This window comes from Nonomuraea sp. CX421 (genome assembly GCF_059358955.1).
Map to the genome: position 1 here is coordinate 1 of NZ_JCADBK010000014.1, position 112,504 is coordinate 112,504.

Genomic DNA, 112,504 nt, shown 5'->3' on the forward strand with positions numbered 1-112,504 from the left:
GGATTCCGCCAGAAACTCACGCCGGCCCGGCACCACGTCGTCCCAGCTCACACAGCAAATGGCGGCTGCCGTACTAGTGAGCTGGTCCAGAAATACGTGAGCAGTAGTGGCAGATGCGGTCGATGATCTGATCGGCGGTCTTCTTCCAGACGAACGGCCGGGCGTTGTCATTCCATACGGCGATCCAGTCCTGCAGCGCGGTGGTGAGTTGCTCGACCGAGCAGAACACCCCGCGCTCCAGGCAGCGGCGCTGAAGCTCGGCGAACCACCGCTCGACCTGATTGAGCCAGGCCGAGTAGGTGGGAGTGAAGTGCAGGGTGAAGCGGGGATGGGCGACGATCCACCGCTGCACCGCCGGTGCCTTGCGAGCTGAGAGGTTGTCGCAGATGACGTGGACGTCCAGGCCGGTGGGGACGATGGCGTCGAGGTCGGCCAGGAAGTCCCGGAAGTCGTCGGCGGTGTGCCGGGCGGTGACCTTGCCCACCACTTTGCCGGTGGCGATGTCGAGGGCTGCGAAGAGGTCGACGGTGCCGTGCCGGACGTAGTCGAAGCTGCGCCGCTCGGGCACGCCGGGCATCATCGGCAGCACTGGAGCGCTGCGCTGCAAGGCTTGGATCTGGGGTTTCTCGTCCACGCTGAACACCACCGCGTTGGCCGGCGGAGCCAGGTAGAGGCCGACAACATCGCGGATCTTGTCGATCAGGAGCGGGTCGGGCGAGATCTTGAATGTTTCGGTCTTCCAGGGTTGTAGCCCGAAGGCCTTCCAGATCCTGGCGACACTGTTCGGCGAGATGCCGATCCGTGCGGCCAGTTGCCGCTTGGACCAGTGTGTCTCGCCCTTCGGGGCGTTCTCCAGCGTCATCACTACCACTTGCTCGACCTGGGCGTCGGTGATGGTGCGGGGCACCCCGGGCCGGGGCTCATCGCTCAGTCCGTCCAGGCGCGCGGCCAGGAACCGGGCCCGCCACTTGGTCACCGTGCCACGAGCGATTCCCAGGCGCGCCGCGACGGCGAGGTTGGATCCGCCCCGCGCGCACTCCAGCACGATCCGCGCCCGTAACGCCAGCCCTTGTGCTGTCGACCGTCGTGACGCCCAGCCCTGCAAGGTCGTCTGTTCGTGCGCGGTCAGCTCCAGCGGCGCCAATCTGCTGTCTGCCACTCCTTGAGCACACCTGCAGTCCGGCCCGAAGTCACCACCGAGATACGGAAAGCAACCCAAGTGGTGACCACGAGACTCACCACCAGCTCACTAGCCGAAGGCGGGCTGGCCGGTGGCCGCGTAGTACATGACCGCGCCGAGCGCGAACACATCGGTCGCCGACGTGGTTGGATGCCCGTGTATCTGCTCGGGCGAGGTGTATTGCGGCGAACCCACCCGCATCCCACTGAGCGTGAGATGGGTCGCGTCGGCCGCCCTGGCCACGCCGAAGTCGATGACCCGGGGGCCGTCGGCCGCCAGCACCACGTTGCTCGGCTTGAGGTCGCGGTGGACGATGCCCGCCGCGTGCACGGCCTGCAGGGCCCTGGCGACCGAGGCAGTCAGGCTCATGATCACCGGCACAGGCAGAGCGCCGGCCAGCGTGGAGACTCGATTATGCGGCGATGGTTTCCTGAGACCTCGCCTTGGTCCAGGTGGCGATCTTCAGGCGGCCTTCGGCCTGCGTTGCAAAGCGGTGCCAGTGGACGTATTCGACCTTGAGGGTGGAGTCGAACGATTCAGCTGCTGCCTGTGGTACGGCTCCTTCGGCCGCCATGCCGTGCGCGATCAACCTGTGACCTGCAACTTCTCGCCTGACTGGCGCAACATCCGAGAACTCCTCATGCCCTGCCCCAACGCCAACGCCAACGCCAACGCCAACGCCAAGAAAGGAGACCATGGGCCCGAGGAGCCCGGCGCCCCGCAGCGTCACGTGACGGCCCACCCTGCCCCCACAGGGAACATTACGAGCAAACTACAGAGCCACTCACACGACACAGGCCGCTGACGAATCGAGCCTAAGTCCAGTCGCCCTCGTGCTCGGGACATTGAAAACCGGTTCCACTGCAGTATCCGCACTCACCGAAGATGGCCTTGCCATCACCGTTACACTTTTCGCAGCGTCTTACAGGCGCGCCGCAACGACAACTTGCTGCCATGTTCTCCCCGTTCTAGATCGCTTGTGCATAGTGCATCGCAATCTTGGTAGAGGATAGAAAGCTCGTCAATAGCGAAAGCCGCAATCTCCGCCCGGTCTTCCCGCCTGCCTGGTCCATCCCTCTCTATCAGACTGGTGTGATACAGGGGACACATGAGTGCTTTTGACACAAAGCAGGGCGAGACGGGACGAAATGCGAAGCAGTGAGGCATTCCGCGTAAGCGCCCATGACGGATCGTGATCGTCGGATCGGCGAAGAGGAATGGCCCCACCCTGCAGATTCTGGCCATCTGGCCCGGAACGTAGTGGAGCCCCTGGTGAGAAGTGGTCTTGCGCCGATCAACTTCCGAACCAGAAACCGCGACGACGGCTTCTGGGGCGCTGCCACCCCCGATCTGAGGTCTTCGAGCTGGCCGACCGGATGGCCGACAGGCACTTCAAGGCCCTGGTGCTGCTGGCCACCTTCGCCAGCCTGCGCTGGGGCGAAGCCATCGCGCTCCGCCGTACCCACATCGACCTGGAACGACGGACGGTCCACGTCCGGGAACAGCTCCTCGAACTGGACGACGGTGAGATGCGCCTCAGCCCGCTCAAGTCGCGAGCTGCCCGGCGAACGGTCAGCATCCCCTCGGCCATCGTCCCGGCGCTGGCCGAACACCTCGCCGAGTTCGTCGACGAGGCCGACGACGCCTTCCTCTTCCTGGGTAAGCGCGGCGGCTTCCTGCGGGGTGGCAACTTCCGGCGGGAGGCCCGGTGGACGGAGTCGGTGAACGAGATGGGAGTCCAGGGGCTGCACTTCCACGATCTTCGACACACGGGAAACACGCTGGCGGCACAGTCCGGCGCGAGTGGCCCGTTAATGGCCCGAACGCCCCGCACCGTGATCGGTTGCGGGGCGTTTTTCGAGGTGGAGCCTAGCGGATTCGAACCGCTGACATCCTGCTTGCAAACAGGAGCCGGCCTCCCCGTAGAGAGGCCTTCGTACTGGTCAGGCGGCAGGTACGGGCTGATGGCATGTGATCACGTAAGCCGATGTTGCTGTACCTGCTGCTGTACACAGCTCCCCGGCCGACGGCCTACCTTGGTCGTTCCGAGGAGGCGTGAACTGCTACCGCAGGATTTCGGCGTCTCGCCCACATCTCAGGCAATGGCTGCGATGTCCCCATCGTCGAAGTAGATCGACTGATGGAGCTGACCGCCGAGAGCAGTGGCGTACCGGGCGAGAACGTCCTGTCCGGAGATCTTGCCTTGCTCGATCTGCGAAACGCGGCCCTTGGTGACCCCCATACGCTGTGCGATGTCCTGCTGGGTCATCCCCCGACTACGGCGGATCTCGGCAAGCCGGTGTCCTTGCACCTTGGCGAGGAGTTCCTGCTTGCCCGCCTCCACGGCTTCCTCGCCGCCGGCACGTTCGACGTGCTCAGCACGGATGTCCTTCCAGCGCGCATATTTCGTCACGATCCGCCCTCCTCCGCCTGCCGTTCCTTCATGTAGACCTCGTAGCGGTGCTCGGCGATCGGGATGGCCTGCCTGTACCAAGCGTTCCACCGCCCGGCCTTATCACCCGCAACCAGCAGGATGCTGGATCGCCACGGATCGAAGGCGAACAAGATCCGCACCGTCCCCGGCCGCAGCTCCTTCAAGTTCTGCAGACGTGAAGCGGTGATTGTATCGACCAGCGGCCGACCCAGACCTGGCCCTCCTTCAGCAAGCAGATCGATCGCTTGCACGACACGCTTATGTGCCGCGTCGTCGAGTTGCTCGATCCATTCGCGCACCTCGTCGACGACGTATACGTCCCACTCGTCGGCCACATACCGAAGTATAGCGAATACTATACCCCTCTACCCGGAAAACCAGCGCACCAGGGCTGCCGCCCTGCGCCGCACGACAACTCATCGGCTTCAGCACGTTCCCCGTCAGCGTGCGGGCAAGATTCTTAATAGCCGCGCCTCGATCTGTAGCGAGCAAGATCATTGCACAGATATTGCACGGCGGCGTGTGCTGGAGGACGTCAGAGTGAGCCACAGCGCGGCCCCGTTGCTGTAATTCTCTGCTGTTCAGGCATCTTCGCGTCGGCCCGGAAGCGGTCCCTGTCCGGTTGCTCCCCTTCTGCTTCGGACCTCTCGGCTGACCAGGCGTGCTACGCGGTAGCACGGAATAGCACAACGCTGTAGACTTGGAATGTGAGTACTCCCGAGCCTGATCACTCCCATGAGATCTCTCAGCGTGACCTACGCAATCGGTCAGCGGAGATCATGGACGGCCTAGAACGTGGGGAGCGATACGCCGTTACCCGTAACGGCCATCACATCGGCGATCTGGTCCCTCTCCGCCGCCGGCGACGGGCCGTGTCACGCGCCGAGTTCGCCGCCGTGTCGCGTGGCATGCCCCGGCTGGACGACCGCGAATACCGCGAGCACATGGACCGCCACGTCAACGACGAGCTCTACGACCCATACGATCGCGCATACGGCAGACGCGAATCCGCCGAGGACGAGTGATGACCCACCCCCTAGGGCTACTCGACACCAACATCCTCATCCTGCGCGCCGGCATAGATCCCGATGAACTTCCCGATGAGCTGATGATCAGCGCCATCACCACCGCGGAGCTCTCAGTCGGCGTCCTGGTGGCGACAGGGCCACAGGAGCTCGCCCAGCGCATGAAGATCCTCCAGACCGCCGAAGCCGAATTCGACCCACTCCCCTTCGACGACACCGCAGCTCGCGAGTACGGCCAGTTGTGGACTGCCGTTATCTCCTCAGGCCGCAAACCACGCCCCCGCACGGCGGATCTGATGATCGCCTGTGTGGCGATCGCGAACCGGCTCCCTCTCTACACCTGCAACCCCAAGGACTTCAAAGGCCTTGATCACCTTCTCACCGTAGTCCCGGTGACCCGTCCGCAGTAGGCCCATGCGAGAGGTGGAAAACGCCAAATAGTGGCAACGAACAGCCGTCGCCATTAGGAGACACCGAGCCACATCGCTGACCGTACAGTCCCCATCTGGCCGACCACCGTGTGCCCGGCTGACCGCCGTTCACAACTCGATTCGCGCCCGGACTTCGGCGCGGTTCACGCCAAGGTGATCGAGTAGTTCCGCGACCGGGTCCGGCCTCCGCTGGTCGAGCAGCGCGAGCAGCAGCCGGCTGGGGGCCTGGGTATTGCGGTTCTTGCGAGTCGTTGTCGTGATCGCCAGGTTGATGGCGGCTCTGGCACTGGTGGTGAGTGCGGTGCCCGCGACCTTAGGGTGGCGGCGCGGCCCGGTCAGCGGCGTCTGGCCCACATCAAGCCCGATCGCCCGCAAGGCCGCCGCGTCGAGCGCGGCCAGCGCGTCGAGGGCGGCGGCCAGATCCACGCCCAAGGCGCAGGCGGTCGCGGAACGCGGGTCGCGCAGCAGGCCGAGCAGCAGATGCTCAGTGCCGATACGACGATCGCCACGCTGCCTGGCTTCCTCGGCCGCGGCCTTCACCACCACCGCGAACGGGCTCTTGTTTGATTCGAACATCACGATCCCCTCATTTCCCGTATTTCGCGTGCACCGACTGCCGCGACATGCCGAGCGCGTCGCCGATCTGCTCCCAGGTCCACCCGTTCTCCCTGGCCAGCGCCACCGAGACCGCCTCGACCTGCTCGGCCAGCCGATGCAGCGCACTCACGGCCCGGAGCCCGACGGCGGGGTCGTTCGACCTGATGCGTTCAGACAGTTCTTCCAGTTCCACGTTGTCAGGCTAGATTGACAGTCCTCCTTTTGTCAATCTAGCCTGACAGGCATGGACGACATCGTGATCATTGGAACGGGGCCTGTCGGCCTCATGCTGGCCTGCGAACTGAGCCTCACCGGCACGGTCCTGATCGTGCTCGACAAGCGGACAGAGCCGGGTGACCTGCCCAAGGCCAACAGGCTCGGCGGGCAGATCATCGACCTGCTCGACCACCGCGGCCTGCTGGTGCGCCTAAGCGTCGGCAGTCCCTTCTTCGGCGTTCCGCCCGGGTTCCCTTTCGGACCGATTCCGCTGCGCTTCGCCGGGCTGGACGACATCCCGCTGCGCATGCTGATGATCCAGCAGCCCCGGCTGGAGCGACTGCTGGGCGAACGCGCGGCCGAACTCGGCGTACGGCGTCTCACCCAACAGCGAATGGCCCAACTGGATCGACGTGATAAGCGCCCGCTGCGACGACCCGCCCGCCGACCTCTTGCTGATCCGCCCGGACGGCTACGTGGCCTGGGCGGACACCGACGGGCTCACGGAAGCGATCAAAACCTGGTTCGGGCACCCATCTGCCGCCCACAGATCGTGAGGACAGACTCGTCACAGCCGCGCGAGCCAGGCGGCCGTGGTCCTCCACCTGCTGACGTACGCGACTCCGGCGCGCTCGGCACCGGTCTGGCGATGCTCCCGGCGGCGCTGGGCATCAGAGGCGTGTCATTGTTCGTCTCGGCACGGCTCAACACCCGGTTCGGGGCGCAAGCGGTCCTGCGGGCGGCCTGCTGCTGATCGCGGCGGGCGTCGTTTCTTCCATGCAGGGGCAGCGAGGATCTGGACGGTGCACCGCTGACGCTGAGCCAAGGTGACGAGCTTGATCACGTCGGCGGCAGGGCCTGCGTCGCACGGGACCAGGAGAGACGAACGAGAGGGCTTAGTGGCTCAGTTAGACACTCACGCCCCGTTCTCATGATCGAGAGCGGGGCGTCTTTCGAGGTGGAGCCTAGCGGATTCGAACCGCTGACATCCTGCTTGCAAACCGACCGATCGTGGCGGGAGACGAGCGTCGACCTGGACGTTCGACTCACCGTGCGTACCCGTGAGTGACCGCTGTTGACCCCTCTTAATGGCCCGGCGATCAATCACGTACCTACGGTCCATGAGCGCGCGCACATCGACCGACGAGGCGAACCCGTGCTGCGCCGCCTCCCGAGAGAACCATGGGTGTCCGGGCCGGTAGCAAGGCTGCCGTAGTCCTCCTCGACTTGCACAGCAGGGAACCGTGGACATCGGGCTCCTGGAACTCCGGACCGATGGTGGCTACCAACCTCTTGTCATCCGCGATCGAGTCGTAAACTCGACAGCATGACGGCACCGCAGGAAGAGTACGAAGATCTTCACCGGCTGGTCGACCAGCTTCGGCCGGATCAGGTGCGTGAAGAGCGTGCGCGGCTGCTCCGGCTAGTCCACTCGCGCATCGAAGAACCTGAGCTCAGCCCCGATGGCCTGCCAACTCTCTTCGGCGCCTTCCAAGCAGGTCGTAGCGACGCCTCGGAACGGGTAGAAGAAATCCTCGCGGAGGACTACGGTCACGAAGCGTGATCGTAGTCGACACCGGCCCGATTGTGGCCGCGACCTTTCGGGACGACAAGAACCACGAGCGTTGCGTGCAGGAGTTCACGCGGCTCCACCACGCCGATCAGCCGCTGCTCGTCCCCAGCTTCGTCGCCGGTGAGAGCTGCTACATGATCGGCAAGCTTGGCGGGGCGAAGGCGGAGGCGGCGTTCCTCCGGCTGCTTGAGTCCGGGTGGTTTCGGCTCGTCGATCTCACTGAGGCGGATCTTTCGAGAATCGCGGTCCTCGTTGAGCGGTACCACGACCTTCCCCTGGGCGCCGCCGATGCCTCAGTAGTGGCCGTGGCGGAGCGGATGCGGGTCACCGAAGTGATGACGATCGATGTCCGGGACTTCTCCGTGGTCCGCCCGGTGCACGTTCCCGCGTTCACCCTGCTCCCTCGGTAGGCGAAACCGACCCGCACCACGCTTGCTGGCCACGTAGCAAGACTCAAGACGCCGCCACCGCCGCCTACTGGCGACTATGACCGCCGAAACACGAACACCCCGTCCCTTGAACAGGAACGAGGTGTGTGGCGGTGGAGCCTAGCGGATTCGAACCGCTGACATCCTGCTTGCAAACCGACCGATCATGGCGGGAGACGAGCGTTGACCTGGACGTTCGACTCTCCGTGCGTACCCGCGAGTGACCGCTGTTGCCCCCTCTTAATGGCCCGCTAATGGCCCGGCGATCACGCCTACACCTGTGGCGGCATACCACGCAGTCCGTCTCCTACTCCTCCGTCCTCCTCGTAACGGTCGGGCTCCGATAAGATCACGCGGCTATGGTGCAGGGCTGATGCTTCTTACCCTGAGGGGCATGCGGCGATGCCTGAAGATCACATTGACGGCCGTGATCGTGATGGGTGTGGCGGCCTGCACGCCTCCCGTGAAGGGAGCGACCGGATTCAGCGTCGATACAGAAGGCCACCCCATCATCGCCTTGGCATGGTGCGATGGCGCAACGCCGGATGGAGTGATCGTCTACCACGACGAACCGTACTCCAGCGCGCCGACCGCTGGCACCACAGGCCACCGTTCGGCCACTCCAAGCATTGAGCCATCCACTCGCATCGTCGATGACGCGAGGTTCATCGCATCGGATCTGGACGGACAGAGCGCGTCGGTTCGTCTCGACGCCCCAGCCGATGGCTGGACGGCGGATCCAGGACCGGTCGTCTTGAAACCTGGGATCACCTACACCGCGTTCGGTTTCCAAGGAAGGGGAAACAGCCAGGTCAATACCGGCCATGTCAGCTTCCGAGCAGTCGACTTGGCAAAGCTCAAACCGGGCCAGGTTCTCGTTCAGCGAGGAGAGAGCATCCCGTTGAAGACTCCAGATGTCAACGGAGTGGACTCAGAGATCGTCTTGGCGGACAAGGTGATCTCCCGGGAGGAGTTCGACCGCGAGGGCCAGGATCCGACCTATTGCTGATCGGGAACCCATTGTCGACCCTGCCGGACCGTCAGCTTGGGAAGTCTTTCAAGATCATGCCGTCTGAGTCCCCGCGACTCCCCCCAAGTCGCCAACCGAACGGGCACGCAACGGGCACGCAGCTTCCAAGGGCGTCGGATTAGAAGTGGAAGGTCTGTCTTCGAGGTGCTGTGGCGTTGACCTGAGGTTTCCGCCCACCATCTTTCTCATCGACAGGTCGTAATCCGCACATGTTCCGGATCTTGCTTTCGGTCTACTCGCTCAAGAGAGGCCTGTCCGGCAGTCACCTGGGGTTCGCCAGATGCCGATCATGTCAGCTGCGAAGCAGATTGGGGATGTGCTGCCAGGCGACGGCTCCGAGATCGGCGTCGGCGGCAGCGTCACCCCGTAAAGGAATCGCGGCCATGCAATGTCCCATTGTTCATGAGGAAGGCTCATGTTCTAGAGGTTCGCTCGATAGCATGCGGGGCCGAAAGTGAAGTCTTGTTGTTGCGGGAGCGTCCCGGCAGGGTGGAACCGCTTGTCCAGCTGATCTAGAGGAGGACTGAGCGGTGACAGGATCATTTCGGGTAGGCCTGCGCGTTGCCGATGTCAAGGCGGCCGGGGATTTCTACCAGGGACTTGGCTTCGACGAGGTGGGCAGGGTGCCCGACGCGGGCGGACGGCCGGTGTTCATCATCCAGGAGCGCGGTGAGGTGCGACTGCTTGTCGACGCGCTGCAGGGCATGCCGTTTCCCGATACCGAGCGTGAACAGCGGATCCAGCAAGGTCCGCGAGGGTTGGGAGTTGCGCTCGGGCTGCGCGTGGACGATCTCGAGGCCGTCTACGCCTACTGCCTCGGCAACGGCTGCGAGATCACCTGCGAGCCGATGAACGAGTCGTGGGGAGACCGGATCTTCGAATGCGTTGATCCGTTCGGGTACCTGTGGGAGTTCTTCACCCCCAGCCAAGACCTGGAGCCCGCGGCCGGCCTTGCGGCGACCCGGGACGCCTGGTTCGGGGAGCGGTCATGAGCGAGTTGCACGACAGCCCGACCGCATGGGTCGCTCGGCACATCCGGGAGTACGTGGAGTCGGGCGGCGAACGTGGGCATCGCAAGTGGGGCGTGAACACGCTCCTGCTCACCGTACGAGGGCGGGCGAGCGGCAAGCTCCGCCGTACAGCGTTGATCTACGGCACGGACGGACCGAGCAGGTATGTTGTGGTGGGGTCCAACGGCGGACTGGCCACACATCCGGCCTGGTATCTCAACCTGCTCGCCAATCCGCAGGTCGGCGTACAGGTCGGTCCGGAGAGCTTTGCTGCACGGGCGGCGGAGGTCACCGGCGCCGACAGAGAGCGGCTGTGGCGGATGATGACGCAGCTGTGGCCGCAGTACATCTCATATCAGGACAAGGTTGACCGCCGGATTCCGGTGATCGTCCTGGAGAGGACGAGCGCCTAGCTGTCGTCGACTAGCTCATCTCGCGCGGCACATCAATACTCCTACGCCCCCTCCGGGGTGATCAGCCGCGCTCCCCGGTGAGCCAGGGTGAGGAACGAACCCTGGATCGTCGATCGCCCCCAAGCACGTACGGCGACTGGCCATGCCGTGGCGATCGTAGGGCGGTATCTGGGCGGCGGCGCGGCAACCCGGCCAGCGCGTTCGGTTGGTACGGCGAGGGCGGCGTGCGGTGCCCGGCCCGGTGTCCCGCCGCCGTCCGGGACCGGCCCCCAGGCCGCACGCCCGGACGGCGGGCGGGCGGAGGGCCGGAGGTACGGCGGCGCGCCGCGCCGCCGCTTGATCACCTATAAGAACAATTCGGCAGTGACTGGCGCGGTCTGGTGGTAGAACGCTCGGTGTGGTGGAGCGACGGGATCGGCTGAGGGCGCTGGGTGAGCTGCTGCGGCGGCTACGCAAGGACAAAGGGCTGACCGGCAAGGGTCTCGCGCAGGTGGCAGGAGTCGCACAGCCTACGATCTCTCGGATTGAGACAGGGCAACTGCTCCCCACTGCCGATACGGTCGAACGGCTGGTTGCCGCACTCCAGCTCGACCAGGCCAGTCGCGCCGAGTTGGATGCTCTGCTTGCACGACTCCGCGACGAGGTCTCCCGCCTGAAGGCTGGGCTTGCCGGCCGGGAGGCTGCCAACGCTTCCCGGATACGAGCGAGTCGTCAGGTGATCTGCTTCCAGTCCGCGATCATTCCCGCGCTTCTGCAGACGGCGGAGTACGCCCGGTTGGCGGTGGCGGTTGGCCGTGATGTCGACGAGGACGACGCATCCAAGGCCGCGGCCGTGCGTGTGGAGGCGCAAGCCGTGCTCTTCGATCCGGCCCGGGAGTTCTCGTTCCTGCTCACGGAGGGAGCCGTACGGACCTGGCCTGGACCTCCCTTGTTGATGTCGGCCCAGCTTGACCGCTTGGCTCAGGTGGCGACGCTGTCTCACGTGAGTCTGGGCGTCGTCCCGTGGACCGTCCAGGTGCCGGCGTTCCCGCTGCACGGATTCACCGTCTACGACGGTTCCGTGAGCGTGGTCGAGAGCTTGACCGGTGATCTCATGCATTCCGAGGCCGACGAGCTGGCGACGCATGTCGAGACGTTCGAGGCGTTCGCGGCCGTGGCGGTGTACGGCGACAAGCTGCGCGCGTTGCTCGGCAGGATCGCTGACGACTTCCAGCGCTTGCCCGATCACTTCTGAGAAGTGACGCATTTATGCGTCGAATAGCTTGAGCTACTTCTAGCCTGACTCATAGTCTGACGCCATCCGATGTATAGCCCCCTAGACGACGGAGCTTCCCCATGTCGGCCTGGCGCTTCTCTCGCTACTTCCTCGGCTCCGCCCCGTCCATCACGGAAGCGCGACGGTTCGTGACCACGCTCCTGCACGGCTGGCCCGTCATCGACGAAGCCGAACTCATCGTCAGCGAACTGGCCACCAACGCGATACGCCACACCAACAGCGGCCGGTTCGGGGGCCGCTTCCTGGTGAGTGTCCAAGCTCACCCGAACCAGCTATGGCTCGGTGTCCTCGACGAGGGCAGTCCGTCCTCACCCAAGGTGTTTCGGCCCTGTCCCGAGGGCGAAGGCGGACGCGGTCTGCTTCTTGTCACCAGCCTGTCGACCAACTGGGGCGTGTGGGGCGACGACCACGGTCGAACGGTATGGGCCATGCTGAGCACGGCACCTCATACGGCAGCACGTCGATGACCTCCTGCCTGGCACCGCATCTTCCGATGCGGCAGTCATCGTGCGCGTCGCTCGACTGGCACGCGCCTCGCGACGACGGGCGATGTCGAGTGATCGCCTGGACCTGCGACTGCCGGTGCGTCTATTACGAACTATGCGAGTCCGGCGGCTTGGCCTTCATCCGGCGTGTCACCCAGGATCGTCCGCCGACCGTCGCCGAGACTCATCGGGTGCGGGTCATGGAAGCCCGTACTACCTGGCAGGCCTTGCTGACGGGTCTGGCTCGGTGAGTCCGCGGGGTGTCCCCAATCGACGCTCGGCAATCCGTGCGGTCAGCTCAAAAACCGGCGAACCGGTTGAAATCATTCTGTCGAGGGGGATAGACGGCAAAGCGTCTAGGGGCCTAGACTCGCTCGCATTGATCAAAGGGGGACCGATGCCGCCGAGTGACGTTGAGCGTATCGCTGCGATAGAAGACCCGTTCCAACTGTTGCGGGTCGCTACCGAGCGTCTCAGCGCTGCTCAGCAGGAGGTCACCGAGCTTGCCCGGCTGCGCAGACGAGTCATCCAGGACTTGCATGCACAAGGGCTCTCGTACGCGCAGATTGCCAAGGAAGCGGGGCTCACTCGCGGTCGCATTCACCAGATCCGGCACACCGGCCCGGCACCCGAAGGCGCGTTCCTCGGCCGGGGCGCTGTGACGGTGGTGACGCCACTGCGTTTCGACGCCGCAACTTCGCGGTCCGTCGTGGCACTGGACGACATGCGCGCCGGCAAGCGTTTGGAGGACCTGGCCCGCAGCTTCGGGTTGGACGTCGCGACCGACAACGTCAGCGTTGACGGAGAGATCAACCTCAACCGGTCCGGCCTGCTGGTCATCTGCGGCCCGCGAATGTCGGCGGCTATGCGTGATACCTACGATCGCGACCCTGTTATCCGGTGGGACCGGGACGACAAGGGCTGGTTGCTGCGGGACACGCGGACAGGCACGGTGTACCGGTCCGGATCCCAGAGCGACCCACAGCGGCCCACCGACTCCGCCTACCTTGGTCGTCTCGCCCGCCCGGACGGCAACGGCACGATCATCGCGATTGCCGGCATCCACCCCAGCGGCTCACTGGGCGTGATCCAACTTCTCGCCAACGAAACGGCCACCCTGTGGGGCCACGTAGGAGATCACCGATTCTCCGCAGTCGTCGCGGTCGAGTACGACCCCACGACCGGGGAACCCATCCGGGCGGAACTGGCAAGTCCCCTGTATCGGCACGACGAGGACTGATCAGCGTGAGCCTGACCTTCGCCACTGAAGTGGCCGGTCCCGACCGGGAAAACGAAGACTTCGTAGGCGCCACCCCTGACGCGGTGGTCGTCCTTGACGGTGCCGGCCATCCCGCACGCCTGCAGACCGGATGCGTCCACAGCGTGGCCTGGTACACGCGCATGCTCGGCTCGTCCCTCCTCGGCATGCTGGCAGTCAACGACCGCCCACTGGCCGACATGCTGGCCGAGAGCATCAAGACCGTCGCCTCACTGCACTCCTCGTCCTGCGACCTCGCCCATCCTGGATCACCATCGGCGACCGTGCTCCTACTCCGCCGTACACCCGACTCCCTCGACTGGCTGGTCCTGGCCGACTCCGTCCTCGTACTAGACATGCACACCACGGCCGAACCCATGGTGATCAGTGACAATCGGCTGGAGAGTGTCGCGGATGGCCTGCGAACACGCCTCGACTCCCTGCCCACCGGCTCCAGCGACCACGAGCAGGAACGCTACGCCTTCGTAGAAGCCCTGCTCCGCCACCGCAACCGAGACAACGGCTACTGGGTCGCCTCCGCCGACCCCCAGGCGGCCGAACACGCCCTCACCGGCAACGTTCCCACCGACGCGGTACGCGCTGCAGCCCTGCTCAGCGACGGGGCATCACGCCTGGTCGACCTCTTCGGCCTCGCCGACTGGCGACAACTGCTGGCCATCCTGGACAACGACGGCCCCACCGAACTCATCAACCAGATCCGTACGGCCGAACGAACCGACCCGCACGGCGCTCGCTGGCCACGCAGCAAAGCCCACGACGATGCCACCGTCGCATACTGGCGACTCTGACACGCCGATCTGTTTACCCCCCTAGACAGTTGGGGAGACTGCGGTTATCGTCCTCTGCATAGCCCCCTAGACAGTTAACCAAGCGGAACTGCCGCTGGCGTCTAGGGGGATAGACAAGGAGGTGAGGGACGATGGCACTTCAGGGACCGATCCCTGTGACGTTCGCAATGGTCTTCCCGCACGGCTGCTATGTCGTGGGGGAGGTCGAGCCGGTGAAGGACTTCGACGCCTCAACCAACGGACGGTTCGTGCAGGCGCGGGACAAGCAGGCCGGTGAACTGGTCTGGCAGGTCTCGGTCATGGACGCGGACCCCACGCTCAAGGCGGCTCAGAAGACGGTGGCGGTGAAGATCCTCTCCCCGGTACAGCCGGTTCCTCCGGCACCTATGCCGGGGCTACCGTTCACACCGGTCGAGTTCGACCAGATAACCGTCACGCCGTACGTTAACGGCAACGACAGGCTCGCCTACTCCATCCGGGTTCGCGAGATGCGGGCTCCCCGGCCGGTCGGCAAGCCCAGTTCAGCGAAGGACGCGGCGTGACAGCCCGGCGTGGACAGGCTCGGCCGACCGGCGTGATCACTCTCAACACCCGTTCCGGTGCGATCGCCGAGAACTACGCCTACCAGCTCCGCACTCCTGTCCTGGCGCTGATGTTCGGACTGGTTCAGGTGCAGGTCACCACGGCAGCGTCGGACCGGGTGACGGCGGCTGAAGTGGAGTTCGCGCGGCAACTCGCAAAGGAGGCGCAGCACTTCGCGCGGTGCGTGGAGCGGATTCATCGGCGCGGGGTGACGGCGGCGTGACGAATCTCGACCCTTACACCTACGTCACGCTGTCGATGCGGCCGGAGTCGGCTCCATGTCTGGGCGTCTCGTTCCACACCGCCGAGCTCCGGGTTCGCGCCGGGATGCTCGACACTCCGCGGCCGTTCCTGGAGTTCTGCTCCGGTGAGGCCGAGGTGTCCATCTCCACCACCGTCGCCGGGCCGGTCTGTGACTCCGACCTGGCCACCGCCCGAGAGATCTTCAATGCCGCCGCTCGCTACCTGGCCGACTGCGAGCGTCTGCACATCGAACAGTCGGCCAAGGCCACCAGCGACACAGCGGCCTGACACGCAAGGCGGGGCCGCCAGAAGCGCCAACTTCCGGCGGCCCCCGATCTTCTTCTCCCTGATCTCACTCACGAGAGGTTCCAAGCTTATGTTCAAGCGGCTGCCTGGTGACGAGACACGCAACCTTGTCACCACCACGCCCGACACGGCCGTCGTCTTCCGCCCGGCCGTCGTCACCACCCCAGCGATCATCACCATCACCATCGTCGCCTGGCGGCTGCTCGCCGGGCTCGTCCGCACGATCTGGCGGCATCCCATCGCGGTCACCACCGCGAGCACCCCCGCCGTCATCACCCTGGTCTACGGCTGGGGTACCGCGCTGCTCCTCACGACTCCGGTCCCGGTCGGTCTCGTCGCTTGGGCGCTGACCGACCGTTCCAGCTTCGCCCGCTGGGTCGGCTACCGGCTGCTGGCCTGGTGGCGGCTCATCTGGGTCTACCGTCGTCACTGGCAACCCGTCATGGTCGTCTCCGGTCTCGGCAGGCACCTGCGAGGCCGCGACTACCTGCCCCGCCTGGGAAAGATCACGTGCACCTCCTGGGCCGACACCGTCACCGTCCGCATGCTCGACGGCCAAGCCGTCAAGGACTGGACCGACCGCACCGACCACCTCGCGCACGGCTTCGGCGCCACCTCCTGCCGCGTCACCGTCGCCAATGCCGGACGGCTCATTCTCACCTTCCCAAGACGTGATCCCCTGGCCGAGCCGATGCCAGCGCTTCCGATCTCCGATGAACCGAGCGTGGGCCCGGTCGAGGTCGGTAAGCAGGAGGACGGGCGGCCTTGGCTGCTCAAGGTGCACGGCACTCATGTCCTGGTCGCGGGTGCCACCGGAGCGGGCAAGGGCTCGGTCATCTGGTCCACGGTCCGCGGGCTGCTCCCGGCCGTTCGGGCAGGCCTGGTCGAGATCTGGGCACTGGATCCCAAGCTGATGGAGCTGTCGTTCGGCCGCATGCTCTTCGGCTCCCGCTATGCCGCTGATCCCGCTGACTGCGCCGACCTGCTGGACGACGCCGTGAAGGTCATGCAGGCCCGAGCCGCGCGCTTCGCCGGCCACCAGCGGGCACACACGCCCACCATTGACGATCCGCTCGTCCTGGTCCTCGTCGACGAGGTGGCCTTCCTGACCGCCTACCAGTCGGACAAGGACCTGAGACGGCGCATCTCCGCTGCTCTGGCCACGCTCACCACGCAAGGGCGCGCGGTCGGGATCGGCGTCATGGCGGCTCTCCAGGATCCCCGCAAGGAGGTCATGAACATCCGCAACCTGTTTCCCGACAAGATCGCACTCAGGCTCGACGAGTCCGAGCAGGTGGACATGGTCCTCGGTGACGGCGCGCGAAACCGTGGCGCGCTGGCCGACCGAATCTCACCTCGTCCGGAGCTGGGCGCGGGCGTGGCCTACGTCCGGCTGGAGACTTCGCCCGACCCGGTCAGAGTCCGCACGGCCTATGTCGCCGATGACGACATCCGCGACATGGCCGCCGAGTTCGCCAGCGCCTCCGAGGTCGGAAAGGAGGTCCGTTGAACGATCCGAGATACGCGTCGGGAGTCTCGATCTCCCGTCGCTCAACCCCACGAGCGCTGCGGATGGCCCAGCCGCTCGCCCGCGAGGTCGCCGAAGAGGTCGCCAAGCTCAACGGCGTCTGCGTCCGGCCCGTCGCCCTCCGGCGGCTCGACCTGGTCACCGGCAAGGCGGAGATCGTCGATGTCCCGTGTGGGGCGACGATGGAGAGCAAGTGTCCTTCCTGCGCCAAGCGCAACCGGCAGCTCCGGATGGCGCAGTGCCGGGAAGGGTGGCACGTCGCCGAAGAACCCGTTGACAGCCCTGCCCCGGCCACCGAGGAACAGCGCTGGCTGGTGGAGTTCCGCGCGGACATGCAGGCTCGGCGCGATGCGGCGGCCGTTGCCGGTGAGAACACCAGCGACTGGGACGCGGTCCTCGTCGGGCTTGACGAGGAGATCAACGAGGCAGGGATGCGCGGCAACGTCGTCGGCCGGACCAGCCCCAAGCGGGTGCGCTCGACCAGGCGGCGGCAGGATGCTCCCGATCTGCCCAAGCGCAAGATGGTCAACACGACCCTCGGGCGGACCTTCGAGTCCTCCGATGGGAAGGTCTATCGGCCCTCGCTGTTCGTCACGCTCACACTCCCGTCGTACGGCAAGGTGCGTGACGGCGTGCCGGTCGACCCGGAGAGCTACGACTACGCGCGGGCGGCCCGCGACGCGCTGCACTTCTCCAAGCTGGTCGATCGGTTCGTGCAGAACCTTCGCCGCGTGGCCGGCTACGACGTGCAGTACTTCGCCAGCGTCGAGCCACAGAAGCGGCTCGCACCACATCTGCACATGGCGATCCGCGGCACTCTGCCACGCGCGGAGATCAAACAGATCGCGGCGGCGACCTACCACCAGGTGTGGTGGCCGTCCTGCGATCGAGTCCGCTTCGAGGGCGATCACCTGCCCGTCTGGCAGGACGGCGTCGGCTACCTTGACCCCGACTCCGGCGAAGTACTGCCAACCTGGGATCAGGCTCTCGACGAGCTGGACCAGGACGACGCGGCCGAACCCTTGCACGTGCTCCGCTTCGGGACTCAGGTGGACGTCAAGGGCATCCTGTCCGGCACTCCGGACGCCGACCAGTGCATTCGCTACCTGTCCAAGTACCTGACCAAGAGCCTCGGCGACGCCCTCGACGGACCGGCCCAGCGAGAGCACGCGGCCCGCTTCGTCGACGCTCTGCGCTACGAACCCTGCTCTCCGTCCTGCCCGAACTGGCTCCGGTACGGCGTGCAGCCCAAGGGCGCCAAGGCCGGCATGGCTCCCGGCCGGTGCCGTTCCAAGGCCCACAAGCCCGAACACCTCGGCTACGCGGGCCGTCGTGTCCTGGTCTCCCGCAAGTGGTCGAACAAGACCATGGCGGAACACAAGCAGGACCGGCGTACCTGGGTCCTGGAAGCCCTCGGCCAGGCCGACGAGCCGACCGATCCGCACCGCTATGTCTGGCGGCCCGTCAAGCCGAGTGACCCGGACCTTTCGCCCATCGGCATACGGCTGCTGCGGAGCGTCGCCGAACGTCAGCGCTGGCGCGCTCACCTGCGAGACCTGGAAGCCAGAGCCAACGGCCAAGATCCTTCGGCAACCGGAGAGGAGGCGGCGTAGATGGACAAGCTCCTGAACGTGGAGGAGGCGGCGGAACTGCTCAACGCCTCCCCTCGCTTCGTCCGGCGGCTGATCGCCGAACGTCGCATCGAGTTCGTCAAGCTCGGCCGGCCCGTGCGCATCCGCGAGTCGGCGCTGATCGCCTACGTCGTCGCGAGCACGGTCGCGCCCATGCGATCCGCCGACGTGACTCCATCCCCCGGGAGGGCCGCCTGATGGCGAACAAGGACAACCACCGCCGTTTCGGCAACATCCGCAAGCGGGAATCGGGACGGTTCCAGATCCGCTACCCCGGGCCTGACGGCCGGATGCACACCGGCTCAACGACGTATGCCACCAGGACGGACGCCGACCGGGCACTGACGCTCATCGAGGCTCAGATGATCTCGGGGGACTGGACGGACCCAGATCGCGGCAAGGTCGAACTCGGCGCGTACGCCCAGACCTGGATCAAGGAGCGTCCCGGCCTGCGCCCGAAGACGGTCGAGCTGTACACATGGCTGCTTGACCGCCACATCATGCCGACACTCGGCGGGGTGGCGATCGGCAAGCTCACAACTCAGATGATCCGCACCTGGCGCGCGGGTCTTCTCGGCAACGGCGTCTCGGTCTCCACCGCCGCCAAAGCGTACCGCCTGCTGCGGGCCGTCCTGATGACGGCGGCCGAAGAGGACAAGCTGATCGCCCGCAACCCGTGCCGCATCAAGGGCGCCGACAACGAGCAGACACCCGAGCGGCCCGTCCTCACCGTGGCCCAGGTCTTCGAGCTGGCCGACCGGATGGCCGACAGGCGCTTCAAGGCCCTGGTGCTGCTGGCCACCTTCGCGAGCCTGCGCTGGGGCGAAGCCATCGCGCTCCGCCGTACCGGCATCGACCTGGAACGACGGACGGTCCATGTCCGGGAACAGCTCCTCGAACTGGACGACGGTGAGATGCGCCTCAGCCCACTCAAGTCGCGAGCTGCCCGGCGAACGGTCAGCATCCCCTCGGCCATCGTTCCGGCGCTGGCCGAACACCTCGCCGAGTTCGTCGACGAGGCTGACGATGCCTTCCTGTTCCTGGGCAAGCGTGGCGGCTTCCTGCGGGGCGGCAACTTCCGGCGTGAGGCCCGGTGGGCGGACGCGCTGAAAGAGATGGGAGTCCAGGGGCTGCACTTCCACGATCTCCGGCATACGGGAAACACGCTGGCGGCACAGTCCGGCGCGAGCCTGGCCGACCTCAAAGCGCGCATGGGACACGACAGCGACCGAGCGGCCCTGATCTACCAGCACGCGACACGCGACGCGGACCAGAGGATCGCCGATGCTCTCAGCGCACGAGTGGAGGCCGAGCAGAAGGCACGTACGAAGAGAGGTGACGACACCGTCGCCGCTGGTTAATGGCCCGTTAATGGCCCGAACGCCCCGCACCGTGATCGGTTGCGGGGCGTTTTTCGAGGTGGAGCCTAGCGGATTCGAACCGCTGACATCCTGCTTGCAAAGCAGGCGCTCTGCCAGCTGAGCTAAGGCCCCTTCGACGAAGATAGCTTACCGGGCTGGCGCCGGTATGTGGTGCGGGCCCAGGTCGTCGCTGAGGATCAGGCCGGGGAAGTCGGCGATCGAGTCGAGGATGTGGGTGGCGCCGCCCTTCTGGAGGCGTTCGCGGCTGTGAACGCCGGTCATGACGCCGGCCACGACGGAGGCGCCGGCTCGGCGACCGCTGAGCATGTCGCTCTCGGCGTCGCCCACGACGGCCACCTGGCGTACGTCGTCGATGCCGAGCTGGAGGACGGCGTGCAGGATCATGTCGGGCCAGGGCCGGCCGCGACCGCCCGCGTCTTCGGGGGAGATGGCCAGGTCGATCTTGTCGTCCCAGCTGAGGACGCTCAGGACACGGCCCAGGGTGGCGCGGCTGAAGCCGGTGATGACGGCGAGCCTGACGCCGGAGCCGCGGATTTTCTCGAGGACCTCGAGCACGCCGGGCATGGGGACGAGCCCCGCCCGTTCGACGGTGCCCTCGTACGATCGCTCGAACGTGAGGTTGGCCGCCTGCGCCTGGGCCTCGTTGTCGGGGAAGATCCCCCGGAAGACATCGATCTTGGGACAGCCCCGGGACCGGTGCACATGAACCATGGCTCGTGCGTACGCTCCGGTCCCGGGGACTATGCCCTGCGTGGCTATCGCCTCGGCGAAAGCGCGCTCGACCATGGCGATGTCACCGACTGTTGTGCCGGCCAGATCCAGGCACGCCAGCTTGATGGGGACGACGTCACTCATCGCCTCGCCAGGTCGGTTAGTTCTCGCTGCCGGTGGCCTCGGTCCAGAGATCGAGCTCGGCGCGGTCAGCCTGCACTTTGCGCCAGACCAGCAGCCCCCCAAGGGCGATCAGCGCCAGAACAACCAGCTTCTTCACGGTGTGACCCCACTTCTTCGACGGTCTCACCTGCCGGGGTGAGACCCAACGGTTGACAGCAGCCTAGCAAGGGATGGCTGCGGTCCTGTGTCGCGCACGAACCAGATGTATCGGATGTGCGAGGTTGGACCAGGCTGTCCCGGGTGGGACCAGCCCTGACCCGTCCTATCTTGGACAACACTCGGATCATGCCAAACAATCGCGGCTCGGGTCGAACCCTACTCGGGGGATGCGGGCTGTGCGCTGGTGTCGGTACGGGTTCTGGATCGTTCGGCCCATCTGACGGCGGGGGCCATGGCAAGGCCCGCCACCAGGAATCCGGCGCCGATCACGAGCCATCCAGCGGCGCCCCAGCCCATCACGACCGTGGTGAGGACGATCGGGCCGAGCATCCTGGCCAAGGCCACGCTGGTACCGAAGAAGCCCTGGTATTCACCGTGCTTGTCGTCGGGGGCCAGCGCGAAGCTGATCTCCCAGGCGCCGGCGGCCTGCAGCATCTCGCCGAGGACCTGGAGCGCCATCGCGATCAGCAGGACGGCCGCGGCGAGCCAGGCCGAGGAGCCGGTGGCCGACAGGGCGAACACCATGCAGGCCGCGAGCATGACCAGCCCGGCGTGGCGTACGGATCTGGAGGCGTCCGGCAGTCCCCGGACGCGGCGGGCGACGCGGACCTGGAAGAGCAGGACTCCGGCCGTGTTGATCACGAGCAGGACGGAGACCATCCAGGTCGGCGCGGAGGTGCGCTGGGCGATCCACAGCGGGACGACCAGGCTGAGCAGCGGCATGTAGAAGAGCATGACCGTGTTGATCAGCGTGACCAGCGCGTACGGCCGGTCGCGCAGCACGGCCGGCCGTCGGCGGGACGGCACGGCCGGCACGGCGGGCAGCCGGAGCAGCATGAGCGCGGCGGCCAGGAAGCCGGCGGCGTCCAGGAGGAACAGGGTCAGGTACGCCTCGCGCGTGTCGAGGTGGAGGGCGAGGCCGCCCAGGGCTGCGCCGACGGCGAGGCCGCCGTTCAGGGTCGCCTGGAGGACGGCCCGCACCTCGGTCCGTTTGGCGGGTTCGATCAGGCCGGCGAGCAGGGCCTGGCGGACGGCCGACAGCCCGGTCTGAGCGGTGCCGTACAGGCAGGCGACGAGTACGAAGACCGCGAAGGACCGGACGAGGACGAACGACGCGACGGCCGTGGCGGTGGTGACGGCGAGCAGGACGGCGACGCCGCGGGGGCCGTACCGGTCGGCCAGGCGGCCGATCGGGATGCCGGCGAGCGCGCCGACGGCCCAGCCCAGGGTGAGGCCGAAGCCGATCTGGGTGGGGGTCAGGCCGATGATCCTGGCGAAGTACAGCGCCGAGGTGACCAGGTAGGCGCCGTCGCCGATGGAGTTCGCCAGCTGTGCCAGGGCCAGCACTCGCCTGGGCGACATGTCAGACCTTGTGCGAACTGGCGGTGTCATGCGGCGAATCTACGGACGGACTTGTCCCCGATATAAGCTCCAATTTCTGGTCAAGTGATTGGGCCAAACATGGACGTGCACGTGACCCTGTCCGGGCGCGGTGACCTGGCCGCTCAGGTCTACCGGCAACTGCTGGAGGCGATCCTCGACGGGCGGCTCAGGTCGGGCGAGCGGCTGCCGCCGACGCGGGAGCTGGCGCGGCGGCTGGAGATCTCGCGCAACGGTGGCCGTGGCCTACGACCGGCTGGTGGCCGACGGGTTCCTGGCGGGACGGGCGGGCGCGGGGACGTTCGTCTCGGCGGAGCCGGTGCGGGGCCGGGCCGCGCCGAAGGGGGTCGTCCGGCCGCGGGCGGTGTGGGAGACGATCCCGCCGTTCAGCCCGATGGCGCCGGCGACGTACGACTTCCGGGTGGGGGTGCCGGATCCGCGGCTGTTCCCGATCGAGAGCTGGCGCCGGTTGATGGCCCACGAGTCGCGCGCGAGCACCGCCGGATACGGGGATCCGGCGGGGCACGAGGGGCTACGGGAGGCCATCTCCCGGCATATCGGGATCAGCCGATCGGTGCGAGCGGGTGCCGGCGACGTGCTCATCACGAACGGCGCCCAGCAGGCGCTCGACCTCGTCGGGCGGGTTCTCGTCGAGCCGGGCGCCTGCGTGGCCGTGGAGGAGCCCGGCTACCCGCCCGCGCGGCTGCTGTTCCGCTCGCTCGGCGCGCGGGTCGCCGGAGTGCCCGTGGACGGCGAGGGCATCGACGTCTCGGCCATCCCGAGCGCGGCGCGGCTGGTGTACGTGACGCCGTCACACCAGTTCCCGCTCGGTACACCCATGTCACTGGCCCGCCGGGCAGCGCTGCTGGCCTGGGCGAAGCGGCGGCAGGCGGTGGTGATCGAGGATGACTACGACAGTGAGTTCCGCTTCGGCGACCGTCCGCTGGAGCCGCTGCAGAGCCTGGACCGGGCGGGCCGGGTGATCTACGTCGGCTCGTTCTCCAAGACGCTGCTGCCGACGCTCCGTCTGGGCTTCCTGGTCGCGCCCGCCTCACTCGGCCCCGCGCTGCGCGCGGCCCGGCGGCTGACCGACTGGCACGGGACGCTGCCCGTCCAGGCGACACTGGCCAGGTTCATCGATGAGGGGCTGCTGGCCCGGCACATCAGGAAGGCGACCCGTGAATACGCCGCCAGGCACGCGCTGATCGCCGACGCTCTGGACCGGGACGACCGGCTCCGCCGGGTGCCGTCGGTCGCGGGCCTGCATCTCTGCGCCCGCTTCGCCCCGGGCGTGTCGGTACGGCCCGCGCCCGAACTGGCGGTGGAGCAGCTCGACGCCTACCGGGGCGAGACCACGGCGCAGCCCGGTCTGGTGCTGGGCTACGGCGCGATCGGGCAGCAGGCCATCCCGGAGGGGCTGCGGCTGCTCGCCCGGTCGCTGATCCCGGAGGGGTCGCTCGGCCGGTCGCTAGAGATCTCTCCGGCTCCAGAACCTCTTGGCCCGCTCGCCTGACAGCTCAGGCTCGTCGGGCGGCGAGGGCTGCTGCACGATGACCACCGTGGTCCTCGCGTGGCGGGCGCAGTACATGCTGGTCGACGGCAGGAACATCCGGCTGAACAGACCCCGGCGGCTGCGGCCGAGGACCAGGAGGTCGCCCTCACGGGCGAGGTCGACGAGGTGGTAGCCGGGGTCGCCGACCCTGCCGGCCACGACCGTGGTGAGGTCTTCGGGCATCCCACCGGCCACGTCGTCGAACACGCCCGCGACCAGCTCGGCGCACCTGGCCTCCTCGCCGGCCCTGATGGTGTTCTGCACGGGCAGCGCCTCGGGGAACGGATGCACCGGCGCCCGGCTCACGTGCACGGCGACGAGGGCCATCCGGTGCAGCCTGGCCGCGCCGATCGCCCAGGCCAGGGCCCATCGCGAGGCCGGGGTCTCGTCCACCCCGACGATCAGCCTCGCTCCGCCGGGCAGGTCATGATCCACGGCGACTCCTTGGAGAGGTACTCGACCATAGTGCGCCCGGCCGCCGGTTACCTGAAGGTGGCAATTTGCGAACTTTCGGGCCCTTTACAAAAGGGGCATCGCGGTGCGGCGCGCGCCGCGTTACGCCTCGTTTCACGCCAGTGCCAGCAGGCCCTCGAACAGCACCTTGAGCTCCAGATCGTCGAGCACGTGGTACGGCTGCGCGGCCCGGCGGTTGGTGTCGTCCTCTATCTCGTCGCGCAACGGACCCGCGCAGAGGTCGACGATTCCGGCGGCAGTGAGCCCTGCCGCGTGCCAGGCGGCGGCGTGGGCGTCGGCCCGGTGGTAGCGGAGCGCGGCGAGGCGGTTGAACAGCAGCACGCCCGCGGGGGTGCCGTCCGGCTCGTACGGCGGGGTCACGGCCGCGAAGGCGCCGCCCGGGTCGCGTTCGGCCGTGTCGAGGACCCTGCCCGCGAGATCGGCGAGCGTCACCAGGTCGTGGGCCGCCCAGATGCGCCGGGTGGCGGCGGCGTGGGCGGCGTAGATGCCGTCGATCGCGGCGAGCGCGGCGGGCGTGGGGCGCAGGAGTCGCTCGCCGTCCTCGGTCAGGGTGCCCTGCCGCAGGTGGTCGTGGATCTCGGCGTCCAGGTCGTGGGCGCTGCCGTACCGGTAGACGGCGGCGAGCTCGTCGCGGGTCAGGGGGCCGAGTGGGAGGCGGTAGCGCAGGTCCATGAGGAGCCCGCCGGTCCCGGTGCCCGCTGAGGCGTGGACGTTGATGTGCACCGCGTTGATGACCGGGGCGATGGTCGCGGCATACGTCGACAGGTCACGAAATTTCGGCATTGCGCGCCATTATGCCGTGACTTGCGTCACCTGCCCCGGTCGTCCAGGAAAAGGATGGAAGTAGCCGCCGGGCCATGGTCACGCTCGGCCGCGTCACGGCCGAGGGACGGGCCTATCGGGAGTCGATCCGGGCCTGTCCGGGGCGATCTGGGGCCGATCCGGGGGCGAGCATCGTGCGTGTCATGATGGCCGCGAGATGTCCGCCTCGCTGCCCTTCCGCCTCGCGCGCACCTCGGCGTTCGCCGTGGTGTGCCTCGGGCTGGGCGTGGTGGCCCACACCTTCGGCGGGGGCGGCGTCACGCCTCCGGCCGTGGCGGGGGCGCTGGCGCTGGCGTTCGCCGTGGCCTATCCGCTGTCCGCGCGTGAGCGGACGATGCGCTCGATTCTGCCGCTGCTCGGCGCGTTGCAGGCCGTCATGCACGTCGGCTTCTCGCTCACCTTCTCGGTCGGCTCGCCGGTCGTGGCTCACGCCCATGCGGGGCCGCTGCCGGAGGTCGGCATGCTGGTGGAGCACGGGGGGCTGGTGCCGGGGGTCGGCATGCTGGTGGCGCACGGGTGGGCGATCGGGCTGACCGCGCTGTGGCTGGCGCGCGGCGAGGCCCTGTTCTGGGCGGTGCTGCGCCGGCTGGCCGTACGCCTGCTGGCCATGCTTCTGCCGCCCGTCCCGTGGACTCCTTTCCTTTCTCCCCGTACGGCCGAGCCGCTGGTGTTGCGCTCGGCCGTGCTGCGGCATGTGGTGAGCCGGCGAGGTCCGCCGGCGGTCGTCGATTCCCTCTGACATTTCGTCATTTCGACCACCACGCCCGGCGCGGCCTGCCGTACCGGGTGGAGAAAGGCATTTCTCGTGTTCTCTCGTCATGTTCTGGCTTTCGGCTGTCTGCTCGCCCTGACGGCGTGTGGGGCCCAGCCGACTTCCACCTCCGCCGCCGGCGGCGCCCCGGCACAGGCCAGCGCTCCGGCTCAGGCCACTGCTCCGGCGGGCGCTGCGCTGTCCATCACCGATCCCTGGGTGAAGACGACCGAGAAGGGGATGACGGCCGCGTTCGGGGTGCTGGTCAACGACTCCGACGCCGCGGTGACGGTCGTCTCCGCCGCCTCGCCGCTGTCGCCCACGATCGAGCTGCACGAGGTCGTGGAGTCCGGCGGCAAGATGGTCATGCGGGCCAAGGAGGGCGGCTTCGTCGTCCCCGCCCACGGCACCCATCCGCTCGAACCCGGTGGTGACCACATCATGCTGATGGGCGTCACCGAGCAGGTGAAGCCGGGAGCGCGCATTCCGTTCACGATCACGGTCGGGGACGGGCAGCCGCTGGAGTTCACCGCCGTCGGCAAGGACTTCGCCGGGGGCAAGGAGGACTACCAACCGGGCATGGATCACTGATGGCCGCCGGAATCAGCCGGCGCGGGCTGCTGACCGGCGGCGCGGCCGTCGCCGGCGGCGCCGCCATGACCGTTCTGGCCACGGCGGCGGCTCGGGACGCCGGGCCGGCCGGCGGCGTCGCGACCGCCGGGCAGTCCGTCCCGGCCGCCTCGCGCACCTCGGGCGGATCAGGCACGTCTGGTCCGTCGGGCGGCGCGTCCGGCGCGTCGGATGCCAGCGCGTCGGCCGTGGAGCCGTTCCACGGGCCACACCAGGCCGGGGTGGCCACGACGCCGCAGGCGCACGCCGTGTTCGTCGCGTTCGACCTGCGGCCCGGCACCGGCAAGGAGGCGGTCGCCCGCCTGATGCACCTGCTGACCGACGACGCCCGCCGCCTCACCCAGGGGCGGCCGGCGCTCGCCGACACCGAGCCCGAGCTGGCCGTGACGCCCGCCCGGCTGACCGTCACGTTCGGGTTCGGCCCCGGACTGTTCGCCGCCGCGAAGACGAAGTCACCCCTGGCGCCACTGCCGTCGTTCACCACCGACAAGCTGGACAAGCGGTGGAGCGGCGGCGACCTGCTGGTGCAGATCTGCGCCGACGACCCGATCACCGTCGCCCACGCGCTGCGGATGATCGTCAAGGACGCGCGGTCCTTCACCCGGGTCCGCTGGATCCAGCGCGGTTTCCGGCGCAGCGCCCACGCGCAGACGCCGGGCACCACCCAGCGCAACCTGATGGGCCAGCTCGACGGCACGGTCAACCCCACGGACCTGGACCGGGCCGTGTGGATCAACGACGGCCCCGAAGGGCTGCGCGGCGGGACGACTCTGGTGCTGCGCCGCATCCGGATGAACCTGGAGACCTGGGACGCCGCCGACCGGGTGGCCAGGGAGTTCACCATCGGCCGCCGCCTCGACACGGGCGCCCCGCTGACCGGCCGGGCCGAGCACGACGAGCCCGACTTCGCCCGGCTCAACCGGCTCGGCTTCCCGGTCATCTCGGAGTACGCCCACATCCGGCGAGCCCGTACGGAGGATCCCGGACTGCGCATCCTGCGCCGGCCGTACAACTACGACGAGGGGGTGACCGAGGCGGGCACGTCGGACTCCGGGCTGATCTTCGCCTCCTACCAGGCGGACATCGGCCGCCAGTTCGTCCCGGTGCAGCGCCGGCTGGCGGAGGGTGACCTGCTCAACGAGTGGGTCACCACGATCGGCTCGGCGGTGTTCGCCATCCCGCCGGGATGCGCGCCGGACGGGTGGATCGGAGACCGGTTGCTCCAGGCGAGGTCACCCGGGAGTCAGGCCGCGCCGCGATCGGGCGCGCTCATGTCCCCCGTCCCGGGCGTGCCGTCGGCGAGCCCGTAACGCAGGTAGACGGTGCCCTTCGGGCCGGCGACCGGCGGTTCGAGGAGGGTGACGTTCGTGGGCACGGCGCCACCGTCGAACACCTTCTTCCCGACGCCGAGCACGATCGGGTGCACCCAGAGGTCGAGACGGTCGAAGAGCTTCTCGCGCAGGAGGGTCTGCACCAGGTTCAGGCTGCCGACGACCTTCACGTGCTCGTGCCGGTCACGGATCTCGCGCACCGCGCCGGCCAGATCGGGGCCGAGTCTCGTGGACCCGGCCCACGACAGGTCGGGCCTGCCCCGGGAGGCCACGTACTTCGGGACGCTGTTGAAGAGCGTGGCGATCTGGTTGTCCTCGCCGCCCTCCTGGTGCGGCCAGTAGGCGGCGAAGATGTCGTACGTCCGCCGGCCGAGCAGGAGGGCGTCCGTGCCCTCGTACGCGGCACTGACCTGCGCCCCGGCGACCTCGTCCAGCAGGGGCGCCTGCCAGCCGCCGAACGGGAACCCCACCGGGTCCTCGTCGGGGCCGCCGGGCGCCTGCCCGACGAGGTCGAGGGTTGCGAACAGCTCGATGTGGATGAGACCCATGCCGTGCTCCTGATGAGTTGGTCGTCTCCGTCGGGAGGTAGACCTGTGGGCGCCGTCGGACTCATCTGTGGCGCTAGGCGAAGCCGCCGGGGAGGTAGGCCGGCGGGCGGTCGGAGGAGGGCCAGACGTAGTCGAGGTCGTCCGGCTCGGGGCCGAAGATCGGCCCGTAGAAGTCGGGGGCCTTGCGCAGCAGCGCGGAGCGGTGGCTGCGGTGCAGGCCGTCGTCACCGAGCCAGGGCGGCAGCTCGCCGGCCGCTTCGAGCTGCGCCTGGGTGCGGACGCCCGTCCTGCCGCAGTGGTGGGCCAGTTCGCGCGCCAGCGTGTCGGCGCAGGTGTCGCTGCGGCCGGTGGAGCACCAGTGGTGGCACACCTCCAGGCCGTAACGCACCAGGCCCTCCTCGTAACCCGCCCACATGCGCACCGCCGGGTGGTTTCGCCAGCCGTAGCCGGGGACGGTGAGCGCCCGCAGGATCTGCAGCGCCTCCACGCGCTGCTTGCCGAGCCGCAGCGGGTCGAGCACCTGAGCGGTCAGCGCGAAGTCCGGATAGGGCAGAAAGGTTTGCATGAACCCCCTCGCTCGCGATCACGCTTCCTACCGCTCCTTCCGCAGGTCAGGGCGGTCGAAACGTGCCTATGAGGCCCGGTAGAGCAGCAGCGCCGTGAGGCAGCCGCCGACGAGGACCGCCGCGGCCCCGGCCAGTTGGCCGGCCTGGATACCGCTCGCCAGCGCGTCCACGACGGCGGCCCGTTCGGCGTCCGTACCGGCCAGGTCCAGGGCGGCCGGGAACGAGCCCGCGCCGGCGGCGACCGCCGGGAGCAGGGTGAGGAACCGCGCGTTCATGACGGCGCCCAGCACGGCGACGCCGAGGCTGGTGCCGACCTCGGTCATGGTGCCGTCCACGCCGGCTCCGGCCCCGGCCTTGTCCAGCGGGATGGCGCTCATGACCGCCTCGACGATGGCCGGGTTGGCCAGCGCGCAGCCGGCTCCCATGAGCGCCAGGCCGAGCAGCAGCACGCCGTACCCGCCGGTGGTGAAGGTGGCGACGACCACACCACCCCGGCGATCGCGGCCACGAAGCGCCGGTCGCGGAAGAAGTGCATGTCCAGCATGGGATGCGGGGTGCGGTGCTCCCACAGCGCGAAGGCGGCCAGCAGGAGCGCGCCCGCGACGGCCGGGAGCAGCACCCGGGCCGAGCCCCAGCCGTGCTCGGGCCCCGAGATGATCGCGTAGACGGCTCCGGTCATCCCGGCGGTGCCCAGCAGCGCGCCCAGCAGGTCGGGCGGGCCCGAGCCGGGGTTCTTCGACTCGGGCACCAGGATCCGGACCGCGACCAGGCCGATCAGCACGATCGGCAGGTTGATCAGGAAGATCGCGCCCCACCAGAAGTGCGCCAGGATCAGCCCGCCGATCGGCGGCCCCGCCGCGAAGCCCAGAGCGTTGACCGCGCTCCAGACGCCGATCGCCTTCGGGCGCTCCTCGGCGTCGAAGATCTGCATGACGACGGCGAGGGTGGTGGTCAGCAGCAGCGCCCCGCCGACGCCCATGCCCGCGCGGGCGGCGATGAGCTGGCCGGTCGATCCGGCGAACGCGGCAGCCAACGACCCGGCGCCGAACAGCGCGAGCCCGGCCAGCAGCAGCCGTTTGCGCCCGTAGCGGTCGGCCGCGCTGCCCGAGGCGAGCAGCAGGCCCGACTGTACGAGCGAGTAGGCGTTGATCACCCACTGGACGTCGGCGGTGGTCGCGTCCAGCTCCCTGCCGAGGGTGGGGATCGCCACGTTGAGGACGGTGTTGTCGAGCAGCACGACGAGCTGGGCGAGGCAGATCACCATGAGGATCGGCCACCGCGTGGGGAGCCGGGCCCCGGCTCCCCTCTCCGTGTCCGCGATCACCGTTCGGCGGCGAATCGGGCGATCGGGTTCGCCAGGTCTCCGACCAGTTGGAGCGCCGCCGACGGGTCGGCCAGATCGACCATCTGCTGGTTGTCCCGCAGTTGCAGCCGGTTGAGGCAAGACAGCGCGAACGTCTCGGCGAACAGGTCGTAGCGCTCGAACCTCCCGGCCAGGTGCGGGACCGACGCCTGGTAGCCGGCGGCGCACTCGGCCACGGTCCGCCAGAAGGTCTCCTCGTCGAGCACGCCGTCGGCGGCCAGGGCGTCGCTCAGGAAGCGGAAGAAGCAGTCGAAGACGTCGGTGAAGATCGAGAGCAGCTTCATGTGCTCCGGGACCTCCGCGCGGACGCGGTCCACGCCCGGCGGCAGCGGCGCGTCCGGGTCCATCACCACGATCTCCTCGGCGATGTCCTTGAAGATCACCCGTTCCACCGTGCCGCCGTCGAGGACCAGGATGACGTTCTCGCCGTGCGGCATGAACGCCAGGTCGTAGGCGTAGAAGCTGTGCAGCAGCGGGGTGAGGTAGGCGTCGAGGTAGCGGCGCAGCCACACCTCGGGGGCCAGGCCCGACCGCTCGACCAGCGCGCCCGCGAAGGACCGGCCCTCGTGGTCGACGTGCAGGAGGGAGGCCATGGTGGCCAGTCGCCGCCCCGGCTCCAGGCCCGGCACCGGGCTCTCCCGCCACAGCGCCGCGAGCATCTTGCGGTACGGCGAGTATCTGTCGGTGGCGGCCTCGTACTGCCGGTGACGGTAGCCGACGGCGGCCCGCTCGCGCAGGATCGTCAGCCGGGTCGCCCGCAGGATCTCGTCGCCGGCGACGAGATCGGCCAGCCAGTCGTTGATCGCCGGCGTGGCCTCCATGTACGCGGCCGACAAGCCCCGCATGAAGCCCATGTTCAGCACCGACAGCGCGGTCTTCACGTAGTGCCTGGACGGGACGGTGGTGTTGAAGAAGGTGCGGATCGACTGCTGGGCGAGGTACTCGTCGTCGCCGGAGCCGAGGCAGACCAGCCGCCGCTCGGCGACCTCGGCGGCGAAGGTCACCGACAGCTTGTTCCACCACTGCCAGGGGTGGACCGGGATGAGCAGGTGGTCGGCCAGGTCGAGCCCCAGCTCGGCCAGGGTGGCGGCGAAGCGGGCGAGCACCTCCTCACCCAGTTCGTCGCGCATGAGGCGGTCGTGGTCGATGTCGGCCGAGCAGGTGAAGGTGGCGTGGTCGCGGTGCGCGGCCAGCCAGATGAGCCGCACCGGGCGCGCGGCCTCGGGCGCGTACGCGTGATACTCGTGCACGCCGTAGCCGAGCCGGCCGTTGTTGGCCACGAAGCACGGGTGGCCCTCGGTCATGCCGGTCTCGATCTCCTGGAACGAGGCCTTGGCCAGCTCGGCGGCGCCGACCTGCGGCTTGGTGAGCTTGTAGGCGGCACTGGACAGGGTGGAGCCGATCTCCTCCAGGTAGATCGGGAGGATCCGGTCGCTCAGGCCGAGGGTGCCGCGCAGCTCGACACAGAACGCGATCGCGTCCAGCGGGAGCTCGGCCCCTGCCCCTGCCCCTGCCCCGGTCTCGGTCCCGGTCTCGGTCCCGGGCTCTCCGGAGGCGGGGACGCGGTGCCGGGTGATGCTGCCGGCGTCGATCCGCCAGTGGTCGAGCGGCAGCAGCGTGGCGGCGAAGCGGTACTCGACCGTGCCGTCGTCGCTGCGGACGGCATACCGGCCGCCGGGGATCGGCTCCGGGGTGAGCAGCCGCTCGTGGGCGAACTCGGACAGCGCCTTGCGGACCAGATGGCGGTTGGCGCGGGCCCAGGTGCCGGGCGTCAGGTGGGCGACGGCCTCACGGGGGTTCACGCGGTCACTCCTCGGTGATCTCGGCGGGCGGTGGAACGGAAGCGGTCCCGGGTGCAGACGCTGAGCAGCGCCTCCTTCTCCGGTTTGGTGACGGGGCCGATGACCTCGAACCCGACGGCCGCGTTGAGCGCGTGCACCGCCGTGTTGCGGACGTCGGGCTCGACCACGACGCGGCGGCAGGCCGGGTCGCTGAAGAGCAGCTCCATGACGGTGGTGATCACGGCCAGGGTGAAGCCGTGGACCGGGGTGTCCGTCGGCGCGCACAGGAAGTGCATGCCGACGTCGCCCTCCTCGGCGTCGTACAGGCCGGCGAGCTCGACGTGCGCCGGGTCGTACCGTTCGACCAGGAAGGCGGGCCGGCCGTCGACCAGCCCGAGGAACGCGTCGTGGTGCGGATGCGCCTCGATCCGGCGGTACTCGGCGACGACCCCCGCCAGGTCGGCGTCCCGCATCATCCAGAACGCCGCCTTGGGATGCGTGACCCAGCCGTGCAGCTGCTCGGCGTCGGTGTCGAGGTCGAGCGGGCGCACCGCCAGCTCCCCGATCCGCTCGTCCGTGCGGGTGAAGAGGATCTCGCTCATGCGATGACGCCCTCCGGCGCGCCGAACTCCTGGAAGGCGATGGCCTTCTCGATCGGGTAGAACTCGCGGCCGAGCAGCTCGCGGACGATCCAGGAGTTGCGGTACGGGCCCATGCCGAGATCGGGCGAGGTGATGCTGTGCGCGTGGGTGGCGCCGTTCTGCAGGAAGATGCCGCGGCCGGTGGTGTCGATGCTGTAGTTCCTGGCCACGTCGAAGCGGCCGTGGGCGTCCCAGCGGATGCGGTCGCGTACGGGCTCCAGGAAGGCGGGCACCTGGTACTTGTAGCCGGTGGCCAGGATCAGCCCGTGGGTGCGCAGCGAGAAGTCGCGCTCCTGCTCGACGTGCCGCAGCCCGAGGGTGTATTCACCCCGGCCGTCGTCGTAGGAGGCGCTGGTCAGCGCGGTGTTGGTGAACAGCCGGGTGGGGATCGGGCCGCCGACGGTCTTCTGGTAGAGCAGGTTGAAGATGTCGTTGATCAGGTCGGCGTTGATGCCCTTGAACAGCCCTTTCTGCTCCTCCTCCAGCCGGTAGCGGGTGTCCTCGGGCAGCGCGTGGAAGTAGTCCACGTACTCCGGCGACGTCATCTCCAGCGTCAGCTTGGTGTACTCCAGCGGGAAGAACCTCGGCGACCTGGTCACCCAGTTGAGCCGGTAGCCGCGGGCGTCGATGTCGCCCAGCAGGTCGTAGTAGATCTCGGCCGCGCTCTGGCCGCTGCCGACGACGGTGATGCTCTCCTTGTCGCGCAGCGCGGCCCTGGCACCGAGAAAGCCCGCGTTGTGGATAAGGTCGCCGCCGAGGCCCTGGCAGGCGTCCGGGAGGTACGGCGGGGTGCCGGTGCCGAGGACGAGGTGCCGGGCGCGGTGCTCGGTCGTCTCCCCGGTGCCCGACCTGACCGCGCGGACCGTGTAGAGCCCGTCGGCCTCGTCGTACTCGACGGAGGTCACCTCGTGGCCGAAGCGGATGCCGCGCAGCCGGGCGGCGGCCCAGCGGCAGTACGCGTTGTACTCGCTGCGCATCTGGTAGAAGATCTCGCGGATGTAGAACGGGTAGAGCCGCCCCGACTCCTTCAGATAGTTGAGGAAGGAGTAGCGCGAGGTGGGGTCGGCCAGGGTGACGAGGTCGGCGATGAACGGCGTCTGCAGGGTGGCTGAGTCGAGCAGCATCCCCGGATGCCAGTCGAAGTCCGGCTTGCTCTCCAGGAACAGGCCGTCGAGCTCCTCGATCGGCTCGGTCAGGCAGGCGAGACCCAGGTTGTACGGGCCGAGCCCAATCGCGATGAAATCGTGCGTGGACATACGGTTCCTCCCATGGTGGGTCAGCCGGCCTGGCCGCAGGTTTCGAGGGGGGCGCGGTCGTTCACGTACCGTCCCGCGTGCTCGGCGATGAGCTCGACGACGTGCGCGATGTCGTCCAGCGTCGTCTCCGGGTTGAGCAGGGTGAACTTCAGGTAGTGCCGGCCGTCGACCTTGGTGCCGGCGACGACGGCCGCGCCCGAGGCGGCCAGCGCCTCGCGCGCGTACAGGTTGGCGTCGTCGGCCAGCTTGCGGCCGGGTCCCTCCGGCGGCAGGTAGCGGAAGACGAGGGTGCTGAGCTGCGACTTGGTGACGATCTCGAAGCGCGCGTCGGCGGCCAGCAGGTCCCAGGCCGCGGCCGTACGGTCCACCACCTCGTCGAACAGCTCGCCGATCCCGTCGGGGCCCATGATGCGCAGCGTCATCCACAGCTTGAGGGCGTCGAAGCGGCGGGTGGTCTGGAGGCTCTTGTCGACCTGGTTGGGGATGCGCTGCTCGGCCATGCGGGCGGGGTTGAGGTAGTCGGCGTGGTAGGTCGCGTGCCGCAGCACGGCGCCGTCGCGTACCAGCAGGGCGCTCGAACTGACCGGCTGGAAGAAGGACTTGTGGAAGTCCACGGTGACCGAGTCGGCGCGCTCGATGCCGTCGAGCAGGTGTCGCCGGGTGCGCGACACGAGCAGGCCGCAGCCGTAGGCGGCGTCGACGTGCAGCCAGGTCCCGGCCCGCGCGCACAGGTCGGCGATCTCGGGCAGCGGGTCGATGGTGCCGAAGTCGGTGGTGCCGGCCGTGGCGACGACGGCCATCACCAGAAGGTTCTCGCGGCGGCAGCGTTCCAGCTCGCGGGCCAGGGCGGCCGGTCGCATGCGGCGGTCCGGGCCGGTCTCCACCGTGATGACGGCGTCGGGGCCGAGACCGAGGAGTTTGGCCGACTTCTGCACGCTGAAGTGGCCCGCCTCGGAGGCGATGACGCGCAGCGGAGGTAGCGGCTCGTGTCCGGCCGCCGCCGAGCCGGCCGTGGCGAACGCGCGCGCCTCCTCGCGGGCCAGCAGCAGGGCCTGGAGGTTGGACTGGGTGCCACCGCTGGTGAAGACGCCGTCCGCCTGGTGGCCGAACCCCACGCGCCCGGCCGTCCAGTCGATCAGGCGGCGCTCGATCAGCGTGCCGCCCGCGCTCTGGTCCCAGGTGTCGAGCGAGGAGTTGACGGCCGTGAGGACGGCCTCGCCGAGCAGGGCGGGGATGACGACGGGACAGTTGAGGTGGGCCAGGTAGCGGGGGTGGTGGAAGTAGACCGCGTCGCGCAGGTAGACGTCCTCCAGCTCGTCGAGGGCGGCGGCGGGGTCGCGCAGGGGGTGTTCTAGATCGATGGCGGAGATCTCCGGGGCGAGCACCGAGGGGGAGATCCCGCTGAAAGGCCGGTCGGCGGCGGCGATCCGGGTGGCCACCCGGTCGATCCCGGCGGCCAGCGCCTGCCGGTAGTGGTCCATGGTCGCGTGATTGAACAGGTGGAGCCTCGCGCCTGCCGGTTCGGGTACGGCGGCTGCCGATGGGACATCGACGGGGTGTCCCCAAAAAGTCATGGTCAGTCCTCAACAGTCACGGACGTTGCAGTTAGGTTAGGCTAACCTAACTTAGGGCTGATCTTGGCTCTCCAACGACCCCCGCCCGGACACCCTGGGGCTCAGGCGAGGGGGCGCTCTGTGGGCAATATGAACCTTTTGAACTGGCAATACTTAGGTTAACCTAACCTAAGTATCTGTCCAGAGGGTAGATCGTGGTTTAGGTCCGCTTGGCCGTACGTAGTGAGGACTGTGTGAGCATCGAGGTCTTCCGGGACTCCTGGGGCATCCCGCACCTCCGCGCCGGCGACTCCCGGGAGCTGGCCCACGCCCAGGGGCACAACGCCGCCCAGGACCGGGCCTGGCAGATCGAGGTCGAACGGCACCGCTCGACCGGCACCACCGCCGCCTTCCTCGGCCCCGACGCCGTCGGCTGGGACCGCTTCGCCCGGCAGGTCCGCCTCGACGACACCGCCCGCCGCTGCTACCACGCCCTCGACGGCGACACCGCCGCCTGGGTGCGGAGCTATGTCGACGGGGTCAACGCCGGCCTCGGCGACGGGGCGCTTCGGGCACCGGAGTTCGCCGCCACCGGCCTCACTCCCGGCCGGTGGGAGCCGTGGACCCCGCTGGCCGTGTGGCTGTCGCACCACATCCTGTTCGCCGGGTTCCCCGCCAAGCTGTGGCGCGAGGCGGTCGCCCGGCGGCTCGGCGCGGACGCGATCGGACTCTTCGCGGCCGACGGGCCCGGCAGCTCCGGGAGCAACGGCTGGCTCGTGCCCGGCGACCGCACCACCACCGGGGCCGCCCTCCTCGCCGGCGACCCCCACCGGTTCATCGAGGAGCCGGGCCTCTACCAGCAGATCCACCTGTCCTGCCCCGAGTACGACGTGGTGGGGCTGGCCGTGCCCGGCGTCCCCGGCATCGCCCACTTCGGGCACACCGGCACGGTGGCCTGGGCGATCACCAACGCCATGGCCGACTACCAGGACCTCTACCGCGAACGGCTCCGCCGCCGGGGCGAGGCGGTCGAGGCGTACGGTCCTGACGGCTGGGAGCCGGTCTCGGCTCATCTGGAGCGTGTCGAGGTGGCCGGCGCGGACCCGGTCGAGGTCGAGGTGATCGAGACCGCCCGCGGTCCCGTCATCCTCACCGGCGATTCGGCGTGGGCCGCCGACGGCACCCCCTCCAACGTCGCCGCGCCGGGCGGGGGCGGGGAGGGGGCGGTCAGTCTGCGGTATCCGCCCCGGGTACGAGGTGACCTGGGGTTCGAGGCGTTGCCCAGGCTGCTGCGGGCCAGGACCGTGGACGAGGTGGACCGGGCGTTCGACCGGTGGGCCGAGCCTGTCAACGTCGTGCTGGCCGCCGACACGGACGGCGGCCTGCTGCACCGCGTCGCGGGCGCGGTGCCGATCCGTCACCCGGCGAACGGCACCCGCGTCGTCCCGGCCTGGGAGCGTGAGCACGAGTGGCGGGGCTGGCACGACCCGATGCCCCGCGCGCCGGTCGGCGGCCTCGCGGTGATGGCGAACGAGCGGGGCCCGTCGGAACCCCTGGGCGTCGAGTTCGCCCCGCCGCACCGGGCCGACCGCATCCGCGAGCTGCTGGAGGCGGCCCCGGCCTGGTCCGCCGGGGACATGGCGGCCGTCCACACCGACACCTTCCTGGCCGCCGCCGGTCCCCTGCTGGACGTGCTGGCCAAGCTCGACGGGCTCTCCCCCGAGGCCGTACGGCTGCGTGACCGGCTGCTCGACTGGGACCGGCGCATGGACGCCGCCGGCACCGGCGCCACGGCCTACGCGGCGGTGCGGTCGGCCGTGGTCCGCCGGCTGGCGGCCCACCCGGCGCTGTCCGCCCTGGCCGAGCCCCCGCCGTGCCCCGAGATCTTCCTGCCGTGGCTCGCGCTGCTCCCGAGGGTGGCGTACGCGATGGAGACCTTGCTGACCACCGACCGGCTGCCCGGCCTCGACCAGGCCGAGCAGCTGCGGGCGGCCGTCGAGGAGGTGGCGGCGGCCGGAGGGACAGAGGTGGCGTGGGGCGAGCTGCACCGGCTCACGCCCTGGCGGGCGCTGCCCGGCCCGGCGTCGGACGAGTGGCACGGGGCGGGCGGCGACCACGACTGCGTGCTGGCCACGTCCAGTGTCCCGGGGCTGACCGACTACTTCGCGCGCGGGCCGGCGGCGCGCTACGTCTGGGACCTGGCCAGGCGCGACGACAGCCTGTGGGTGGTTCCGTTCGGCGCCTCCGGCGTGCCCGGCGACGCCCACGGCCGCGACCAGCTGCCGCTGTGGCTGCGCGGAGAACTCGTGCCCGTGATCACCGACTGGAACCGACTCACCGAGGAGCGGCATGTCCCCTGAGATCCCCACCCCCACGTCCCCCGCGCGCCGTGCGGCCGTGCACGAGCAGGTGATCGACGGCTTCGGCACGGTCCGGGTCGTCCCGCTGGACCCGGCGGCCGACCTCGACGTGATCTACCCCTGGGTCACGCAGGAACGGGCCAGGTTCTGGGGCATGCTCGACGCCACTCGCGAGCGGGTGCTGGAGTTGTACGAGTTCGTGGGCACCCTCGACAGCCACCACGCCTTTCTGCTGCACCGGGACGACCGGCCGGTGGCGCTCTTCCAAAGCTACGATCCGGAGTTCGACCCGGTCGGCGAGTGCTACGAGGTGCGGCCCGGCGACTACGGCATCCACCTGATGATCGGGCCGGTCGCCGGTGAGCCGGAGCCCGGCTTCACCGGCGCCCTGCTGACCGCGTTCCTCACGTACGTGCTCGCCGACCCGAGCCGCAAGCGGATCGTGGCCGAGCCCGACGCGCGCAACGCCAAGGCGATCGCCCGCCTGGTGCGCACCGGCTTCGTGCCCGGCCCCGAGATCGACCTGCCCGAGAAGCGGGCCCGCCTCGTCTTCCTCAGCAGGGAGACGTTCGAGCAGCCGCACCGGCGTTGACCGGGTCGGCCGCGGTCGCCAGGACTCGCGCGAGGCCTGTCGAGCCGGGCCGACGGCGTGCATCACGACCTCGCGCCTCGCCACCGGATGACGAGGCGCGGTCAGGCCGAGGTGGCCGCCCTCGACGCGCGGGCGGGGCTCACCAGGACGGGAGTGTCGACTCCCGGTCCTCCTTGGTCATCAGGTGGGCGTCGGGCCCCGGGAACACGAGGGTCTCGTGGCCGGTGTCCAGCCAGTGCACCACGTACGGCGGAGATCCGTCAGGGTGACGCAGCTCCGTGATCACGCCTACCCGCCGGTGCTCGTCGTGGTAGGTGCCCTCGACGACCAGCCGGTCTCCAATCGCTGCCTTCATCTCGGTCTCCTCTCGTCGACCACGGTGTTCGCTGGCCGGTGACGACGGTGGAGCAGGCCCGCAGTACGGTTACCCGTCCCGTTCTCTGATTATCGTCCCTTTTGTGCCCATTCGTCATACCCGCTCGGGGCCCCGCCTGACACTCTTCCGGGAACGGATTCAGGCTCGCGCCATGCGGCCGGCCACGTCGCGCAGCGCCACGACGAGCCGGTCCACCTGCTCCACCGAGGTGAACAGGGCCGGAGTCACCCGGACGCAGTCTCCCCTGGTCACACCGCCGCGCCGGACGGTGAAAACGCGGTGGTGGCTCATCAGCCGGTCGGCGACGGCCACGTTGTCGGCCTCGCTGGTGTGCCCGCGCAGCCGGAACGCGGTGAGGGCGCCGTACATGGACGGGTCCTCGGGCGTGAGGATCTCCAGGCCCGGGAGGTCCAGCACCTGGTGCACCCAGCGATCGCGCAGGTAGCGCAGGCGGGCCTGCTTGACCTGGGCGCCCAGCGCGTCGTGGAAGTCGAGGGCCGTGGGGACGGTGAGGATCGGGGCGACGTTCATGGTGCCGGAGTGGACCCGGGAGCGGATGTCGGTGAGCGGGTACGTCTCGTCGGCGAAGACGGGGTCGACGTCGGCCAGGCGGTCCTTGCGGATGTAGAGGAATCCGGCCCCCAAGGGGACGCCCATCCACTTGTGCAGCGAGAACCCGGCGAACTCCGCGTCCAGATCGGCGATGGTGAAGTCGAGGTGGCCCCAGGAGTGGGCGGCGTCGACGATGACGTCCACCCCGTGGCCCCGGGCCATCGTGACGATCTCCTTGACCGGCGTGACGAGCCCGGTGCGGTTGTTCATGTGCGACAGCAGGAGCAGCCTGACCTTCGGATGGTCGCGCAGGGCCCGCTCGTAGGCGTCCAGCACGGCCTGCCGGGTCGCCGGCTCGGGGACGGCGAACCTCTCGACCGTCACCCCCCGGCGCCCGGCCAGCCAGTTCATCGCGTACTGCGCGCTGTGATAGTCGAGGTCGGCGTACATCACCGCGTCGCCTGGCCGCAGCCCGCGATAACCGGCGATCAGGTTCTGCAGCGCCTCGGTGCCGCCACGGGTCAGCGCGATCTCCTCCGCCGTGACACCGAGCAGGCCCGCGATGCGCCGCCTGATCTGGTCGGCCTCGTTCTTGTACGTGGTGCGCAGCAGGTGGGAGTTCTCCTCGTTCAGCCGGTCGACGTTGCGAAGGTAGGCGTGTCGCACCGGCTCGGGCATGATCCCGTAGTAGCCGTTCTCCAGGTTGACGAAGTCCGCGCTCACCCGGAACCTCCCCGCCACCTCCCGCCACACGGCCTCGTCACGCGCCACCAGCTCGGGATCGGCGACCGGCAGGCGAAGCGGCTCGGTGACTGGCAGGCGAGGCGGCTCGGCGACGGCGGCCGGGAGGCGAGGCGACTGGGCGGCGGCCCGCCTGCCGGAGGCGCCCAGCGCGAGCGTCGCACCGGCTCCGGCCACCATCGCGCGCCTGGACAGGGTCATGTCATCTCCCAACGGATCGGCGGCGTACGGCCGGGCGGGCATCGCGCGGGGGGCTTTTCAGTGTGGTCATACGGGGCGTGCCGATCCGGGTAATCGGCAGGCTCCGGGCGTGGCGTCCGCGTCAGCGCCGCCATCAAATGACGAAATACACCATTTCATCCTGAAATATGTTGATTAAGAGGTGAGTGTGTCTTTTCTTGGCGAAGTTCTTTATCCTCGGGACGCGCCTCCCGCTCGCCGACGGGCATCATCATGGACGTGTTCGCCACCCGATCACCGCATTTCCGGCACCCGGCCTTTTCCTTCGTCCGGGCGTTCGGAAATGCGCTGATCGCCCTGTGCCTGCTGACCTGCGCGCTGTTCACGCACGGCGGCGCGTGCGCGGCGCTGATCATCTCGGAGACCGGCCACGCCCAGCACGCGGCGGAGCCGCCCAGGGCCGACGGCCTGCGAGGAGACGCCTGCTCGCACGGCCAGTTGCCCTCGGGTCACCGTCATGGCGCGGAGCCCGACGTCGCGACCGCGATGACGCCCGTTCCGGACATGCCGGGCACGCTGGACAGCCTGACGGCCCATTCCGCTGTCGCCGTGCGCCTGAACGTACGGCCACCGCACCAGCACTCCCATCGTCCACCGACAATTCCGCCAGATTCCCGCGTGATGCGCATATAGCCGAAAGTTGGCCGCCTTCGCGATAAAAGGCAGGCGGCACCGCGTCGGCCATATTCACGACGGGAGACCGGACACCGGCTTCCGTCCACCACATCGGGGATTGCAGCAAATGACACCGCGCTACTCGGCGGCACAGGCGGCCTGTGCCGCGTATCCGTCACTCGGCCTCACCGTCGGCAACACGCCGCTGACCCACATCCGCGAACCCGACGCCCAGGAGGGCCGGGGCTTCTGGGCCAAGCTGGAGGGGTTCAACCCGGGCGGCATCAAGGACCGCCCGGCCCTGCACATGATCCGCCAGGCCCGCGCCCGGGGCGAGCTCAAACCGGGCGGCACGATCGTCGAGTCCACCAGCGGCACGCTCGGCCTCGGCCTGGCCCTGGCCGGCATCGTCTTCGGCCACCCGGTGGTCCTGGTGACCGACCCCGGCATGGAGCCGCTCATGTGCCGGCTGCTGACGTCGTACGGCGCGCAACTGGAGACGGTGCCCCGGCCGCACCCGGCGGGCGGCTGGCAGGAGGCCCGCCGGCTGCGCGTGGCGGAGCTGATGAGCCGCCTCCCCGACGCCTACTGCCCTGACCAGTATCACAACCCCGACAACGTCGGCGGCTACGCCGGGCTGGCCCACGAACTGCTCGGCCAGCTCGCCCGGATCGACGTGCTGGTCTGCTCGGTCGGCACCGGCGGACACAGTGCGGGCATCTCCCAGGTGCTCTACCAGCACTTTCCGCACCTGAAGCTGGTGGGCGTCGACACGGTCGGCTCGACCATCTTCGGCCAGCCGGCCCGGCCGCGGCTGATGCGCGGCCTCGGCAGCAGCATCTACCCGCGCAACGTCGCCTACGACGCCTTCGACGAGGTGCACTGGGTCAACGCGGGCGAGGCCGTGCACACCTGCCGCGCCCTGGCCGCCCGGCACTACGTCTCCGGCGGCTGGAGCACCGGGGCGGTCGCGCTGGTGGCCGGCTGGCTGGCCCGCACCGGCCCGGCCGACCGGCAGATCGTGGCCGTCTTCCCCGACGGGCCGTGGAGATACTGGAACACGATCTACGACGACGACTACTGCCAGGCCAACTCCCTGCTCGGGACCGTGCCCGAGGACGAGCCCGACCTGATGGAGACGCCCACCGAGCGCGAGGCGCGCCGCTGGACCCGCTGCGTCAACGTGGTCGACCCGCTGGAGGCCGGTCGGTGCTGAGCACGCTGCGGGAGTTCCGCTCCTTCGACCGGTCCGTCCAGGTGCTGCAGATCAACCAGGTCGGCATCAACCTCGGCTTCTACATGCTCATGCCGTATCTCGCCCAGCATCTGGCCGCGGGCGCGGGCCTGGCGACGTGGGCGATCGGGCTGGTCCTGGGACTGCGCAACCTCAGCCAGCAGGGCCTGTTCCTGGTCGGCGGCACCCTGTCGGACCGGCTCGGGCCCAAGCCGATGATCATGGCGGGGTGCGCGCTGCGCACGGTCGGCTTCGCGCTGTTCGGGCTGACGACCTCGCTGCCGGTGCTCATCCTCGCGGCGGTGCTGACGGGCCTGGCCGGGGCGCTGTTCAACCCGGCGGCACGTGCCTGCCTGGCCCGCGAGGCGGGCGAGCGCAAGGTGGCCGCGTTCGCCGTGTTCAGCGCGTTCTACCAGGGCGGCATCCTGCTCGGCCCGATCGTCGGCGTGCTTCTCCTGGGCACCGGGTTCACCGTCGTCTGCCTGTCGGCCGCGGCGATCTTCGCGGCGCTGACCGTGCTCCAGTGGAGGTACCTGCCCAGCGGGCGCGGCGTGGCGGCCGGGCAGCCGGTGTCGCGGGACTGGCGGCAGGCGTTCGGCGACCGGGCGTTCGTCTCCTTCGCGGCGGCGATGATCGCCTCGTACGGGCTGTCGTACCAGATGTACCTCGGGCTGCCGCTGGAGGTGCAGCGCGTCGGCGGCGGCGAGTGGGGCGTGACGGCGCTCTACGTGATCTCGGCGCTGCTCGGCATCGCCGGGCAGGTACGCCTGACCGCGTGGTGCGCCGCCCGCTGGACCAGGGGTCAGGCGATCACGCGGGGCCTGGGGCTCATGGGGCTGGCGTTCCTGCCGATGGCGCTGGCGGCGCACCTGCCCCTGCCCGCCCCGTGGGCCATGGCGCCCGTGGCCGGATGCGCGGTCCTGCTCACGATGGGCACCCTGATGGCCTTCCCGTTCGAGATGGCGTTGATCGCCGACATGGCGGGAGACCGGCTGGTCGGCACCTACTACGGGCTCTACAACCTGCTGTCCGGTGTGGGCATCCTGGCCGGCAACCTGGTGGCCGGCGCCCTGGTGGACGTGGCCCGCGGCTCCGGCTGGCCCGGCCTGCCATGGGCGCTCCTCGCCGTGGCCGGCCTGGCCTCGGCGGGAGCCGTCCGGCGCCTGGAGCGGCGCGACCGCCTGGCCGGGGCCGGTCGGGTGACGGCCACCTCGTGACCCGGAAACGCCCGGCGGGGTGCTCTCCGCCGGGCGTCCCGTCATGGGTCAGTCGCGGGGGTCCCAGCCGTCGGTGTCCACGTCCAAATCCAGCTCGTCGGCGATGGCGTCCCACTTGGTGAACTTGAAGTTCGTGTTCTCCCGGTCGGCCACGGCGGGAGTGTTCTCACCGTCGTGCGCGATGAACACGCCTTCGTCGAAGTCGCCCAACGGCACGTTCAGCACGGTCGAGCCGTCGCTGTGCTCGACGCCGTCGACGCCGCCGCGCTCCCCGACGCGGAACTGGCCGAGGTAGGCGTTGGCACCCTCCTTGCGGTAGACGGCGAAGGTGCTGTCACCCTGGCTGGACGCCAGCAGGTAGCCCTTGCGGTCGTCGCGGTAGTAGATGGTGAGGCCCTCGGCGTCGGCCGTCAGGTGCCGGCCACCGAAGCCGGGGTCGGCGCCGGGCGTGCACTCCTCGGTCTCGGGGTCGTACGTGCCGGGCACGCCGAACTCACGGACCTTGTCGAAGAGCACGGGCGGGCCGGTGAGGTCGGCCCGCATCCGCCAGACGCCGACGTCCTCCTGGGCGGCGTAGAGCACGTCGGTCTGCAGGTCGACGACCATGCCCTCGACCTGCGCGAGCTCGTCGGGCTCCATGCACGGGGTCCAGGTCCGGCCGTTCGGCAGGGTGAACGACGCGGGCAGGGTCAGGGTCCTGACGACCTGGTAGCCGACCTTGCCGGCCGGCCTGGCGACGAGCTTGACCAGGGCGATCGAGGTCTTGTGCCGGCGGCTGACGAGCGCGTACGTCCCGGTGGAGTCCTTCCAGGCGGCCAGGCCGTACGCCGTCTCCTGGTCGTTGACCTGCTCCTGGCTGGTGTTGAAGACGAACGGCACAGCGGGGTCGGTCACGTCGGTGAGGGCGCCGTTGCCGTCGATGGCGTAGAACCGGATCTGGTCCCGGCCACGGTCGGAGACGATCGCCAGGTCGCGCGCGTTGAAGCCGTAGGTGACGTCGACGTTGTTGAACCGCCCGGCCTCGTCGTCGGGGCCCGGTGCCGCGGGGGCCGCGAGATGCTGGCGCTGGACGCCGTCGAGACCATAGACGTAGAGGCCGCCCTCCTTCGCCGTGGCGATCACCACGCTGCGGCGGGACCTGGTCGGGTGGAGCCAGATGGCCGGATCGTCGCCGTTGGCGTAGCCGCCCGCTTCGTCGTCGAACAGCGCGGGCGTCTCCACCTCCGGGGTCACGGTGGCGATGGACTGTCCCGATGCGGGTGTGGCCAGCACTCCTGCCAGGGCGAACACCATGGTCGCCAGGACTGTCCTGGGCAGAGGGAGCATTGCGTCTCCTCGGTTGGGGGGTGGGGTCATCTGTCTGAACCGAACCGCTCGGCTCACCCGTGGTTGACGCGCCAGAAGTCGGAGACCGTCTGACGGTTCTGGAGGTCGCCGAGCAGCCCCCTGGGATCGGTGTGGAAGAGCTGGCCCTGCCAGTCGGTCAGCCCCTCGGGGACGACCAGCGGCTTTACCGTGCTGTTGCCGGAGATGCCGCCCTCTCCGATCTCGTGCTTGACGCCCTCCTCGGTCATGATGAAGTGGACGTACAGCTTGGCCGCGTTCGGATGCTTCGACTTGGCGGCGATCGCCACGTACTTGGGATAGCTGAAGCCGGCGAACGGCACCAGGCCCGCGCAGGTCGACTGGGCGTATCCCTTGTCCTGGTTGTTGCGGAACTTCGAGATCGACATGAAGCCGATCTTGGCGTCGGTGCTGCTCGGCGCGCCGACCGCGGCGGAGATGTCCTCGTCGGACCCGGTCAGCACCGGCTTGTTGGCCGCCATCCGCTTGACCCACTCGTAGGCCGCGCTCTTCTCCTTGGTCTCCAGCGGCTTGCCGTACTTCGCCTGGTAGGCCTGCTCCAGCGCCTGGCCGCCGTGCGCGTCGAGCTGGGTGAAGAACGACAGCACGGTCGGCTTCCCCAGGGGGTCCTGCATGACCAGCTTGCCGGCCCATTCCTTCTCGGTGAGGTCCCAGATGTTCTTCACGGGGCAGCCGCCGGGCGACAGCTTGGTGTTGTAGGCGAAGATCGTGGCCTTCGACAGCGCCAGCAGCGGGTTCTGGTCGTCGGCCGGGATCTGCTCCTTGAGGTCGGCGGGCACCCAGGTCCGCGCCACCCCCTGCGGGATCAGCTGGCCGACCAGCACTCCTCCGTCCTCGTACATCGCCGCGTCGATGGTGACGTTGTCCGCGGCGTGCTCCCTGGTCATCTTCTCGGCCGTCTGCGGGGTGTCGGACTTCACCCCTTCCATCGCGATGCCGTACTTGGCGGTGAACGCCTTGGCCACCTCCTCGATGTCGCCGCTGGAGTCGTAGACCAGGAGCCTGCCCTCCTTCTTCGCGGCCGCGATCAGCGTGTCCAGGTCGAAGTCCGCATCGAGGGAGGCGCTGGGCAGCGGCTTGGCCGCCGGGTTCTCCGAGGGGGCGACGGCGCTCGTGGAGGGTGCGCAGGCGGCGACGGCGAGGGCCAGCAGCGACACGGAGATGAGATTGCGGGAACGCCTCACGATGGCGTCACTCCTCTTGCTTCTCGGGGAGATGGTGTGCGTCGCCCAGAGCCCCGAGTGGGCACCGCAGTGCGCCCAACGATGAACGTCCTGTGAATATTTTGTCAAGACATACTTACCTACCTGGATTGAGTCCGGGCGCCGCTCAGCGGACAAAGCCCCTGCCCACCGCCCACCTCATCCCTGAAATTGAACTTGTCGTCCTTATGTCTGGACAAATCATTGACGTTCATCTGATGTTCATCTAGAACTGAGGCACCTGGACAAGGAGACATCATGCGCGATCAGCGGCTCCGTCCGTGATGGGGTGGCCCCTAGCGTTCGGAGCGGCTGCGATCCTCTTCGTGCTGATCAGCGGGGCCAACGACGGAGCCACCCTCATCGGTCTCGGCCTCAGGTTCCCCCACTCCCCGGGCTGGACCGTCGCGGCGCTGCTCGCGGTCGTGCTCTTCGCCGGGCCGTACGTGCTGGGCATGACAGTCGCGCGGACCTTCACCGAGCGGCTGGCGGGGCTGGGGACGGCCGGCGGCGCGGTGGCGTTCCTGTCCGGAGTGCTGATCGCGGTGGTCGTGGTCGTGGTCGCGGTCCTGAGCGGCAGAGGGCTGCCGACCAGTCTGACGCTCGCGGTCATCGGCGGCATCAGCGGAGCGGGGCTCGGCGCCGGCCTCCCGGTCTCCTGGCCGGCCCTGGGCGCCGTGCTGGCGATCGGTGCCGGCGCACCCCTGGTCGGCCTGGTCCTGGGCTACCTGCTGGGAGCCGTGTCACGCCGGGTGCCCTCGCATCGCCGGATGCCATGGCTCCTGCTCGGCGCCCATCTGCTGGCCTACGCCGCCCAGTGCGTGGCCTACGCGGTGAACGACGGCCAGAAGATGCTCGCGGTGGTGAGCGTCGCCCACGGCGTCGACCGCGACGGGCCGGGGTCGTCGGCGTGGCGGCCAGCGAAGGAGCCAGGAGGGTGCGATGGCAGGGAGTCGTGAACGTGGGTACGGCCTGGCTGCTCACGCTGCCGTCGTCGATGGCGCTGGGCTGCCTGGCCGGGCTCGCGCTGAGGCTGCTGTGAGGAGTTCCGACGGCCGCCTCCGGCGGATCGCCCGAGCCTGGGACGACCTGCGCGGCGGATCAGGCCGGCGGATCGTCGGCCTGGTCCGTGCCCAGATCACCGTCGTACGGGCGGGCGCCGTGCTCGCCCGCTCGACCTCGTCCGGCGCCGTCGAGCGCTCGGCCGCCCGTCTCCGGATGACGGAGATCGAGCACGAGGGCGACGCGGCGCGGGCCGAACTCGTGCGGGTGCTGCGGCGCGTGCTCGTGCCCCCCATCGACAGGGAGGACCTGTTCCGCCTCTCCCGCTCGGTCGACGACGTGCTGGACCACCTGCGCGACTACGTCCGGGAGACCGACCTGTTCGGGCCCGGCGACCTCACGTTCGCGGCCGAGCCGCTGCGGGCGGTGATCGACGGCCTCGACGAGCTGGGGAAAGCCGTGGTCAAGATGATCGACGATCCCGGTTCGGTCACCGTGGCCGTGCTGGCCACCCGCAAGGCCTGCAGCCGGGTCCGCCAGCTCCACCAGACCAGGCTCACCGAACTGTTCGCCGGATCACTGGAGATGGACACCCTGCGCGAGCGTGAGCTGCTGTCACGCCTTGACGCCGTGGGCCGGCGGCTGGGCGAGGCCGCCGACGCGCTCGCCGACGCGATGCTCAAACGAAGCCACTGAGCGAACGACCGCGGCCTCGCGGCGCTCCTCGTGACCCCCCGAAGGAAGTACCGATGGCTCTTCTCACCAAGGCGGAGACGCCGCCGCCCCCACGGAGACGGCGCAGACTGATCTACCGGCTCCGGGTGTTGCGCCACGACCCCACCGCGGCACTCGGCCTGATCCTCGTCGCCCTGCTCGCCTACCTCGTCGTGGCGCCGTTGGTCGCGGTGGTGTCGGACGCGTTCCGGCTGCAGTACGGCGACGACGTGCACGCCGGGCAACAGCCGGGCGAATGGACCGGCTACTACCTGTGGCGGGTGTTCCGCTCGCAGATCAGCGGCCTGCTGTTCTGGGAGCCGTTGCTCAACACGCTGGTCGTCGCCGTGGGCACCGTGGTGTTCGCGGTGGTCGTCGGTGGCGGCATGGCCTGGCTGGTGACCAGGACCAACGTGCCGGGACGCAAGTGGCTCGCCGGTGCGCTGGTGGTGCCGTACATGCTGCCGTCGTGGACGTTCTCGCTGGCCTGGCTGTCGCTGTTCAAGAACGAGCGCGCCGGCGGCCAGGTCGGATTCCTGCAGGCCCAGGGCATCCGGACACCCGACTGGCTCGCGTACGGCGCGGTGCCGATCATCATCACCCTGGGGCTGCACTACTACCCGTTCGTCCTGCTCCTGGTCGGAAACGCGCTGCGCCGCATCGACGCGCAACTGGAGGACTCCGCCCGCGTCCTCGGCGCCCCGCAGCGGACCGTGATCCGGAGGATCGTGGCGCCCCTGATGCTTCCGGCGATCTCCTCGGCCGTGCTGCTGGTGATCGGCCGCGTTCTCGGCACGTTCGGCACGCCCTACGTCCTCGGCCTGCCGGCCGACTTCCGGGTGCTGTCGACGGGGCTCTACCAGTCGATCCGGGACCGCAGCACCGGAGTGGCCTCCGTGCTGGCCACCGTCATCGTGATCATCGGCATTCTGATCGTCTTCACCGACAGCAGGCTGATGCGCGAGCACCGCCGGTTCGTCACCGTGGGCGGCAAGGGCGCGATGGACCGGCTGGGCGACCTGCGCCGCTGGCGCTGGCCCGCCTTCGGGCTCGGCCTGATGGTCTTCGCCCTGAGCGTGCTGGTCCCGGTGTTGACGCTGCTGCTGTCGACGGTCACCCGTACGCCGTTGGACCTGTCGACGTTCACCCTCGACTTCTGGCTGGCCGAACGGCTGCCCGGAGCGGTCGGCTTCCCGCACGGCGTCTTCCGCGGCTCGGAGCTGTGGACCGCCGCCTGGAACTCGCTCCGCATCGTCGGCCTGGCCTCGCTGATCTGCGCGTTGTGCGGGCTGCTGGTCGGTTACGTGGTGGTGCGCGGGACCGCGCCGCGCATCGCCGAGTTCCTCCGGCAGGTCTCCTTCCTGCCGTACCTCATCCCCGGCATCGCGTTCGCGGCCGCCTCGCTGTCGCTGTTCGCCGTCGCCAGGGGGCCTGTCCCCGCGTTGTACGGGACGACGTTCCTGCTCATCCTGGTGATGGCCGTGACGCACCTGCCGTACAGCTCGCGCTCGGGCATCGCGGCGATGATGCAGCTCGGCCGCGAGCCGGAGGAGGCCGCGCAGATCGCCGGCGCCTCCTGGTGGCAGCGGATGCGGCGGATCATCTTCCCGATCCAGAAGGGGGCGCTCGTCACCGGGATCGTGCTGCCCTTCATCTCCGGGCTCAAGGAGCTCAGCATCGTGATCATGCTGACCACCACCGGCACGGAGCTGCTCACCACCCTGTCGATCGGCCTCGTGGACTACGGATACACCCAGCTCGCCAACGCGGTCGTGCTCGTGATCGCCTTGGTCTCCTTCACCATGACCTACCTGACCCAGCGGCTGACCAAGAGCAGCCTGGCGTCCGGCCTTGGAGGATAGATGCCGAACATCACCCTGAGCGGAGTCGCCAAGAGCTACGGCGGTGGCGACCACGCCGTGAAGAACCTCGACCTGACCGTGCCCGACGGCGCGTTCATGTGCCTGCTCGGCCCCTCCGGCTGCGGCAAGACCACCACGCTGCGCATGATCGCCGGTCTCGAACAGCCCAGCGCGGGCACCATCGCCGTCGGCGACCGGATCCTCGACTCCGTCGAGCGCGGCCTCTACGTGCCGCCGGAGAAGCGCGACATGGGGCTGGTCTTCCAGAACTACGCCCTCTGGCCACACCTGTCCGTGCGCGAGAACGTCGAGTTCGGGCTGCGCATGCGCAAGGTGCCCGCCCCCGAGCGGCGGGCCAGGGCTGCCGCCGCGCTGAAGATGGTGCACGTCGACGCCGCCATGGAGCGCTACCCCTCCCAGCTGTCCGGCGGGCAGCAGCAGCGGGTCGCGCTGGCCAGGATGCTCGCGATCAACCCCACGGTGCTACTGCTCGACGAGCCGCTGTCCAACCTCGACGCCCGCCTCCGCCTGGAGATGCGGGCCGAGCTCAAGCGCATTCACGACGAGTCCGGCGCGACCATCGTCTTCGTCACGCACGACCAGTTGGAGGCCCTCACCATGGCCACCGACATCGCGGTCATGAACGAGGGCGAGCTGCAGCAACTGGCCGCTCCGATGGAGTTGTACGCCAGGCCCGCCAACCGGTTCGTCGCCGAGTTCGTCGGCAGCCCGCCGATGGCGATCGTCGACGTCGGCGCCGCCCCCACGGGACTGGCCGGCTCACTGCTGCGCTTCGTCGAGTCCCGCGCCGCCGGATGCGCTCCCGCCGGCATCGGCATCCGGCCGGAGGCACTGCGCCTCGACCCGCCGCCCGATGCCGCCTGGTCCGAGGAGGCGCTGGTCGAGGCCGTGTTACCGGCCGGCTCCTCATGGACCGTACGGCTGCGCATCCTGGACGCCGAGCTGTACGCGCTGTCGTACACGCCGGTCGAAGCCGAGCCCGGCGACACGCTGACCTGCTGGACCGACCAGATGCACCTGTTCGGCGAGGGCGGCGACCGGATCTCGTCCTGGGACAGGACGAAGGTCGGCGCGTGATCCGGCCGACGGCGCTGCTCCTCGACTTCGGCGGCGTGATGGTGGAGAGCGTGAAGCGCCCGTCGTGGGGGGCGGAGCTCGCCAGCGAGGTGCACGACCGCCTCGGCAGGGCCGGCTTCCACGGTCTCACCGTCGAGGAGGTCGAGAGCGACATCCGGGCGGGCGCCCGCGCCGACACGTACTGGAAGGACTCGACCTCCAGGCAGTTCGCCCCCGAGGAGATGACGCACCGCCGGTTCTGGGCCGACTTCGTGGCCGGAGACTGGCCGGAGCAGGCGCGGGCGCTGGTGATCGCCGAGGCGACACCACTGTGCGCGCGGATGGGCGAGTTGCGCGGCGACCGCAAGACCCGCCCCGGCATGGAGGAGCTCCTGGCGGCGTGCTGGTCGCGCGGTGTCACACCCGGGGTCGTCAGCAACGCCCTCTGCGGAGCCGTCCACCGTGACTATCTCGCCCGCACCGGCCTCGACCGTCAGGTGGCGGTGCAGGTCTACAGCGACGAGGTCGGCGTCCGCAAGCCCAATCCGGAGATGATCTGGATCGCCTGCCGGGCCCTCGGCGTCGATCCCGCCGACACCTGGTACGTCGGCGACAACTACGACCGGGACGTGGTCTGCGGGGCCCGCGCCCAGGTGGGAGCCACCGTCCTGATGGTCTCCCGGAGCACGGACAAGATCCCTTACAAGGTACGGCAGAGCCCTCAGGCGACCGTCGAGGATCCGCGCGGCCTTCTGAACCTCCTGGAGGAGACATGGACCTGAACGGCTCGCGTGAGCTGGCGGCCATCGCGTCCGAAGCGGCCCGATCGGTCGGCGACCAGCTGAGGGACGCCTTCCGGTCCCGGCCCGCCGTCCAGACCAAGCGCGACTTCCACGACCCCGTGACCGAGCACGACAGGGCGGCCGAGGAGCGCATCCGGGAGGTCCTGACCCGCCTGTGCCCCGGCAGCGTGGTGGAGGGCGAGGAGGACGGGGTGCGGGGCGAGGGCGACCTCCGCTGGTACGTCGACCCCATCGACGGCACCGCGAACTTCGCCGCCGGCCTGCCGTTCTTCTGCACCTCGATCGGGGTGGCGGTGGACGGCGCGGTGGTGGCCGGCGTCGTCTACGACCCGGTCCGCGACGACGAGTTCACCGCCTCGCTCGACGGCGCCCGCTGCAACGGGGAGCCGATCCGCAGCCGGGGCGCGCGCGTGGATCGGGAGGCGGTGCTGCTGTCGAGCTATCCCACCCCGCGCGATCTCGCCGCGGAGGGCGACGCGGCCCTGCGCAGGTTCGGCCGGATGGTCAACGCCTTCGCCAGCACGCGCCGTCCCGGGAGCGCGGCTCTGAAACTGGCGCACGTCGCGGCCGGCTGGTCCGACGTCGCGTACGGCACGCACGTCAACCCCTGGGACGTGGCGGCCGGCTCGCTGCTGGTCGAACAGGCCGGAGGCGTCTACATCCCGCTGTCCGGCAGCGTCTTCACGCCCGGCGGCTATCTGGCCTGCGTGGGCGGCTTCGACCTCGCGGGGTCCGTGATGGCCGAGGTCGCCACGGTGCGGAGCGCCTCGTGATCCGCTGGATCGTCACCGATCTGGACGGGACCCTCGTCGGACGCGATCTGGTCATGGTGCCCGCCAGCCGCCGGGCGCTGCGCCGCTTCCTCGCGGCGGGCGGAGAGGTGTTCATCGCGACCGGACGGATGGAGGCGTCGGCCCGTCCCTTCTACGACGAGCTGGGCCTGTCCGGGGAGGCGATCCTCTACAACGGCGCCCGGACCGTCGACCTCGGCACCGGTTCCGTGCTGCGCTCGCACCACCTGCCCCCGGCCGCCTGGAAGTCACTCCTCGGCCTGTTCGACGAGCTTCCACACGGCGTCCATCCGGTGGCGTTCTCCGGTGGGGAGGCCCTGGCCACGCACGACGTGCCGGAGCTGCGGCGTTTCGCCCAGCGTGACGGGATCCGGCTGCGGCATCCGGGCGACTGGTCCAGCCTGCCGCCCGGCGAGATCACCAAGTGCATGCTGATCGGAGCTCCCCTGCCCAGCCTGGACATCCCGCAGACGACCCTCGTCCGATCCGAGGCCACCTATCTGGAGGTGCTGCCCCCGGGCGCGACCAAGGGCGCGGCGCTGCGCGAGCTGGCCCGGTCCCGGGGCGTGCCGCTGACGCAGGTCGCCGCCATCGGCGACAACCCCAACGACCTCGACATGCTCGAAACCGCCGGGCTCGGGGTCGCGGTCGGGGACGGCCATCCCGACGTCCGGGCCGCGTCCGACGTCGTCGTCGGCGCCTGCGCGGACGGCGCCGTCGCCGACCTGGTGGAGCTGGCCCTGTCGTAGTCCCGTCATGGGGTCGAATCTGACGAGATCGCGTCAGATACCGGCTCAGTTCCTGGTTCCGGCGCCGGTCGGCTCTCTAAGGTGCAAGCCATGCACCCCGACCCGCCCGGTGGAGCGACGGCCGTCGTCACCGACCTGATCTCCTATCCCGTCAAGGGATGCGCCGGCATCCCGGTGACCGAGACGCTCGTGACGGCGGCCGGCCTCGCGCACGACCGCAGCTTCATGGTGACCGGCGACGACGGCGTGTTCCGCAGCCAGCGACGCGATCCGCGACTCGCCACCATCCGCCCCACGACCGACGCGGAGGGCGACCGGCTCACGCTCCGGGCGCCGGGCTTCGAGGCGCTGACCGTCCAGGTGGACGTGCGTGGCGCCCGGCGCGACGTGCTGATGTTCGGCGACCCGTACAAGGGGATCGACCAGGGGCGGGCCGCGGCCGAGTGGCTGTCCGACGTGCTGGGCGTGCCGAGCAGGCTGGTACGGGTGCCGCCCGAGCACGATCGGGTGACCGGCGGCTGGATCCCGGGCAGGCCCGGCTACGCCGACAGCGGCGCGGTGCACCTCGTCTCCGAGGCGACACTCGCCCTGCTCAACCAGCGGCTCGCCGACGGTGACGCGGCGCTGCCGATGGCCCGCTTCCGTCCCAACATCGTCGTCGGCGGGTGGACCCGACCGCACCAGGAGGACCTGGTCCGGCGGCTGCGCATCGGCGACACCGGGCTCGGGTACGCCAAGCTCGCCATCCGGTGCGCCGTCACCATGGTCGACCAGGAGAGCGGCGGCAAGGTGGGGCCGGAGCCCATCCGCACCCTCGCCACCTATCGCCGCACCGCCGGCGGCGGGGTCGCGTTCGGCGTGAAACTCTCCGTCGTACGGACCGGCAAGCTCGCCGTCGGCGACGAGGTCGTCGTCGAGTCCTGGGGCGAGCCGGAGCTCCAGGCGCCGTGAGTCACACCCCTGCCGCGCGGGCGGATCTCCCGGTGAAGTGCTCAGGTCGACCGGTGGAGCAGGCTCCGGACCTCCGCCAGCAGATCGACCTGAGCCCGCCAGTCACCGCCCGAGATCCCGATGACCGCGTGCCGCGCCCCGGCGTCGCGGTAGGCGGCCAGCCTCTCGGCCGCCTTCTCCGGATGACCGGTGAGCGGGATCTCGGTGACCTCCTCCAGCGGGCGACCATAGGCACTCGCGATGCCCGAGGCGATCTCCTCCCGGGACGGCAGACCCGGCCCGGATCCCAGAGCGCCGGCACCTCCGATCGCGATGACCGGCGCGGGCCGGCCGTGCTCGGCGGCCAGCTCGGCGAGCCGCGCCCCGCCCTTGGCGACCTCGGCGGGGGAGATCAGGGAGGGGAACCAGCCGTCCGCCAGCCGCGCCGCCCGCTGGATCGCCACGCCGGAGGCGTTGCCCACCCACACCGGCGGCATCGCCACGGCGGGCGCCAGCTCGACGACCGGCTCGCCCGGCTCGTCCCGCAGCCGGGTCTTCTCGCCCGCCAGCAGTCGGGGAAGCAGCTCAAGAGCGGTGTCGGTGCGTCCGCCGCGCTCACCGTAGGGCACTCCGGCGGCGGCCCACTGCGCGGGCCCGCCACCCGAGCCCACCCCCAGCACGAGGCGGTCGCGGGACACATACTGCAGGGTCGCGATCTGCTTGGCGACCCAGGCGACGGGCCTGATCGCGGGGACGAACACGCTGGCGCCGATCCTGACCCGGCCGGTGGCCGCGGCGGCGGTGGCCAGGGCGATCGACACGTCGAGCACCGGCCCGCCGACCGCCAGATGGTCGCCGTGCCACACACCGTCGAGCCCGGCGTCTTCGGCATGCCGAGCGGCCTCTCGCAGGTCGATGCCATCGCGACGTTGGACGGCGATGCCAGGCAGGATGACGCCGATCTCGAAGCTCTCCATGGGCACAGCATGCGACCTCAAGCCAGGTTGAGGTCAACATGGGCACAGCGCGCGACCTCAAGCCAGGTTGAGGTCAACGTGCGGGTCGGGGCCCGGGCGCGCCCGAGGGTCGGCCCCGACCGCGTGACCAAGACCGGCCGTTGCCGCCGGCCGGGTCGCAGGTCCTGACCGTTGTGCCCCCGGTCGTCGCCGCCGACCGTGCGGCAGGCCCGACCGCTGTACCGCACGGCCGTTTGCCGCCGGCCGTGCGGCACGGCGGTCAGGAGGTGCCGCCGAAGTCGACCTCCTTGGTCTCGACCGTCCCGGCCGTCCGCCCCGGTGCCGCCTGGAAACGCCAGTAGAGGTTGGTGTGCGCGATGACCTGCTCCACCGGCGGCGCCCCCCACGCCGTCTTGTCCTGGGCCGTGTGGGCGTCGCCAACCAGGATCGCGTCGTATCCCCTGGTGAACGCGCCATGCAGCGTCGATCGGATGCACGCGTCGGTCTCCGCTCCGGCGACGACGAGCCGGCCGACCCCGAGGCCCGACAGGACGGTCTCCAGGGTGGTGTCCTCGAAGGAGTCGCCGTAGGACTTCTCGACGAGCGGCTCGGCGTCGCCCGGAGCCAACTCGGGAACGATCCGCCATTCGACGCTCCCTCTCACGAGCTCCTCGTCGAAGTGCTGCACCCAGACGACCGGAACCCCTTCGCGCCGTGCCGTCTCGACCAGGCTGCCGATGTTGGCCACGACCGCGTCGCGCTCGTAGGCGCCCTCGACGACGGCGTTCTGCACATCGACCACGAGCAGCGCGGTGTGGGGGCGGTTCTCGAGAGTGGTCATGGTCTCCCCTTGATGATCCGGTGTCCACCCACCGTAGACGGCCCCACCGACAACGAGCGGGTCGGTCACTCCTGGCGTCCCAGCGGGCCGAACACCACGTCCTTCTCCTGCCGCATGACCTGGCCTCCCGTGCCGTACGCGGTCACCGTGACCGGCGGCGAGTCCAGAATCGTGAGCGGCTCACCCAGCGCGTCCTCGCGTCCGCGTGGATCCGGGACCGACTTCCCGGGCACCCGGGCGATGAAGAACCCGTTGCTCACCCGCGCGTCCGTCCGCCTCCCGTCCGCCCAGTCGATCTCGACCCGGCGCACCTCGGCGGTCACCCGGCCGGCCACGACCCGGTAGGGCTCATCCCTCTGCAGCCGTTCCGGCCCCACAGCGTACGAATGCGTCTGCACGGTGTAGGCGTCCACCCGGAGACCGTCTGAGATGTCCGGCAGATTCCCCGGGGCCTCGAATCCCCAGTAGGTGAACACCGCACGCTCCGCGAACTCGGGCTGCGTGGTCGGCGTACAAAGGACGAAGCCGGACTCGCTGCCGACCAGAGCGGTCGACCCGCCCTGGTCCCGGTACTCCGCCAGCAGCCGGAAGTCCCGCACGGCGCCGTGCTCGGAGATGCGCCGCTCGCCGTCCATGTTGTGGACCGGCCCCCCCTTGGGCATGCACTCGCGGACGGCCCGCAGTTGCTCAGGGGTGTTGTCCGGCAACGTCGCCACACCCGCCGCCGTGTGCCCGCCGGGTCCGCCGAAGGCGCCCGTGACCACTACCGCGACCACCGAGGCGGCCGCCACGAGTCCGGCGATCGACCACGACAGGCGCCGTCGGCGGATCGAGCCGGCCCGTGCCCGCCTGACGTAGGCGAGCGCGTCCACGGGTCCCGCCTCCTCGGCCATCAGTCGCAGCTCTCCGGCGATCCGCTGTTCGTCGACGGTCATCTCAGGCCTCCAGGGTGATGGTCTCGCCGACCAGCTCGCGCAACCGGGCGACGGCTTGGTGGGTCTGGCTGCGCACGGTCCCCACCGAGCAGCCCATGATCTTGGCGACCTCGGACTCCGGGAGGTCCTCGTAGTAGCGCAACACCAGGACCGCCCACTTACGCGCGGGCAGGGAACGCAGCGCCTGGGCCAGGGTGAGGCGCGTATCGACCTCACCGGTCCGGTCCTGCGAGACGCTTTCGGGGGGCGTCTGGACCACGCGTTCACGGCCCCAGCGCGGACTTCGCCAGCGACCGACCTGGTCGCGGTACATGACCTGGCGCACGTACGCCTCAGGACTGTCGCGGATCCGTCGCCAGTGCGCGGCGGTCTTGGTCAGCGCCGTCTGCAGCAGGTCCTCGGCGGTGTGCTGGTCATTGGTCAGGACGTAGGCGAGCCTGATCAGACTGTCGGAGCGGGTGGCGACGAACTCGGTGAAATCTCGATGCTGGTCGGGGTGCACAAGGTTCTCCTCGGGTCTCATCCGCTTAGATGCGGACAAGCCCGTGGATCTATGGCGTCGATCTCGGACTCGCCGATCATCAGCCGGACGACGCCCGAGCGGGCTGCCGCGGGATCGCGTGGCGCCCTACCCGGTCAGTCACGCTCCAGGTCGAGCAGCCCGCGCCGGAAGGCGACGGCGACGGCCGCCGCCCGGTCGTTGACGCCGAGTTTCGTGTAGATGTGCAGCAGGTGCGACTTGACCGTGGCCTCGCTGATGAACAGCCGTGCGGCCACTTCGCGGTTGGTGGTGCCCTGGGCGACAAGGTCCAGGATCTCCAACTCCCGCGCGCTCAGCGGCTCGGCCGGCGCGCGCACCTGCCCGAGCAGGCGGGTCGCGACCGACGGGGAGAGCACGGCCTCGCCCCGCGCAGCCGTACGGACGGCTCGGACGAGGTCGTCGCGCTGGGTGTCCTTGAGCAGGTAGCCGGTGGCCCCGGCCTCGACGGCGGGCAGGACGTCCTTGTCGGTGTCGTACGTGGTGAGGACGAGGACCCGGGCGGTGATCCCGAGCCGGGCGAGCTCCCTGATGGCCGTGACACCGTCCATGTTCGGCATGCGAAGGTCCATGAGGATCACGTCCGGGTCCAGTGCCCGGGCCAGGTCGACGGCCTGCGCGCCGTCGGCGGCTTCGGCGAGCACCTCGAAGCCCGGGTCGCTGGCGAACATGCCGCGGATGCCGTCGCGGACGATGGGATGGTCGTCGGCGATCAGCAACCGGATCGGACGTTCAGCCACGCGTCACCGCCGGAACACTGGCGGAGATCGCGGTGCCGCCGCCCGGCTCTGACTCGATCGCCAGCGTGCCCGCCAGGCGGTTCACCCGCTTGCGCATCGAGGCCAGCCCGAAGCCGCCACCGTCGCGGACGCGCTCGGGGTCGAATCCGGCGCCGTCGTCGCGTACGTCCAGGGTGACCACATCCTCCATGTACGACAGGGTCAGCCCGACCCGCGACGGGCCCGCGTGCTTGGCCGCGTTGGCCAGGGCCTCCTGCGCCGTGCGGAGCAGTGTCTCCTCCACCTCGGGATGCATGGGACGGACCGTACCAGTCGTGGTGAAGTCAGCCCGCACCTCGTTGAGCTCGCTCCACCGGGCCACGACCTCGCGCAGCGCCTCGGGCAGCGGCGCCGACTCCAGCTCGCCGGGCCCGACCGCGTGGACGGAGCGCCGGGCCTCGGCCAGGCTCTCCCGCGCCAGCCGTACGGCGTTGTCCACGTACCGCTGCCAGTCGTCGGCCTGCCTGGCCGCCTGGAGTTGGGTGATGATGCCGGTCAGGCCCTGCGCGAGGGTGTCGTGGATCTCCCCCGCCATGCGCTGCCGCTCGTCCAGCACGCCCGCCTCCCGCGCCTGGAGCAGCAACTGGGCATGGAGACCGGCGTTCTCCCGCATCGCCTCCTCGAGTTGCGCCACCATTCGGGTCCGCTCGTCGCTGCGCTCGGCGGTGATCTCGCCGACGAAGCTGAACAGGCCGACCACGGCCACGATGGCGACGGTGAAGAGCAGATAGGTGAGGATCCCGGAAGGGGTCAGGTCGGGCGGCCCATCGTTGTAGGCCGCGACACTGATCGCCGCCGTGGCGGTCACTCCGACGAACCGCCACATCCCCTTCAGGTACTGCCACGAGTGAAGGTAGCCGGTGAAACCGAAGAAAGCGGCGAACCACACCCCCTGCGTACAGAGCACTCCGATCACCACCACGAGCCCGGCCACGTAGACCGCGCCTCGCGGCACCAGCCAGATCCAGGCGGCGGCCATCCCGGCCAGAGCGACGGGCACCCACGACCAGCCGTCGGTGAGGAGGGCCAACACCGTGGAGATCATCAGCAGGACGTACGGAGCCGCCGCCATCTGGCGTTGCAGAAGCCGTTCCCACCGGTCGAGCCGCCCCGTCATGCTTCACTCCCAGCGGAAGAACCGGGCTGCGGCGATGCTGATGACCAGCGCGTACGCGGCCAGCACCATCAGGAGCAGCGGATCAGGCGCGCCCCCCGCCCAGACATCCTGCAAGCTCTGCCGGAAAGCGCCCAAAGGAGTGTATTCGCCGACAGTGGCCAAGATAACCGGCATCTGGTCCTTGGGCTGCATCAGCCCGGCGAGGAAGGCCATCGGAAAGTACAGCAGGACACCCCACCCGTTGGCGGTCCGCCCGTTCGGAGCCAGAGCCGCGATGAGCAGCCCGATGGCGAACATCGCCGCCGTACCGAGCAGGAACGCCACCGCGACCAGCAACCCCCGGGAGGGCAGGTGAGCCCCCAGCATGGTGCCCGCGACGGTCATCAGCAGGCCACAGGCGACCACCGCCAGCACGAGCTGCAGGAGCAACTGCACCACCAGCATGTTCGCCGGACGCACTGGGGTGGCGGAGAGCCGGCGCAGGATGCCCCGCTCGCGATAGGTGGCCAGAGTGGTCGGCAGCAGGTAGAGCCCCACGAGCCCCACGGCGATGGCCAGCGCCATCGGCAGCAGCACGGTGTCACCCGGTTCGAGGGAGCTCCCGAAGACCACCAGGATGAACAGCGGGATGAGCAGCGAGAACATCGCGCCCGGCTCCCTGGTCAGCAGCTTCAACTCGACGATGGCCAGCTTGGTCATGATTGTCTCCGTCAGTGGTTGGGGTCGAACGAACGGCCGGTCAGGGCGACGAAGGCGTCGTCGAGGGTGCGCTTGTCGATGCGCAGATCGCTGACCAGGATGTGGTGCCGGGCGAGCGACGCGGTGACGGTCGTGGCGAAATCACCGCGGCCCGTGACGACCACCCGGTTTCCGGTCCTGCTCACCCCGGTCACGCCGGGCAGCTCCCCCAGCTCGACCAGGTCACCGCTCACCAGCGTGAACCTCATGTGATGCTCGGCGTCGCCCCCGCCGATCAACCCGTCCGGGGTGTCGATCGCGACGACCCGGCCACCGTCGAAGACGGCGACCCGGTCGCAGAGCTCCTCCACCTCGTCCATGAAATGGCTGACCAGCACCACCGTCACACCGCTCGCACGAACCTGCTTGATCAGCTCCCAGGTCGTACGGCGGGCCTGCGGGTCGAGCCCCGTGGTCAGCTCGTCGAGAAAGGCCACCCGCGGATCGCCGACCAGCGCCAGGGCGATGAACAACCGCTGCTTCTGCCCCCCCGACAGCTTCCCGAACCGGGCGTCGCGCTTGTCGGCCAGCCCCCACTCCTCCAGCAACCGCCTCCAGTCGCGCGGCCTGGCGTAGAAGGAGGCGTAGAGGTCCAGCGCCTCCCACACCTTGATGTTCTCCGGCAACTGCGTGTGCTGGAGCTGCACCCCGATCCGCTCCCGCAGCTCCCGCCCATCCTTGACCGGATCCAACCCCAGCACCCTGACCGACCCGGCATCGGGCCGGCGCAGTCCTTCCACACACTCGACGGCGGTGGTCTTGCCGGCGCCGTTGGGCCCGAGGATGCCGAAGATCTCGCCCTCCTCCACGGAGAACGACACCCCGTCCAGAACCGTCAGCTCTCTGTACCGCTTGCGCAGGTCGGTGACCTCGATGACTGCCATGGCTCAAGCATCTTGCGCCCACTCCTCGGGCGAATCGGCCCGTCAGCCAGGTTCCTCCCGGTACGCGGCTGACCCTGGAATCCACCGATCGGTTGATGCCGGGTACGCGAGTTTTCCGGTACACGGCAGCCGGCCGTTTCAGGTGGCGGTGTACTGCGCGGCGTACTCCTCGGATGGGGCGATCGGCGTGATGACGTCGATCAGCACGCCGTTGGGGTCCGGCACGATGAAGTGCCGCTGGCCGAAGTCCTCGTCGCGCAGCGGCAGCTCCGGAGTCAGCCCCTCGCCGACGACCAGGCGCTCCCACTCGGCGTCGACGTCGGCCACCTCGACGTTGAGCAGCAGTCCCGCGACCGGCCGCCGGTAGGCCTGCGGCAACGTCTGATGAGTGTGGTCGAGCAGCGCCAGCTCGTGGGAGCCGCGGCGCAGGCTCACGTACCAATCGGCTTCGAACGTCACCTCGAAGGCGAACAGCCGCACGTAGAAGTCCTTCGATTCGGCCACCTTGGCCGTGCAGATCACCGGATAGAAGCCGGTCAGGTCCATGACTCTCCCTTTCACATACCATCGGTATGTGACGGTACGGTAGTTCGCGTACTCTCGGTATGTCAATGTGAGGGGCATGGTGACCAGAGCGGAGCAGAGGGAGCGCACCAGACGGACACTGGTCGCCGAGAGCAGGCGCCTGTTCGCCGCCAAGGGCTACGCCGCGGTGGGTCTGGCGGAGATCGTGCGCGAGTCCGGAGTGACCAAAGGAGCGCTCTACCACCATTTCGAGGGCAAGGCCGACCTCTTCCGCGCCGTCCTGGACGAGGTGCAGCAGGAGGTGGCGGGCCGGGTGGTCGCGGCGGCCGAGGCGGCGGGAGATCCGTGGGCCCGGTTCAAGGACGGGTGCGCGGCCTTCGTGACCGCGAGCGCCGACCCCGAGATCCAGCGGATCATGCTGATCGACGGGCCGGCGGTGCTCGGCTGGAACGACTGGCGGGCGATGGACGAGGGCGCCTCCGCCAAACACCTGGCCGAGGCGCTCACCGACCTCGTCGAGAGCGGCACGATCCCCGACCAGCCGATCGCGCCGCTGACCCACCTGCTGTCGGGAGCGATGAACGAAGCGGCCCTGTGGCTGGCCCAGACCGCCGCCCCCGGCGACCTGACCGCCACACTCGCGGCGCTGTCTCGCCTGCTGGAGTCACTGCGCGCGCCCTGACGTCCCTGGTCCGGAGCCGCCGATCCGGCGCGCGCGGTCGATGTCGGCTCGTTCCATCTCGTCCAGCGACAGTTCGACGGCGGCCAGCGCCTGCTCCAGCAGGGGAAGCAGGCGGTGTCTGAGGGCGCGGATCCTGCGGTTGGTGGAGGCGACCTCGGCCGCCACGACGCGTACGGCTTCCGCGGCGATCGCGTGCTCCAGCCCGGCGCGCAGGGCGGCACGGTAGGCGTCCTCGGCGGGAACGAGCGCGGTGGTGACCGGGAGGGGAGCCGCCGCGCCCGGTTCGGGGAACGCGCACGAGACCCGCGCCGGATAGCCCGTCCCCACGGCGTCGGCCCAGTGCACGTGCACCTCGGCGAGGTCGTCGCCGGCCGCCAGGCGCACCGCCCGCCGGCCACCGAGCCGGGTCACGCGGCGGAGCCATTCGTCGGCCGCCCGGCACGCGGCGGACCACTCCGCCTCGGTCCGTGCCGCGTTCCGGGCGAGCCGGTCCTGCTCCCGCCGCAAGATCCACAGCTTCTTGTCGAGCACGTCGAGCCCGTGCCGGACCGCGGGCAGGCGGCGACGCAGCCACATCGCCCCGCCCGGCCAGGCGGGATCCGCAGTCTCATGACTCTCCCTCGTATCCCGCTTCCAGCGCCTCCTCGCTGAGCATCGACAGTTCGCCGCGGCAGCACGGAGACCACCTGCCAGGCCCGTTCGAACGTCTCCTCCAGGGTGCGGACCTCGTCGGGCCGCTGGGCCAGCAGGCGAGTCCGGAAGGCCTCCGCCATGGCCAGGTAGCGGCGGTCGGCCGGGCTCAGCGCGCTCTCCCCCACCACGTCGGCGAGTTCGCCGGCCTGCCGGGCGCGGGACAGCCCGCCTGAATCTGCGCGGCCAGGTCCAGATGCTCGGGCCGGGTCCGTCCCGCGCCCACCCCCGCGCGCATCATGCGGGAGAGGGACGACAACGGATCGATGTGCGGGTACGAGGTGACCTCACGGCTCAGCAGAATCTGGCCTTCGGTGAGGTCGGGCACGGGATGGGTGATGTCTCCGGCGGGCATGCTCAGCACCGGCAGCACGGTGACGGAGCCGGGACGCCCCCGGATCCGGCCGCACCGCTCGTAGATGGAGGCCAGGTCGCTGTAGAGATAACCGGGGTAGGCCCGGCGGGCCGGAATCTCGCCACGGGCGGTCGACACCTCGCGCAGCGCCTCGCAGTAGCTCGTCATGTCGGCCAGCACGACGAGAACGTGACGGCGCAGGACGAACGCCAGATGCTCGGCCACGGTCAGCGCTATCCGCGGCGTGAGCAGCCGTTCGATCACGGGGTCGCCGGCGAGGTTGAGCAGCACCGTCAGCTCCGCGGCCGACGAACGCGTCTCCAGGATGTCGCGCACCGTCCCCGCGTCGCCATGGGTCAGTCCCATGGCGGCGAAGATCACGCTGAACGGCGCGTCACCGGTATGGGCCTGGGCGGCCACCTGGGCGGCGAACTCCAGGTGGGGCAGGCCGCTTTCGGCGAAAACGGCAATCTTCTGGCCGCGGACCAAGGTGGTCAGCGCGTCGACGGCGGAGACCCCGGTGATCATGGGTTCGGCCGGAGGTTCCCGCACCGTGGGATTCATCGGGAAGCCGGCCACGGGGGCGCTGTCGTGGCCGAAGACCGGCGGGCCGCCGTCAAGGGGCCGGCCGCGCCCGTTGCAGACGCGTCCCCGCCATCCGGCCCCGACCGGGATGCGCAGCGGGCTCCCCGCGAAGGTGACCCGGGTCGTCTCCGCCCTGAGTCCTCCGGTGCCCTCAAGGACCTGGACGACGGCGAGATCGCGATCGACGTCCAGGACGAGGCCGTGCCTGCGCTCACCGGACTCCAGCGTGATCGTGGCGTACTCGTCCCAGCCGACGTTCTGGACGCCCTGGACGACGACGAGGGGGCCGCGTAGCTCGGCCACGTCGGTGTACTCGATCGGAGCCCACGTCGTCACCGCAGCGTCTCCAGATCGTTCAGCACGGTGTCGCGCCGTGCCTCGACCTCTTCCTCCGGCGCCTCCTTGGCGCGCAGGAGGGGAGAGAAGTCGCGATCTTCGACCGCGGCGGCGGGCACTCCCCGCTCGACCAGGTCCTGGCAGCGCGCCAGGACCGCCAGCAGCGCGTCGGCGATGAGAGCGGTCCGTTCGGGCCGGCAGTACGCGTCCAGACTGCTCAGCGAGCTCTGCCGCAGGAAGCCCTCCCGCAGCAGCCGCCCGGCCAGCAGGCCGATGCGCTCATGGGCGGGCAGCGCGCCTGCCCCCACCAGCTCGGCCAGCGCGGTCAACCGGTCGGCCTCGGCCAGCAGGCCGCCCACGCGCGCGCGGCGGGCGGCGGGCGGCGGGCGGCGTTCGCCTGGTCATCCCGGGTCAGGGCGTCGGCGTCGCGGGAGAAGGACTCGCGCCAGGAGATCGCCGGGTAGTGCCGCGCGTAGGCGAGGTCGCGGTCCAGGGCCCACAGCGTCCGCACGAACCGCTCCGTCTGCGCGGTGACGGGCTCGGTCAGATCTCCGCGTGTCGCCCCCGCGACCCACGAAGCGGTCATGATCGCTCATCGGCCAGGGACCTGACCAGGTCGGTCACCCGGGCCACCAGCTCCGGCATCCGGGCGGCCGAGCGCGTGCGGACCCCCTCAGCGGCGGCTGAGGGCGCCGACTCGGCCACCGTTTGATCGTGGTGCCGTCGAGCGAGAGCCGCCGACCGAGCACGCTCGGCATCCGCCTGCGCGTGGGCCGAGGCGACGATGGCCGCGGCCCGGTCGTGGGCGCGCGCCCGCATGCGGTCGCCACGGCGCTGGGCGCGTTCGCGCTCGTTCGCGCACGCGGCCTGGATGTCGGCGAGTGCGGAGAAGATCGGCTCCAGCTCCTCGGCCTGGTCGGCCACGTAGTCCTCGGGAACCCCTGCGGGCGCCGCCGCCCCGGGCACGCCGGAGGGGCGAAACCGGGCCAGGAAATCGCCCAGCCGGATCATCGCTCTCACCTCCCCGCCCCCCGTCACCTTGGGTCATGCCCCCGGCACAACCAACGGCCGGTCAGCACACGGCCGTATGTTGGCCAGGCCGCGGACCGACGGGTCAGCCCCGCGCGCCGCGCAGGCGCACGGCGGTGACCTTGTACTCCGGGCAGGAGGTCACGGTGTCGGCGTGATCGGAGGTGAGGGCGTTCGCCCGGCTGGACGGGAAGTGGAAGGTACAGAAGAGCTGGCCCGGCGCGACCTCCTCGGTGAGCCGGGCCGGAAGCGAAGCCTGCCCGTGCCGGCTTTCGACCAGCACCGTGTCGCCGTCGCGCACGGCGTGACGGGCGGCGTCGGCCGGGTGCAGGTCGAGGTGGTCCGAGGGGGCGAGCTCGATGGTGCCGGACCGCCTGGTCATGTTGCCGGAGTTGTAGTGCGCCCATCGGCGGCCGGTGATCAGGATCAGCGGATAGTCGTCGTCGGGGCTCTCGCCCGGCGGCAGGTAGGGGCGGGCGGCCAGCCGCGCCCGCCCGTCCGGCGTGGCGAATCCGTCCAGGTAGAGCTTGGCCTCCCCGGGATGTCCGGGGTCGGGGCACGGCCAGGGGATGGCGCCTTCGCGATCGAGCCGCTGGTGCGATATCCCGGCGAACACCGGCGCCACCTGGCCGCATTCGGCCAGCGCCTCGGCGGGGGTCGGGCAGCCCAGGTCGGCACCGTAGGCGGCGGCGATCGCGTGCACAATGGCGAAGTCCGTGCGTGCCTGGCCGGGGGGAGCCAGGGCGGGCCGTACGCGCTGGAAGCGCCGGTCGAAGTTGACGAAGGTGCCGTCCTTCTCCAGCCAGGACGCGGCGGGCAGGACCACGTCGGCGTGGCGGGCGGTCTCGGACAGGAACAACTCCTGGCTGATGACCAGTGGGCAGGACTCCAGTGCCTCGATGACCTGGTTGGTGTCAGGGTCGGTGGCGCACACGTCCTCCCCGACGATCCACAGCACCCGCAGGGCCCCTGAGCGTGCCGCCGCGAACATCCTCGGGATGCGCAGGCCCTCGTGGTCGGCCAGCCGGGCACCCCACACCCGCTCGGCCCGCCCACGCGCGACGCCGTCGGTGACCCGGCCGTAGCCGGGCAGCAGATCGGGCAGGGCGCCCATGTCGGAGGCCCCCTGGACGTTGTTCTGCCCTCTGAGGGGGTTCACGCCGAACCCGTGATCGGTGCCGACCGCGCCGCGCAGGATCGCCAGGTTCGCCAGGGTACGAACGCCGTCGGTGCCGTGCAGGTGCTCGGTCACGCCGAGCCCGTAGACGATGGCCGGCCGCTCGGCCACCCCGTACAGACGGGCCGCCGCGACCAGATCCGCCGCGGGCACGCCGGTGATCGAGGCCACCCGGTCGGGCGGGTAGCCGGCGAGCATCGCGGTCAGCTCCGGCAGCCCACTGGCGCGGTGCCGCAGGAATTCCTCATCGACCAGGCCGTCCGTGAGCAGCACGTTGGCGAGCCCGTTGAACAGGGCGACGTTGGTCCCTGGGCGGGGCCGCAGGTGCACGTCGGCGTGGCCCGCGAGCCCGACGGCCCGGGGGTCGACGACGACCAGCCGCGTGCCGTGCAGCACTCGCTGAAGCAGCCGCGCCCCGACGACCGGGTGCGCCTCGACGGGATTCGCGCCAACCACGAGCAGGCAGTCGGCGCGCTCCACGTCCTCGAAGGCGTCGGTGCCGCCGGACAGGCCGAACGCGGCGGTCAGTCCGGCGGCGGACGGAGAGTGGCACAGCCGCGAGCAGTTGTCGACGTTGTTGGTGCCGATGACGACTCGCATGAACTTCTGGATCAGGTAGTTCTCCTCGTTGGTGGCCCTGGCCGAGGTGATCGCCGCCACCGCGTCGGGGCCCGCCTCGGTCACCGCGGCCCGCAGCCCGCGGGCGATGTGGCCGAGCGCCTCGTCCCAGCTCACCGGCTCCAGGCCGGACCGGCGGCGCAGCAGCGGCTGCATGATCCGCTCAGGAGAGCGCAGGAACCCGTGGGCGAAGCGGCCCTTGACGCACGCGTGTCCCCGGTTGACCGGGCCGTCCGCGGCGGGGCGCACCGCGGCGACCTCACCCTCCCGGGTCAGCACGTCGAGCGCGCAGCCGACGCCGCAGTATCCACAGGTGGTACGCGTGCGGGTGAACGCGGCCAGGTGAGTGCCGATCGGCAGCCCCGGTTCGGTGAGGGCGCCGGTGGGGCAGGTGTCCACGCAGCCTCCGCACGCGACGCAATCCGATGCGGCCCAGGGGCCACCGGTGCCGGGCGCGACCACCGTCTCCGAGCCGCGCCCCACCAGCGTGAGCGCGAACGTGCCCTGGACCTCGGCGCACATGCGTACGCAGCGACCGCAGGCGATGCACAGATCCCGGTCGAGATGGACGAACGGATGAGAGTGGTCCAGGCCCCTGCCGGCACCGCCTTGCGCGGCTTCCGGCCCGATGCCCAGGGCCCCGCACACCCGGGCCAGTTCCCCATCCCCCTCCAGCGCCCGCGGCGGAAGCGCTGAGACGATCACCTCCACGGCGTCACGGCGCAACCGGCGCAGGTCCTCTTCCTCGACACTCACCTGGGCGCCGTCGACGGCGGGGGTCACACAGGCCGCGACGACTCGCCCGTCGAGCCGTACCAGGCAGGCCCGGCAGGAGCCGGCGGGCGTCAGCCGCTCGTCATGGCAGAGCGTGGGCAGATCGACGCCCGCCGCGCGTAGCGCCGCCAGCACCGACGCCTCCCCCGGGAGATCGACGACGGCCCCCTCCACCGTGACCCTCATCCGCCCCACCCCCGCAACCGATCCCCGTAGGCGCGGACCAGGCTCCGCACCGCGTGCGGCAGCCGACGACCGAACGCACACAGACTGGCCTCGCTCATCACGTTCAGCATGCGGGTGTAGGAGTCACCCGGTGGGGCGCCGGACCTGGCCTGCTCCAGCCCGTGACGGGAGCCGACCCGGCACGGCGAGCAGGCGCCGCAGCTCTCCGCCGCGCCGAACCCCCACACGTGCCGCAGCACGTCCAGCGGCTCCAGCCGCCGGTCGACGGCCACCAACCCGGCATGCCCCAGCGCGGCACCGTAACCCGCCAGCCCCGCCTCCGTGAGCGGCACATCGAGATCCTCTTCCGCCAGGAACCCACCCAGCGGGCCGCCGACCTGCAGCACACCGAGGTCGGCCCCCTCCCGCAAGCCGCCGCCCAACTCGGTGACGATCCACCGCACCGGCACGCCGAGCTCGACCTCGTAGCAGCCGGGCCGGGCGAACCGCTCCGACAGGCAGACCAGCTTCGTACCGGTCTCCCCGGGCGCGCCCCGGCGGGCGTAGGCGCCGCCACCTCGGCTGACGATCCACGGCACCGCGGCCAGCGTCTCGACGTTGTTGACCACCGTCGGCGCACCCCACACCCCCTGGCTCGTCGGGTACGGCGGGCGCGCCCGCGCACAACCGCGACCGCCTTCCAGCCCCGCGATCAGCGCCGTCTCCTCGCCCGCGACATAGGAACCGGCGCCGGCCACCACCTCCACGTCCAGATCCACGTCACTGCCGTGCACCCCTCGGCCCAGGTGCCCATCGGCGCGCGCCTGCTCCACGGCCTGCCGCATCGCCGCCAGCGCCCGCGGATACTCCGAACGCACCAGGATCAGACCTCGGCGGGCCCCGCTGGCGAAGCAGGCCAGCGCCAGCCCTTCCAGCACCCGCGCCGGGTCGGCCTCCATCAGCAGCCGGTCGGCGTACGAGCCGGGATCGCCCTCGTCGCCGTTGGCGATCACCACCGTGTCCGGAGAGCCGCCCGCCGCCGCCCACTTGGCCGCCACGGGAAAGCCCGCGCCGCCCCGGCCCCGCAGGCCTGAGGCCCCGACCTGCGACCGCACCCACTCCGGCGAGCGCCGGCCGACGGTCTCCATCCAGCTCCGCCACGCGGCTTCACCTGCCACGATCCCCGCCAGCACGACCGTGTCGCCGGTGGCGTCAGCCGCCGGGATCGGCGGTGCCTGCGGGCGCGCATGTCCGGCCACCTGGTCGACGACATCCGGGCCGACACAGGGGGTCTCCCCGTCCAGGCAGGCGGGGCCGGCGTAGCAGTAACCGAGGCAGCGGACCGTCCGCAAGGAGACGCCCCCGTCCCGATCGGGACCCTCATCGGCCATGACGCCGAGCACGTCCTGGATGGCGGGCAGCTGCCGGCCCGCCTGAGCCGCGAAGCACGCGGTCGCGGTGCAGACCCGCACGTGGCGGTCGCCGTGCGGGATGGCCAGGTCCGCGTAGAACGTGGCCGGCCCCAGCCCCGCCGCCGCGGGCAGCCCGAACCGTCCGGCCACCTCCGGCGCCCAGCTCCCAGGCCCTTCCCTGTGCTCCTCGGCACCTTCGGCAAGAGCCTCGATCAGGCGGACACCTGGCCGGCCGCGCCGCTCAGCCAGGGCGCGAAACGCATCGAAAGGATGGCATCACGAATTTCTACCTGCCCATTTCCCGGATAACAGACACACAGTGATGCGCTCAGGCCCCGGTGGGGGCGCGACCGTGATCGGCCGCGTACGCGGCGAACACCTCCGCGGGCTGGCCGTCCGTGTGGAGGAAACGCTGATCAAGGATGGTGGCGAGGTCTTCCAACGCACCGGCCAGCAGGGCGGCCGTCAGCCGCACATCTGCCCGTCGGGCCGTCTGCCCCAGCTGGGCGAGGTGAGTGGCATAGCCGATCGTGGCCGCCAGGGACGAGTGGTCCTCACCGTCATGGAAGTAGTAGCCCTCGGCGTACTGGGTGAAGTCGATACGGACACGCACCACCTCGGTCGCCAGGCTTCCCAGCAATGACGCACCCACGGCGCAGTCGAGCTGCCCCACGGACGGGTCCGTGCGGTGCAGCAGCGCCAACCGGATCGCGAGCACCCGCCGGCGGGTCAGCGTTGGGAAGATCTCCAGCACCCACGAGACAGTGGCCGTCAGGAGGACGAAGCCGATGAGAGCTTCCAGCGGCGAGGCCACGCGGAGCCAGCCTTCGGCAGGCACGATGTCCCCGAGCCCGAGGGTGGCGACCATGACGAGTGACAGGTAGATGGAGTCGAGTAGTTCCGGCTCCTGCGACAGGCCGGAACCAGGCGCGAAGGCGAATGCCTCCGGCATGTGCGGCCAGTAGACGATGGCCCAGCCCAGGATGATGGTGACGGCCCACATGCCGACCACCGTCACCATGGCGAGCGGACCGACGAGCCCGACCACCCGCCTGCGCGCCCGGAGACGCCCGGCCAGTTTCCACAACCCCGCCATGACGAGTCTGCTCAGGCCTCCGTGGCGGGTGGGGTGCCAGAGCGTGTGGAACAGGTCTCGTAGGGCGGCCATGATGAGCGCGGCTCCGAGCAGCGAGACCAACCACTCCATTCATCTCTCCCGCAGTGTCCTGTGGAGCGGGCGACCCCGCGCAGCCGGGGCCGAGGTGATCGGCCGCCCGAGCCGGGCCGCGCTTGGAGCTTAGGCCGCAGACCTGGCCGGCGAACGCAGACTCGCCGCATCGCCGGCGCACCCAGGCTGTCCGAGCGGCAGAATCCACCAGGACACCCGGACTACGTGCACGACGACGTCTACGAGGACCCGGACGGTGTCAGCGGCTTCACCGATCAGAAATCCTCCGCCACGTCGTCAGTTCTGGTAGCCCCTCGCACCGGTGGAAGGATTGATGACCATGACCGACGTTAGACCGCTGGGCGTCGACGAGGCCACGTTTCTCGCGGCGGTCCGCTCAGGCGACACGGCGCGGTTCGCGCTTGTCACGGAGCGCCACCGGCGTGAGTTGCAGGTGCACTGCTACCGGATGCTCGCGAACTACGAGGACGCCCAGGACATGACGCAGGAGACGTTCCTGCGAGCGTGGAACAAGCGGGAGTCGTTCAAGGGCCACGCGACCCTGCGGACCTGGCTGTACCGGATCGCGACGAACGCCTGCCTCGACTTCCTGGAGAAGCGCAACGACCGCACACCCGTGCCTGCCGAGCTGCCGGGAGCGGGCTCGGAAGTGCACTACCTACAGCCCTACCCGGACCGGATCCTCCCGGAGGATCCGCAGGAGTCGGTGGTGGCCCGGGAGACGATCGAGCTGGCGTTCATCGTCGCCGTCCAGCACCTGCCGCCGCGGCAGCGGGCGGTGTTCATCCTGCGCGACGTCCTCGGCTGGCCGGCGCCGAAGGCCGCCGACGCCCTCGAGCTGACCGTCGCATCGGTGACCAGCGCACTGCAGCGGGCCCGTGTGACGATGCGCGAGCAGCTGCCCGACCGCCGCCTCGACTGGCGGCGCCCTGCCACGCATGAGCTGTCGGATGACGAGCGCGGCGTGGTGAAGTCGTATATCGACGCCCATGAGCGCAACGACCTCGACAGGCTGACGGCCCTGCTGCGCGACGACCTGCGCTTCACGATGCTGCCGGATCCGGGCACCTTGGTCGTCACGGCCAAGGACGCGGTGGACGGCTGGGTCTCCAGCGGGCTCTTCCAGCGCGGCTACGACGACTGGCGCTGCATCGCCACGACGGTCAACCGCATGCCTGCCGCCGTGCTGTACCTCCGCGGCCCCGACGACCCGGAGTACCGTTTGTTCAACATCGCGGTCCTGCACATCGTCGACGGGAAGGTCGCCGAGCTCACCGGATTCGACGCCTCCGACAAACCATGGCTGGACCTGCCCGCGACGCTGTGATCAGACAAGTCCCCATCGTCGACGAGTCCAGCGCGCGAACCCGATCTCCACCGGTGTGGCACCCGGCTGCTTGTCGGCGGTCGGCCAGTGGGAGCTCATCGCCTCCCACAGCTTGCGCCCATACAACGCCAGGCCCGTCGCGTCCACCCGGTCGGACCACCACTGGAACAGCTCGGCGCTCGGCGACGAGTCCGGTCCCTCCCCTTCGCTCCAGCCGAGGTCGTCGCCGGGCGCGGCGATGTAGCCGTCCAGGGTCACGTTCATGCCGAAGATCAGTTTTCGCATCGTGCCAGCCTTCCGTGAGTCGATCTCATACGTACGGACGGGCACGGCGTGAAACCTCATCTGTGCGCAGAAGCCCAGAGGTCAAAGGCCACCCTGGATGCCACCGTCAGCAGCATCGGCGCGCGGATGGGCGAGATCCGCACCGCCTTACAGCACCCGACCAACGGCCCCGCGTTCCGGGGCGGCCCGGCGATCGCGCTGTGGCGTCATGGATCGCATCTTTGAGACGTGACCGGATCGAGTGTCACGCAGTTTGTCACGCAGGCATCAAAAAGGCCGCTTACCGAAGATCGGATAGCGGCCTTTTGCCTGTTCAGTTGTGGTGGGGCTACCAGGACTTGAACCTGGGACCTCTTCCTTATCAGGGAAGCGCTCTAACCGTCTGAGCTATAGCCCCGCGCACACAGACCGTATCGCATCCCCGCCGGTGGGCGCGAATCGGTTGGTGGAACGAGGAAAAGCTTACCGTCTCCGGCGTGTTGTTCGCGCCGCACCCACCATGGGAGTGCGGCGCGAACAACACGCGGACCACGGACGACCGAGGACTACTCGGCCTCGCTGAAGGTCACCTCGACGCCGCCCACTAGGTCGGAGGCGACGTTGTAGATGACCGCTCCCAGGGTGGCCAGCGCGGTGATCAGCACGACGTTGACGGCGCCGATGAGCGCCGTGTAGCCGAGGATGCGCACCGGCTCGAACCAGGAGGCGATGTCGATGGGAATGGAGTTCTGGCCCTGCTCTCCCTGGCCGAGCTGGTTGACCAGGTCGACGAGCGAGTCGAACACGCCCAGAGCGGACAGCACGCCGTACAGCACGGCGACCGCCACGAAAAGCACCACGAAGCAGACGATCGACACCACGAAGCTGAACTTCATGGCCGACCACGGCTCGATGCGGCGCAGCACCAGGTGTGCCTTACGGGGCAGGCGGGCTCCCGAGTTGGAAGACTTCTTCCGTGGGAGCTCGACCAGCGGAGGAGGAGCCTCGGAGGTGAGCGACGGACGGGCTCGGGCCGTCTCGTTGCCCTGCCCGTCGCTCGGCGGGGGCTTGACCGGAGCCGGCTGAGTGGCCGGCACCTTGTGCACCGCCGTCGCGTTGTTGTCCTCGGGGCGCTGGTCGCGGGTCTCGGGCTCGCTGGGTTTCTTGGGCTGGCCGTTGTCCCGAGCAACCGCCTTGATCCTGGCGCTGGGGCTAGGGCTACCGCCACCCTGGGCGCTCATGACTTACTCTCCTCCCCCGTCTTCCTCAATGTCCACCGCAGCCTCCATCGACTCGGCGTTCCGGGCGAGGGCTACCACACTGTCGCCTTCGGCGAGATTCATCAATCGCACTCCCATGGTCTGGCGGCCGGACTGCTTGATCTCGCCGGCACTCGTCCGGATCACCCCGCCAGCGGATGTGATCGCGAAGACCTCATCCTCCGGGTTGACCATGACGGCTCCGACCAGCTTGCCACGAGAGCTCACGATTTTCGCAGTCAGCACGCCCTTACCACCACGACCTTGAACCGGATACTGCTCAACCGGTGTTCGCTTCGCGTACCCGGCCTTGGTGGCGATAAGCACATCTTGTCCGTCTGCGATCCTATTCATTGCGAGAAGTTCGTCGCCTTCAAGGAATCGCATGCCGATGACGCCGCTCGTCGCCCGGCCCATCGGCCGCAGTGCCTCGTCGGAGGCGGTGAAGCGGATCGACTGCGCGCCCTTGGAGACGAGCAGCAGGTCGTCCTCCTCGGAGACCAGGCGGGCGCCGATGACCTCGTCGTCGTCGCGCAGGTTGATCGCGATGAGGCCGCCGGACCTGGGGGAGTCGTACTCCGACAGGCGGGTCTTCTTGACCAGGCCACTGCGGGTCGCCAGCACGAGGTAGGGGGCGACGTCGTAGTCACGCAGGTCGAGGACCTCCATGACCGTCTCGTTGGGCTGCATGGCCAGCAGGTTGGCCAGGTGCATGCCCCGCGCGTCGCGGCCGGAGTCGGGCAGTTCGTACGCCTTGACCCGGTAGACCCGGCCCTTGTTCGTGAAGAACAGCAGCCAGTGGTGGGTTGAGGTGACGAAGAAGTGGTCGACGATGTCGTCCTGGCGCAGCTGCGCCCCGCGCACGCCCTTGCCGCCGCGCTTCTGCGCCCGGTAGAGGTCGGTGCGGGTGCGCTTGGCGTAGCCGCCGCGGGTGATGGTGACGACGATGTCTTCCTCGGCGATGAGGTCCTCGATCGACATGTCGCCGTCGTAGGCGGTGATCTCGGTACGCCGGTCCTCGCCGAAGCGGGCGACGATCTCGGCGAGCTCGTCACCGACGATCTGCCGCTGCCGCGACTCGGAGCCCAGGATGTCGAGATAGTCGGCGATCTGCGTCATCAGGTGGTCGTACTCGTCCTGGATCGCCCGCCGCTCCAGGGCGGCGAGCTTGCGCAGCTGCATGTCGAGGATGGCCTGCGCCTGGATCTCGTCGATCTCCAGCAGGCCCATCAGGCCCTGCTGTGCGGCGGCGGCCGACTCGGACGCGCGGATCAGGGCGATGACCTCGTCGAGCCGGTCGAGCGCCTTGAGCAGCGCGCGCAGGATGTGGGCGCGCTCCTCGGCCTTACGCAGGAGGTAGCGCGTCCGGCGGACGATGACCTCGATCTGGTGGGCCACGTAGTGCGTGATGAACTGGTCGAGCCGCAGCGTGCGCGGCACCCCGTCGACCAGGGCCAGCATGTTGGCGCCGAAGGTGTCCTGGAGCTGGGTGTGCTTGTAGAGGTTGTTGAGCACGACCTTGGCGACGGCGTCGCGCTTGAGCACGATCACCAGGCGCTGCCCGACGCGGGACGACGACTCCTCGCGGACGTCGGCGATGCCGGTCACCCTGCCCTGCTTGACCAGCTCGGCGATCTTGAGGGCGAGGTTGTCCGGGTTGACCTGGTAGGGGAGCTCGGTGACGACGAGGGCGTGGCGGCCCTTGTTGTCCTCCTCGACCTCCACGACGGCCCGCATGGTGATCGAGCCGCGGCCGGTGCGATAGGCGTCCTCGATGCCGCGCCGGCCGACGATCAGCCCGTGGGTCGGGAAGTCGGGGCCCTTGACCCGGGCCATGGCCGCTTCGAGCAGCTCCTCGTCGGAGGCCTCCGGGTGCTCCAGCGCCCACTTGACGGCCTCGGCCACCTCGCGCAGGTTGTGCGGGGGGATGTTGGTGGCCATGCCGACCGCGATGCCGCCCGCGCCGTTGACGAGCAGGTTGGGGAAGCGGGCCGGCAGGACGACCGGCTCCTGCGAGCGTCCGTCGTAGTTGGGCTGGAAGTCGACGGTGTCCTTGTCGATGTCGCGCAGCATCTCCATGGCGATGGGCGCGAGCTTGCACTCGGTGTAGCGCATCGCCGCGGGCGCGTCGTTGCCCGGAGAGCCGAAGTTGCCCTGCCCGTCGACCAGCGGATGACGCAGCGACCACGTCTGGGCGAGCCGTACCAGCGTGTCATAGATCGAGGTGTCGCCATGGGGGTGGTAGGAGCCCATGACGTCACCGACGACGCGCGAGCACTTGAAGTAGCCGCGGTCGGGGCGGTAGCCGCCGTCGTACATCGCGTAGAGGACGCGGCGGTGCACCGGCTTGAGACCGTCACGCACATCGGGCAGCGCACGCGACACGATGACCGACATCGCGTAGTCCATGTAGCTGCGCTGCATCTCGGTCTGGATGTCGACCGGTTCGACGCGTTCCGGCGAAGCTGGAGGCGGAGTGTTCACTTCCGTCACGTGTAAAGATCCTTTTCTGGTGTACGGCTGTCGCTACACGTCCAGGAAACGGACATCTCGCGCATTGCGAATGATGAAGGCCCTGCGCGCCTCGACGTCCTCACCCATGAGCACGCTGAACATCTCGTCGGCCTGGGCGGCGTCGTCGAGCGTGGCCTGCAGCAGGATGCGGGTCGCGGGGTTCATGGTGGTCTCCCACAGCTGGTTGGCGTTCATCTCGCCGAGACCCTTGAAGCGCTGGACACCGTCGTGCCCGCGCGGGTCGCGCTTGCCCCGGGCGATGCCCTCCTGGATGATCGCGTCGCGCTCACGATCGGAGTAGGCGTAGGAGGCGTCGTCGCCCTTACGGTCCCACTTGATCTTGTAGAGCGGCGGCTGCGACAGGTAGACGTGACCGCCCTCGATCAGCGGCCGCATGAACCTGAACAGCAGCGTCAGCAGCAGCGTGGTGATGTGCTGGCCGTCGACGTCGGCGTCGGCCATCAGGATCAGCTTGCTGTAGCGCAGTTTGCCGATGTCGAACTCGTCGTGCACGCCGGTGCCCATCGCCGTGATCAGCGACTGGACCTCGATGTTCTGCAGGACCTTGTCGACCCTGGCCTTCTCCACGTTGAGGATCTTGCCGCGGATCGGCAGGATCGCCTGGAAACGCGAGTCGCGGCCGCCCTTGGCCGAGCCGCCGGCGGAGTTGCCCTCGACGATGAACAGCTCGCACTTGCTGGGGTCGTTCCACTGGCAGTCGGCCAGCTTGCCCGGCAGCCCGCTGCCCGACTCGAGCAGCGACTTGCGCCGCGTCAGGTCACGGGCCTGACGCGCCGCGAGCCGGGCCCTGGCGGCCTGCAGCGACTTGTTGATGATGTCCTTGGCCTCACCGGGGTTGCGCTCGAACCACGCGCGCAGGTGGTCGTTGCACGCCTTCTGGACGAACGACTTGGCCTCGGTGTTGCCCAGCTTGGTCTTGGTCTGGCCCTCGAACTGGGGGTCGGCCAGCTTGATCGAGACGATCGCGGTCAGGCCCTCGCGGACGTCCTCACCGGAGAGGTTCTCGTCCTTGCCCTCCTTGAGGAACTTCTGCTCGCGGGCGTAGCGGTTGACGATCGACGTCAGCGCCGCACGGAAGCCCTCCTCGTGGGTGCCGCCCTCGGCCGTGTTGATGGTGTTGGCGAAGGTGTAGACCGACTCGGAGTAGGAGTTGTTCCACTGCATGGCGATCTCGACCGAGGCGCCGTCGCCGTGCTCCTCGAAGTCGATCACCGAGGCGTGCGCCGGCTCCTTCTTGGAGTTGAGGTGCTTGACGAAGTCGGACAGACCGCCCTCGTAGTGGTATTCGACCCTGACCGGCTCGCCGTTGATGTGGTCGGGCCGCTCGTCCGTCAGGACGATCGTGAGGCCCTTGTTGAGGAAGGCCATCTCCTGGAAGCGGCGCGAGAGCGTCTCGAAGTTCCACGTGGTGGTCTCGAAGATCTCGGGGTCGGCCCAGAACGTGATCATGGTGCCGGTCTCGTCGGTCTCCTCGCCCTGGGCCAGCGGCGCGGTCGGCTTGCTGCGCTCGAAGCGCTGCCGCCAGTAGTGGCCGTTCTGCTTGACCTCGACGTCCATGGCCGACGACAGCGCGTTGACGACGGCCGAGCCGACGCCGTGCAGGCCGCCGGAGACCGCGTAGGACTTGCTGTCGAACTTGCCGCCCGCGTGGAGCGTGGTCAGCACGACCTCCACCGCGGACCGCTTCTCGACCGGGTGAATCCCGGTCGGTATGCCACGGCCGTTGTCCACGACACGCACGCCGTTGTCGGCCATGAGCGTGACGTCGATGCGGTCGGCGTGACCTGCCAGAGCCTCGTCCACAGCGTTGTCCACGATCTCGTAGACAAGGTGGTGGAGACCCCGCTCGCCGGTTGAACCGATATACATACCCGGGCGCTTGCGAACCGCCTCAAGCCCTTCGAGTACGGTGATTGAGCTAGCGTCGTAGGACAAGTGCCAAATCCTCCTGCCGCGGACACGCGGCGGGGGAGGCGTCACATGCGTAGCTGAGCTGCCCCTGCCGTGCCCGTCACCGTCGTGAGTGCCCCGTTGCGCTCGCCACCCGGGGGAGTCGGCGCGTCGCATGCGCGCCAGGGGTGACACGCAAGCGGACGTGTCCGGAATCCGCTTTCATTCTACCGGCTCCAGACGCCCAAGGTGGCATTGAACGCGCCTGTGGCGGCCTCTAGCTCGTTTTCCCCCCGTTTGGAGCTCCCCCACACGGGACCGGGGGTCATCGCGTCTGCGGCTCTCTGATCGGTTTCCGGAGTGTACGGCTCAGCCGTACGTGTCTCCGGGCCCCTTGCTGCCGGTGACCCGGAGCCCGCCGGCCGGACGGGGGGCGTTGAGCGGCCCCCTGACCTTGACCTTCGTCACCGTGCCGTCGCCCAGCTCCTCGTTGAGCCGGCGCACCAGGGTGCGCGCGAGCAGGCGGACCTGCGTCGCCCACGCCGTGGAGTCGGCGACGATCAGCACCTCACCGTCGTCGAACGACTCGGGCTTGGTGTGCGCGGCCAGGTCGGGCCCCACGATGTCGGGCCAGCGCCCGAACACCCCGCCGACGGCCGCGGACCGCTCCCAGCCCCGCTCGGCCAGCAGATCCATGATCGCGCGTCCGAAAAGCTGGGGATCGCCGGCGTCCCTGCGGGCGCCGGCCGCCTTGCGCCGGGGCTCGCGGCGGGGGAGTTGCCCGCGTTTGGCGGCGTCGGCCTTGGCCTGGGCGAGCTTCTCCCTGGCCATGGCGGCCCCCCTGGCCGTGGGATTGTCGTCACCGGACACGGGTCACGCTCCCTTCGGCGACGTCGAATCGGGCACCGATCAGCTCGGGCGGCACGTCGTCCGCCACAGCGGCGGTGATCAGAACCTGCTCGGCGGGCGCGACGATCTCGGCGAGGCGGCGCCTGCGCTGGCTGTCGAGCTCGGCGAAGACGTCGTCGAGGATCAGCACCGGATCGCCGCCGTCGGCGCGGAGCAGGTCGTAGGCGGCCAGGCGCAGCGCCAGCGCGAACGACCACGACTCGCCGTGGCTCGCGTAGCCGCGGGCCGGCAGATCGCCGATGCCGAGGATCAGATCGTCGCGGTGTGGGCCGACGAGGGTGACCCCCCGCTCCAGCTCCGCCGGGCGGACCTCCAATAGCCGCTCGCGCAGCCGCTCCTCAAGGGTTTTCCCCAAGTCTGTGGATAACGTCTGTGTATCAGAAGATCCCCGCTCACCGGCGTCTTCGTCCTCAGCGACATCCCCACCTGTGGACAACGTGCTGCGATAGGCCAGGGTCGCGGGGGCGCTCGTGGGGGCCAGCCCGGCGTAGGCTCCGGCGACCAGCGGGCGCAGCTCCTCGATGAGATCGAGCCGGGCCTGGAGAAGCTCGGCTCCGTGCCGGGCGAGGTGAGCGTCCCACACCTCCAGCGTGCTCAGCACGTCGCCCGCGCCCGCCGCCGCGAACCCGGAATCACCCTCGGCCCGCCGGGCGCTCCTGGTGCCTCTGCGGGCCTGCGCGGCCGTGCGCAGCAACGCGCCCCGCTGCTTCAGCACGCGGTCGTAGTCGGCCCGCACACCCGCGAACCTGGGCGCCCTGGCCACCAGCAACTCGTCGAGGAACCGCCGCCGCTCCGACGGGTCGCCCTTGGCCAGCGACAGATCCTCAGGAGCGAACAGCACGGTGCGCAGCAGGCCGATGACGTCACGCGGCCGGGACAAGGGGGAGCGGTTGAGCCGCGCCCGGTTGGCCCGGCCCGGATTGATCTCCAGCTCGACCAGAGCCCGCCGGTCGTCACGCTGGACGGCGCAGCGCACGATCGCCCGGCTCGCGCCTTGTCGCACGAGCGGCGCGTCGGTGGCGACCCGGTGGCTGGACTGGGTCGCCACGTAGCCCAGAGCCTCGACCAGGTTGGTCTTTCCCTGCCCGTTGGGCCCCACGAACGCCGTGACGCCCGGCTCCAGGCCGAGCTCCACGGACGCGTAGGACCGGAAGTCGGTCAGCGAGAGGTGGGCGACATGCACCCCACGAAGGTTAGTGGGCCACGCAGGTCACTGGGGCCACCGGCTTGCCGCCTGTGGAAAACCGCTGTGGCGTCACGACGCCTCGCGCGGTGGCCGCACGTCGGCGCCCGGCGCGTCGGCGCCCTTGCCCACAGAGCCCTCGGTGGCGGCGATCGGGTGCCCGCCGAACTGGTTGCGCAGCGCCGCCACCACCTTCATCGCGGGCGGGTCCTCCTGCCGCGAGGCGAACCTGGCGAAGAGCGCGGCGGTGATCACCGGCAGCGGCACGGCGTGATCCACGGCCGCCTGGACGGTCCACCGGCCCTCGCCGGAGTCTTCGGCGTAGCCGCGCAGCTCGTCGAGGTGCTCGTCGTCGTCGAGCGCCCGGACCAGCAGGTCGAGCAGCCAGGAGCGGATGACGGTGCCGGTGCGCCAGCTGCTGAAGGAGCCCTTGACGTCCTTGACGATGTCGGAGGCCTCAAGCAGCTCCCAGCCCTCGGCGAAGGCCTGCATCATGCCGTACTCGATGCCGTTGTGGACCATCTTGGCGAAGTGGCCGGCGCCCACGTCGCCCGCGTGCACGAACCCGTCCTCGCCCTCGGGCTTGAGGGTCTCGAAGATCGGCATCAACCGGTCGACGTCGGCCTTCTCGCCGCCGCACATGAGCGCGTAGCCGTTCTCCAGGCCCCAGACGCCGCCGCTGACGCCGCAGTCGACGAATCCGACGCCCTTGTCCGCCAGCTCGGCGGCGTGCTTCTGGTCGTCCACGTAGTGGGAGTTGCCGCCGTCGACGACCAGGTCGCCCGCGTCGAGCAGCCGGCCGAGCTCGTCGATCACCTGCTGAGTGGGTCGGCCCGCGGGGATCATGACCCAGACCGTGCGTGGCGCCTCAAGCCGCTCGACCAGCTCCTTCAGGCTGGCGACGTCGCTGACCTCGGCGTTGTGGTCGTAGCCGACCACGTCATGACCGCCGCGGCGCAACCGTTCGGCCATGTTGGCGCCCATTTTGCCAAGTCCGACCATGCCGATCTGCATGTGATCTACCCCCTAGTCAGACTTCCATCATCCCCGACGTCAGCCTCAGCCTGACAGGCGGATCGGCATGATCAGGTAACGGTAGTCGGGGGCGCCGTCGCCGTCCACAGGCTTGCCCCCGGTGAGGATGGCGGGCTTCGTGGACGTGGTCATCTGCAGGCGCGCGACATCGGAGTCGATCGCGCCCAGCCCTTCGAGCAGGAACTGGTGGTTGAAGGCGATGTTCATCTCCTCGCCCTCGTAGTCGACCGGCAGCACCTCGACGGCCTGCGCCTCGTCGCCGCTGCCCGCCTCGAGCACGACCTCCCCGCCCCTGAACGCGAGCCGTACGGGGGTGTTGCGCTCGGCGACCAGGGCGACGCGCTTGACCGCCTCGACGAACGGGCCTGTGGACAGGTCGGCGCGCGCGGAGAACTCCGTGGGCAGCAGTGAGCGGTACTTGGGGAACTCGGGGTCGAGCAGCCGCGTGGTCGTGCGCCGCCCGGCGCTGGAGAAGCCGATCATGCCCTCGCCGGTGCCACCGGCGGAGCTGAGCGCGATCTCGACCTCGGCGCCGGTCGCGCCCAGGGCCTTGGCCGTGTCGGCGAGCGTCTTGCCCGGGATCATCGCGATCGCGGACAGGTCGGACTGGTCGGGCTGCCACTTCAGCTCGCGTACGGCCAGGCGGTAGCGGTCGGTCGCGGCGAGGGTCACGGTCTCGCCCTCGATCTCCATCCGCACCCCGGTGAGCATCGGCAGCGTGTCGTCACGACCGGCGGCGACCGCGACCTGACCGACGGCGGCGGCGAACACGTCGCTGCCCACGCGGCCGGCGGCCGGCGGCATGGCCGGCAGAGTCGGGTAGTCCTCCACAGGCATGGTCAGCAGGGTGAACCGGGCGCTGCCACAGGTGACGACCGCCTTGGCGCCTTCGAGGACGAAGTCCACAGGCTGTGCGGGAAGGGCGCGGGTGATCTCGGCCAGCAGTTTGCCGGAGACGAGCACGACACCGGGCTCGCCGGTGTGGAGTTCGAGCGTGACCTCGGACGAGACCTCGTAGTCGAACCCGGACAGCTTCAGCCGCTGCTCGTCGGTGACCTCCAGGCGCATGCCGGCGAGGACGGGCACGGACGGGCGGGCGGGGAGGCTGCGTGCCGTCCATGCCACCGCCTCAGCGAGGACGTCTCGCTCGATTCGGAACATCACGGTCATCAGCCTCCTGAGTTCGTCGTTGATTCAAAGTGTCGCCTCTCCCGCACCTGAGATCCGGGAGAACCCTTCTTTGGCTCTTGAGTTTCTTAGTAAGAGAGATGTGTGGTCTTCACAGTAGGGGCTGTGGATACCGTGGATAACTTGTGTTTCCGCTGGTCAGAGCCCCTGTTTTTGTCCACCGAGGGTGTGGGTGACGCCTGGGGGTAACTTCGGCGCCTGGGGATGACGCGTCGCTGTGCACAGGCTGTCCCCAGATCTTGGGGTCTTCGTCCACTGGTTATCCACTGGGTTTCCACAGGTTATCCACTGGGTAAACGATCTCTCTTGGGGCTCCAAAAGGACTATGCACAGGCTGTCCCCAGGTCATCCACCGGTTGTCCCCAAGTTCTCCTCAGGTTGTCCCCAGCTTTATCCCCAGGCCAGCCGCGGGATTTTTCGGGCCAAGGCGGGGCGTTCTGCGGGCGGCTACGGACGTTTTCCCTGATCCACAGTGTTATCCACAGGCTGTGCATAAGAGTCAGGCTCCGCGCGACGTCTGTTTGATGCGCATTGTCAGCTCGTTGACCTGGTTGTACATCGACCGGCGCTCCGCGATGAGCGAGCGGATCTTGCGCTCGGCGTGCATCACGGTCGTGTGGTCACGGCCGCCGAACTGCTGGCCGATCTTCGGCAGTGACAGCTCGGTCAGCTCCCGCGCGAGGTACATCGCGATCTGCCTGGCGTTGACCAGCGCCCTGCTGCGCGAGCTGCCGCAGAGGTCGTCGATGCTGATGCCGAAGTATTCGGAGGTCTTGGCCATGATCGTGGCGATCGTGATCTCCTCGCCCGACTCCGAGGTGATCAGGTCCTTCAGCACCACCTCGGCCAGCTGGAGATCGACACCCTGCCGGTTGAGGCTGGCGAACGCGGTGACCCTGATCAGGGCGCCCTCAAGCTCGCGGATGTTGGTGGAGATGCGGCTGGCGATGTACTCGAGCACCTCGGGCGGCGCGGCCAGGCCCTCCTGTATGGCCTTCTTGCGGAGGATCGCGATGCGGGTCTCCAGCTCGGGCGGCTGGACGTCGGTGATCAGGCCCCACTCGAACCGGTTGCGCAGCCGGTCCTCCAGGGTGATCAGCTGCTTGGGGGCCCGGTCGCTGGAGATCACGATCTGCTTGTTGGCGTTGTGGAGCGTGTTGAAGGTGTGGAAGAACTCCTCCTGCGTCTGCTCCTTGCCCTCCAGGAACTGGATGTCGTCCACGAGCAGGATGTCGATCGCGCGGTAGCGCCCGCGGAACCCGTCGGCCTTGTGGTCGCGGATGCTGTTGATGAAGTCGTTGGTGAACTCCTCGGAGCTCACGTATCTCACTCGCGCGCCGTCGTACAAACTCTGCGCGTAGTGGCCGATCGCGTGGAGCAGGTGCGTCTTGCCCAGACCCGAGTCGCCGTAGATGAACAGCGGGTTGTACGCCTTCGCGGGGGATTCGGCCACCGCGACGGCCGCCGCGTGCGCGAACCGGTTGCTGGCGCCGATGACGAATGTCTCGAAGGTGTACTTCTGATTGAGCCGGGCGGGTTCGCTGGGTTTGCTGCTCTTCGCCTCCCACCGGTTCGGCGCCGGCTCCGGCGCCTTCTCCACAGGCGGTGTGTACGACTGGGGCTGTTCAAAAGTGAACGTCGGCTGTGGATATTCGGTGGACGACTGCGGTGGCTCCGGCTGTGGAGAATAGAACTGCGGAGGCTCGGAAGCCTGGTAGTGCTGGGCCGATGGGGGCTGTGCAAAACGTGGCTGCGGCTCAGGGCTCTGTGGATAACTCTGACCCACAGCCTGTTGATGAAGGTCGGGCTGGGGCTGCTCGGGAGCCGTCGTGTCGATCATCACGGCCAGCCGCATGGCCCGGCCGAGCTCCTGGGACAGCGCGTGGGCCACGAGCGGGCGCAGCTTGCCCTCGATGAGGTCTTTCAGGAAGTCGTTGGGGACGCCCAGCACGATCGTGTCGTCGGCCAGGGCGATGGGACGGACCATGGAGAGCCAGGTGCGCTGCTGAACCGGGACGTTCTCGTTGAGGAAGTTGCCCAGGGCCCTCGCCCATACCGTGCCAAGGTCGACACCGTTCATGGTGCGGCTCCCCTCCTTCCTCTCGCGGCCCCCCGCGATCTGTTTATCCACAGCCGGCGGTCGCCACCCGACGATCGACCCCGCCCGTCCACAGCCTGGCGGCCAGGCTCTGTGCCCAGACTCTCCACAGGAGATCCACAGGCTTTCCACAGCCTCTAACAGGGCCCCAGGAGCGCCGACAGTATCTTTGTGCACAGCTGTGTTCAAGACGTTGTCCACAGCCTAGTGGCAGCCGGACCCGCATACTGTGGACGCCACCGAGGCGGTGGAAAACCCGCATGTGGATTAGTGGATAACCGCGTGGCGCCACCCGCTGGTTTGACCTGGGACGCCTTTGACCCGTAACGTACGACGGTCGGCATGCTCACGCGACGGCTATTTCGCGTGCCCTCGCTTTCCTGGCAGGCCGGCCATGTGTGTTAAGCGCCCCTGGGCGCATCATCAAGCCTGGAGCCCACCCGTGAGCAAGCGTACTTTCCAGCCGAACAACCGTCGCCGCGCGAAGACCCACGGCTTCCGGCTGCGGATGCGCACCCGGGCCGGTCGCGCCATCCTGGCCGCTCGTCGCCGTAAGGGCCGCGAGAAGCTGTCGGCCTGATCGCCCTGCGCCCGCTAGGTCGCCCGCCGGTGAAGTCCGCCGGCGGGCATTAGGCGTATACGGTGCTACCCCGGCAAACCCGCATGCGGCGCGGGAAAGAGTTCGAAGCGGCGATCAAGCGCGGTAAACGCGCTGGTCGTCCCGCTGTGGTGATACACCTCACCGTTTCTGGGGATGAAACACCTCTAATCGGTTTCGTGGTCAGTCGCGCAGTCGGCGGCGCAGTGGTCCGCAACAAGGTCAAGCGTCGGCTTCGGCACCTGATGCGAGACCGCCTTGACCGGTTGCCACGAGGTAGCCTGCTTGTGGTACGCGCCAACCCACCGGCCGCGGCCGCGCGATACGAGCAACTTGCCGCCGAGCTCGATCTCGCGTTGGATCGTCTGCTCAGGCGGCGCGAGTCCTCGATGGATGGACAGAGATGACGGAGCAGCCGCAAGGGATGCCGCCGAGCTTCGCCGCTCGGGCGCTGATCATCCCTATTCGGTTCTACCGGGCCTTCATCAGCCCGATGCTCGGTCCGCGCTGTCGTTTCTATCCGTCGTGCAGCGCCTACGGGCTCGAGGCGATCGCCGTACATGGAGCATTGCGCGGCATATGGCTGACTGTCCGGCGCATCGGGCGGTGCCACCCATTCCATCCCGGAGGTATAGACCCGGTGCCCCCACGCCCGGTTCGGTCTCACGAATTGCAAGGGAGATAGCTCGGTGGAGCTGTCCTGGCTGAGCTGGCTCTATGAAGCCGTAGCCCACGTCATCATCTGGATCCACACCGGATACAGCACATTCCTCAACCCGGACAGCGGGCTGACATGGGCGCTGACCATCATCACGCTGACCGTGATCATGCGGATCCTCATCTTCCCCCTGTTCCTCAAGCAGATGCGCTCGTCGCGGAAGATGCAGGAGCTCGCCCCCAAGGTCGCTGAGCTTCGCAAGCGTTACAAGAACGACAAGCAGCGCATGAACCAGGAGGTCATGGCGCTGTACCAGGGTGCGGGCGCCAACCCTCTCGGCGGCTGCCTGCCGATCCTGGCCCAGTTCCCGATCTTCATCTCGATGTTCACCGTGCTGCAGGCCATGGCCAACGGCCGCGCGGTCTACGGCATGAGCCAGGAACTCGTCGACAGCGCCCGGTCCGCGCACATCTTCGGCGCGCCTCTCCCGGCCAACTTCTTCATGTCGGCGAGCGAGATCGAGGGCTTCGACGCGACCGTCGTACAGACGAAGATCGTGCTGGCCATCTTCGTGGCGATCAGCTCGCTGACCACGTTCCTCACCGTCCGGCAGAGCGTCACGCGCTCGATGGCTCAGATGCCGGACAACCCCATGGCGCAGCAGCAGAAGATCCTGATGTACATCTCGCCGCTGTTCGCCTTCTTCAGCCTGAACTTCCCCCTCGGCCTGATCCTCTACTGGGTCACCACCAACGTCTGGACGCTGGCGCAGCAGCACTGGTTCTACACCCGCAACCCGATGCCCGAGTTCGACGCCAAGGGCAACGTGATCCCGGTGCAGCCCAAGCAGGGCATGCTGGCCAAGCTTCGCAAGACGCCCCCTGAGGAAGCAGCACCTCCCGCGCCGCCGGAGCCTAAGATCATTAGGCAGCAGCCCAGCCGCCAGTCCCGCAGCAAGCGCACCGGCAGCAAGAAGTCGTGAACACGAAGGAGAGGCCGGCGATGACCGAGGCCGAGCAGGAGAAGGCTCCTGATGTCAACGCGCTTGAGCAGGAGGGCGAGATCGCGGCCGACTACGTCGAGGGCCTTCTCGATATCGCCGACATCGACGGCGACATCGACATGGACGTCGAGGGCGACCGGGCGCTCGTCTCCGTCGTCGGCGTCCAGGGCAACGAGCTCGTCGGGCCGTCCGGCGAGGTTCTCGAGGCCCTGCAGGAGCTCACCCGGCTGGCCGTCCACCGGCAGACGGGGGAGCGGTCGCGGCTGATGCTCGACGTCGCCGGCTACCGCGAGCGGCGGCGCGCCGAGTTGACCAAGCTCGGCACCGAGGTCGCCAACCAGGTCCGCGAGAAGGACGAGCCCAAGTCGCTCCAGCCCATGACGCCGTTCGAGCGGAAGATCGTTCACGACGCCGTCGCGGCCGCCGGGCTCCGCAGCGAGTCCGAGGGGGAGGAGCCCCAGCGGTACGTGGTGGTTCTTCCCGCCTGACCCGTTCTGTGGATTTTGTGCGGCCGTCAGCCCCTGTGCGGGGACTGGCGGCCGTTCGTATGTCGCTTTCCTCCCGTACGGCTGCGCCCTCGAGCGCGGAACGCCTGCCACGGCCCGCCATCGGGGCGGCCCGCTAGTCTTCCACCGTGATCCCCCGCCTAGCCTTGAGCTCGGCACCGCCCGTGTCCGAGCCGTCGACCAGCCAATGAAAGGGCCACCAACCAGTGAGCGATGAGCTGCCTGCTCCGCCGGACATTGCCCGGGACGTCTTCACCGGCAACGCCTGGGAGCGGGCGAACTCCTTCGCCGAGCTCCTCGCCGGCCCCGGAGTCGTGCGTGGGCTGCTGGGGCCGCGGGAGGTGCAGCGGATCTGGGATCGCCACCTGCTCAACTGCGCGGTCGTCGCGGAGGCCGTACCCGAGGGAGTGCGGCTGGTGGACATCGGCTCGGGCGCCGGCCTGCCGGGGTTGGTGCTGGCGATCGTACGGCCGGACATCACGGTCACACTCCTTGAGCCGTTGCTTCGCCGTACCGTCTTCCTGGAGGAGTGCGTCGAGGCGCTCAAGCTGGGGAACGTCGAGGTGCTGCGCGGCCGGGCGGAGGAGCTTGCCGGCCGGCGCGAGTTCGACGTCGCCAGTGCCCGCGCCGTCGCCCCGCTTGATCGGCTGCTGAAGTGGGCCATGCCGCTCCTTCGCGAAGGCGGCGAGCTGATCGCCATGAAGGGGGAGCGTGCCGCCGAGGAGCTCGCCGAAGCGGGCCCCCAGTTGCGTGCCAGTGGAGTGAGGACGGCTGAGCTTGTGACCGTCGGGCGCGGTAAGGTCGAGCCGCCTGCAACATTGGTTCGGGTGGTAGCGGGTCGCACGCCGGAGGTCGGTAGGCGGCGACGAAGGAGGTGACGGTCATGCCAGTCGCAGCATGCGGCCTGGGCTGGCCGGACAGTCCTCCGTCCGAGAGTCCCACAGGGGTTGGCTGGCCCGAAAAGGGCGTGTCGCGACAGCGAATTCCCGGCACCGGCATACCACTGGTTGAAAGGATGGCCATCGTGACCCAGACCCCACTGACCCCCGGCGATTCACCTTTGGTACGAGAGGCGCTCAGCTCTGTCGTTTCACGTGAAACATCCGCGACCCAGGCGGCGGCTCAGGCGGGGGAGGAGCCCGGCGGTCGTGACGGCATGTGGCCGCGGCCGGCCAAATGCCGGGTGATCGCCGTGGCGAACCAGAAGGGGGGAGTGGGCAAGACGACGACGTCCGTGAACATCGCCGCCGCGCTCTCCATGCACGGCCAACGCGTGCTCGTCGTCGACCTTGACCCTCAGGGCAACGCCTCGACGGCGCTGGCCACCGAGCATCGCGGTGACGTGCCGGATGTGTACCAAGTGCTCGTGGACGACCTGCCCATGGCGGACATCATCAAGCAGGTGCCCGACATGCCGGGCCTCTACTGCGCCCCCGCCACCATCGACCTCGCCGGTGCCGAGATCGAGCTCGTCTCGCTCGTGGCCCGCGAAGCTCGCCTCCGCCGAGCGCTCAGCGCCTACACCGGGCTTGAGTTCGACTACATCGTCATCGACTGCCCGCCGTCGCTCGGACTGCTGACGGTCAACGCGCTGGTGGCCGCCGAAGAGGTCATGATCCCCATCCAGTGCGAGTACTACGCGCTGGAGGGCCTGGGCCAGCTGCTGCGCAACGTCGATCTGATCAAGGCCCACCTGAACCCCACGCTCAGCCTCTCCACGATCGTCCTCACCATGTACGACGGCCGCACCCGTCTGGCCTCACAGGTGGCCGACGAGGTTCGCGCCCACTTCGGTGAGACGGTCCTCAACACGGTGATCCCGCGCAGCGTCCGCCTCTCCGAGGCGCCCAGCTATGGCCAGTCGGTCATGACGTACGATCCGGGCTCCAGTGGGGCCATGGCGTACATGGACGCCGCCCGCGAGATCGCCCACCGCGCCGCCGTCTGACTCCTGCTCCGCATCCTCCACATGGCGGAGTTCTCTCACCTCAACCCTTTCGCCCAACTCGCACCGGCAAGTGCTCTTCGCGAGTTGTCCACTCGATGCCGGTCAGTGCGGTCGATGCGATTTCCGACTGCGGTCTGTGAGTCTGTGCGCTCCATGAAGTGCGTGCGGCGGTGCAGTTCTCACGGCGAAGGAAAGGTGCGCGTTTCGAGGTGCTCTGGCGTGACGGCATGACGGCTTCTCTCGATTTCATCACCCATGAGTTCATCAACTTCCGCAACGGAAGTTACGCCTGGATCGATGTGAAGCGGTTTCAGCTCGCCCGCTGGTCCGGGGACGAGGTGGCGGCTCTGGATCTTCTGTTACGCCACGAGCGCTATCGGGGCGACTATGCGTCAGGCGATCCGGTCAGCATCGACAACCGGCGGCTTCACGGGCCGTTCCTGCTCTCTCGCATGACAGCGAGTTCGTTCGACCTTGTCGACGAGGCAGCCGCGGATCAGCTGATCCGGACTTGGGTCAAGGAGATCGGATTCCTCGATCCCGTACCTGAAGAGCTGGCTTCGTGCCTGGAAACGCACGTCTACGACTCCCTCCGTGGGGCGACGCATCGGTACAAGCTGCGCGAGCTGGGGCGGGAAGCCATGCACGACTACGGGTGGGTGCTGTGGCACTTCTGGGAGTTGGTCCTCCTGGACCGGTCGGATGCGTCGCTCACGTTGGTCGTCGGGGCGGTGGATTAGGTGTCTTACGGGTCGTCGCTTGATGACCGCATGCTCCTACCCGGAGCCGAGGTCGGGCTGGATCATTCGCTGGTCGGCGTGGCTGGCGCACTGGCGGACGACGACGGTGGAAGTGTGGGTGGATAGGGGGCCGGAGGCGCAGTTGGGAGGCCGCCGGGCGTGTATATGTGTTGATGGTGTAAATCCGGCGCAACCGCGTGTGGCGACGAGGCACCGTGTTGCGTTGACGACGGTAACCTCTCCTGGAGTGACCGGAATCAGCCGGGGTGGATGAGGAGACGTAGTGAGTCAGCAGCGGCGGGGATTGGGGAAGGGGCTCGGGGCGCTCATCCCGACCGGTCCCATTGTTGACGGCACCGGAACGGCGGTTGCCACCAACGGTGCGGGAGAGACCAACCCTCAGCCGATTGCCGGCGCGTATTTCAAGGAGCTATCCCTCAGCGCCATCGTGCCCAACCCGCGACAGCCCCGTGAGGTGTTCGACGAGGATCGCATCAAGGAGTTGGCGGCGTCCATCTCCGAGGTCGGTTTGCTCCAACCGATCGTCGTGCGGTCCGTCGGCGGTGGCCGCTATGAGCTCATCATGGGGGAGCGGCGCTGGCGCGCGTGCCAGCTCGCCGAGCTTGATCCCGTTCCGGCGATCGTCCGTAACACGATGGACAACGAGCTCCTCCGTGACGCCCTCATCGAGAACCTGCAGCGGGAGCAACTCAACGCCCTGGAAGAGGCCGCCGCCTACCAGCAACTGCTGGACGACTTCCAGGCCACCCACGACCAGCTCGCCCAGAAGGTCGGCCGCTCCCGCTCCCACATCACCAACACGCTGCGCCTGCTGAACCTCCCCCCGGAAGTCCAACTCCGCGTCGCCGCCGGCACCATCAGCGCCGGCCATGCCCGTGCACTCCTCGGCCTCGACAGCCAGGAGGAGCAGATCCAGCTCGCGAAGCGCATCGTTGCCGAGCTTCTGTCCGTCAGAGCGGTCGAAGAGATCGTCGCACTCGGGAGCTCCAAGGCGGCCCAGAACGCCCCCCGTGAGCGCAAGCCCAACAAGCCCGTCGCCCCTGGTCTGACCCACCTGGCGGATCGGCTCTCCGATCACTTCGAGACCAAGGTCAAGGTCGACCTGGGGCGTCGCAAGGGGCGCATCGTCGTGGAGTTCGCCACGATCGACGACCTTGAGCGCATCATCGGCACCATGGCCCCCGAGGCGGCGCGTGCCATGCGGGAGTCTGAGGGCTGACCTGTTTCACGTGAAACCGTGCCGTGTTTCACGTGAAACCGCCACGCTCACCTGCTGCCCTGGGCGTCTCGTGCACAGGTGTCCATCATCGGTACTTGGGTGATGCGCACCCGCGCTACGTCATGGCTCGTCCCCCTGCCTCACGACCGCACTCCAGTGAGCATGCGCGACGCGCCAGGACACGATCGCAACGCTGCCGGCCTCTTCTGTGACCGCCACTGAAAGCGCGGTCCTTCTCGGCGACCTGACCGTCTGCAGCCATTGCGTTGATCCAGAAAACCCATTGCCAGCCGGGCATTCGAGCTGCTGTCGTGGTCTCCGCACTTCTGGATCAACGAACGGAGCACATGTCTTGCTGGCCGGCGATCTCGTACGACTGCGCCCCATGGAACCCTCTGACGCGGCGGCCCACCACCGCTGGAACCACGATCCCGACGTCATGCAGTGGTTCGCCCATAGCTATCCGGTCAGCAGGGAGCGGTTCGTCGACGAGTACGCCGACCGCCCGAAGAACTCCTACGAACGCACCGTGCTCGGCATCGAAACTCTCGCCGACGACCGTCTGATCGGGCTGGTGGTCCTCAGCGGCGCAGAGCCGGAGACCGGCGGCGCCGAGCTCGACATCTACATCGGCGAGAAGGACTGCTGGGGCAACGGCTACGGCACCGAAGCCGTCCGCCTGATCTGCCGCTACGGCTTCGACGCGCTGCGCCTGCACCGCATCGAGTTGTGGGTTGCGGACGAGAACGCGGCGGCCATCCGCGTGTACCAGAAGGTCGGCTTCGTCGAAGAGGGCCGCGCCCGAGACACTCTCCGCAGAAAGGGCCGATGGCATGACATGGTCCTCATGAGCCTGCTGGAGGGCGAGCTCAAGGACTGAGCGCGAGCGCTCCTAACACGCCCTGTCCCGCCCTGACGCGCCACGCGCCACGCGCCAGGTCCGTGTCGTGGCTCCGGCGGCCCGCCGGACACGCGCCGCGCCCTGCTCGGCCATGTGGTCCCGCGCCGCATGTCCAGCCGCGCCCTCCGTGCCGCGCCCTCCGTGCCCCGCCTTCCGCGCCGCGCCCCGCCGCGCGCGCCGTGCCGTGCGTCGGGTGCCGTGCGTGGAGTGCCGTGCCGTGGGTCCGGCGGCTCGCCGGACACGCGCCGCGCCCCGCTCCGCCGTGCCGGGTGTCCGGCCCCCGCCTTCCGCCGCGCCCCGCTCCGCCCTGCGGTGTCGTGCTATGCCGCGTGTTCGGCCTCGTCTGCCGCGCCCGCCCTTTCGCATCCTGACGTGACGCGCGTCGAGTGCCGTGCCGTGGCTCCGGCGGCCCCCGGACACCCGTGGCGCCGCGTCCCGTCCCACCGCGCCGCGTCCCGTCCCACCGCGCCGCGTCCCGTCCCGCCGCGTCACGTCCCGCCGCGCCTTGGGTCCAGCGCCCGTCCGGTGCTGTGCTCGGTCGCGCGGCCACTGCCTCCTGGGAACGCCTTGGAGCGCCGTTGTGCCGCTGGGTCCGGTGACCGCGGCGTACAGATGGGCCTGTTAGGTCGGGGTGTACGTGCCGTCTTGTGTGGTGGGCTAGCCAGTGAACACGCCTCAAGCAGGCGTAGGTCTTGCCCACTTGGTGCCTGCCGTACCGACATCGGGTGCCTACTGCGTCGTTCTGCCGTGATTGCGGTGCTGCTCTCAAGGTCAACGTCGAGCGAGTGGAGGGAGCCGCAGGGAGTTCGGTGAATCGAGAGTGTTTCACGTGAAACCACGAGAGAGGTCAGGAGGAAAGTGCCTTGCGGATGTCGGTGAGGAAGTCGTCGATGTGCTCGGGCGTGGTGTCGAAGGCGGTCATCCAGCGCACGATGCCGGTGGCCTCGTCCCACTGGTGGAAGAGATAGCGCTCCTGGAGCGCGGCTGCCGCCTCTGCGGGAAGTGCGGCGAAGACGGCGTTGGACTGCACCGGGTAGGTGATGGTGACTCCTGGAACGCCGGTCAGGCCGGCCGCCAGCCGGTCGGCCATTTGATTGGCGTGACCAGCGTTGCGGCGCCAGAGGTCGTCGGTGAGGAGAGCCGAGAGCTGAGCCGAGATGAAGCGCATCTTCGAGGACAGCTGGAGGGATTGACGCCGCAGGAATGGCACGGCGTGGGCCAGCGAGCTGTCGAGCACCACCACTGCCTCGGCCGCCAGGGCGCCATTCTTGGTGCCACCGAAGCTGAAGACGTCGACCCCGACGTCGGTGGTGATCGTGCTCAGGTCACATGAGAGGTACGCGGCGGCGTTGGCCAGGCGGGCACCGTCCACGTGCAGGAGCAGGCCCGAGTTGTGGGCGGTCTCGGCCAGGGCGGCGATCTCGTCGGGGGAGTAGCAGGTGCCGAGTTCGGTGACCTGGGAGATGGAGACGACGCGTGGCTGGGACTCGTGGTGGCTGCCCAGAGCGCTCAGGCGGCCGGTGATGTCATGGGGCCGCAGCTTGCCGCCCTCCGTGGGAACGGTGACGAGCTTGGCGCCGAGAAGGCGTTCGGTCGCGCCGGTCTCGTGCGTTGCGATGTGGGCGGTGTCGGCACAGATGATGGCGTCGTACCGGCCGAGCATGAGGGCCAGCCCGACCATATTGGCACCTGCGCCGTTGAGCACGGCGAAGCCCTCCGCGCCGGTGCCGAAGGTGTCCTTGATCTGGCGCTCGAAGACGGCGGTCCACTGGTCGTCTCCGTAGGCGGGGGCGTCGCCGTGGTTCGCCGCCGTCATGGCTTCAAGGACAGCAGGGTGTACGCCGGCGTGGTTGTCGCTGGCGAAGCTCTTCGGATATGTCGAATCGATCAGCACACCAAAAGGCTACTTACCCCGGGACAACCGACGCGGCGCCCGGCCGCCGAGCCACCGGGTGGTGAACCGGTGGTGGCGGAGGCCAGAGGTCAGGTGCGGGTCCGCGCGGCGGCGTTGTGGAGGAGGATGCGGCACAGCTCACCGAGGTCCTGCCCGGCGGCCTCGGCCGCCATCGGGAGGAGGCTGGTCTCCGTCATGCCGGGGGCGACATTGACCTCAAGGAAGTGCGGCTGGCCCGAGGCGTCGACGATGAGGTCGGTGCGGGAGATGTCGCGCAGGCCGAGCGCCGTGTGCGCGGTGACCGCGGTCTGCGCGCAGGCGGCGGCCGCGTCGGGGGAGAGGCGGGCGGGGGCGAAGAACTCGGTGTGCCCGGCGGTGTAGCGGGCGGCGTAGTCGTAGACCCCCTCGTCGGGGACGATCTCGACGGCGGGCAGCGCGATCGGCCCGTTGCCGAGATCGACGACCGACACGGCCACCTCGACACCCTCCACGTAGCGTTCGATCAACGCCGTGTCGCCGTAGGCGAAGCAGCCGACCATCGCGGCGGGCAGCTCCTCGGCGGTGCGCACGATGGAGGCGCCGAGCGCGGAGCCGCCCCGGGCGGGCTTGACGAACAGGGGCAGGCCGAGCTGTGCCACGATGCGCCCCAGGACCATGGTGGCGCCGAGGTCGTGGAACGTCTCCTTGGGCAGCGTGACCGACTCGGGGGTGACCAGTCCGACCGAGCGGACGACGGCCTTGGCGGTCGGCTTGTCGAAGGCGACCCGGCAGGCGTCGGGGCCGGCGCCGACGTAGGGGACGTTGAGCAGCTCCAGCACGGAGCGGATCGCGCCGTCCTCACCCGCGCCGCCGTGCAGGGTGACGAAGACGGCGTCCGGCGGGTCGGCGAGGATGGACGGGACGAGCGACGCGTCGGTGTCGCGGGCCTCGACGTCGATGCCCGCCGCGCGCAGCACCTCGCTCACCCGGCGGCCGGAGCGCAGGGACACCTCACGCTCGTACGAGAGGCCTCCGGCCAGCACGAGCACGTGGCCCAGATCGCTCATTGCATCTCCTCCGCTGATGGAACGCTGTCCAACCGTACCGGCGTCGGGGACGGATGGGTGCACACCAGGCGCATTCCTCAGTGTCAGGCCGTCAAAATGTACGGCCGGCGCCCCCTGTGGGTGGACGCCGGCCGTACGGAAAAAGTCACGCCAGGTCGGGTCCGGGGGTGTCCACACCGGTATGGCCACGGGTGGATCCGGTGCCGAACGTGTCGCGCAGCTGGATCTCCTGCTCGATCACCCCGGCCAGCCGCCGCACCCCTTCGCGGATGCGTTCGGGCTCGGGGAAGCAGAAGGACAGCCGCATCTGCCGCGACCCACTGCCGTCGGAGAAGAACCCGGTGCCCGGGACGAACGCCACCCGCTCGGCCACCGCCCGCGGCAGGATCGCCTTGGAGTCGAGGCCTTCGGGCAGGGTCACCCAGACGAAGAACCCGCCGGCGGGGCGGGTCCAGGTGACCTCGGGCGGCATCAGCGCCTCAAGCGAGTCGAGCAGCGCGTCGCGCCGCTCGCGGTAGAGCTCCTTGAACGACTTGATCTGCTCCCGCCACGGCTGCGTGGTGAGGTACTGGCCGACGGCCAGCTGGGTGAACGACGAGTGCGACAGCACGGCCGACTCCATGGCCAGCACGAGCTTGTCGCGGATGGCGTGCGGCGCGAGTGCCCAGCCGACGCGGAACCCGGGGGCGAGCGTCTTGGAGAACGACCCCAGATAGACCACGCCGTCGGCGTTGTCGGCGCGCAGCGCGCGCATGGGCTCGCCGTCGAAGCCGAGCAGGCCGTACGGGTTGTCCTCGACGATCAGTACGCCGGCCCGCTGGCAGATGTCGAGCACCTGCTGGCGCCGGGCCGCGTTGAGCGTGACGCCTGCCGGGTTGTGGAAGGTCGGGATCGTGTAGAGGAACTTGATCGGCGCCCCGGCGGTCTCCAGGGCATAGATGGTCTGCGCCAGCGATTCGGGCACGATGCCCTGATCGTCCATGGCGATATGCACCACTTTGGCCTGATAGGCGGCGAATGTGCCTAGGGCGCCCACGTACGAGGGCCCTTCGGCCAGTACGACGTCACCCGGGTCGATGAAGATCCGGGTGATCAGGTCGAGGGCCTGCTGTGAACCGACGGTGACGACGACGTCGTTCGCCCCGGCGTGGATCCCTTCCAGGCGCATGACCTCGCAGATCTGCTCGCGCAGGTGCGGATCGCCCTGGCCCGAGCCGTACTGCAGCGCGACCGGGCCGTGCCGGGTCACCAGGTCGGAGACCAGCTCGCCGACCAGGTCGAGAGGGAGGGCCGTGACGTACGGCATGCCGCCGGCGAGCGAGACCACCTCGGGTCTGGACGCGACGGCGAAGAGAGCTCGGATCTCGGAGGCGACCATCCCGGTAGCTCGTGCGGCGTACCGATCGACGTAGGCATCGATCCGCGACCCTTGGGTCGCGGGCGTTTGACCGTGATCCTGCTCTTCTGTCACGGTCCACCTCCTGTCACAGGTAGAGCTGAGATACCAGATTACGCCAGTCCGACATGTCGCCTATGGCGGGGCTGGAGCGCCGTGGTATCCGCTGGTGGCACCATCACTGGGCTACGATGCCAGCTGGAGACGTGGTTTTCGCGCGCTTTTCCGGGTCAACGATTGGGGCCGTAGTTGTCGCGTCGGCTGGTCAACATCACCCTGGACAATCTGGACGATCTGCCGCGCCGCTGCCGGCGGTGCGTCTTCTGGGAGCTCGACCCCGTCGGGGGCGAGCGCGCGGTCGAGTCAGGCGATCCGGGGCTGGAGAAAGAGGCGTGGATCTCCGGCACGCTGCTCGAATGGGGCAGCTGCGGGAAGGTCGTCTACGTCGACGGGGTGCCTGCCGGATTCGTCCTCTACAGCCCGCCTCTCTACACCCCGCGCTCCCTGGCCTTTCCCACCTCGCCGGTCAGTGCCGACGCGGTCCTGCTGATGACGGCGCACATCATCCCCGAGTTCTCCGGCGGCGGGCTGGGCCGGATGCTGATTCAGGGAGTGGCCAAAGACCTCACGCGGCGCGGGGTTAAGGCCATCGAGGCGTTCGGCGACCTCAAGTGGGAGGAGCCGAGCTGCGTCGTGCCCGCTGAATATCTGCTTTCGGTGGGGTTCAAAACGGTCCGGCCGCATTTGCGGTTCCCTCGGCTGCGGCTGGAGCTCAAGACCGCCGTCTCGTGGCGTGAGGACGTCGAGGTGGCCCTGGAGCGCCTTCTCGGGTCCATGAGCCCGGAACGCGCACTTCGCCCCGTCTGACGCCTCTCAAGGACGCCTCTCAAGGACGTCTCTCAAGGATGTGTCCCGAGGGCGTACCCCACGGCGTACCTCAAGGGCGTGTTTCCCGGAGCGTCCTCCCGTACAGGATGCGAGCCCATGCGAAAGCCCCCTGCCTCCCGGCAGGGGGCTTTCGCGGTGAGTGCGGCGGAGCGGCGGCCTAGATGATGCCGTCGAGCTCCCTCAGCAGCATGGCCTTCGGCTTGGCGCCGATGATCTGCTTGACGACCTCTCCACCCTTGAAGACGTTCATTGTGGGGATCTGGAGCACACCGTAGTCACGCGGAACGTTGGGGTTCTCGTCGATGTTGAGCTTGACGATCTCCAACTTGTCGCCGTGCTCCTTGGCGATCTCCTCCAGGATGGGCGCCACCTGACGGCACGGGCCACACCATTCGGCCCAGAAGTCGACCAGAACGGGCTTGTCGCTCTTGAGGACCTCAGCCTCGAACGTGGCGTCGGTTACTGCCTTCACGGTGCGCTCCTTAACTCTCGTTGTTGGCCAGCCAGCGCTCGGAGTCGAGCGACGCCGCGCAGCCGGTGCCGGCCGCGGTGATGGCCTGGCGGTAGGTGTGGTCGACGACGTCACCCGCGGCGAACACGCCGTCGAGGTTGGTCGCGGTGCTCGGCGACGCCACCTTGATGTACCCCTCGTCGTCGAGATCGATCTGACCCTTGACGAGCTCGGTGCGGGGGTCGTGACCGATCGCCAGGAAGAGCGCGTCGGTGGCCAGCTCGCACTCCTCGCCGGTCTTGACGTTGCGCAGCTTCACCGCCTCGACCCTGCTGTCACCCAGGACGTCGACGACCTCGCTGTCCCAGACGAACCGGATCTTGTCGTTGGCGAACGCCCGCTCCTGCATGATCTTGCTGGCGCGCAGCTCGTCGCGCCGGTGCACGACGGTGACCATGCGGCCGAACCGGGTGAGGAACGTGGCCTCCTCCATCGCCGTGTCGCCGCCGCCGACGACCACGATGTCCTTGTCGCGGAAGAAGAAGCCGTCACAGGTGGCACACCACGAGACGCCGCGGCCGGACAGTCGCTTCTCGTTCACCAGGCCGAGCTCCCGGTAGCCGGAGCCCATCGCCAGGATGACCGACTTGGCGTAGTAGGTGTCGGAGTAGGTCTTGACCACCTTGGGGGTGGCCTCGAGGTCGACCTCGACCACGTCGTCCGCGACCAGGTCGGCGCCGAACCGTTCGGCCTGCTTGCGCAGGTTGTCCATCAGGTCGGGGCCCATGATGCCGTCGGGGAAGCCGGGGAAGTTCTCCACGTCGGTGGTGTTCATCAGGGCGCCACCGGCGGTGACCGACCCCTCGAAGACCAGCGGCTTGAGCTCGGCGCGGGCCGAGTAGACCGCCGCGGTGTAGCCCGCAGGGCCCGACCCAATGATGATCACGTTACGAACGTCGCTCAACGCTCCCACGCCTTCCTCGTCTGTGGTTGCCAGTGGCGTCAACAGATCCTAGGCCGCCGTGATTCCCGTGCCTTCACCACCACGCTCCGACAACCGAAAGAGCCCGCCTAGGCGGGCTCTGACGTGAGACTTCGCTACCAGCGATTACCGGCGGTTGCCAGTGGTCACCAGCGGCCGAGCATCGGTTTGCGCAGGTTCTTGCAATTGAACGGATCGACGATGTCGATGCGCAGCCTGCCGGACGCCTTGTCCTTCCAGGACGCGACGATGATGGCCTCCTGGCCGTTGTACTGGCCCTGGTCCACGGCGTACGTCGTGAGCTTGGAACGCGTGGCCACCTTGCTCACACACGTGTCGACCTTGTCGACGTCGGGAGAGCCGCCGTTGATGATCGGCGCCGGAGCCAGGAAGCCCTCAAGGGGCTGGCGCAGCTCCTGATCGCTGTAGTTGTGGCCGCTGTCGGTCAGCGCGTAGGCCCTGGCTCTCGCCTCTTCCCTGGTCGGCGACGGCGCGTCAGCCTCGAACACCAGGTCGGGGCCGCTGCCACCGGAGGCGAGCAGGCCGCTGGAGACCACCGCGGTGCCCACCACGGCCGCGGCCGCGGCAGCCGCCACCGCGGGCATCGCCCACCGGCGACGTCGTGCGGCGCGGCGACCGGCCGGGACGATCGTGCCGTCCTCGGCGACCACCCCAAGGCGAGCGGGCTCCGGCGCCTCGGCCGGCCGCTCCCATGGGGAGTCGCGCATGAGCTCGTCCCAGTCAGGTGTCTCCGCGAGCCCCACCCCACCCCGCCGCGCCCCGTAGGACTCGGCTTCGCGGAGCTCGGCGGCGAGCGCCTTGTCGATGCGTAGCGCGACACCCATCGGCATGGCCGGTGTGGGAGTCGCCGCGAGCACCTCGCGAACCGCTGCCAGGTCGGCCAGTAGCTCCCCACAGGGGTCGCATACCGCGAGATGCTCGCGGACCTGGCGGGCCGTGCCAGCGTCTAGGAGATCCTCGGCAAGCTCTGCCAGGACGTCCAGATCGTAGTGCGTATCACCCGTCACGAAGTTCTGCTCCCTTCGCGGATGAGACGCGACTGAGGTCTGATCGGTTCCGCAGATGCGAAAGAATTGGGGCAAGTTTCGCGCGCCCCCGCGCGCACCGGCTCTTCACCGTCCCGCTGGGCACGTCAAGCACCTGAGCTGCGTCTTCGACCGAATAGCCCATCATGTCGACCAGGACGAGCGCCGCTCGCTGGTCGGTGGGCAGCAGCTTCAGGGCGGCCGAAACCTCCATCGAGACCTCACGCTCGACGGTCTGGTCGGGCAGCGGGCTGTCGCGTTCGGCGGCCTCGATGAGCTCGTCGTCGGCCACGGGCCTGATGGACTTGCGGCGCATCCGGTCGAGACAGGCGTTGACGACGATGCGGTGCAGCCAGGTGGTGACCGCCGCCTCGCCGCGGAAGGTGCCGGCCTTGCGATAGGCGGACACGAACGCGTCCTGGACCGCGTCGGCGGCCTCGTCGGGGTCGCCGAGGGTGCGCAGGGCGACGGCCCACATGCGGTCGCGGTGCCTCTTGACGATCTCGCTGAAGGCGTGTGGATCCCCGTTGATGTGCGCGGTCAGCAGGTCGGCGTCGCTGACAGCCGGCCGATCCGCGGGAGAAGGTGTCTCGGGTGGGGAGTTCACAAGAGGGATTCCTGGTTATGCCGATCCGGGAGAGTGCACCACTACTTCATAGATGGTGCCATGAAACTTGCCCGCATCTGCCGGAAGACGCGTAAACCAGATCAAAACGTACTGACCGGTTGCGGCTTGATCAGGAGTAAGAGTGATCTTGCCCGAGGCGTCCTTCGCCTTGGCCACGGTCTTGAGTGAGGAGAGCTCCGGCTTGCTGCCGACCTTCAGCTCCACGGTCGCGCCCGGCGCGTCGGCCAGCGTGGCCACCACGTCGCTGATCTGCATGGACTTGCCCATGTCGAGGAGCAGGCCCACGCCGTCCTTGAGATTGCCCAGCTCGGCGCTGTTGTAGTTGTCGGTCTTCCAGAACGTGCTGGGCTTGCCGTCGATCGTCAGGTGCGCCAGCTCCTGCTTCTCCTCGCGGTCGCCGAGCGGGTCGAAGCCGTTGGCCTCTTCGGCCTTGACGGCCTGCGGCTGGGTGGAGGGCTTGGCGCTCGGCGTGGTCGAGGGGTCGGCGGCCTCCGGCGTGCTCGGGCTGCCCAGGCTGCGACCGATCGTCCAGGCGCCCACGCCGACCGCGGCGATGACCAGCAGCACCACGACGGTCATCAGCACCCGGTTGAGGACGCCGCCGTTTTGGGGTGCCATGTGGTGGTGCTGCATGGTCGGGCGCGGCGGCGCCGCGGGCCGTCGCTCGGTGTCGAGACCCTCGGAGGGGGACGCCGCCGGCACCGAGGGAGGGGTCTGGGGATAGGCGATGGGGATCGGCATCGGCCGAGCCACGCCGGCCAGCGCCTCGGCGACCTCGGCCGGGCTGGTCAGCGGGCTCTGCCCCCGGCGCGCCTCGGGCAGGCAGGCCCTGACCGTGACCGTCTCCAGGTAGCTGGGCACGCCGGCGGTGACCTGGCGGGGCGTGCAGAAGTGCCCGTCGTTCATGGGAGCGGCCGGCAGGCCGTGCTCCTCCTCGTCGCCGGGCCAGTGGCCGGTCAGCCCGGCGTAGAGCAACCGGCCCAGCCCCTCGGCGTCGTCGAGGGCGGGCTGGTCGGTGGTGAGCCCGGCCAGGGCCGCGTCGACCGCGACGCCCAGCACCTTGACGATGTTGCCGGTGGTCCACACCAGGTGGGCGGGGCGCAGGCACAGGTGGTAGAGGTTGGCCTCGTGGGCGTGGGCGAGCGCCTCGGCGGCCTCGGCGACCAGCCCGGCCGCCCGCTCGGGGTCGAGGGGACCGGCGGCGAGCAGGTCGGCCAGTGTGTCGCCGGTGACCCACTCACTGACCACGTAGGAGTAGTCGTCCTCCTGGGCCGCGTCGAAGACCTGGGTCAGACGCGGGTCGGTGAGCCGGCTGGCCGCCCGGGCGGCGGTGACCACCTCTTGGACGCGCGGAAACTCGGGCGCGAAGGTGTGCACGGCGACCGGGCGGGCGAGGATCTCGTCGATCGCCTTCCACAGCGTGGCACCATCGGATTCGCTGACCCGGTCCTCGAGCCGGAAGCGTTCGGCGAGACGGGTGCCGGGTTCGACGGCAGACGTGCTCACTGACTCACTCCGCTCGGCCGATCGGGTGTGCTAATGACTCGACGCGCCTGCGCGGAGGTGTCCCACGTAGGCATGCTATGCCGGGTGGATCCGCCCACGCGCCTCCTGCTTCCATTCGTGCGTGTCGGGCACCATGCTAGTGCCGCGTTGGTTCGGCCCGCGTTCTTAACGCCCTACCCTCCCGGCGACCATCCCAACGATCGAGTTGACCTCGGGAATGCGCGCCCGATGGGCGACCGCGAGATACAACAGCATGCCCAGCCCACCGCCGACAGCCAAGATGATCAGAGAATTGAGGAAGTCGAGCCCTCCGAAGACCTGCTGGACGGTCCACACCGCGGCCAGTGCCAGCACGGCGGCGGGCAGGGCCGCGAGATACATCCGGGTCAGCGCCATGCCGATCTCCCAGCCGCCCAGCCCCCGCACCCGCCGGGCGGCCAGCCACCAGGCCACCATCGCGCCGAGGGCGTAGGCGACGGCGTAGGCGAAGGCCAGCCCCATCACGGCGTAGCGGGCGGGCAGCAGCTGGAAGAAGACCACCATGAGCACCGCGTTGACCGCGGTCGTGCCCGCGCCGACGAACACCGGCGTGCGGGTGTCGCCGAAGGCGTAGAAGACGCGCAGCAGCAACTGGAAGATCGCGAACGGCACCAGCGCCAGGCCGTACACCTGCAGCACGTTGCCGATGTAGACGGCCGCCTCGACCGAGGTGGCCCCGTGGGCGTAGATCGGCACGGTGATGGCCGGGCCGAGCACCATCAGCAGCAGCGACACCGGCACCATCACCGAGCTGATCAGGCGGACACTCGACCCGAACTCTCCGCGTACGTCGTCCAGCCGCCCCTCGGTCACCCCTCGGCTCATCCGCGGCAGCATGGCGGTGATCACCGAGACGCCGATGACGCCGTAGGGCAGCTGGAAGAGCTGGAAGGCGAAGGTGTAGGGGGTGATGCCGTGGCCGGGGACCGCGTCGCCCGCCGCGCTGGACAGGTTGGTGGTCAGCATGAACCCGAGCTGGGTGATGACCACGTAGCCGATCGTCCAGATGCCCGCCCGGCCCATCTCGCCGAGCCGCGCGTTGCGCAGGTCGAAGCGGGGGACGAAGGAGAACCCGGCCCGCCTGAGCGCGATGATCAGGACGAGCGCCTGCGCCACGATGCCGGCCGTGGTGCCGAGGCCGAGCAGGGCCAGCTGCCCGTTGGTGACCTTGGAGATGTCGCCGCCGGTCGTGCCGGCGATCACCGCGTAGGCCGCCAGCACGCCGATGACCACGAGGTTGTTGACGACGGGCGCCCACATCGGAGCCGCGAAGCGGTCCCGGGTGTTGAGGATGGCGCCCGCGACCGCTCCGATGCCGAAGAAGGCGAGCTGCGGCAGAATGAACCTGGCCAGTGCCACCGCCACCTCGAACTTACGGGTGCCGGGCTCCCAGTCGGTGGTGTAGAGGTCGATGAGCAGCGGCGCCGCCAGCACCGCCAGCGCCGCGACCAGGATCAGCGCGACCGTGGTGATCGTCATGAGCCGTTGCTCGTACGCCCGGCCGCCGTCGGGGTCGTGCTGCTGCGCTCGTACGATCATCGGCACCACGACGCTGCTCAGCACGCCGAGCAGCAGCAGGTCGAGGATGCTGTAGGGGATCGCGTACGCCGCGTTGTAGGCGTCGCCCATCGCCATGGTGCCGATCGCGTAGGCGAGCACCATGGTCCGGACGAAGCCGGTGACCCTGGACACCATCGTGCCCGCGGCCATGATGGCGCTGGCCCGCAGCAAGCGGCTCATACGGTCTCACTTTCCCGTGTCCTGGTGGCTCGCTGCAGCCGTCGCTGCGACCTGCGCCTCAGCACCCGGGTCACGACGGCGGCGAACATGACCGTCAGCGCCGCCCCGACGATCACCAGCGCGATCCCGGTGTAGCCGGTGGTGCGGATCGTCAGCTTCACCGGCTTGCCGTACGGCTGGCCGTCGGCGGTCTTGAGCTGGACGTTGACGGTGGCGTCACCACTGCCGCCGCTCATGGTCGCCTTCATCGGGACCTGGAGGGTGCCGCTCTGCCCGTTGCCCCCGATCACCAGCCGTGTGGACGCGCGCTCGTCGATCTGCAGCCGCGCGGGGCTGTTGGAGGTGACCTCGATGTCGACCGTGACCTCGTCCGGCAGGGAGTTCTTGACGCTGATCGGCACCACGCCGTCGGCGCCGGCCAGGGTGCGCGGCCGGTCGGGGTCGGCGCCGGTGATCGAGATCTTGTTCATCCGGCTCTGCACCGCGCTGTCGACGATCTTGGTCATCGCGCGGCCGGCCCGTGACTGGTTGCGCCAGGCGGAGGAGGTCAGCCTGAGCACAGCCGCGTCGAAGTCGGACGGCGGCTTGCCGGTGATGATGCCGGAGGTGAGCTGTGCCCGGCCCGCGACCTCCTTGACCGGGTCGAGGTACTTGGCTCCGAGCTCTTCCTTGCGATCCTGCTCGGTGTAGGTCAGGCCGGCCCGCGGCACCTGGGTCGTGGCCGGCTTGATCGAGCTGAGCGGGGTGAGCGTCAGCCACGGCAGCTTGCCAGCGGTCTTGAGCAGCGAGGAGACGAGCGTGGGGTTGGGGTCCCAGCGCCGCGACGGGGCCATGACCAGCGATCTGGCCTGCGTCTGGCCGGGCTCGGCGGAGATCATCGCCGTCTCGGCGACGAACCGCTGCCTGCTGAGCGCCACCGAGCCGGAGACGCTGGAGTCGGGCTCCAACATGCGGCTCAGGCCCGCGTCGGCGATGAGCGCGGTGACGGGGCCCGCGACGCTGTCGAGCGTCGTCGCGGCGTCGGGCGTGTGGCTCACGGGCGGCAGGGGCGGCACGTTCGTCGAGTTGAGCAGGACCCTCGTCACGCGGGCGACGCCCGGCTTGCCCACGGAGAGCAGGTCGAGCGCGTCGGGGTCGATCAGGCCGGCGGCCGGCCAGGCGGTGCTCGTCTGCACGTCGGGCTTGAGCAGCTCACGGGCCTTCTGGCCGCCCAGCTCGATCGCCCGGCCCGTCTGGCTGTCGAACCCGCGGTGGGCCAGGGCGGCCACGTCGGGGTCGGCGTAGGGGGTGGCCACCACGGGGGAGTTGGCCAGGGCGGATCGCAGATCGGTGAGCCACTGGGTGGCGCCGCCGTCGGCAGGTTTCTTCTGGAGCCCGTCCTTGGTGCTGAGGGAGTAGGGCTTGGTCATCGCGTGCGCGTCGTCGAGGAGCGCGGGGTCGACGATCCAGGTGACGTTCTTGGACGCTGTCTTGGCGATGCGGGCCAGGTCGGCGAGCCGGCCCTTGCCGGTCAGGGCCGCGCTCAGCTTGTCGTCGGTGAAGGTGGCGTCGTCGGCGCGGTGCGGCTGGTCGATGATCGGCAGGACGACGGCGAGCCGGTTGCGCGGCGGCCTCTGCGGCGTCGCGGGCGCGTACGTGAGCAGCGTGCGTTGCACGCCGAGCGATCGCCAGCCCTGTTGCAGCACCTCGACGGCCACCGGGTAGACGCCGAACGAGCTGAGCTGCAACTGCGCGGGTGTGCGGGTGATCTCCCAGGTGGCCGACGCGCCGGCCTCCAGCGCAGGGAAGTCCATGCTCGACGAGGTGGAGACGTTGCCCGGGAGCGTCGGTGGCGTCTGGTCGGCCAGGTAGGAGTCGATGGCGGCCCGATCGGCCAGCCGCTGCGCCGAGTAGCGCAACTGGACCCGCAGGCCGGGCATGGCGGCGCCGGTGTCGTTGCGGATCGTCCCGCTGATCTTGATCTCGTCGGCGGCGCCGGTGGTGAACTCGGGGGTGATGGACGTGACCGTCAGCTCGAGCCCCTGCCGGGCCGTCATCACCGTCGTCGCGGCAGCGGTGTCCGGCGTCGTCGCGACCAGGGGCGCGAGCAACGTGGTGGACAGGGCGGCGAGCACCGTGACCTTACGGATCACGCGTCCGCCTGGGCTGAAGTACGACGCACGCCCGCAATGGTACGGGTTCAGTGCCGCGACGCGACCGCCACACGTGATCCCCTGGGGCGTGCGACTGCCAGGTCGACGCTCTTGCCGGACAGGAGACTCAGCAGGTCAAGGGCACGCAGGGAGATGGCGGTGTGGCGTTCGCCGGTGGCGGTGAAGATCGGATCCCTGTCCGGCCGGAGACGTTCGTCGATCAGCACCGGCAGCTCGTCGGGCAGCAGCAACGGGCTGACGAGCCCGGCCGCGTAGTCGGTGGCGGAGTTGACCAGGAAGGCGGGCGCCGGCCGCACGTTGCGGGCGCCCAGCAGCCGGCCGAGCACTCCGGGCCGGGGCGGCGCGGCCACCGTGGAGACGACGGCGACGACCTCGTTTCGCACTCTGGTGGCGACCTCGAACACCGTGACGGCCACGCACCTTTCGGGTGGTGCGGAGATCATCTCAGGTAGCTCGTCCGCGTGAGTCATAGGACGCGGAAGGCGTACGATCTCATGATGGACCTGGTGTGCGAGGAGCCAGCGGTGGATCGCGAGGGCGTCCTTCATGAACACGCTCCTTCGTTCCTTGGCCCCCGACGGTCCTCTGACCGACGGTAACCCGGACCTGATGTGGCCCGGGGGATATGTTCCGGAATCGAAGGACCTACCCAGCTTGTCCGAGTCAAATCTGACCGAAATCCAGCAGCGGGCCATGAACGACCTGTTCCGCAAGATCGCCCCCGTGGCCGACGAGCTCGGCCGGCTGTTCGCCGCGCACGGCCATGAGCTGGCCCTTGTCGGCGGCCCGGTGCGCGACATCCTGCTCGGCCGCGTCGGCAACGATCTCGACCTGACCACCGACGCCCGCCCTGAGCGGGTCCTTGAGCTGGTTAGGGACTGGGCCGATTCCGTCTGGACCATCGGCATCGACTTCGGCACGGTCGGCGTCCGCAAGGGCGGCTGGCTGATCGAGATCACCACCTACCGGAGCGAGTCGTACGACCCCAAGTCGCGCAAGCCCGAGGTGATGTACGGCGAGACGCTCGAAGCCGACCTGGAGCGGCGCGACTTCGCCGTCAACGCGATGGCCGTGCGGCTGCCCACGCACGAGTTCGTCGACCCCTACGGCGGGCTGACCGACCTGTCGGCGAAGCTGCTGCGCACCCCCGGCGCCCCCGAGCGGTCCTTCGAGGACGACCCGCTGCGCATGCTGCGCGCGGCGCGGTTCGCCTCACAGCTGGGCTTCGCCGTCGACGCCGCCACGGTCGAGGCGATGACCGCGATGGCCGAGCGCATCGAGATCGTCTCCGCCGAGCGGATCCGCGACGAGCTCGACAAGCTGGTCTGCGGCGGCAACCCCCGCGAGGGGCTGCGCCTGCTGGTGGAGACCGGGCTGGCCGCGCACGTCCTGCCCGAGCTGCCCAGGCTCCGCCTGGAGATCGACGAGCACCACCGCCACAAGGACGTCTACGAGCACACCCTGACCGTGCTCGACCAGGCCATCGCCCAGGAGGAGGACGGCAAGGCCGACCGGATCCTGCGCTGGGCCGCGCTCCTGCACGACATCGGCAAGCCCAAGACGCGGCGGCACGAGGCGGGCGGGCGGGTCTCCTTCCACCACCACGAGGTGGTGGGGGCGCAGCTGACCAAGAAGCGGATGACCGAGCTCAGGTTCCCCAAGGACGTCGTGGCCGACGTCTCGCGGCTGGTGGAGCTCCATCTGCGCTTCCACGGCTACGGCACGGGAGAGTGGACCGACAGCGCGGTGCGCCGCTACGTCCGCGACGCCGGCCACCTGCTCGACCGCCTGCACAAGCTGACCAGGGCCGACTGCACCACCCGCAACAAGCGCAAGGCTTCCACTCTGTCGCGCACTTACGACCAACTGGAGGAGCGCATCGCCCGGCTGGCCGACGAGGAGGAGCTGGCCAAGATCCGACCGGAGCTCGACGGCAACGAGATCCAGCGCGTCCTCGGCGTCGGGCCGGGGCCGGTCGTCGGGCAGGCGTATAAGTTCCTGCTGGAGCTCCGCCTGGACAAAGGGGTCATCGGCACGGAGGCGGCCACCGAGGCGCTGCTGGAATGGGCCCGCGACAAGGGCCTCACGACCGGCCCGGCGTGACGGGCCGGACCGTCAGCGTGACGCGGGCTCGGTGGTAGAGCTGACCATCCGGTAGACGGCGGCCACCACCGGGTAGCCGATCGCGATGATCGCCACCGCCAGGTAGGACTTGCCGTTGGCCGGCAGGATCGCCGCCGCGAGCGCCGCCGCGAGCACGTACATGCCGTTGAAGAGCATGTCGTAGATGGAGAAGGCACGTCCCAGGTAGGCGTCCTCGACGTCGCGCTGCACGGTGGTGTCGGCGCAGATCTTCACGCTCTGCCCGGCCAGGCCCAGCACGAACCCGGCCGCCGGCAGCCCCCACGTCTGGAACGGCAGCACCAGCGCCGCCGTGAGCACCCCCGCGGCGGTCAGCGCGATGGGCACCCACCGCTCGATGGTGAACCGCTCGGTCGCCCATGGTGTGACGATCACCGCGAAGAAGGAGCCGACGCCGGCGGCGGCCACCACCAGGCCGCTCCCGCGCAGCGCCGCGTCGGGGTCGCCGTCGGTGAAGTAGTAGCGGTAGAGGATGATGCCGAGCGCGGTCGCCATGCCGAAGAGGAACCGGTGCGCGGCCATCGCGCCCATCGTGGCCGCGGCGACGCGGTGGCGGCCCAGGTGGCGGACACCGTCGACGAGACCGACCAGCACGTTGCGCAGCGCCTCGCGGGCCTGTGGCCGGTCGGGGTCGTAGGACGGGCCCAGCAGCGAGCGGTCCATCGTACGGGCGATCAGGGCGCTGAGCCCGAACACCACACCCGAGGTGGTGAGCAGCAGAGCGGTGCCCGCGTTGCCCCCACCGAACACCTCGCGCAGCAGGAACCCCACTCCCGCGCCGACGAACGTCAGCACCGTGCCCGAGGTGGGTGTCACCGCGTTGGCCGCCATCAGCCGGTCGGGCGGCACCACATGGGGCAGCGAGGCGCCGAGCGCGGCCAGGAAGAACCGGTTGACGGCGAGGACGCCCAGCGCCGCGATGTAGAACACCGGATCGGGCACGCCGGACACGACCAGGACGGCCGCGCCGATCAGCAGCACACCGCGCGCCAGCGGCGCGAGCACCAGGATCTGCCGCCGCGACCAGCGGTCGATGAACACCCCGACGAACGGCCCGAGGATGCTGTAGGGCAGCAGCAGCACGGCCAGCCCCGTCGCCACCGCCAGGGCCGTGGTCTGCTTCTCGGGGCTGAAGAAGGCGAACCCCAAGACGGCGAACTGAAAGATGCCGTCGGAGAACTGGGACACCAGACGGGTGCCGAACAGTCGCCGGAAGTCTCGGCCTCTCAGGACCACGCGTAGATCGGCGACAAAGGACACCCAGTCAGCCTAGCCCCGTGCCTCGGTCCGTGGCGCGTGAGAGGTTGGCGCCGCAGGTCCGCGATCGGGTCCGGATCACGCTCATGATCACGTACGCTTCATAGCGTGACGACTGACGAACTCGTGGTGCTGGTCGACGGTCAGGGCCACGCGATCGGCACCGCCTCCAAGACCGCGGTGCACGGCGAGCGGACCCCGCTCCATCTCGCGTTCTCCAGCTATGTCTTCGACCACGACGGCCGGGTGCTGCTCACCAGGCGGGCGGCCCACAAGCTCACCTGGCCAGGCGTCTGGACCAACAGCTGCTGCGGCCATCCGCTGCCCGGCGAGAGCCTTGAGCACGCGGTCGGCCGCCGGCTCTCCTACGAGCTCGGCCTGACCGTCGAGCGGGTCGACCTGATGCTTCCCGGCTTCGCCTACCGCGCGGTCATGGGCAACGGCATCGTCGAGCACGAGCTGTGCCCGGTCTACCGGGTGACGGTCAGCACCCCGGCCACGCCCAACCCCGACGAGGTGGGCGAGATCCTCTGGATGCCCTGGGCCGAGTTCGTGGCGGGTGTCCGGAGCGACCTGCTCGCCATCTCGCCGTGGTGCAAGGAGCAGATCCCCCTGTTGGCCGATCTCGGCCCCGACCCCCTGCGCTGGCCACGGGCCTCGGCCGACGACCTTCCTCCGGCAGCCCGCGCCGCCCGCGAGACCCCGTGACGCGTCCGGCGCCGCGGGAGGCGGCGCCGGGGGAGCGTGGAGACGGTGGAGCCGGCGGTCAGCGCTCGACCTCGCCGCGGATGAACTTCTCCACGTAGTCACGGGCCTCGTCGTCGGAGTGCTGCACCGGCGGAGACTTCATGAAGTAGGAGGAGGCGCTCAGGATCGGGCCGGCGATGCCCCGGTCGAGGGCGATCTTGGCGGCGCGGACCGCGTCGATGATGATGCCGGCCGAGTTGGGAGAGTCCCACACCTCGAGCTTGTACTCCAGGTTGAGCGGGGTGTCGCCGAACGAGCGGCCCTCCAGGCGGACGTAGGCCCACTTGCGGTCGTCGAGCCACGGCACGTGGTCGGACGGGCCGATGTGCACGTCGGCCTTGCCCATCTCGTGCGGGATCTGCGAGGTGACCGACTGCGTCTTGGAGATCTTCTTGGACTGGAGGCGCTTGCGCTCCAGCATGTTCATGAAGTCCATGTTGCCGCCGAAGTTGAGCTGGTAGGTGCGCAGCAGCTCGACCCCGCGGTCCTCGAACAACTTGGCCAGGACGCGGTGCGTGATGGTGGCGCCGACCTGCGACTTGATGTCGTCGCCGATGATCGGCACGCCGGCCTCGGTGAACTTCTCGGCCCACTCGGGGTCGGAGGCGATGAACACCGGCAGCGCGTTGACGAACGCCACCTTGGCGTCGAGGGCGCACTGAGCGTAGAAGCGGTCGGCCTCCTCGGACCCCACCGGCAGGTAGGAGACCAGGACGTCGACCCGGTTGTCGCGGAGCACCCGCACCACGTCGACGGGCGCTTCGTCGGACTCCTCGATGATCTCCGAGTAGTACTCGCCAAGCCCGTCGAAGGTATGGCCACGCTGGACGGTCACCCCCGTCGGGGGCACATCAGTGATCTTGATGGTGTTGTTCTCGCTGGCGACGATCGCCTCGGACAGGTCGCGGCCGACCTTCTTGGCGTCCACGTCGAAGGCGGCGACGAACTCGACGTCGCCCACGTGGTAGTCGCCGAACTTCACGTGCATCAGGCCCGGCACCCGGATGTCCGGGTCGGCGTCCTTGTAATAGTGAACGCCCTGGACCAGCGACGCCGCGCAGTTGCCGACACCGACAATGGCCACGCGAACCGAACCCATCGCACTCGCTCCCTTACTCATCAGTTGACGTGGTATCCCTCACGGGCTCTTGCGAGGCCCGTCTCTCTGTCGCGATCAGCTCGTTCAGCCAGCGCACCTCGCGCTCGACCGATTCGAGACCGTGACGCTGCAGCTCGAGCGTGTAGCTGTCGAGGCGCTCCCTCGTGCGGGCCAGGGCCGTGCGCACGCTGTCGAGTCGTTCCTCCAGCCGGCTGCGGCGGCCTTCGAGGATGCGCAGGCGCACCTCGGCCTCCGTGTGCCGGAAGAAGGCGAAGTGAACACCGAAGCTCTCGTCCTCCCAGGCGGAGGGCCCGGCCTGGGTGAGGAGATCCTGGAGGCGTTCCTTGCCTTCGGCGGTCAGTTTGTAGACGATCTTCGATCGCCCTCCCACGATGGTGGCGGGAGCCGGCTGATCTTCGGCGATGAGGCCCTGCTCCAGTAGCGATCGCAGACATGGGTACAGCGATCCGTAGGAGAAGGCGCGGAACATGCCCAGCAGCGCGTTGAGTCGTTTGCGCAGCTCGTAGCCGTGAAGGGGGGTCTCGTGGAGCGACCCGAGGACTGCCAACTCGAGCACTCTGCCCTGTCCGCCGGCCACGCTGATCCGCCCCCTCTCGCGTCGATGTATCGAGCCGATACATCCCGAGGATACGTCGGATCGCTATATGGCCGCAATCAACGACTTTGCCAAGTGGTTGGGATGAATTGGTAAAAAGCCGTAGTCTGGCGCTCATGTGGTCACAGCGAAGGGTGGTGGATTACGGCCTTGCGAAGAAGGCGGTGGTCCGCTCCGTGCGTGCCGGGCGCTCGTCGCCCGTGGACGTCTGTGACGCACAGCCCTACCTCCTCCGTACGGCGCGCCACTTAGGCGAACCGACCGAACGCCTCTGCCCGGTGTGCGAGAGGGAGAACGTCACCAACGTGACCTATGTCTATGGGGATTCCCTGGGACGACTTGCCGGTCAGGCAAAGGTCATGTCAGAACTCGTGGAGATGGCCCATGATTACGACGAGTTCCGGGTGTACGTCGTCGAGGTCTGCCAAGGTTGTTCCTGGAACCACCTGACGGTCTCGTTCGTCCTCGGCAACGGGCCGCCGGACCTCGTCGGCAAGCCGTAGAAGACCGAGGGCGGCGAGGTGTCTCACGCCCATCCGCCGTGCTATCCGACGACGATGCGAGGACGTGTGAGTAACAGCATGAACGAGGGGACGGGCCGCCCGGGGAGGCGCCGTCGCTCCAACTCATCCCGTTCCGTTCCCCAGGGGTCCACGCCGCAAACCGGCGACTCCGGCTGGGGCGCCGCCGAACCTCCACGCCGTCCGGAAGCCGCCTACGAGCAGACCGGTACGATGTCGGCGCAGCCGTACGAGCCGGGACCGCGTCCTGGGCCGCGCACGCCGGAACCTTACAATCCGGGCCCGCACCAGCCGGGCAGGCGCGAGCCGGCGCCCCAGCAGGCACCCCACCAATCGCCCCAGCATGCGCCCCGCGAGGTCGCCCCGCGCACCCCCGGCCCGCGCGGGCAGGCGTCGCGCGGAGAGACCGAGACGCGCGGCCGGGCCAACCAGGAGACCATGGTCAGCGACGGCCCGCGCCGAGCGCGAGGTCGCGGCGGTGGCGGGGGCAGCGGCCCTCAGGGGCCGGCCGGACCGGGTAAGCCCGAGGGAGACAAGCCCCGCTGGCGCAGGTTCATCCCCAACTGGAAGATCGTCATGGCCGGCTTCGCGGTGCTCGCCGCCGGCCTCTTCGGCATGATCGCCGTGGCCTACGCCAACATGCCGGTGCCCACGCAGGACCAGGTCCAGGAGGGCGTCGACGACCAGGGCAGCGTCATCTACGACGAGAACAAGAAGGTGCTGGCCCGGCTCGGCGTCAAGCGCGTCCCGGTGACCTACGACCAGGTGCCGCGCGCGGTCCAGGAC

General features: G+C 69.2%; 117 protein-coding genes, 2 tRNA genes and 3 pseudogenes (1 of these 122 cut by a window edge). 55 read left to right on the forward strand and 67 right to left on the reverse strand.

Translation table 11 applies throughout. The features are described 5' to 3' along the window. Positions 1-73 precede the first annotated feature (73 nt). The 3 genes from AC5L3X_RS23805 to AC5L3X_RS23815 form a co-directional block, all read right to left on the reverse strand. Positions 74-1,159, reverse strand: coding sequence for an IS630 family transposase (locus AC5L3X_RS23805; protein ID WP_494859709.1), 1,086 nt, complete (start codon positions 1,157-1,159; stop codon positions 74-76). A gap of 90 nt (positions 1,160-1,249) precedes the next feature. Next, on the reverse strand, positions 1,250-1,561 hold the full coding sequence (locus AC5L3X_RS23810; RefSeq protein WP_494859711.1) for a protein kinase domain-containing protein: 312 nt from the start codon (positions 1,559-1,561) through the stop codon (positions 1,250-1,252). A 31-nt stretch (positions 1,562-1,592) separates the two neighbouring features. Further along, positions 1,593-1,769, reverse strand: a complete 177-nt coding sequence (locus AC5L3X_RS23815; RefSeq protein ID WP_494859713.1) for a hypothetical protein — start codon at positions 1,767-1,769, stop codon at positions 1,593-1,595. A gap of 787 nt (positions 1,770-2,556) precedes the next feature. Here AC5L3X_RS23815 and AC5L3X_RS23820 point away from each other — a divergent pair. Beyond that, a complete protein-coding gene (locus AC5L3X_RS23820) occupies positions 2,557-3,312 on the forward strand; it encodes a site-specific integrase (protein WP_494859714.1) in 756 nt (251 codons plus the stop codon). Here AC5L3X_RS23820 and AC5L3X_RS23825 read toward each other — a convergent pair. Next, positions 3,276-3,593 (reverse strand): helix-turn-helix domain-containing protein, encoded by a 318-nt coding sequence (locus AC5L3X_RS23825; protein ID WP_494859716.1) that lies wholly within the window; start codon positions 3,591-3,593, stop codon positions 3,276-3,278. The two genes, AC5L3X_RS23820 and AC5L3X_RS23825, sit on opposite strands and share 37 nt — an antisense overlap. Further along, positions 3,590-3,949 (reverse strand): type II toxin-antitoxin system RelE/ParE family toxin, encoded by a 360-nt coding sequence (locus tag AC5L3X_RS23830; protein ID WP_494859718.1) that lies wholly within the window; start codon positions 3,947-3,949, stop codon positions 3,590-3,592. The genes AC5L3X_RS23825 and AC5L3X_RS23830 overlap by 4 nt, the downstream gene beginning before the upstream one ends. A 537-nt stretch (positions 3,950-4,486) precedes the next feature. On the opposite strand from AC5L3X_RS23830, the gene AC5L3X_RS23835 reads away from it, so the two are divergent. Then, positions 4,487-4,639, forward strand: a complete 153-nt coding sequence (locus tag AC5L3X_RS23835) for a hypothetical protein (RefSeq protein WP_494859719.1) — start codon at positions 4,487-4,489, stop codon at positions 4,637-4,639. Then, on the forward strand, positions 4,639-5,049 hold the full coding sequence (locus AC5L3X_RS23840; protein ID WP_494859721.1) for a type II toxin-antitoxin system VapC family toxin: 411 nt from the start codon (positions 4,639-4,641) through the stop codon (positions 5,047-5,049). The genes AC5L3X_RS23835 and AC5L3X_RS23840 overlap by 1 nt, the downstream gene beginning before the upstream one ends. Before the next feature lie 129 nt (positions 5,050-5,178). On the opposite strand, the gene AC5L3X_RS23845 is transcribed toward AC5L3X_RS23840, so the two are convergent. Beyond that, positions 5,179-5,646, reverse strand: coding sequence for a Clp protease N-terminal domain-containing protein (locus AC5L3X_RS23845; protein WP_494859950.1), 468 nt, complete (start codon positions 5,644-5,646; stop codon positions 5,179-5,181). A gap of 10 nt (positions 5,647-5,656) precedes the next feature. Then, a complete protein-coding gene (locus AC5L3X_RS23850) occupies positions 5,657-5,860 on the reverse strand; it encodes a hypothetical protein (RefSeq protein WP_494859723.1) in 204 nt (67 codons plus the stop codon). Positions 5,861-5,911: 51 nt separating this feature from the next. Here AC5L3X_RS23850 and AC5L3X_RS23855 point away from each other — a divergent pair, with 51 nt between their 5' ends. From AC5L3X_RS23855 to AC5L3X_RS23935, 17 genes are all read left to right on the forward strand, one after another. Next, positions 5,912-6,637, forward strand: coding sequence for an FAD-dependent monooxygenase (locus AC5L3X_RS23855; protein WP_494859725.1), 726 nt, complete (start codon positions 5,912-5,914; stop codon positions 6,635-6,637). A 573-nt stretch (positions 6,638-7,210) separates the two neighbouring features. Then, on the forward strand, positions 7,211-7,447 hold the full coding sequence (locus AC5L3X_RS23860) for a hypothetical protein (RefSeq protein ID WP_494859727.1): 237 nt from the start codon (positions 7,211-7,213) through the stop codon (positions 7,445-7,447). After that, positions 7,444-7,866 carry a type II toxin-antitoxin system VapC family toxin gene (locus tag AC5L3X_RS23865; protein WP_494859729.1) on the forward strand — a complete coding sequence of 141 codons (423 nt, stop codon included), beginning with the start codon at positions 7,444-7,446 and terminating at the stop codon, positions 7,864-7,866. The genes AC5L3X_RS23860 and AC5L3X_RS23865 overlap by 4 nt, the downstream gene beginning before the upstream one ends. A 412-nt stretch (positions 7,867-8,278) precedes the next feature. Further along, positions 8,279-8,893: a hypothetical protein gene (locus AC5L3X_RS23870; protein WP_494859730.1), complete on the forward strand. Its 615-nt coding sequence runs from the start codon at positions 8,279-8,281 to the stop codon at positions 8,891-8,893. A 551-nt stretch (positions 8,894-9,444) separates the two neighbouring features. Beyond that, positions 9,445-9,906 (forward strand): VOC family protein, encoded by a 462-nt coding sequence (locus AC5L3X_RS23875; RefSeq protein ID WP_494859731.1) that lies wholly within the window; start codon positions 9,445-9,447, stop codon positions 9,904-9,906. Then, the gene (locus AC5L3X_RS23880; RefSeq protein WP_494859732.1) at positions 9,903-10,337 is read left to right on the forward strand and encodes a nitroreductase family deazaflavin-dependent oxidoreductase; all 435 of its coding nucleotides are present in this window, start codon (positions 9,903-9,905) and stop codon (positions 10,335-10,337) included. The genes AC5L3X_RS23875 and AC5L3X_RS23880 overlap by 4 nt, the downstream gene beginning before the upstream one ends. A 397-nt stretch (positions 10,338-10,734) precedes the next feature. Then, positions 10,735-11,571: a helix-turn-helix domain-containing protein gene (locus AC5L3X_RS23885; RefSeq protein WP_494859733.1), complete on the forward strand. Its 837-nt coding sequence runs from the start codon at positions 10,735-10,737 to the stop codon at positions 11,569-11,571. Between the two features lie 101 nt (positions 11,572-11,672). Beyond that, positions 11,673-12,080, forward strand: coding sequence for an ATP-binding protein (locus AC5L3X_RS23890; protein ID WP_189122479.1), 408 nt, complete (start codon positions 11,673-11,675; stop codon positions 12,078-12,080). 415 nt (positions 12,081-12,495) lie between these two features. Beyond that, positions 12,496-13,338 carry a sigma factor-like helix-turn-helix DNA-binding protein gene (locus tag AC5L3X_RS23895; RefSeq protein ID WP_494859735.1) on the forward strand — a complete coding sequence of 281 codons (843 nt, stop codon included), beginning with the start codon at positions 12,496-12,498 and terminating at the stop codon, positions 13,336-13,338. 5 nt (positions 13,339-13,343) lie between these two features. Next, on the forward strand, positions 13,344-14,165 hold the full coding sequence (locus AC5L3X_RS23900; RefSeq protein ID WP_494859736.1) for an integrase: 822 nt from the start codon (positions 13,344-13,346) through the stop codon (positions 14,163-14,165). Between the two features lie 131 nt (positions 14,166-14,296). After that, entirely contained in the window at positions 14,297-14,707 is a 411-nt protein-coding gene (locus AC5L3X_RS23905) for a plasmid replication, integration and excision activator (protein WP_494859737.1), read from the forward strand. After that, on the forward strand, positions 14,704-14,970 hold the full coding sequence (locus AC5L3X_RS23910; protein ID WP_189122475.1) for a hypothetical protein: 267 nt from the start codon (positions 14,704-14,706) through the stop codon (positions 14,968-14,970). Before AC5L3X_RS23905 ends, AC5L3X_RS23910 begins: the two co-directional genes overlap by 4 nt. Beyond that, positions 14,967-15,278 (forward strand): hypothetical protein, encoded by a 312-nt coding sequence (locus tag AC5L3X_RS23915; protein ID WP_494859739.1) that lies wholly within the window; start codon positions 14,967-14,969, stop codon positions 15,276-15,278. Before AC5L3X_RS23910 ends, AC5L3X_RS23915 begins: the two co-directional genes overlap by 4 nt. 88 nt (positions 15,279-15,366) lie before the next feature. Further along, positions 15,367-16,806, forward strand: a complete 1,440-nt coding sequence (locus tag AC5L3X_RS23920; RefSeq protein ID WP_494859741.1) for an FtsK/SpoIIIE domain-containing protein — start codon at positions 15,367-15,369, stop codon at positions 16,804-16,806. Positions 16,807-16,868: 62 nt separating this feature from the next. Then, positions 16,869-18,437, forward strand: coding sequence for a replication initiator (locus AC5L3X_RS23925; protein ID WP_494859952.1), 1,569 nt, complete (start codon positions 16,869-16,871; stop codon positions 18,435-18,437). Continuing rightward, on the forward strand, positions 18,438-18,653 hold the full coding sequence (locus AC5L3X_RS23930) for a helix-turn-helix domain-containing protein (protein WP_494859743.1): 216 nt from the start codon (positions 18,438-18,440) through the stop codon (positions 18,651-18,653). It abuts the gene before it with no gap. Further along, entirely contained in the window at positions 18,653-19,816 is a 1,164-nt protein-coding gene (locus AC5L3X_RS23935) for a tyrosine-type recombinase/integrase (RefSeq protein ID WP_494859744.1), read from the forward strand. Before AC5L3X_RS23930 ends, AC5L3X_RS23935 begins: the two co-directional genes overlap by 1 nt. 59 nt (positions 19,817-19,875) lie before the next feature. On the opposite strand, the gene AC5L3X_RS23940 is transcribed toward AC5L3X_RS23935, so the two are convergent. The 4 genes from AC5L3X_RS23940 to AC5L3X_RS23955 all read right to left on the reverse strand — a co-directional run bounded on the left by AC5L3X_RS23940 (position 19,876) and on the right by AC5L3X_RS23955 (position 22,252). Next, positions 19,876-19,948, reverse strand: a tRNA-Ala gene (locus AC5L3X_RS23940). A 15-nt stretch (positions 19,949-19,963) separates the two neighbouring features. Beyond that, positions 19,964-20,692, reverse strand: coding sequence for an HAD-IA family hydrolase (locus tag AC5L3X_RS23945; RefSeq protein WP_494859746.1), 729 nt, complete (start codon positions 20,690-20,692; stop codon positions 19,964-19,966). 16 nt (positions 20,693-20,708) lie between these two features. Continuing rightward, positions 20,709-20,828 (reverse strand): DLW-39 family protein, encoded by a 120-nt coding sequence (locus AC5L3X_RS23950; protein WP_214635294.1) that lies wholly within the window; start codon positions 20,826-20,828, stop codon positions 20,709-20,711. A gap of 218 nt (positions 20,829-21,046) precedes the next feature. Then, positions 21,047-22,252 (reverse strand): MFS transporter, encoded by a 1,206-nt coding sequence (locus AC5L3X_RS23955; protein WP_494859747.1) that lies wholly within the window; start codon positions 22,250-22,252, stop codon positions 21,047-21,049. 99 nt (positions 22,253-22,351) lie between these two features. Between AC5L3X_RS23955 and AC5L3X_RS23960 the strand changes: the two are divergent. Continuing rightward, positions 22,352-22,450: pseudogene (locus AC5L3X_RS23960) on the forward strand (hypothetical protein); the annotation flags it as partial. A gap of 55 nt (positions 22,451-22,505) precedes the next feature. After that, positions 22,506-23,783, forward strand: coding sequence for a MocR-like pyridoxine biosynthesis transcription factor PdxR (gene pdxR, locus AC5L3X_RS23965; RefSeq protein WP_494859749.1), 1,278 nt, complete (start codon positions 22,506-22,508; stop codon positions 23,781-23,783). On the opposite strand, the gene AC5L3X_RS23970 is transcribed toward pdxR, so the two are convergent. Next, positions 23,739-24,257, reverse strand: coding sequence for a universal stress protein (locus tag AC5L3X_RS23970; RefSeq protein WP_494859751.1), 519 nt, complete (start codon positions 24,255-24,257; stop codon positions 23,739-23,741). The genes pdxR and AC5L3X_RS23970 overlap by 45 nt on opposite strands. A gap of 132 nt (positions 24,258-24,389) precedes the next feature. Further along, on the reverse strand, positions 24,390-25,079 hold the full coding sequence (locus AC5L3X_RS23975) for a hypothetical protein (RefSeq protein ID WP_494859752.1): 690 nt from the start codon (positions 25,077-25,079) through the stop codon (positions 24,390-24,392). A 196-nt stretch (positions 25,080-25,275) separates the two neighbouring features. On the opposite strand from AC5L3X_RS23975, the gene AC5L3X_RS23980 reads away from it, so the two are divergent. From AC5L3X_RS23980 to AC5L3X_RS23990, 3 genes are all read left to right on the forward strand, one after another. Next, positions 25,276-25,857: an MFS transporter gene (locus AC5L3X_RS23980; protein WP_494859753.1), complete on the forward strand. Its 582-nt coding sequence runs from the start codon at positions 25,276-25,278 to the stop codon at positions 25,855-25,857. 66 nt (positions 25,858-25,923) lie between these two features. After that, positions 25,924-26,460: a copper chaperone PCu(A)C gene (locus AC5L3X_RS23985; RefSeq protein ID WP_494859754.1), complete on the forward strand. Its 537-nt coding sequence runs from the start codon at positions 25,924-25,926 to the stop codon at positions 26,458-26,460. Next, positions 26,460-27,809, forward strand: a complete 1,350-nt coding sequence (locus AC5L3X_RS23990) for a Dyp-type peroxidase (RefSeq protein WP_494859755.1) — start codon at positions 26,460-26,462, stop codon at positions 27,807-27,809. Before AC5L3X_RS23985 ends, AC5L3X_RS23990 begins: the two co-directional genes overlap by 1 nt. On the opposite strand, the gene AC5L3X_RS23995 is transcribed toward AC5L3X_RS23990, so the two are convergent. The 8 genes from AC5L3X_RS23995 to AC5L3X_RS24030 form a co-directional block, all read right to left on the reverse strand. Next, positions 27,743-28,378: a dihydrofolate reductase family protein gene (locus tag AC5L3X_RS23995; protein ID WP_494859756.1), complete on the reverse strand. Its 636-nt coding sequence runs from the start codon at positions 28,376-28,378 to the stop codon at positions 27,743-27,745. The two genes, AC5L3X_RS23990 and AC5L3X_RS23995, sit on opposite strands and share 67 nt — an antisense overlap. A gap of 73 nt (positions 28,379-28,451) precedes the next feature. After that, entirely contained in the window at positions 28,452-28,943 is a 492-nt protein-coding gene (locus AC5L3X_RS24000; RefSeq protein ID WP_189122462.1) for an MSMEG_6728 family protein, read from the reverse strand. A gap of 66 nt (positions 28,944-29,009) precedes the next feature. Further along, positions 29,010-29,429, reverse strand: coding sequence for a hypothetical protein (locus AC5L3X_RS24005; RefSeq protein WP_494859757.1), 420 nt, complete (start codon positions 29,427-29,429; stop codon positions 29,010-29,012). After that, the gene (locus AC5L3X_RS24010; protein ID WP_494859758.1) at positions 29,318-30,268 is read right to left on the reverse strand and encodes an MFS transporter; all 951 of its coding nucleotides are present in this window, start codon (positions 30,266-30,268) and stop codon (positions 29,318-29,320) included. The genes AC5L3X_RS24005 and AC5L3X_RS24010 overlap by 112 nt, the downstream gene beginning before the upstream one ends. Then, positions 30,265-32,109 carry an IucA/IucC family protein gene (locus tag AC5L3X_RS24015; protein ID WP_494859759.1) on the reverse strand — a complete coding sequence of 615 codons (1,845 nt, stop codon included), beginning with the start codon at positions 32,107-32,109 and terminating at the stop codon, positions 30,265-30,267. The genes AC5L3X_RS24010 and AC5L3X_RS24015 overlap by 4 nt, the downstream gene beginning before the upstream one ends. Beyond that, complete coding sequence (locus tag AC5L3X_RS24020; protein ID WP_494859760.1) at positions 32,106-32,690, reverse strand: GNAT family N-acetyltransferase; 585 nt, start codon at positions 32,688-32,690, stop codon at positions 32,106-32,108. The genes AC5L3X_RS24015 and AC5L3X_RS24020 overlap by 4 nt, the downstream gene beginning before the upstream one ends. Then, complete coding sequence (locus AC5L3X_RS24025; protein WP_494859761.1) at positions 32,687-33,985, reverse strand: lysine N(6)-hydroxylase/L-ornithine N(5)-oxygenase family protein; 1,299 nt, start codon at positions 33,983-33,985, stop codon at positions 32,687-32,689. The genes AC5L3X_RS24020 and AC5L3X_RS24025 overlap by 4 nt, the downstream gene beginning before the upstream one ends. A 20-nt stretch (positions 33,986-34,005) precedes the next feature. Beyond that, the gene (locus AC5L3X_RS24030; RefSeq protein WP_494859762.1) at positions 34,006-35,466 is read right to left on the reverse strand and encodes a pyridoxal phosphate-dependent decarboxylase family protein; all 1,461 of its coding nucleotides are present in this window, start codon (positions 35,464-35,466) and stop codon (positions 34,006-34,008) included. Between the two features lie 326 nt (positions 35,467-35,792). Here AC5L3X_RS24030 and AC5L3X_RS24035 point away from each other — a divergent pair, with 326 nt between their 5' ends. Together AC5L3X_RS24035 and AC5L3X_RS24040 are read left to right on the forward strand one after the other, a co-directional pair. Next, positions 35,793-37,898: a penicillin acylase family protein gene (locus AC5L3X_RS24035; RefSeq protein ID WP_494859763.1), complete on the forward strand. Its 2,106-nt coding sequence runs from the start codon at positions 35,793-35,795 to the stop codon at positions 37,896-37,898. Then, entirely contained in the window at positions 37,888-38,490 is a 603-nt protein-coding gene (locus tag AC5L3X_RS24040; protein ID WP_494859764.1) for a GNAT family N-acetyltransferase, read from the forward strand. Before AC5L3X_RS24035 ends, AC5L3X_RS24040 begins: the two co-directional genes overlap by 11 nt. 139 nt (positions 38,491-38,629) lie before the next feature. On the opposite strand, the gene AC5L3X_RS24045 is transcribed toward AC5L3X_RS24040, so the two are convergent. Together AC5L3X_RS24045 and AC5L3X_RS24050 are read right to left on the reverse strand one after the other, a co-directional pair. Next, positions 38,630-38,845 (reverse strand): DUF1918 domain-containing protein, encoded by a 216-nt coding sequence (locus tag AC5L3X_RS24045; RefSeq protein WP_189122456.1) that lies wholly within the window; start codon positions 38,843-38,845, stop codon positions 38,630-38,632. A gap of 159 nt (positions 38,846-39,004) precedes the next feature. After that, on the reverse strand, positions 39,005-40,360 hold the full coding sequence (locus tag AC5L3X_RS24050) for an aminotransferase class V-fold PLP-dependent enzyme (RefSeq protein ID WP_494859766.1): 1,356 nt from the start codon (positions 40,358-40,360) through the stop codon (positions 39,005-39,007). Between the two features lie 252 nt (positions 40,361-40,612). Between AC5L3X_RS24050 and AC5L3X_RS24055 the strand changes: the two genes are divergently transcribed. The 3 genes from AC5L3X_RS24055 to AC5L3X_RS24065 all read left to right on the forward strand — a co-directional run bounded on the left by AC5L3X_RS24055 (position 40,613) and on the right by AC5L3X_RS24065 (position 43,465). Then, complete coding sequence (locus tag AC5L3X_RS24055) at positions 40,613-41,032, forward strand: hypothetical protein (RefSeq protein WP_494859767.1); 420 nt, start codon at positions 40,613-40,615, stop codon at positions 41,030-41,032. A gap of 109 nt (positions 41,033-41,141) precedes the next feature. Then, positions 41,142-42,230: a PLP-dependent cysteine synthase family protein gene (locus tag AC5L3X_RS24060; RefSeq protein ID WP_494859768.1), complete on the forward strand. Its 1,089-nt coding sequence runs from the start codon at positions 41,142-41,144 to the stop codon at positions 42,228-42,230. After that, complete coding sequence (locus tag AC5L3X_RS24065) at positions 42,224-43,465, forward strand: MFS transporter (RefSeq protein WP_494859769.1); 1,242 nt, start codon at positions 42,224-42,226, stop codon at positions 43,463-43,465. The genes AC5L3X_RS24060 and AC5L3X_RS24065 overlap by 7 nt, the downstream gene beginning before the upstream one ends. A 48-nt stretch (positions 43,466-43,513) precedes the next feature. Here AC5L3X_RS24065 and AC5L3X_RS24070 read toward each other — a convergent pair whose 3' ends face one another. Together AC5L3X_RS24070 and AC5L3X_RS24075 are read right to left on the reverse strand one after the other, a co-directional pair. Continuing rightward, the gene (locus AC5L3X_RS24070) at positions 43,514-44,791 is read right to left on the reverse strand and encodes a phytase (protein WP_494859771.1); all 1,278 of its coding nucleotides are present in this window, start codon (positions 44,789-44,791) and stop codon (positions 43,514-43,516) included. Between the two features lie 53 nt (positions 44,792-44,844). Then, positions 44,845-46,014 (reverse strand): ABC transporter substrate-binding protein, encoded by a 1,170-nt coding sequence (locus AC5L3X_RS24075; RefSeq protein WP_494859772.1) that lies wholly within the window; start codon positions 46,012-46,014, stop codon positions 44,845-44,847. Between the two features lie 344 nt (positions 46,015-46,358). Between AC5L3X_RS24075 and AC5L3X_RS24080 the strand changes: the two genes are divergently transcribed. The 8 genes from AC5L3X_RS24080 (at position 46,359) to AC5L3X_RS24115 (ending at position 53,981) form a co-directional block, all read left to right on the forward strand. Then, a complete protein-coding gene (locus tag AC5L3X_RS24080; protein WP_494859774.1) occupies positions 46,359-46,991 on the forward strand; it encodes an inorganic phosphate transporter in 633 nt (210 codons plus the stop codon). Between the two features lie 79 nt (positions 46,992-47,070). After that, on the forward strand, positions 47,071-47,730 hold the full coding sequence (locus tag AC5L3X_RS24085; protein ID WP_494859776.1) for a DUF47 domain-containing protein: 660 nt from the start codon (positions 47,071-47,073) through the stop codon (positions 47,728-47,730). A gap of 53 nt (positions 47,731-47,783) precedes the next feature. After that, positions 47,784-49,610 carry an ABC transporter permease gene (locus AC5L3X_RS24090; RefSeq protein ID WP_494859777.1) on the forward strand — a complete coding sequence of 609 codons (1,827 nt, stop codon included), beginning with the start codon at positions 47,784-47,786 and terminating at the stop codon, positions 49,608-49,610. Continuing rightward, complete coding sequence (locus AC5L3X_RS24095; RefSeq protein WP_494859779.1) at positions 49,611-50,708, forward strand: ABC transporter ATP-binding protein; 1,098 nt, start codon at positions 49,611-49,613, stop codon at positions 50,706-50,708. Next, complete coding sequence (locus AC5L3X_RS24100; protein ID WP_494859781.1) at positions 50,705-51,469, forward strand: HAD family hydrolase; 765 nt, start codon at positions 50,705-50,707, stop codon at positions 51,467-51,469. The genes AC5L3X_RS24095 and AC5L3X_RS24100 overlap by 4 nt, the downstream gene beginning before the upstream one ends. Beyond that, on the forward strand, positions 51,460-52,263 hold the full coding sequence (locus AC5L3X_RS24105) for an inositol monophosphatase family protein (protein ID WP_189122444.1): 804 nt from the start codon (positions 51,460-51,462) through the stop codon (positions 52,261-52,263). The genes AC5L3X_RS24100 and AC5L3X_RS24105 overlap by 10 nt, the downstream gene beginning before the upstream one ends. After that, positions 52,260-53,030, forward strand: coding sequence for an HAD family hydrolase (locus AC5L3X_RS24110; RefSeq protein ID WP_494859783.1), 771 nt, complete (start codon positions 52,260-52,262; stop codon positions 53,028-53,030). The genes AC5L3X_RS24105 and AC5L3X_RS24110 overlap by 4 nt, the downstream gene beginning before the upstream one ends. 90 nt (positions 53,031-53,120) lie before the next feature. Then, entirely contained in the window at positions 53,121-53,981 is an 861-nt protein-coding gene (locus AC5L3X_RS24115) for an MOSC domain-containing protein (RefSeq protein ID WP_494859784.1), read from the forward strand. Positions 53,982-54,022: 41 nt separating this feature from the next. Here AC5L3X_RS24115 and AC5L3X_RS24120 read toward each other — a convergent pair whose 3' ends face one another. The 9 genes from AC5L3X_RS24120 to AC5L3X_RS24160 form a co-directional block, all read right to left on the reverse strand. Beyond that, entirely contained in the window at positions 54,023-54,937 is a 915-nt protein-coding gene (locus tag AC5L3X_RS24120) for an LLM class flavin-dependent oxidoreductase (RefSeq protein WP_189122442.1), read from the reverse strand. A gap of 259 nt (positions 54,938-55,196) precedes the next feature. Continuing rightward, positions 55,197-55,757 (reverse strand): isochorismatase family protein, encoded by a 561-nt coding sequence (locus AC5L3X_RS24125; RefSeq protein ID WP_189122441.1) that lies wholly within the window; start codon positions 55,755-55,757, stop codon positions 55,197-55,199. Between the two features lie 65 nt (positions 55,758-55,822). Continuing rightward, entirely contained in the window at positions 55,823-56,692 is an 870-nt protein-coding gene (locus tag AC5L3X_RS24130; protein ID WP_494859787.1) for a hypothetical protein, read from the reverse strand. Between the two features lies 1 nt (position 56,693). Further along, positions 56,694-57,194: a SigE family RNA polymerase sigma factor gene (locus tag AC5L3X_RS24135; RefSeq protein WP_494859789.1), complete on the reverse strand. Its 501-nt coding sequence runs from the start codon at positions 57,192-57,194 to the stop codon at positions 56,694-56,696. A 134-nt stretch (positions 57,195-57,328) separates the two neighbouring features. After that, positions 57,329-57,970 carry a response regulator gene (locus AC5L3X_RS24140; RefSeq protein WP_494859791.1) on the reverse strand — a complete coding sequence of 214 codons (642 nt, stop codon included), beginning with the start codon at positions 57,968-57,970 and terminating at the stop codon, positions 57,329-57,331. Continuing rightward, positions 57,963-59,126, reverse strand: a complete 1,164-nt coding sequence (locus AC5L3X_RS24145; RefSeq protein ID WP_189122437.1) for a sensor histidine kinase — start codon at positions 59,124-59,126, stop codon at positions 57,963-57,965. The genes AC5L3X_RS24140 and AC5L3X_RS24145 overlap by 8 nt, the downstream gene beginning before the upstream one ends. A gap of 3 nt (positions 59,127-59,129) precedes the next feature. After that, the gene (locus AC5L3X_RS24150; protein ID WP_189122436.1) at positions 59,130-59,825 is read right to left on the reverse strand and encodes an ABC transporter permease; all 696 of its coding nucleotides are present in this window, start codon (positions 59,823-59,825) and stop codon (positions 59,130-59,132) included. Between the two features lie 11 nt (positions 59,826-59,836). Then, entirely contained in the window at positions 59,837-60,748 is a 912-nt protein-coding gene (locus tag AC5L3X_RS24155; protein WP_494859793.1) for an ABC transporter ATP-binding protein, read from the reverse strand. A 138-nt stretch (positions 60,749-60,886) separates the two neighbouring features. Then, positions 60,887-61,294, reverse strand: coding sequence for a VOC family protein (locus AC5L3X_RS24160; RefSeq protein ID WP_494859795.1), 408 nt, complete (start codon positions 61,292-61,294; stop codon positions 60,887-60,889). 76 nt (positions 61,295-61,370) lie between these two features. On the opposite strand from AC5L3X_RS24160, the gene AC5L3X_RS24165 reads away from it, so the two are divergent. Then, positions 61,371-61,955, forward strand: coding sequence for a TetR/AcrR family transcriptional regulator (locus tag AC5L3X_RS24165; protein WP_189122433.1), 585 nt, complete (start codon positions 61,371-61,373; stop codon positions 61,953-61,955). Here AC5L3X_RS24165 and AC5L3X_RS24170 read toward each other — a convergent pair. The 9 genes and pseudogenes from AC5L3X_RS24170 to AC5L3X_RS24210 form a co-directional block, all read right to left on the reverse strand. After that, a complete protein-coding gene (locus tag AC5L3X_RS24170) occupies positions 61,938-62,531 on the reverse strand; it encodes a V-type ATP synthase subunit D (RefSeq protein WP_494859796.1) in 594 nt (197 codons plus the stop codon). The two genes, AC5L3X_RS24165 and AC5L3X_RS24170, sit on opposite strands and share 18 nt — an antisense overlap. Positions 62,532-62,668: 137 nt before the next feature. After that, positions 62,669-62,776: pseudogene (locus AC5L3X_RS24175) on the reverse strand (ATP synthase beta subunit C-terminal domain-containing protein); the annotation flags it as partial. Continuing rightward, entirely contained in the window at positions 62,755-63,921 is a 1,167-nt protein-coding gene (locus AC5L3X_RS24180) for a V-type ATP synthase subunit B (protein ID WP_494859798.1), read from the reverse strand. The pseudogene AC5L3X_RS24175 and the gene AC5L3X_RS24180, both read right to left, overlap by 22 nt. Beyond that, entirely contained in the window at positions 63,918-64,280 is a 363-nt protein-coding gene (locus tag AC5L3X_RS24185; protein ID WP_494859800.1) for an ATP synthase beta subunit C-terminal domain-containing protein, read from the reverse strand. The genes AC5L3X_RS24180 and AC5L3X_RS24185 overlap by 4 nt, the downstream gene beginning before the upstream one ends. Further along, on the reverse strand, positions 64,247-64,507 hold the full coding sequence (locus AC5L3X_RS24190) for a hypothetical protein (RefSeq protein WP_494859802.1): 261 nt from the start codon (positions 64,505-64,507) through the stop codon (positions 64,247-64,249). The genes AC5L3X_RS24185 and AC5L3X_RS24190 overlap by 34 nt, the downstream gene beginning before the upstream one ends. After that, a complete protein-coding gene (locus AC5L3X_RS24195; RefSeq protein WP_494859804.1) occupies positions 64,504-64,932 on the reverse strand; it encodes a hypothetical protein in 429 nt (142 codons plus the stop codon). The genes AC5L3X_RS24190 and AC5L3X_RS24195 overlap by 4 nt, the downstream gene beginning before the upstream one ends. 103 nt (positions 64,933-65,035) lie before the next feature. Next, positions 65,036-67,705, reverse strand: a complete 2,670-nt coding sequence (gene fdhF / locus AC5L3X_RS24200; RefSeq protein ID WP_494859806.1) for a formate dehydrogenase subunit alpha — start codon at positions 67,703-67,705, stop codon at positions 65,036-65,038. After that, positions 67,702-69,345 carry an NAD(P)H-dependent oxidoreductase subunit E gene (locus AC5L3X_RS24205; protein WP_494859954.1) on the reverse strand — a complete coding sequence of 548 codons (1,644 nt, stop codon included), beginning with the start codon at positions 69,343-69,345 and terminating at the stop codon, positions 67,702-67,704. Before AC5L3X_RS24205 ends, fdhF begins: the two co-directional genes overlap by 4 nt. Before the next feature lie 79 nt (positions 69,346-69,424). After that, positions 69,425-70,303, reverse strand: a complete 879-nt coding sequence (locus AC5L3X_RS24210) for a potassium channel family protein (protein ID WP_494859808.1) — start codon at positions 70,301-70,303, stop codon at positions 69,425-69,427. 301 nt (positions 70,304-70,604) lie between these two features. On the opposite strand from AC5L3X_RS24210, the gene AC5L3X_RS24215 reads away from it, so the two are divergent. Further along, entirely contained in the window at positions 70,605-71,612 is a 1,008-nt protein-coding gene (locus tag AC5L3X_RS24215) for an RNA polymerase subunit sigma-70 (RefSeq protein ID WP_494859810.1), read from the forward strand. Between the two features lie 30 nt (positions 71,613-71,642). Here the strand turns inward: AC5L3X_RS24215 and AC5L3X_RS24220 are convergent. The 10 genes and pseudogenes from AC5L3X_RS24220 to dnaA form a co-directional block, all read right to left on the reverse strand. Next, positions 71,643-71,897: pseudogene (locus tag AC5L3X_RS24220) on the reverse strand (dihydrofolate reductase family protein); the annotation flags it as partial. A gap of 320 nt (positions 71,898-72,217) precedes the next feature. Next, positions 72,218-72,294, reverse strand: a tRNA-Ile gene (locus AC5L3X_RS24225). A gap of 148 nt (positions 72,295-72,442) precedes the next feature. After that, on the reverse strand, positions 72,443-73,117 hold the full coding sequence (locus tag AC5L3X_RS24230) for a DUF3566 domain-containing protein (protein WP_189122421.1): 675 nt from the start codon (positions 73,115-73,117) through the stop codon (positions 72,443-72,445). Between the two features lie 3 nt (positions 73,118-73,120). Beyond that, positions 73,121-75,628, reverse strand: a complete 2,508-nt coding sequence (gene gyrA / locus AC5L3X_RS24235; RefSeq protein WP_189122420.1) for a DNA gyrase subunit A — start codon at positions 75,626-75,628, stop codon at positions 73,121-73,123. 33 nt (positions 75,629-75,661) lie between these two features. Further along, positions 75,662-77,605, reverse strand: a complete 1,944-nt coding sequence (gene gyrB / locus AC5L3X_RS24240; protein ID WP_263647455.1) for a DNA topoisomerase (ATP-hydrolyzing) subunit B — start codon at positions 77,603-77,605, stop codon at positions 75,662-75,664. 324 nt (positions 77,606-77,929) lie between these two features. Continuing rightward, positions 77,930-78,430, reverse strand: coding sequence for a DciA family protein (locus tag AC5L3X_RS24245; RefSeq protein ID WP_225262090.1), 501 nt, complete (start codon positions 78,428-78,430; stop codon positions 77,930-77,932). After that, positions 78,420-79,652 (reverse strand): DNA replication/repair protein RecF, encoded by a 1,233-nt coding sequence (recF, locus tag AC5L3X_RS24250; protein ID WP_494859813.1) that lies wholly within the window; start codon positions 79,650-79,652, stop codon positions 78,420-78,422. The genes AC5L3X_RS24245 and recF overlap by 11 nt, the downstream gene beginning before the upstream one ends. A 72-nt stretch (positions 79,653-79,724) precedes the next feature. Next, positions 79,725-80,666, reverse strand: a complete 942-nt coding sequence (gene gnd / locus AC5L3X_RS24255; RefSeq protein WP_494859815.1) for a phosphogluconate dehydrogenase (NAD(+)-dependent, decarboxylating) — start codon at positions 80,664-80,666, stop codon at positions 79,725-79,727. A 45-nt stretch (positions 80,667-80,711) separates the two neighbouring features. After that, entirely contained in the window at positions 80,712-81,851 is a 1,140-nt protein-coding gene (dnaN, locus tag AC5L3X_RS24260) for a DNA polymerase III subunit beta (RefSeq protein WP_494859956.1), read from the reverse strand. Between the two features lie 523 nt (positions 81,852-82,374). Beyond that, positions 82,375-83,955: a chromosomal replication initiator protein DnaA gene (gene dnaA / locus AC5L3X_RS24265; protein WP_189122416.1), complete on the reverse strand. Its 1,581-nt coding sequence runs from the start codon at positions 83,953-83,955 to the stop codon at positions 82,375-82,377. Between the two features lie 460 nt (positions 83,956-84,415). Between dnaA and rpmH the strand changes: the two genes are divergently transcribed. The 10 genes from rpmH to AC5L3X_RS24315 all read left to right on the forward strand — a co-directional run bounded on the left by rpmH (position 84,416) and on the right by AC5L3X_RS24315 (position 91,546). Further along, positions 84,416-84,553, forward strand: coding sequence for a 50S ribosomal protein L34 (gene rpmH / locus AC5L3X_RS24270; protein ID WP_043614899.1), 138 nt, complete (start codon positions 84,416-84,418; stop codon positions 84,551-84,553). A 62-nt stretch (positions 84,554-84,615) separates the two neighbouring features. Continuing rightward, complete coding sequence (rnpA, locus tag AC5L3X_RS24275) at positions 84,616-84,978, forward strand: ribonuclease P protein component (RefSeq protein ID WP_189122415.1); 363 nt, start codon at positions 84,616-84,618, stop codon at positions 84,976-84,978. A gap of 17 nt (positions 84,979-84,995) precedes the next feature. Beyond that, the gene (yidD, locus tag AC5L3X_RS24280; protein WP_494859957.1) at positions 84,996-85,256 is read left to right on the forward strand and encodes a membrane protein insertion efficiency factor YidD; all 261 of its coding nucleotides are present in this window, start codon (positions 84,996-84,998) and stop codon (positions 85,254-85,256) included. Between the two features lie 4 nt (positions 85,257-85,260). Beyond that, positions 85,261-86,211 carry a membrane protein insertase YidC gene (gene yidC, locus AC5L3X_RS24285; RefSeq protein WP_494859819.1) on the forward strand — a complete coding sequence of 317 codons (951 nt, stop codon included), beginning with the start codon at positions 85,261-85,263 and terminating at the stop codon, positions 86,209-86,211. A 20-nt stretch (positions 86,212-86,231) separates the two neighbouring features. Then, positions 86,232-86,720: a Jag family protein gene (locus tag AC5L3X_RS24290; protein WP_189122593.1), complete on the forward strand. Its 489-nt coding sequence runs from the start codon at positions 86,232-86,234 to the stop codon at positions 86,718-86,720. Between the two features lie 224 nt (positions 86,721-86,944). Beyond that, positions 86,945-87,616, forward strand: a complete 672-nt coding sequence (rsmG, locus tag AC5L3X_RS24295; protein WP_494859821.1) for a 16S rRNA (guanine(527)-N(7))-methyltransferase RsmG — start codon at positions 86,945-86,947, stop codon at positions 87,614-87,616. 278 nt (positions 87,617-87,894) lie between these two features. Beyond that, positions 87,895-88,686: a ParA family protein gene (locus AC5L3X_RS24300; protein ID WP_189122411.1), complete on the forward strand. Its 792-nt coding sequence runs from the start codon at positions 87,895-87,897 to the stop codon at positions 88,684-88,686. Between the two features lie 209 nt (positions 88,687-88,895). Continuing rightward, on the forward strand, positions 88,896-89,426 hold the full coding sequence (locus tag AC5L3X_RS24305; RefSeq protein ID WP_494859823.1) for a hypothetical protein: 531 nt from the start codon (positions 88,896-88,898) through the stop codon (positions 89,424-89,426). Positions 89,427-89,709: 283 nt separating this feature from the next. Further along, positions 89,710-90,666: a ParB/RepB/Spo0J family partition protein gene (locus AC5L3X_RS24310; RefSeq protein ID WP_189122409.1), complete on the forward strand. Its 957-nt coding sequence runs from the start codon at positions 89,710-89,712 to the stop codon at positions 90,664-90,666. Positions 90,667-91,051: 385 nt separating this feature from the next. Further along, positions 91,052-91,546: a GNAT family N-acetyltransferase gene (locus tag AC5L3X_RS24315; RefSeq protein ID WP_494859825.1), complete on the forward strand. Its 495-nt coding sequence runs from the start codon at positions 91,052-91,054 to the stop codon at positions 91,544-91,546. An 868-nt stretch (positions 91,547-92,414) separates the two neighbouring features. Here the strand turns inward: AC5L3X_RS24315 and AC5L3X_RS24320 are convergent. The 3 genes from AC5L3X_RS24320 to AC5L3X_RS24330 form a co-directional block, all read right to left on the reverse strand. Further along, the gene (locus AC5L3X_RS24320; protein ID WP_494859827.1) at positions 92,415-93,461 is read right to left on the reverse strand and encodes a threonine aldolase family protein; all 1,047 of its coding nucleotides are present in this window, start codon (positions 93,459-93,461) and stop codon (positions 92,415-92,417) included. An 89-nt stretch (positions 93,462-93,550) separates the two neighbouring features. Continuing rightward, positions 93,551-94,507 (reverse strand): D-alanine--D-alanine ligase family protein, encoded by a 957-nt coding sequence (locus AC5L3X_RS24325; RefSeq protein WP_494859829.1) that lies wholly within the window; start codon positions 94,505-94,507, stop codon positions 93,551-93,553. 145 nt (positions 94,508-94,652) lie between these two features. Beyond that, positions 94,653-95,885 carry an aminotransferase-like domain-containing protein gene (locus AC5L3X_RS24330; RefSeq protein ID WP_494859960.1) on the reverse strand — a complete coding sequence of 411 codons (1,233 nt, stop codon included), beginning with the start codon at positions 95,883-95,885 and terminating at the stop codon, positions 94,653-94,655. A 267-nt stretch (positions 95,886-96,152) separates the two neighbouring features. Here AC5L3X_RS24330 and AC5L3X_RS24335 point away from each other — a divergent pair, with 267 nt between their 5' ends. Further along, entirely contained in the window at positions 96,153-96,770 is a 618-nt protein-coding gene (locus AC5L3X_RS24335) for a GNAT family N-acetyltransferase (protein WP_189122404.1), read from the forward strand. 178 nt (positions 96,771-96,948) lie between these two features. On the opposite strand, the gene trxA is transcribed toward AC5L3X_RS24335, so the two are convergent. The 8 genes from trxA to AC5L3X_RS24375 form a co-directional block, all read right to left on the reverse strand. Next, complete coding sequence (gene trxA, locus AC5L3X_RS24340) at positions 96,949-97,263, reverse strand: thioredoxin (RefSeq protein ID WP_189122403.1); 315 nt, start codon at positions 97,261-97,263, stop codon at positions 96,949-96,951. A gap of 10 nt (positions 97,264-97,273) precedes the next feature. Then, on the reverse strand, positions 97,274-98,206 hold the full coding sequence (trxB, locus tag AC5L3X_RS24345; protein WP_494859832.1) for a thioredoxin-disulfide reductase: 933 nt from the start codon (positions 98,204-98,206) through the stop codon (positions 97,274-97,276). A gap of 164 nt (positions 98,207-98,370) precedes the next feature. Continuing rightward, complete coding sequence (locus tag AC5L3X_RS24350) at positions 98,371-99,252, reverse strand: anti-sigma factor family protein (RefSeq protein WP_189122401.1); 882 nt, start codon at positions 99,250-99,252, stop codon at positions 98,371-98,373. Next, positions 99,242-99,877, reverse strand: a complete 636-nt coding sequence (gene sigM, locus AC5L3X_RS24355; RefSeq protein WP_189122400.1) for an RNA polymerase sigma factor SigM — start codon at positions 99,875-99,877, stop codon at positions 99,242-99,244. The genes AC5L3X_RS24350 and sigM overlap by 11 nt, the downstream gene beginning before the upstream one ends. 15 nt (positions 99,878-99,892) lie before the next feature. Beyond that, complete coding sequence (locus tag AC5L3X_RS24360) at positions 99,893-101,404, reverse strand: protein kinase family protein (protein ID WP_494859835.1); 1,512 nt, start codon at positions 101,402-101,404, stop codon at positions 99,893-99,895. 165 nt (positions 101,405-101,569) lie between these two features. After that, the gene (murJ, locus tag AC5L3X_RS24365) at positions 101,570-103,183 is read right to left on the reverse strand and encodes a murein biosynthesis integral membrane protein MurJ (protein ID WP_494859836.1); all 1,614 of its coding nucleotides are present in this window, start codon (positions 103,181-103,183) and stop codon (positions 101,570-101,572) included. After that, a complete protein-coding gene (locus AC5L3X_RS24370) occupies positions 103,180-105,315 on the reverse strand; it encodes a DUF6049 family protein (RefSeq protein WP_494859838.1) in 2,136 nt (711 codons plus the stop codon). The genes murJ and AC5L3X_RS24370 overlap by 4 nt, the downstream gene beginning before the upstream one ends. 47 nt (positions 105,316-105,362) lie before the next feature. Next, positions 105,363-106,136 (reverse strand): aminoacyl-tRNA deacylase, encoded by a 774-nt coding sequence (locus AC5L3X_RS24375; RefSeq protein WP_494859839.1) that lies wholly within the window; start codon positions 106,134-106,136, stop codon positions 105,363-105,365. Between AC5L3X_RS24375 and AC5L3X_RS24380 the strand changes: the two genes are divergently transcribed. Then, positions 106,030-107,439, forward strand: coding sequence for a CCA tRNA nucleotidyltransferase (locus tag AC5L3X_RS24380; RefSeq protein ID WP_494859841.1), 1,410 nt, complete (start codon positions 106,030-106,032; stop codon positions 107,437-107,439). The genes AC5L3X_RS24375 and AC5L3X_RS24380 overlap by 107 nt on opposite strands. Positions 107,440-107,451: 12 nt before the next feature. Here AC5L3X_RS24380 and AC5L3X_RS24385 read toward each other — a convergent pair whose 3' ends face one another. After that, entirely contained in the window at positions 107,452-108,738 is a 1,287-nt protein-coding gene (locus AC5L3X_RS24385) for an MFS transporter (protein ID WP_494859843.1), read from the reverse strand. 105 nt (positions 108,739-108,843) lie between these two features. On the opposite strand from AC5L3X_RS24385, the gene idi reads away from it, so the two are divergent. Then, positions 108,844-109,443: an isopentenyl-diphosphate Delta-isomerase gene (idi, locus tag AC5L3X_RS24390; RefSeq protein ID WP_494859845.1), complete on the forward strand. Its 600-nt coding sequence runs from the start codon at positions 108,844-108,846 to the stop codon at positions 109,441-109,443. A 58-nt stretch (positions 109,444-109,501) separates the two neighbouring features. On the opposite strand, the gene AC5L3X_RS24395 is transcribed toward idi, so the two are convergent. Together AC5L3X_RS24395 and AC5L3X_RS24400 are read right to left on the reverse strand one after the other, a co-directional pair. Continuing rightward, on the reverse strand, positions 109,502-110,581 hold the full coding sequence (locus AC5L3X_RS24395) for an inositol-3-phosphate synthase (RefSeq protein ID WP_189122393.1): 1,080 nt from the start codon (positions 110,579-110,581) through the stop codon (positions 109,502-109,504). Positions 110,582-110,594: 13 nt separating this feature from the next. Then, a complete protein-coding gene (locus AC5L3X_RS24400; RefSeq protein ID WP_494859846.1) occupies positions 110,595-111,179 on the reverse strand; it encodes a PadR family transcriptional regulator in 585 nt (194 codons plus the stop codon). A 134-nt stretch (positions 111,180-111,313) separates the two neighbouring features. On the opposite strand from AC5L3X_RS24400, the gene AC5L3X_RS24405 reads away from it, so the two are divergent. Continuing rightward, the gene (locus tag AC5L3X_RS24405) at positions 111,314-111,700 is read left to right on the forward strand and encodes a DUF5318 family protein (RefSeq protein ID WP_189122391.1); all 387 of its coding nucleotides are present in this window, start codon (positions 111,314-111,316) and stop codon (positions 111,698-111,700) included. Between the two features lie 231 nt (positions 111,701-111,931). Next, on the forward strand, positions 111,932-112,504 hold the start of the coding sequence (locus AC5L3X_RS24410; protein WP_494859848.1) for a transglycosylase domain-containing protein. The gene runs 1,959 nt beyond the window's last position; the window shows 573 of its 2,532 coding nt (coding positions 1-573); it begins with the start codon at positions 111,932-111,934; its stop codon lies off the right edge, out of view.

Bases quoted from the DNA above. Each gene is read 5' to 3' on its own strand.
- AC5L3X_RS24105 (WP_189122444.1), top strand. From the start codon at position 51,460: ATGGACCTGAACGGCTCGCGTGAGCTGGCGGCCATCGCGTCCGAAGCG.
- AC5L3X_RS23955 (WP_494859747.1), bottom strand. From the start codon at position 22,252: ATGTCGCCCAGGCGAGTGCTGGCCCTGGCACAGCTGGCGAACTCCATC.
- AC5L3X_RS24405 (WP_189122391.1), top strand. From the start codon at position 111,314: ATGTGGTCACAGCGAAGGGTGGTGGATTACGGCCTTGCGAAGAAGGCG.
- AC5L3X_RS24055 (WP_494859767.1), top strand. From the start codon at position 40,613: ATGGACGTGTTCGCCACCCGATCACCGCATTTCCGGCACCCGGCCTTT.
- AC5L3X_RS23845 (WP_494859950.1), bottom strand. From the start codon at position 5,646: ATGTTCGAATCAAACAAGAGCCCGTTCGCGGTGGTGGTGAAGGCCGCG.
- fdhF (WP_494859806.1), bottom strand. From the start codon at position 67,705: ATGAGGGTCACGGTGGAGGGGGCCGTCGTCGATCTCCCGGGGGAGGCG.
- AC5L3X_RS24380 (WP_494859841.1), top strand. From the start codon at position 106,030: ATGAACGACCTGTTCCGCAAGATCGCCCCCGTGGCCGACGAGCTCGGC.
- AC5L3X_RS24145 (WP_189122437.1), bottom strand. From the start codon at position 59,126: ATGACGGGGCGGCTCGACCGGTGGGAACGGCTTCTGCAACGCCAGATG.
- AC5L3X_RS23870 (WP_494859730.1), top strand. From the start codon at position 8,279: ATGCGGCGATGCCTGAAGATCACATTGACGGCCGTGATCGTGATGGGT.
- AC5L3X_RS24170 (WP_494859796.1), bottom strand. From the start codon at position 62,531: ATGTGGCTGCGTCGCCGCCTGCCCGCGGTCCGGCACGGGCTCGACGTG.
- AC5L3X_RS24290 (WP_189122593.1), top strand. From the start codon at position 86,232: ATGACCGAGGCCGAGCAGGAGAAGGCTCCTGATGTCAACGCGCTTGAG.
- AC5L3X_RS24190 (WP_494859802.1), bottom strand. From the start codon at position 64,507: ATGACCGCTTCGTGGGTCGCGGGGGCGACACGCGGAGATCTGACCGAG.
- AC5L3X_RS24120 (WP_189122442.1), bottom strand. From the start codon at position 54,937: ATGGAGAGCTTCGAGATCGGCGTCATCCTGCCTGGCATCGCCGTCCAA.
- AC5L3X_RS23855 (WP_494859725.1), top strand. From the start codon at position 5,912: ATGGACGACATCGTGATCATTGGAACGGGGCCTGTCGGCCTCATGCTG.
- AC5L3X_RS23860 (WP_494859727.1), top strand. From the start codon at position 7,211: ATGACGGCACCGCAGGAAGAGTACGAAGATCTTCACCGGCTGGTCGAC.
- AC5L3X_RS24210 (WP_494859808.1), bottom strand. From the start codon at position 70,303: ATGGAGTGGTTGGTCTCGCTGCTCGGAGCCGCGCTCATCATGGCCGCC.
- AC5L3X_RS23905 (WP_494859737.1), top strand. From the start codon at position 14,297: ATGGCACTTCAGGGACCGATCCCTGTGACGTTCGCAATGGTCTTCCCG.
- AC5L3X_RS24230 (WP_189122421.1), bottom strand. From the start codon at position 73,117: ATGAGCGCCCAGGGTGGCGGTAGCCCTAGCCCCAGCGCCAGGATCAAG.
- AC5L3X_RS24395 (WP_189122393.1), bottom strand. From the start codon at position 110,581: ATGGGTTCGGTTCGCGTGGCCATTGTCGGTGTCGGCAACTGCGCGGCG.
- AC5L3X_RS24020 (WP_494859760.1), bottom strand. From the start codon at position 32,690: ATGAGCGAGATCCTCTTCACCCGCACGGACGAGCGGATCGGGGAGCTG.
- AC5L3X_RS24325 (WP_494859829.1), bottom strand. From the start codon at position 94,507: ATGAGCGATCTGGGCCACGTGCTCGTGCTGGCCGGAGGCCTCTCGTAC.
- AC5L3X_RS23820 (WP_494859714.1), top strand. From the start codon at position 2,557: ATGGCCGACAGGCACTTCAAGGCCCTGGTGCTGCTGGCCACCTTCGCC.
- AC5L3X_RS23945 (WP_494859746.1), bottom strand. From the start codon at position 20,692: ATGAGTGACGTCGTCCCCATCAAGCTGGCGTGCCTGGATCTGGCCGGC.
- dnaA (WP_189122416.1), bottom strand. From the start codon at position 83,955: ATGAACGGTGTCGACCTTGGCACGGTATGGGCGAGGGCCCTGGGCAAC.
- AC5L3X_RS24315 (WP_494859825.1), top strand. From the start codon at position 91,052: ATGGAACCCTCTGACGCGGCGGCCCACCACCGCTGGAACCACGATCCC.
- AC5L3X_RS24125 (WP_189122441.1), bottom strand. From the start codon at position 55,757: ATGACCACTCTCGAGAACCGCCCCCACACCGCGCTGCTCGTGGTCGAT.
- AC5L3X_RS24195 (WP_494859804.1), bottom strand. From the start codon at position 64,932: ATGATCCGGCTGGGCGATTTCCTGGCCCGGTTTCGCCCCTCCGGCGTG.
- AC5L3X_RS24090 (WP_494859777.1), top strand. From the start codon at position 47,784: ATGGCTCTTCTCACCAAGGCGGAGACGCCGCCGCCCCCACGGAGACGG.
- AC5L3X_RS24155 (WP_494859793.1), bottom strand. From the start codon at position 60,748: ATGGCAGTCATCGAGGTCACCGACCTGCGCAAGCGGTACAGAGAGCTG.
- AC5L3X_RS23880 (WP_494859732.1), top strand. From the start codon at position 9,903: ATGAGCGAGTTGCACGACAGCCCGACCGCATGGGTCGCTCGGCACATC.
- AC5L3X_RS24050 (WP_494859766.1), bottom strand. From the start codon at position 40,360: ATGACCCTGTCCAGGCGCGCGATGGTGGCCGGAGCCGGTGCGACGCTC.
- AC5L3X_RS23975 (WP_494859752.1), bottom strand. From the start codon at position 25,079: ATGCCGAAATTTCGTGACCTGTCGACGTATGCCGCGACCATCGCCCCG.
- gnd (WP_494859815.1), bottom strand. From the start codon at position 80,666: ATGCAGATCGGCATGGTCGGACTTGGCAAAATGGGCGCCAACATGGCC.
- AC5L3X_RS24070 (WP_494859771.1), bottom strand. From the start codon at position 44,791: ATGCTCCCTCTGCCCAGGACAGTCCTGGCGACCATGGTGTTCGCCCTG.
- AC5L3X_RS24215 (WP_494859810.1), top strand. From the start codon at position 70,605: ATGACCGACGTTAGACCGCTGGGCGTCGACGAGGCCACGTTTCTCGCG.
- AC5L3X_RS23980 (WP_494859753.1), top strand. From the start codon at position 25,276: ATGTCCGCCTCGCTGCCCTTCCGCCTCGCGCGCACCTCGGCGTTCGCC.
- AC5L3X_RS24030 (WP_494859762.1), bottom strand. From the start codon at position 35,466: ATGGACCACTACCGGCAGGCGCTGGCCGCCGGGATCGACCGGGTGGCC.
- AC5L3X_RS24375 (WP_494859839.1), bottom strand. From the start codon at position 106,136: ATGTCGCGCACCGGGCCGCCGACAAGGGCCAGCTCATGGCCGTGCGCG.
- AC5L3X_RS23990 (WP_494859755.1), top strand. From the start codon at position 26,460: ATGGCCGCCGGAATCAGCCGGCGCGGGCTGCTGACCGGCGGCGCGGCC.
- AC5L3X_RS24150 (WP_189122436.1), bottom strand. From the start codon at position 59,825: ATGACCAAGCTGGCCATCGTCGAGTTGAAGCTGCTGACCAGGGAGCCG.
- AC5L3X_RS24095 (WP_494859779.1), top strand. From the start codon at position 49,611: ATGCCGAACATCACCCTGAGCGGAGTCGCCAAGAGCTACGGCGGTGGC.
- AC5L3X_RS24115 (WP_494859784.1), top strand. From the start codon at position 53,121: ATGCACCCCGACCCGCCCGGTGGAGCGACGGCCGTCGTCACCGACCTG.
- AC5L3X_RS24300 (WP_189122411.1), top strand. From the start codon at position 87,895: ATGTGGCCGCGGCCGGCCAAATGCCGGGTGATCGCCGTGGCGAACCAG.
- AC5L3X_RS24045 (WP_189122456.1), bottom strand. From the start codon at position 38,845: ATGAAGGCAGCGATTGGAGACCGGCTGGTCGTCGAGGGCACCTACCAC.
- AC5L3X_RS24025 (WP_494859761.1), bottom strand. From the start codon at position 33,985: ATGTCCACGCACGATTTCATCGCGATTGGGCTCGGCCCGTACAACCTG.
- yidD (WP_494859957.1), top strand. From the start codon at position 84,996: ATGCCGCCGAGCTTCGCCGCTCGGGCGCTGATCATCCCTATTCGGTTC.
- AC5L3X_RS24130 (WP_494859787.1), bottom strand. From the start codon at position 56,692: ATGACCGTCGACGAACAGCGGATCGCCGGAGAGCTGCGACTGATGGCC.
- AC5L3X_RS23935 (WP_494859744.1), top strand. From the start codon at position 18,653: ATGGCGAACAAGGACAACCACCGCCGTTTCGGCAACATCCGCAAGCGG.
- AC5L3X_RS24165 (WP_189122433.1), top strand. From the start codon at position 61,371: ATGGTGACCAGAGCGGAGCAGAGGGAGCGCACCAGACGGACACTGGTC.
- AC5L3X_RS24160 (WP_494859795.1), bottom strand. From the start codon at position 61,294: ATGGACCTGACCGGCTTCTATCCGGTGATCTGCACGGCCAAGGTGGCC.
- AC5L3X_RS24040 (WP_494859764.1), top strand. From the start codon at position 37,888: ATGTCCCCTGAGATCCCCACCCCCACGTCCCCCGCGCGCCGTGCGGCC.
- AC5L3X_RS24060 (WP_494859768.1), top strand. From the start codon at position 41,142: ATGACACCGCGCTACTCGGCGGCACAGGCGGCCTGTGCCGCGTATCCG.
- AC5L3X_RS23890 (WP_189122479.1), top strand. From the start codon at position 11,673: ATGTCGGCCTGGCGCTTCTCTCGCTACTTCCTCGGCTCCGCCCCGTCC.
- AC5L3X_RS23895 (WP_494859735.1), top strand. From the start codon at position 12,496: ATGCCGCCGAGTGACGTTGAGCGTATCGCTGCGATAGAAGACCCGTTC.
- AC5L3X_RS23930 (WP_494859743.1), top strand. From the start codon at position 18,438: ATGGACAAGCTCCTGAACGTGGAGGAGGCGGCGGAACTGCTCAACGCC.
- AC5L3X_RS24000 (WP_189122462.1), bottom strand. From the start codon at position 28,943: ATGCAAACCTTTCTGCCCTATCCGGACTTCGCGCTGACCGCTCAGGTG.
- AC5L3X_RS23995 (WP_494859756.1), bottom strand. From the start codon at position 28,378: ATGGGTCTCATCCACATCGAGCTGTTCGCAACCCTCGACCTCGTCGGG.
- AC5L3X_RS23840 (WP_494859721.1), top strand. From the start codon at position 4,639: ATGACCCACCCCCTAGGGCTACTCGACACCAACATCCTCATCCTGCGC.
- AC5L3X_RS24330 (WP_494859960.1), bottom strand. From the start codon at position 95,885: ATGGTCGCCTCCGAGATCCGAGCTCTCTTCGCCGTCGCGTCCAGACCC.
- murJ (WP_494859836.1), bottom strand. From the start codon at position 103,183: ATGAGCCGCTTGCTGCGGGCCAGCGCCATCATGGCCGCGGGCACGATG.
- AC5L3X_RS23920 (WP_494859741.1), top strand. From the start codon at position 15,367: ATGTTCAAGCGGCTGCCTGGTGACGAGACACGCAACCTTGTCACCACC.
- AC5L3X_RS23925 (WP_494859952.1), top strand. From the start codon at position 16,869: ATGGCCCAGCCGCTCGCCCGCGAGGTCGCCGAAGAGGTCGCCAAGCTC.